Origin of the sequence: Enterocloster sp. 210928-DFI.2.20 (assembly GCF_020554465.1) — a bacterium.
GTDB classification, from domain to species: Bacteria; Bacillota; Clostridia; order Lachnospirales; family Lachnospiraceae; genus Enterocloster; species Enterocloster bolteae.
Map to the genome: position 1 here is coordinate 1 of NZ_JAJCHK010000010.1, position 115,343 is coordinate 115,343.

A 115,343-nucleotide genomic window follows, 5' to 3' on the forward strand; every position below is an offset into this window, starting at 1 on the left:
ATAGAATTGGGGCGGGATTTTAACAAATCCCACCCCAACTATTGACAAAGAGCCTTTCTTTTTATCTCTGTCATTAAATGATTTAAGCACCATCTGCGCCGGATAACAATAGGCATAAATACAGCTCTTCATAAGCTCCTGCTCCTGCTGGTTCTTACATACGCTGAGAATCATCTCTTTCTCATCCGCCTGCAGGTATGCTTCTGCGCTGTTGCCTCCGATTTCCCGTATCTCCTTATAAATCCGATATTTCTTGTAATAATCCAAACCGCCAAAATACTTTGCCTTAACCGGCTCAGGTACAATATTCAGTTTATACTTGTCAGACATCCTTGCCAGTATATTATGTATCTTCTCACAGTTTTCCCTGGTATTGTTCAAATCAGGCATGCAGTACAAATAGTCCATATGGAACCCCTTCTTCTGTAAACAAATTCTGATGATATTATGACAGATTTTTCCTTTGTATGCAAGGGGTTTTTTAAGCCGTGTCAAGGAGCATCGGCATAACCGGCTTTTGGTTCCGGTTTTTCCCGGAGCCTGGCGGTAATGGTGTGTTTTATTGTCCGGCCGCTTTGGGCTTGTCCAAAACGCCTGCAAACCAGGATTACCCTAACGATATTTTTCGTAACCGCACTGTTCTTTTACTTCTTTGCCTAAAAGCGTAATTGCCTTTTCAGGACAACGGCTGATACACCGGTAGCACATTGTACACCTTTTACCCGCAGCTGCTTTTCCGTTTTTCATAGAAATATTTTCCATTGGGCATAAGGAAACACAAAGCCCGCAGCCAATGCAGCTTTTACTGATTTTCAGCTTATCCGTGTAATCTGCTGTTTTTCCGTAAAACCAAAGACGCTGCCCCAAAAAACCGGCCAAATGGGAAATGAACGTTATGCCGTCTTTTGGATATATCCCTTGTTTTATAAGCAGCGCGGCAGATTCTATCTTTTTATCAGCCAGAATAATGATTTCTCTGTTTTGTTTCAGTGTCTTTTTCAGAAGCTTACTGTCGCATACTGAGTCCGGCATACGGATATGAAGTCCGCCCAGAATAACTGCACCATATTTTTTGAGTAATCTTGCGGTACAGCCAGCGCCGTCACCGCTGAACGCACCCATTGTTGAAACACATAACAGCTTTTTTCCCTTCCACAGACCGGCATTTCTGTGTATAAAATCCCTGACCATATAAGGTGCGTTTGAAAACTGCGTAGGATATCCCAGTATAATCGTATCATTATTTCGTATTGCCTCAACGGTCCCCCGGCTTTCTAAAGGCATGGATTCTGCGGAGGAATCCAGTAGTCCTGTTAATTTTTCAACACAATGCCTGGTGTTTCCCGTACCGCTCAGATATATTCCGATCAATTCTATCCACCTCGTAATGTTCGATTTCACATTCTGCTTTCTATCATTTGGCCATTCATTATATCAGGGATTATGCCATCCCGCTTTCACCGGTAAATTATACCATATTGGGGTCCCTCCGGCAACCGGCATATCAAAACAGAAAAAGTTGTGGAAAACAGGGCGGCATGTTATAATTTTATACACATTCTACCTCTGATGTACCATAAAATACCTGAGCAGGAAGGATTAAAGATATGCTTACCTTTACGGATGCCTCCGGGGAAATCCTTTATACATCACATTATAAAATAATTGACAATATGATTGAAGAAGCGATCCCCTTTAAATATCTGGTCACAAAGGAACAGCGCTGGGCCCCGGCAAAGCAGATAGTTTAAATCGTCGGTTTGATTTTTCTGGTACTCATTTTGCTGGCGGTTGTAATGGTTTTTGTTTTAATAAGTACCCTTGGCTAAACATGGTTCTTATTTAATCGGATGCCTGATAACCGTTTTCCATTTTTCTGGCGCAGTCTTTCTTGCATCTGTCATATATATCTCATGATGAAGCCGTTTACTGTTCATATCATTTACATAACCTTTTTCCTGTATGAATTTATCCATAACGGCCACAGATGCAGGCTCGTCATCAAATGCACCCAAATGCATCATCTGAACGCACAGCCCCTCCTCAATGGTTAAAAATTCTGCTGATGAACATTCTAACTTTTTCTTTTTTTCCGCTGTCTCTTTTGCCCAATCAAGATCCTTTTTCGTTACAAAGTCCGGCAACCGAATAGCGGAAATCCACTGAAAGGAAGACTTATCCGAATAGTCCACCCCTTCCACATTATCCTGCCACCAAAATCCTTCAAGGGGCGGAACAACATATTCAAAAAATCCTTCCATTTTATAATCTGTCTTATAACTCATTTTCAAAGTATAGGCCACTGCATATAAAATCCCCAGCGCCTGCTGATATGCACCGCCCTCTTCATTTGGATTTCCTTTACCCCGGACAGCTATATAATTTACCGGCGGTACAGTTATGATTTCAGGTTTATGTTTGGGCATATAAAACTCTTTATATTCTTTCTTAAAATCAAAAGCCATGGCTCAGTTTCCTTTCTTTAAAATAAATACTGGTTTTACAAACAGTTCCAATCTATGTCTCCTCCCATACAGGTGCCGTATCCTCATACAATTACTCTCAGTATAACAAAAAAGCCGTTTGAAGGAAAGCATTGTATTTAAGTTAAAAGCGGGGCCGCTCCCCCTCTCTTGTTGATTTTATTCAGCTCACCGTATACAATTAGAGAAGCGGTGTTTGAAAGGGAATACGATTACGATGTTAAGATACAACAGCTGATTGGCTGCTGGACCTTAAGGGAAAGGAACCGATAACAGATGAAAAGACTTTTTTTGCTGGAAGATGATTTGAGTTTAATCAGCGGGCTTTCCTTTGCTGTAAAAAAGCAGGGATATGAAATAGATGCTGCCCGTACCATACTGGAAGCTGACACATTATGGGCAAATGGATCCTATGATTTGGCTATTCTGGATGTAAGTCTCCCCGATGGTTCCGGTTTTGATTTTTGCAGGAAGATTCGCCGTATGTCAAAAGTACCTGTCATGTTTCTTACTGCTGCCGACGAAGAAACAGATATTATCATGGGGCTTGATATGGGGGGCGATGATTATATTACAAAGCCCTTTAAGCTGGCTGTATTTTTATCAAGAATTAACGCACTTCTTCGCAGGAGCGAAAATTTTAATACAGCTGCTGCAGAAATCAGCTCCAACGGCATTCATATTCAGCTTCTGAAAGGAACGGTATATAAAAACGGAAAACGGCTCGACCTGACAGCCAGTGAATATAAATTGTTATGCCTGTTCATGGAGCATCCTGACCAGATACTTTCCCCGGACCAGATACTAAGCAAATTATGGGATTGCAGCGAACAATATATAGATAACAGCTCCCTTACGGTGTACATCCGCAGGCTCCGAACAAAAATCGAGGACAACCCCGGAGCACCGGAAAGGATAATCACGGTCCGCGGCATGGGGTATAAATGGAATACAGCAGACTGAGGTGTTATGATGAAACTATTTGCCAACCGAAGAATCAAATTTCTTTTTGCCGGTATTTTGTGGTCCATCTTAGCTTTTACATTGATTTCAGCGCTGTTAGCAGGCTTTGAGGTCAGGAATGCGTCGTATTGCATCCTATTTAGCAGCCTGTGTATGGGGGCTATAATATTAATGCTCTGTTTCCGGTATTTCAGAGAGCAGCATACAATCATGGAAAACGCCATATCACAGATAAAGGAATCTATTTCCGGCAACAAAGATGTTACCATTGAGTGTAATGACGAGGGCGAACTATACAGACTGTTCCATGAAGTAAACTCTTTGGTCTCTATCTTGAATGCCCATGCCGTAAATGAAACAAACTCAAAGAAATTTTTGCAAAATACCATATCAGATATTTCACACCAACTAAAGACACCCCTTGCCGCCCTAAATATTTACAACGGCATTATACAGGACGAAGGAAAAAATTCTCCGGTTATTCAGGAATTCAGCCTGCTTTCCGAGCAGGAGCTGGACCGCATAGAAACACTGGTGCAGAATCTTTTGAAAATCACAAAGCTGGACGCAGGTACGATTATATTAGAGAAGTCTTTAGAACATGTGTCCGAACTCGCAGAAAACGTAAAACAACATTTCCTGTTTCGCGCCCAAAGGGAGGGAAAAGAAATCTGCTTATCCGGCAGTGGAGAAATTACACTTTTATGTGACCGTACCTGGATCATCGAAGCTGTCAGCAATCTTGTCAAAAATGCCCTCGACCACACTGAAAAAGGCAGTTTTGTCCGTATCGAATGGCAGGCGTTTGCTTCTGTTGTCCAGATTACCATAAAGGACAATGGATGCGGCATTCATCCCGAAGATTTGCACCATATTTTCAAACGGTTTTATCGGAGCCGGTTTTCCAAGGATACACAAGGAATCGGTCTTGGTCTGCCGTTAGCAAAAGCGATTGTGGAAGCCCATAACGGTACGATTGAAGCAGACAGCACATTAGGCATCGGCACCTCCATCACAATAAATTTTCTAATTCCTTCCAAATTCTAATTCCTACAAAATTGTAGGCTTACAGTCATATTGGCGTAGGATTGCTCTGTTATATTGGGATTATCAAAACAGAAAGAGGCGTTTATACCATGAATTTATTAGAAATCAACCATATCTGCAAAACCTACGGAAACGGTGACGCCGCTGTGCATGCACTCAGGAATGTCAGTTTTTCCGTTCCCAAAGGCGAGCATGTGGCTATCGTCGGAGAATCCGGATCCGGCAAAAGCACGCTTCTCAATCTGATAGGCGCTCTTGATACACCCACATCCGGCAAAGTAATGATTTGCGGCAACGATATCTTTTCCATGAGCGACCGCAAACGTACCATATTCCGACGAAGAAATATAGGTTTCATCTTTCAGGCCTTCAACCTTATACCGGAACTGACCGTTGAGCAGAATATTATCTTTCCGGTGCTGCTTGATTACCAGAAACCTGACAGGCAGTATTTAGAAGAACTGCTTACAATACTCAATCTGAAAGAACGCCGCAATCACTTGCCCAGCCAGTTATCCGGCGGGCAGCAGCAGCGCGCTGCAATCGGACGCGCCCTTATTACGCGTCCGGCGTTAATTCTGGCTGACGAGCCAACCGGAAATCTCGACACACAAAACAGCAGCGAAGTAATCGCGCTCCTGAAAGAAGCGTCAAAAAAATATGAACAGACCATTATTATGATTACTCATAGCCGCAGTATTGCGCAAACCGCGGACAGGGTATTGCAGGTATCAGACGGAGTCCTTACTGATTTTGGGAGGTGCCGCCAATGAAAAGCTATCTAAGCCTTATCCCTATCTCCGCAAAGGTCAGAAAACGGCAAAACAGCATGACACTTTTATGCATTGTATTTGCTGTCTTTTTGGTAACAGCTGTTTTCAGCATGGCTGATATGGGTGTCAAAATGGAGCAGTCCCGATTGCTGGAGAAGCATGGAAACCTGACCCTTCAGGACCTGCTAACTAATACAATGGCCCAAACCCTTTTTCTGACAGCAGGTGTATTGTTCGTGCTGATATTGACAGCGGCCGTATTGATGATTTCCAGCAGCATGAACAGCAATATAACCCAGAGAACAAAGTTTTTCGGAATGATGCGCTGTCTTGGTATGAGCCGTCAGCAAATAATCCGTTTTGTGAGACTGGAAGCCCTGAACTGGTGCAAAACCGCTATTCCCGCAGGCGTTGCGCTTGGAATAGCAGTCACATGGTGCCTGTGCGCTGCCCTGCGTTTTATTGTCGGTGAAGAATTCTCCGGCATCCCTCTTTTCGGCATCAGCATGCCCGGTATTGTCAGCGGAATCGTTGTGGGTATCGTTACAGTATTACTCGCCGCAGGAGCTCCCGCAAAACGGGCTGCAAAAGTATCTCCTGTCACAGCCGTTTCAGGCAATTCACAAAATGATGGTAATGCACACCACACAGTAAATACACGCCTGTTTAAAGTTGAGACAGCGCTTGGCATTCATCACGCCCTGTCTGCAGCAAAAAACCTGATACTTATGACAGGTTCATTTGCCCTCAGTATTATTTTATTCTTAAGTTTTTCTGTTCTGATCGATTTTGTCGGCTATATTATGCCGCAGTCAGCCGGCACATCTGATATAAACATTACAAGTATTGACGGTTCAAATACAGTCAGCAGTGATTTGCCTGATACAATCATTGGAATGCATGGGGTAAAACGCGTTTACGGGCGCCGAAGCAGTTTTGATGTTTCCGCAGGATTACATTCAGGTGGGGCTAAGATTGATATTGTCTCTTACGATGACTTTGATTTGGACTGCCTTGTAAAAGATGGTATGCTGAAAAAGGGCAGCAATATTTCAAAGGTATACGGAAACAGCAAATATGTGCTTGCGGTCTGGGATAAAGACAGCACATTGGAAATCGGAGATAAAATAGATGTTGGTAATGAAGAGCTTGAAATCGCAGGCTTATTAAAATATAACCCTTTCAGCAGCAACGGTCTTACAAATGGAGAAATAACCCTTGTTACCTCCGGCGCTGTATTTACCCGTCTGACCGGCATCACTGACTACTCTCTCATCATGATACAGACAGCAAAGGATGTGACAGATGAAGATGTGACAGCAATCCGCAGCATATTAGACCAAAACTGCGTATTAAAGGACCTGCGTGGCCAGCACAATTCCGGCACTTATTTTGCATTTGTATTCTGCATATACGCGTTTTTAGCAATCATTACGCTGGTTACGGTGTTGAATATCGTAAACAGTATTTCCATGAGCGTATCCTCCAGAATAAAATCATACGGAGCAATGCGGGCGGTTGGGATGGACCAATATCAGATTACGAAAATGATTGCGGCCGAAGCCTTTACCTATGCTTTAACCGGCGGCCTTGTGGGTTGTGCAGCCGGTTTGCTGATTTACAAGCTTTTATATGACATTCTCATAATCTCTCACTTCAGCTACGCTGCCCTAAGTCTGCCTGCCGCCCCTTTACTGATAATCCTTTTCTTTGTTTGTATGGCAGCGATTGCAGCCGTTTATGCCCCTGCAAAGCGAATGAGAGACATGGAAATAACAGAAATCATAAACGAATTGTAGCTGCGTTATTGTTGCAGCTGCGTTATTGGCATTATGCGCCGGGACTTACCACCGGGACGGGAAGCCGGTCCGGGGGAGGGCGGGGTTAAGTCCGGGCTTGGCCGGTGCAAAGGCTGCGAAACAGGGAAATCATTTTCCGTAAGTTTCGCAGATTCCTGCCCTGGCCTCCTGTACCAAACCATATCATATGGTTTTATCTTTCGCCTTTGCCGTTCCCGGTTTTGTGTTCTGCAAATTTGTCAATCAATTCAACCTTAGACGTTCTCCCCATCCACTCATAATATTGACGCCACAGCGCCAATCCCTGTAAAGGGACACGCTCTTTGCCTATGGTGATATACTCAGTAATTTGGTCAGGTTTAAGGGAGCAATCGTGTTCCATGCAGTTATCTACTATAACAAATCCAGCTATCACATCTATTTCCACTTCATCCACGGTAAACTCTATAAAGGTCCTGGTCTTAAATTGAGGATCAGGGCTGGCAGCACCCATAGTTCCCATGTTCAAAAGAATGTTTTTGCATCGTTCAACATCTTTTTCATCAACCATGATGTCGATGTCATGAAACACCTCTGCCACTCCTTTAAAATACAAAAGCAGTGATGCACCGATAGCCCATAAAAGATTATCTTTGTTAAACTCTGCTGCTATTTTTTGTAATACATCCATCTTTTTCTGAAGATCATTCACGTTTAACCTCCCCTTGCAGATTATTCTGAATCTGCGCTCTGCAATCTGCCCTCTGCAATCTATTCCCTCAATCCTCTCTCTCAGTCTTTCCTTTCCATCCTTCAATATTGCTCATGGTTTCGTAACAATATTTTGTTGTGTGGGGATATTCATTCTCGGATTTACCATGTACTCTTGCCCACGCAAAAGCAGGAACAGACAGAATAGATTCAAATGACAGGCTGCCTTTCAGTTTTCTTCTGCCGCTGACAATGTCGTTGTAATACCGTTTGGAATTAATTAATGCAGCACATCGAATATATAAAAACTCATCCGCAGAAAAACTTCTGTCCTTATAAATGTCCCCTGCAATTTTCTGAGTGTCTAACGAATATAAAAGCTCTGCCATGGTATCATGGAACGCAAAAATAAGGTCATCTCCCCAGGCAGCAAGCAATGTGACAAGAGGTTCAATGACAGCAATATCGTCCCCTTGCTTTTCCCAATCCAGACAGGCATCTGTCAAATGAAAAAAATCAATTGCCGACATTTTCTTCTCATATAAAATAGCCTGAATAAAAATGGGCGGTTTCCCCGGCCCAGAAGTATAATATTTTCTCTCTTTTTTAACTTCATTGTCTTTATCCATATTTTGTCTCCTTAAAATGCGGCTCTCCGTCCCCCATCACAAGTAACCCGGCTTATTCATATGGATACTCTGGCTCGATTTCATAATGTACATCAAAGGGTTCAAGCCTGCCGTGCATTCTCCACATATCATAGGCGCTCCCGGCCGCAATCAGATTCCGCTTCTGCGTCAATTATACATTCCACCGCCATTTGAAATGTCGGCATATTGCCCCTTTCCATTCCTTCATAAAATAAATTATATCATATGGCGGGTGTATGCAGCAACAGGCAGATAGGGACGTTGCGGAATCCCAGCGGCCATGCTATACTTTTGTTGAAGTCAGACAAACTGTTTATGATAGGGTATACCCATGGCTGAATCACATTTGAAAAGAGGAAACATATGCCCGTATTAATGAAAGACAAATATTATAATTACGATTCGCTTCACGATTTGGCTTCGCGTGTTAAAGCTGTCTTTCCCTCATTCCAGGAAAATGATTTTGTGGACCATATTATGAACGAAACATGGGATGCATTGGAACTGAAGGCCCGTATGCGGCAAATCACTATCAATTTAGGAAAATATCTGCCGGCAGACTATAAACAGGCACTGGGTATTATAGACCAGGTCATTGCCGGGTATCCTTCAGGGTATAACGATAATGCACTCATATACTTTCCGGATTTTGTTGAAGTCTATGGACAGGATGAATGCCATTGGGACTTGTCAATGGCCGCCATAGAACGATATACCCCGCTTTCAACTGCGGAGTTTGCCGTAAGACCGTTTATTATAAAGCAAGAAGCGCGCATGATGCAGCAGATGGCTGTCTGGGCCAGGCATGATAACGAGCATGTGCGGCGGCTTGCCAGCGAGGGCTGCCGTCCCGCCCTCCCCTGGGGCCAGGCATTGACCAGCTTCAAAAAGGACCCGTCGCCGGTACTTCCTATTTTGGAGCAGCTGAACACGGACCCATCACTGTATGTCCGCAAAAGCGTGGCCAATCATTTAAATGATATTTCAAAAACCCATCCTGGCCTGGTTACAAAAATCGCAAGAGATTGGTATGGCAGGCATGAGTATACGGATTGGATTGTAAAACATGGATGCCGGACACTGCTTAAAAAAGGAAATCAGGAGGTGCTGGATATTTTCGGGTACCACAATGCCGGTTCCGTGGATATCGCTGATTTTACGTTAGGCTCTGCGTCTATTTCCCTCGGAGAAAATATGACGTTTTCGTTTACAGTTTCGGCAAAAGAAACAACAAAGGTACGGCTGGAGTATGCCATGGGCTATGTAAAAGCAGATGGAAGGCTGAGCCGGAAAATATTCCAGATATCGGAGATTTTGTTAAAGGCAAACCAGAAAAAGACATATATAAAAAAACATTCCTTCTCAGATTTAAGGACAAGGAAACATTATCCGGGAACACATTCCGTCACGCTTATTGTCAATGGCGCTGAGCAGGATACCTTGGATTTTGAATTGACAATATAGGTATTGGCTTTATTTATTACCGCAGCATAATACTTGATAAACTCAAATTTTCGGAGGTAAATATGATACTTGATACAGAGAGATTATATCTGCGCGAGATGAATCAGTCCGATTTTGACTCTTTATGCAGCATCTTACAGGACGAGGATACCATGTATGCATATGAAGGTGCATTCAGCGATGATGAAGTCCAGGAATGGCTGGATAAACAAATTTTCCGTTATCAAAAATGGAACTTTGGTTTATGGGCAGTCATTCTAAAAGAAACCAATGAAATGATAGGTCAGTGCGGACTTACAATGCAGCCGTGGAAAGATACGGAAGTGCTTGAAATAGGTTATCTTCTTGCGCGGCCGTACTGGCATAAAGGGTATGCCATCGAAGCAGCAAAGGCGTGTAAAACGTATGCTTTTGAAATATTAAAGGCAGATGAAGTCTGCTCTATCATCCGGGATACAAATATAGCTTCCCAAAACGTAGCCATAAGAAACGGTATGACAATGACCGGCACATGGACAAAACATTACAGAGGTGTGGATATGCCTCATTACCGTTATGTGGTATCACGATGATATAAGCCAAAATTGTGGAAGGCAGGAATAAACAATGAGCAAATACAACGCCCTGTGGGAGTATGTACAGAAGAACGGAAGCCAGTCATTCAGGCTTACCTTTGAAGAAATACAGGATTTTGCCGGCATATCCATAGACCATTCTTTCCTGAATTATAAAAAGGAACTGACGGAATACGGCTATCAGGTCGGCAAGATTTCCCTGAAAGAACAGACCTGGCAGGGATACTTAAAACTGAATTTTCCGGGATAAATTATACCATATGGCAAGTGCATGCGGCAACAGGCAGCCGGACGGGGAAACCGTTGAACCGTTGAAACCGTGGGACTGTTGAAACCGTTGTGGAAATCAGGGGACCATGCTATACTTTTATAAGCGGATAGCGTTTATAAAAAATCGTAATTCGGAGGATATACTTAATGAAAAATGTGCTTATTATTTCAGGTAGTCCCAGAAAAAAAGGGAATTCTCAAAGATTATGTGAAGAATTTAAAAAAGGAGCTGAGGATAAAGGAAACTCTGTGGAACTGATTCGGTTAGCAGAAAAGAAAATAGGATTTTGTAAAGCATGCGATGTTTGTATGAAAAATAATGGCACTTGTGTTCAGCAAGACGATATGGCTGAAGTTCTGGAATCTTTTAAAAAAGCAGATGTTCTGGTATTAGCAACACCTGTATATTTCTACGGTATTTGCGCTCAAATGAAAACATTTATTGACAGGACATATCCTATATGGCAGCATTTAGGAGAAAAAGAAGTTTATTATATTATTTCCGCCGGTCTGGGCGAAGACATAGTAAAACGTTCATTAGGTGATTTGGACGGTTTTGTCGAGCATCTAGAAAAACATGAGATAAAAGGACGTATTTATGCAACGAATGTTATGGATGCAGGAAAAGTCTGTGGAACGCCTTACATAAATATAGCTTATCAAATGGGCTGCCATATATAAACAGAGGGCTTCCTGTTCACAGAGACAGATTTAAGCCGCATGCCGGAGGCTGGATCTGACTCCCGTGATGAATGTCATTACTTGATTGGCATATGGGACTATAGCGAACTTGGAAATCATAAAATGGACTTGGAGTGAATGATATGGGGATTTTCAAGAAAACTTTTAGGATGATTTTTAAGAAAAATAATGGTAGTGAGAAGAAACATAATAATACGCTTGAAGAGGATATTCATTTGGCGTCAGATTGGGTGGTTAAAGCGCTAAATTCATCTGGCTACAAGGCAGACTATTCTTTAGAAAGCATGAAAGAAATCGACAGATTTTTTGATGAGCAGAGTTCCGAAACAGGGCTGCTTTCAAAAAACCGTGGTGAAATCTTATTTGGTCTAGCTTCATATATTGGAGAATCTGCTATCAAATTATATGGTGGAGAATGGAATACTGATGATAGCGACCCACAGGGAGAGATACATATTTCTGTCAAGTTAGCGGACGGTACTGTCATTTGGCCTGTTATCAGATGTATGAAACGATATGAACATGGGTCTGAAGAAAGTATTTATGCCTATCTTTTTGTTCTAAATAGTTAATTTGCCAGACGTCTCCCATCAAAAGTTAAGCTTTCCGATTCCTTCAGTAACCTAGAGAACGCGGCCATCTCCAGCACAAAACAAAGCTTTTATCGGAGGACAGATTAATGAAACGAATGGGTAAAATTATTATCGCCGGACTTTGTTTGGGACTGCCGTTACTCTTTGTAAAAATAGTATTTCAAATCCCAGATGACTTATTTTGGAAGTATTATCTGATTTGCGGAGGAATCGCAGTTGTTGGCACAGCAGCATTCAACCTCCTCTACAACCGGCGTTATCTGAAAAAGATGCAGGCAGCCGTACATCTGTTGGAATCCAACCGCGCAGAGGAATACATCACAGAAGTGGAGTCAATGCGCCGTCTCGCCAAAGGTCGCTTTGCAAACTGCATGCTTACAATCAATTTGTCAGCAGGATACTGCAAACTCAAACAATATGACAAGGCTGCCGAACTATTGGAAAGCATATCAGATGTGAAACTGTCCGGTGATTTAGAATTGGTTCATCGTCTCAATCTCTGCCTTTGTTACTTCTATCAAAAACAAACAGGCCGTGCAATGGCATTATACGAAAGCAGCCAAAGGATATTAAATCCATATCGGAACAGCAAGTTATATGGGGGAAATATCGCTGTACTCGATATTTATGCAGCAATCGGCCATAAAGATTATGCCCGTGCCGCAAAATTGCTGCAAACAGCCAGGAGCACATGGGATAATCCTCGTTTCTTAGATGACTATCGCTATTTGGAAGAAAACATTCATCAGACCCAATGACCTTGAATACAGTAACAGGTGACGGTATGGTGAAGGAAATACATATCAAGGCAGGTCCAGAGAATCATTGGATGAATTATATAAAGCCCAGCAGATTGATGGTATTGTTTTAGAACGGGACTGGGAATGTAGTGTCGTTAGCTGCGCCAAGGTATCGCGCAAATAACCTTGGCCCCAGGAAACCGTTTCATCCGGGATATGCTATTTAATGAAAGGAATCACACAATATGGGAACGTTCAGAAAAATCATAGTGGACAATTCAGAATATATGTGGCTTTTCCGATATGACGATTATGATTATCAAAGGATTCCATACCTATTGATAACTACAAAAGCGTTCCCCAAAGCTACCCTGCATATCAATTTCCCAATCAAGGATCACTTCCTGCTCAACAGCGGCCTCCCCGCGGTTTTTCAGGGACAGCGAGTGAGCATAAATTTAAACCAGCCATTGTTCGTTTCCCAGATAATACAACAGTGCAGTAAACAGATAGATTTATCCAACCTGACCGGTTATCATTATCTGAATGGATTAGATATCTTAAAAACAATCGGTTATGAATTGTTTTGGTAACTTTCAGTTTATATAGGCGTTAAGCAGGATTTTATTTGGTAACTTGTGTGACAGGCTAAAAGCGAAATGTGAGCTTCCTGAGTTGAATGGGATGATCAATCGGATGAAAAATCGGGGTTGATAAAGATAATGAGGTAAAAGTAAATGAAAGAACTTGTCGGGGACAAATTCTATACAACTTTGTCTGAAAAATATAACGAACTTCTGCTTGACTATGTTTTGCTCAGTTGGGATGAGGACTATCACGGGGCAGAATCTCACAAAAAAGCTGTAATTGAAGCAATATTGTCAATACTTAACACAAGGCATCGTGTAGGCAACAACATAAAACATCCTCTGTTTTATGTGCATGAATCAGACATGCAGTGTATTGAATGTGACGCAGGTGCGTTCTTTTATGAGGATAACAGAGGACGGTTTAATAAAGGAGTCTCTGAAACGCCAGAGAAGATGAAAATGAACTATTGGCTTGCTTTTTCAGGGCCGCCTTATGGTATCCCCTACAGCAAAGAGGACTTTCGTAAAATCAATGATTTACTATTTCCTATACCGTTTAGAAAGGATTTGGAGATATTTAGCTGGAATGATGATTTCTCAAATTATTTTGATGATGGTAAAGAATGGTGGGGAACTGCTCTTTGGAGTATATACGATAAATGGATGAACCGTTTCGTCATTATAGGAGCTTCATTGACAGACTAATAGCTTTAAGCCGGTGGTAATAATGTGCAGAATCAGCTAAAAGACAGGGTTTTCCATATCGTATGTTAGGGCAGCGTGAGGGTTTGTCCGTATGGTTGACGATCTGCCTGTGAACTAAATTCAACTATGTGAAAGAAGGTCTTTCGTGGATACACATGATAGCCTGGGGCAAAGGGGCCTGGGAGATTTCATGCATGCAAAAAGGACCCAACGTATGGTTTTCACATACCTCAGTCTATTATTTTTACTTTTTGAGCCCCAAAACAGCACATATATAACAGAAATCAGCCTCCCGGCCCTCTGTCTCCTGCTTTTAATTGCCGGATTAAGAAAAACACACTGGAAGGACCGCTTGCAAAGAAAAACGGCAGGAACGCCGCCCTTTTTCATGTTCTTGCATGTTGAACCGACAAGAAATAATCCCATGTACAATAGGTATCGTCATGTTCTACCTGGATTGAATAGCCTGCACACGCCAGGTATTGGTTGCAAAGCCCCATTTTTTCTTCCAGGTTATCCCGTTCATCTATATCTACATATAGATCCCGAAGATAGTCTACAATAAGGTGGAATTCAGCTTTCGGCAGTTTTTTCTGCAGGAACGCTACGACTTTTTCAGTAACATCTTCCTCATATCCGCCTATCTCTAAAAAATCACCCTGTATGACTGAATAATACAGCCAGAAAGGGACCTCCTCTAAGGAATCTTCCTCTTCCAGAAAATCCTCAAACTCCCACTGCTCTTTAATTCCAAGCATCAGGTCAACCGTTGGTTTCTGGGTCCGGTAGAGTTCCATATAATCCTTTGCTGTAAAAATAGTCTGAATGCGCTGTTTTTCAACCATATCCTTCGTTTATCCTCCATTATCCATGGCAAATAGCCTGGGGTTTGTATGCCCTTGTATATCCGGAAACCCAGGTCAAACGCCAAAATGTATCATATATTTCTCCCTACAGATTGCCTCGCATATTTTAACAGCCAGGGCTGCCAGCTGCTCATCCCTGTTCATCCTTCTATCCGCTATCACTATCTCCTGGAATGCGGGGAGGGATTCCGGCAGTATCAGGGTAATGCCCCACCTTGTGAGCCCAAAATACGCCCTTGCCATGCCAGCACCTCCCCTATATACTCTGTTTATGTGTCCTGTTCCTCTTTTATCCATATGGATACTCTGGCTCGATTTCATGATGCACATTAAACGGCTCAAGCCTGCCGAGCATTTTCCATATATCATAGGCACTCCCGGCCGCAATCAGGTTCCGCTTCTGCATCAATGCCCGTTTTGCCTGGAGATAATTCACATTCATGACCTTTGCATATGCCTTGATTTCCTCCAGGCTGCAATCATCACCTCTTAAAACCATATATAAATGGTATACTGTAGTATCTGAGTGAATCGGACTGAAGGAAGTCACAGCCTCCCCCAGATTTTCAAAACAGGAAAGGAAAACAGCTTCTGGTAATACAATTGTTTCCCCCAGGTTGTCCGTCACTTTCATAACGTCAATTATATAATCAAATGCGTAATCCAATCCAACCGTGAAATTTCCATATGGAGGCAGCCGGCGGCAAGCACACATCGGGCAACGGACACATTCAAATAAAGACTTACCATCATATCCCATCTGTCTGACGCGCCCCCCTTATCAATCCTTATCAAACCACGCAACCAGCTCCATTGTGTTCTTGGGCTTGGAGCCATCGTAATAGTTCACGTCCTCTGTAATCCCGCCTTCCTCGTTGCTTGGCTCTATCTCCAAGTTCATGGCGTATGAGGTTCCACCAAAATCAAGGGCTTTCTTCCCCTTTCACAATCCACATTCATTAAATTATATCGCTTCCCCAACGCCTTCCAGGACGGACATCAGGCTTGCATATGAGGCTTCACTTGCCGCCCCATAAAGCATCTGCAGTTCCCCGTCCCCATGCAGTTCCCAGTCTCCACAGTCCATGACGGCCACCATATTGTCCGGCTCATTGCTATAGAGGGTAATACGCATGCCGCAAAGCCAGTTTGTTATTTCAAAAGGAAGCTTCGTGAGCTTAGACTGAATCAGCCCCAGCTCCTCCTCTGTCAACCAGTAGAATTCTTCCGGATTGCATTCAAAGGTAAAAACACACTCATAAGCCAGTACGGCAGACAGGAACTCACTGGTCGTGGGCGCGCAAAGGGTCCAGTTTTTATCATCCTCCGTTACATAAACCGGAGGGTCCGGCAGCATCAAATCCTCCCTGCGGATTCCGGCCCGGCATACTCCCTGGTTCTCATTCAGAAGAATCAAGTATTCCGGTTCCCACAGCCATTCCCACTTCTGGAAATGTTCTGGCAGTATCCATGTGTCCTGAACACAGTGGAACGCCTTTGTCCGCCCGGCGGCACGGTAATAATCCTCCAATACCTGCGGCAGAGCGCCGAATAGCTCCTTCAAATATGCAATTTCATTCTCCGTATACCCCTCCAATGTATCCACTGCATAAAGCGACTTGAACATCTCCCAAAAAGCCGATATCATAATATCCTCCTCATTTTCTATTCATTGTCAGCTCCTGTACGCCGAAATAGGAGCCCCTTCTTCCCCTCGGTTATGGGCTGTATATCATATATGGAATCTTCATAGCAAGCCCTTGAGTCCTCCACGATAGCAAAAGGCCAGGCGTTCGGGAATCCTCCCTGTGCCAGTTCCGCAAGGCCGGCTGAGTCATCCTCAATTTCCAAGCCCGTCTGTATGGCCCTGACAGGAGGGAATTGCCATATCCTTTTGGAGAATCCCAGAAGTTCCTCAATTCTTTCTTCCTTGAATCTGACTGGATATCCTTCCGCCAGGACATCTGATTCCGGTATGATGATTTCATGGGTAAACTCCCCGTCCTCTGGGTAATTGTTCATCCAGAACCCCCGCACCTCGGAATAACCGCCAAACTTATATATCACCTGCTTATAATCGTGTGAATGGTGCTCCGTGAACCCAAGGTTAAAATCCTCTTCCAGCTTCCGTTGGTTCCATTCGGTGGTCTCTTCCAATGAATCCTCCTCAAATCCCCAATAGCCTGATTGGAATCTCATTCCCGCTTCATCAAGCAAGGCATAGAAATCCTTCACAAATGTGGGATAAAGCTCATCCCTTCTGAACTGGACTGATAGATTGAAATACGCCGGCATACCGCTTCCTCCCTCTCGTTCATGGGATAAATTATATCATACGGCAAGTATATGCGGCAACTGGCAGATGGGTGGGGAAACTGTTGTGGAATCCGAATGTACATGCTATACTTTTATAAGCTGATAGCGCCATATAAACAAATCGGAATTTGTGGAGATTCAGACGATACTGGTGGATTTTATCTCATAATATTTCATGATAAAGAGCAATTACTTTATTGGGACATAACAGAAGCTGGAATATTACAGCAAATTATAAATGATGATTTTGAAATTGAATGGTTTGCATGATTTTCGCTCTTGCCGAAGTACCAGGCCAATCTTAGTCTTGTAAATTCCAGTTTGTCAGACAAACGCAAAAAATGAAAAAATCAGAAGTTAGAGGGATAGCCATGAAAGAAAATATTGCAGCAACGTTGACGGGAAAAGACGATAAATATGCTTGTGCTCTTGCCGATAAAATCATATCAGAAAGTTTAGAAACCGATGAATGGTATGAATATTTTGATGACTTTGCCTCTTTGCTTAATTATCCAAAATCATTAGTGAGAAATCGAGCATTGTATATCCTTGCGGCAAATGCTCAATGGGATGACGAAAATCGTTTCGACTTGATAATTTCTGATTTTCTTGCACATATAACGGATGAAAAGCCAATCACAGCCAGGCAGTGCATAAAGGCTCTTGCACAGGTTGGTTCAGCAAAGCCACAATATATACCCGTAATATTATCATGTTTGCGGAGTGCAGATTTATCGAAATACAAGGACAGTATGCGTCCGCTGATTGAAAAAGACATAGCTGAAACAGAAAAGAAATTGACAACGTAACTTCCAGTTTGTAGGGGAGCTGATCAACACAAAAAATCAGAATAAGACAGATAATGGAATGACCGAATGCCAGAAACTAATTGCATATAAACAGACTGAACAATTATGGGACTGAATGAAAATCCGCGCTTAAGCGAAATGTTTTCCACCTATGTCTCCACCTATGGAAATGATATAGCGCCATACAGCAGATTATCGTGCTGTTCCCCGGCAGAAACAGTTTATTCCTGGCTTTAAGCTGTTAGACTTACGGCTTGCAGTCCCCTCCTTGTGGATGCATGATGGAAATACCAGGGGCTTCCTGCTCGCTGAAACAGATTTGAGCCGCATGCTGGAGGCCAGTTCTGATTCCCGCGATGAATATCATTACTTGATTGACATATGGGACTATAATGAACATAGGTGACTTTTTAAATCGGAAGCTATGGGAGAATGACATGATGAGTGATAGAGTCATATTGATTGATAATATTGATGAAATCCATACTACTGAAATGGGCGCTGACAGAATCAGACGGAATCTGAAATTAGAAAATGTTGACGTGGTTGAATATTGTAAGGACAAAATTATGGATGAAAATTGCCATATATACCGGCAGGGCAAAAATTGGTACTGCGAAATTGACAGTGTAAAGATAACCGTCAACTATTATAGTTATACGATTATTACTGCACACATCATAAAATAACTCCCCATTTTTCGTATAAAAGTGGGAAACAGATGCGATTCCGGGGCATCTGCATTTCCTAATATTTTTCTATAGAAAGGATACAGCTATGCTGGTTACGATACAACAAACAAAATCAAATACTGAAAATTTATTTGAAGTTACCTCCAACGGCCAACTCTTGTTCCAGGCAAAAGCCCCGTGGATGAAAATTTCCCTGCCGTTCAATGCGGAAGACTTACGGGAACTCACCTTTTCCAATCCTGCCGGGGAAATAGTTTATACTACCCGCTATAGATTCATCGACAACCTCGTGGAGGAGTTGATTCCCTTCAAATACCTGCTGACAAAAGGGCAGCGTTTCGGGCAGTTTGAAATCATCGGCAGGAATGGCAGCGAAGGGTCCTTCTATGTCATGCAGAACGGCTTGTTTGACAGCAAATTCTGCATTGAGTGTATGGGAAATGCCTATCTGGGATACAGCCTTGATAGGGGAAGGAACAATTATGTGTCCATCTATGATGATGAAAAACAGATAGCTCAAATCACAAAGCCTCTTACAGTCACAGACAACCTGGATGTCTATTTCCTTCATATAAAGGACGAGTATGCGTCAATCATTCCAGTCCTCTCCTTCTTCACCGTATATTATGACTATCGGAAATACAATCACAGTGGGGAGCTTACCAAGAACACGGTTCAGATATCCAACAGCTATACCTATGGTAAGAACAACGACAAATATAACCCAAACTGGATTGCCAAGGAGTTCGGCCAGCAGGCTGCGGACGAATTGGAACAGAAATTAAGGAAAATAAGAGAACAAGGTTCGGCCCAGGCAAAGAAAATCGTGAAATTAGTGGGCCTGGCTTATCTGGTTCTTATCCTGCTGGCCATTGTACTGTTCGTGGTCTTTAAAAGCATCCTGGGATGATGAGGGATTTTATCATAATTTAATGGAGAAGTGAAGCAATGACTATACCAAACGTATTTTTCAAAAATGGAATCTGGATTGGAGAAATAGGACACAATTTATGGGATGATTTTTATGAAAATACTATTCTCCTTGAATTTAGGGGGTGAGAAGCAATGGTGAAGCCTATTAGCTATATTTCGTATGGTGAAAACGAGAAGAAAATAATAAAGGCTGGAATAGTGGAAATTCGTAAAGTTCTTATGGGTAATGATAAAAATAAAAAGAGAAGTCTGTTATTTGCTCTGGATTGGTTTATGGACCCTTACTTTAAACAAGATATTTCAGATATTCACAATGAATTGGTTGAGCTTTTGCAAACAGTGGTAATTTCTTCAACGGATGATGATGTGTCTGAGGATGCTTTACAGCTTTTATGCGATTATGAATGGCCACCTTTTGAAATACTTGAAAAAAATATAAACAGGGTATCGCAGCGATTAAAACCAGATGTACTGTATGCAGTTAATATGGATAAGGAAATATAACTTTCGATTTATGTAGGAATCATGCTGTGAAAATAAAAAAAGTTAGTCTTATATTAAACTATAAAGACGAATGGCTTAACAAACTTATTACTGCATACAAAAATAAAAAAATTCCAGCCGGAGAACTTTAATGCAATTCCAGTTTGTAGGGGAGCTGAACGAAGCGACAAATCGGAATTGACTGAGCAATCCGGCGGAATAAAAAATATGAATTGGAATGGATTAAGTTATGAAATATAGTAAGACAATAATTTTAAAAAATGGTGTGGAATGCTGTTTGAAAAACGGCATAGAAAGTGATGGACAGGCTGTATGGGATTGCTTTAATCTGACCCATGGACAAACCGATTATTTACTATCCTATCCAGATGAGAATAGTTTCGACGTGATGCAGGAAGGTCAATTTCTGAAAAAAAAATCCGAAAGTTCAAATGAGATTGAGATAGTTGCCGTAGTCGGGAATGTAGTTGTTGGAACTGCTGGAATTGAAGCAATAGGCTCAAAATATAAGGTAAGGCATCGTGCCGAATTTGGTATTAGCGTCGCTAAAGATTTTTGGGGACTTGGGATTGGACAGGCACTAATGGCAGCGTGTATTGAATGTGCAAGGGCGGCGGGGTATATTCAGCTGGAGTTGAGTGTGGTTGCTGAAAATGAAAGGGCATTATCCATGTATGAGAAAGCAGGGTTTGTTAAATATGGCATAAATCCGAAAGGCTTTAATTCCCGCGTGACAGGATTTCAAGAAGTTATTTATATGAGGTTGGAATTATAAGAAACTTACAAATTCCGGTTTGTAGGGAAATTGAGCTTACCGACAAATCGGAATTTTTTAAGAAGGCAATAAGTATGGATAATCTTTCCATTCATTTTCTTAATGATGATGAGCAACTGGCCACGCAAGAAGCAGTAAATAAATTGGTTTTCAATAATACCGGGGCTAATGACGAGGCCCAACTGGAAGCCCTTGCTGAACATCTGGGCGCTATGGAGTGGAAATAAAGATATTGTGAGGGATAATAACATGCCAATACAGAATACGAAGATGTCTGCAAAAGAAAGACGCATTTTCAGATATACCCGGGCAGATGCATGGGAAACCACAATATCCCAGGTCGATGTGATGGAGGGTGTGGAAAAAGGGAATGTAAGGTGTCTATATTTTGTTACACCTAGATTGCATGCAAATACAATCGTTGATTCCTGCACTATCACTATCAGTCAAAACCATATTGATATGATTCGGGATGCCATGCTCACCCGCCTGGAGGTCTGCAAATATAAGGAAATAGAGTTCCCTGTGGTATTGGATGGATTCATCAATACCTTTGAGTTTGCACCTGAGGAATCCTTTTCCAACATAATTACTGTTTTCAACATTTCCGCATTTAGGGATAATGTTGATGTGGCTATCATTGGCAATCCCCCATATAGGGGGAAAGAGGTCCTTAAATTGTATGATGATATTTCAAAAATACTTTCAGATAATGGGGTGAGCCAGAAATATCTTGCGTTGGATTCCTCTATATTTCCGTAATAGCAAACCATCTGTTTGATGATAGAAGCTTACCAGAATTCATAGGAGGTTCTATATGAATATAAAACTGTTTTGGAAGGCAGTTTTGGAACAGGACAGGGCTGCAATAAAAGGATTCTTCCAAAGTACCGCATATGTGAATTGGCATTGTACAAATGAATGTTTTACTGTGGATGAATTTATCCAGGCAAACTGCGAATATCCGGGAGATTGGGATGGAAAGGTTGAGCGTGTCGAATGTGCAGGGAACCTAATAATAACTACTACGCATGTCTTTCCAAAAGACAGGTCCTCTTCATTTCATGTTGTATCATTTTTCCGAATAGAGGATGAAAAAATTGTGTCCGTTGATGAATACTGGTCTGATGATGGCGAAGCACCGCTATGGCGTAAGGAAATGTGTATAGGCAAGCCAATCAATTAGCCTATTGTGTTAAAAATCCAAAGTAAGCTGGTGATGGGATGGGAAAACAGATAAATTATTGGATGGATTATGATAACTTTTTGCTGGTCGCGCAAATGGCAGTTGACTTGGGCTGTACGGTTGTAAAAGAGGACCTTAAGTTAGGCAAAGTCATTGAAAGCAAGGATGCCGGTATCATCACCCCCTATGGAACATCCAATTATCCAGGCTACTACTTCCATCTTCCGGAGGCAGGAGCCATAGAGGTCCTTACCGTAAATGGCAAGGAATGTTTGGATTATGGCTATACTGCAACCGGGAATGCCCTCATTGAAGCCGGCTACTCTTCCATCGTCAATGAGCCCGCAGGCGTTGCCGGGTCACGGCAGAAAAAGGAAATCCACAGGGCAAGAATCTATTGCATATCTGGATATTACGATGAAAATGAAAAATATATACAAAGGCCGGACTGTTTGACCAAGGTGTATCACTCCCTGGTGAGATATGTGAAAAAGATAGCTCCTTATACAGAATTTACAGATATCCTGATAAGCATGAAGGACGAAAACTACGGGGAGGAATATGAATATAGACATAAGGAATACATAACAAAAAACTGCCTGGATTTGATTAATAACAAAGGATACAAATTATGTTGAGGATATCGGTTACACTTTTAACAGCTTGAATTGCATGAGAAATCGGAAGTTATAACTGGGATTATTTATATTTTCAAGGTAAAATGTTATGATAAAAGGGTTGCAACTTATAGTTGCGAAACTTCGAGGTTTATGTGGTAGATAGCAACCGCTTATAATGTTAAATTTTTATATAACACAGGAGGTGCTAATATGACATTTGGAGAAAAACTTAAATTTTTAAGAAAGCAAAAAGGCTTTTCACAAGAAAGGTTATCACAACAATTAACTGTATCACGACAGGCAATATCTAAATGGGAACTAGGAGAATCATTACCAGATACAGAAAATGTAATACAACTTAGCAAATTGTTTTCAGTTTCGATTGACTTCCTGCTAAATGATAACATCTGCAGTGAGGCTGATATTCCAGCCGTCCAGCATAATACAACTGTTTTACAAGATAAATTTCGTTCTAAAATACTACTTGTTATTGGCTTCATTTGTTCTGCTATGGGTTGTGCTGGAAGTATTACACTAATTGTCCTCTCTACAATGATAAAGGTTCATGTTGAAAAGAAACGTATATTGCCAGACGGTTCGGTTCAATATTACGGTGGTGGAGATATCCTTGGTTATGATTTTTGGAAATTCATATCAGAATATAGGCTGCAGGCATTATTATTTATTTGCATTATTTTAATTATTGCTGGTATTGCTATTATATGGGTGTCAAAGAAGAAGGCTAAAACTAAAGGCTTATTATTTTAATGAAAGTAGGAACATACTCTATGCTTGCCAACTTCCGGTTTGTCAGACAATCGCAAAGAATGAAAAAATAGAATTTGGAGGAATAAGCACATGGCAAATAAGTATAAAGTAATTGATGAAAAAACATGGAATAGAGCAATGCACTGTATGATTTTTAGAAATAGTGTTGAACCAGCGTTTTGTGTAACCTTTGAAGCGGATATTACAAGATTTAAACGTGTAGTTAAAGAACAGGGGGTTTCTTTTACATTGGCAATGGTATATGCAGTTTGTAAATGTGCAAATGATATAGACGCATTTCGTTATCGGTTTGTTGATGGACAGATTGTTTTGTTTGACAAGATAGATACTGCATTTACCTATCTAAATCAAGAAACCGAATTGTTCAAAGTGGTTAATGTCCCCATGATAGACGATTTAAAAGAATACTGTGAGTTTGCAGAAACGATAGCAAAGGAGCAAAAAGAATATTTTACAGGTCCGTTAGGAAATGATGTTTTTCAATGTTCTCCTATGCCGTGGGTCACCTACACGCATATTTCTCATACCAATTCCGGGAAAAAGGATAATGCAACCCCTCTGTTTGATTGGGGAAAATTTTATGAGAAGAATGGGAAAATTGTCATTCCAATATCAGTACAGGCACATCATTCCTTTGTTGACGGCATACATATTGGGAAATTTGTAGATAAGCTTCAAAGGTTTTTCGATAGATGTTAGATTCCAATTTGATAAGGTATCTGAGTGGAAAAAAATATATTCTTTTTTTCATATGATGCATTTGGGCCGTTATTAATTTATGTTTGGCTGTATACATATGGTTTTCAAAAAAGCAATTGGTTTCTGGGGAAATAAGAAAATGTTTGAGGTGACGGATATAAGAAAGTATAATCATACCATGTCCAAACTTTATGTTGCACATGGCATTGTATTTATTCTGCCCGGACTTCCTTTGCTTGCGGGACATTGTTGCGGGAGTTGTAGTGGAAACCATTGTTTTAATGGCAGTTTATTCTTTGGTGATTAAGAAAAAATACAAAAGTAATTTTGACAGGAGTATCGTTTGGGATGAAACTTAAAATTATAATCGGATTATATGCAGGAATCCTGTTACTCAGCGGTTGTGCTTCAAATACATCTGTTGTCGCCGGACAATCTGCTGCAGTGAATGCAGAATCCGCAACAAAAGGCATTAACAATGAGGAACCGAATGTAAATGACGCACATTTAGATGATACCATTTATATCGGAGAATATCTGGATTCTGATGTCAATGAGCCAAATCTTGAAATTGCGAGAGGTGATGATAACAAATATATCGTACAGATAGGAATTTACCGCCTGACTTCATTAAGTGATGGCATTGGGGAGTTGACGGCTGATGGTATGAACTTTACTGCGACCGATGCTGCAGGGAATCCAATCAGGGGCATCATTACAGCAGACGGCCAGGCAGCAACCGTCACTTTTACAGATTCCACTTGGGATTATCTGCAAAACGGTTCTGTTTTCCAGTACACAAAATCATCTGATACTTCAAATATCTGGAATGAATAGACCGCTTATCAGGGATTGGGTTAAGCGATTACGAATGGGATGAAGATAATCTCTATAGTCTTGAATCTATGGTAAAGAACACATAGAACGCGGTAAAAATAAAAAGGGATACAGCGTCACAATCGTATAATGGAAAAGAATTTTTACAAAATGAACTGTGAAAATCGTAATTTATCTGGGGGTGCTTCATATGAAACGCTATGAAATTTACAAGCATATCGGTAATCTATCCCCATTAAATAATGGGTGGATAAAAGAACTAAATTTGATTTCGTGGGACAATAAAGAGCCTGTTTATGATATACGAACATGGAATAGCGAACATACGGAGTACGGAAAAGGGGTAACAATTACAGCGGGACAGATGGTCGTTTTAAAAAATCTGCTTAATGAAATGTCAATATTCTGATTTCCACCAGGATGATTCCTACAATTACATCGCCACCAGTACCCAGAAATAAAATAGGCTGCTCTCCTATCCTACCGAGGGCGGCCTGTATTTATTTCCCCATTCTCTAATAACAAAAGAACTTACTTCTGCAGCAGGAAGGAAACGTGGACGGATTAGGCGGTATATGATAATATAAAAGTAATATTGAAACCAGCGAGGCAAATAAATGGATGAGTTCCAGTCAATGGTTGAAGAAACCAAAGCCCTTGTACAAAAGGAAATAAAAAATAAAGACAATCGCCCTGACTTTTTTTTGGAGAAGCAGCTATATTTAATTTTAGAAGAATTGGATAAAATGGAGCGAATCAGAGACATCCATCTATTCCATCCATATTACCCAAAGGGGATTGCGGATAGCTGGGACTATTCAAATCCATTGGCGATTCGATTACTGGAATTATTAGAATCATATCGGGAGTTACAATAACGTTGAGGCAGTTTCCGGATTACCGGGCTGACAAACCTGGAATTACAGAGAGGAAGGAACTTTCAATCATGCTGATTTATATTGAAATGTATCCAAAGGACAGATTGCTAAATGGCCCGAAATGTTCTGTGTCTGAATTAAAGAAAAGACTGGCAAAAATTCTGGCAGAAGCCGAAACAAAGGATTTTATTTCAATATTTTGTGCGCGATATAATTTTGAAGAAATGCCTCTTGATAATGTGCCGATTAATGAAAATATTGAAGTAGACTATTATATGGACATAGATGCAGGACTTATTCATAAACCATCGCGTTGAGTAAAACTTTCACTCATGATAAGAAAGGATTCCCGGCTTACCGGGCTGACAATCGGAAGTTGAGGAGATACGAATGGAATGACTGAATGCCAGAAACTAATTGCATATAAACAGACCGTACAGGCTGCCAAAAACAAATTAAAACAAATGAGCGGTATCAGCATACTGGAACTTTTAGTTTATGCAACCGGAACACAGACCGTTAGGAGGAAAAATGATTTTATACAGACCTGTTGGCTCAAAAGAATTGGAGCTGATAAAGAAAAGCAATTATCGCAGATTTCCACCGAGATTAGTGGAACAGCCTATTTTTTATCCAGTCCTGAACGAACAGTACGCAACGGAGATTGCTTCCAGCTGGAATGTAAAATATAATGAAGACCACAGAGGTTATGTCACAAAGTTTGAGGTAGACGACCAATATTGCGGACAGTTTGAAGTCCATCAGGTCGGGGGCCCGCACCATAAGGAGTTATGGGTTCCAGCCGAAAAACTGAATGAATTTAATGAGCATATCATCGGGGAAATACATATCATCAGCGAATTTTCAGATAGATAATATGTTATCCTGCAAAACCGGTGTGGCCTCGGAAGCAATGAGAGGGCTATCAGGAATAGGGAGTTTAACCAGAAAGGAGGTCCAGAGAATCATTGGAATACAAAGTGAATGACCAGGGGCTTAACGCTTCCGTATTTATCCCTTTTGTCAATAAAGTATGGCCTGGAGATTATGATGAAGAGAAAACGCAGTCAGCATTGTCAAAAACACTGAACATAAGCGCTTACGAAAATAACGTACTTGTAGGCTGCCTGCGGATTCTTTCAGACGGCTATTTCTTTGGCACAATTACAGAACTGCTTGTTCTTCCCGAATATCAGAAACGTGGTATCGGCAGCAAGCTCCTACAGCTTGCTAAGGATAATACGCCAACCATGCTGTATTTTGGCGCACAGCCGGGAGTTGAACCGTTCTATGAAAGGAACGGTTGCCAACGGAGCCTGCAATCCTACACAATAAGGGGCACAAAATGACCAATTACACATTTGAAGAGATAAAAGGATTGTTATTAAAAAGCATCCAGGAGCATGATTTTGAATCAGAATTACGCTTATGCTTTCATGACAACCCGAATGAATACATGATTATAATTTATGACGACCACTGCTCTTTTCAGCGGTGCGGCAATCCAAAAGAAGCAAGCGGCGAGTACAACTACAAATCATTGGATGAGCTGTATAACGCCCAACAGGTTGATGGGATTGTTTTGGAAAGGGACTGGGAAAAAATTAAAGAGTTGCAGTGTACGGATTTTGACATATTGGGCCTATGGGACTAATGGAGGGATACCATATGACAGCAGAAGAAGTCTTTTGCGAGTTAAGCGATAAATATGGTGATGATTTTAACTGGCATATGCTGCCACTCTCAAATCAAACATTTACAGCAGAGCTAAAGAAAGAAATCGGTAAGAATCATTTTCTCTATCATAAACAGATATGGGCAGTGGCCAAATGTGATTCAAATGATGATGTCTTGTATCTGGCTGATAATGGCGGAGGCACAGACATATATTATATTTTCCATTTAACTTATTCTGAATATAATACAGATGGATTTCCCCGGTATAAAGAGTTTGAAGGGATAAATGCAGTAAAAGAATATATAGAACAATCATTAAATCAGGACTCATCTTTTTAAAGGAGCGCTTATGTTATATCTGCTGGTATTGACTGACCCTGAATTATCTTATGATAATTATTCAGAGGATTTTTACATTGGCCTATTTGAAACTGAACAGCAAGCTGAGGATATTGCCAAGCATTATCTTAAAAATATAAAAGGCTTCTGCGATTTCCCATGTACATACCGTATTGTGAAGAAAGACGTTATTGGCGATTTCAACAGTAGGATATCTGATTACTTATGGACGGTACAGGGATGGAATACAAATGAAAACCTAGATGAGATAGACATAATCGAAAGCCCATGCTTCCTCACAGAAGAACAGGCAGACGCAGAGCTTCCGGTCATGAAGAAGAAATACCAACGGGAAGAATGGACTGTAACCCGATGGAAAATAGGCGCATTGGAATGGCGTGAAGGTTTTGTCAGAATGGTCGATGGCGAGCCTGTGAACTGATTGCAAAATCAAAAGGAGATAAAGAACAATGAGCAAATATAATACCCTATGGGAATATGTACAGAAAAACGGAAGCCCATCATTCAAGCTTACTTTTGAAGAAATACAGGAGATTGCAGGCATCCCCATAGACCACTCTTTCTTGAATTACAAAAAAGAGCTGAAGGACTACGGCTATCAGGTCGGTAAGATTTCCATGATGGAACAGACGGTCATTTTCAACAGAGTGGATTGATAAACATGGGGTTCGAGGTGATAAATACTTATGGAATCAACAGAAGAAAAACCAGCTGGACAGGAATGGCAATGGTGCCTGGTCGGGAATATCGTCGGGGAACATAAATACGGGGAAACGGACGAAATTCCGGCAACGAGCTGTGTGGCCGTATCCACTGCCATATAGATGCTGGGGCGTCCCACAACCACAGAACGGTCAAACCGGGACACCAGGTAAATGTCGGCCTCGGTGGCGTCCATCTGGAACGCGCCCACCCGGTCCTTCCACCTCATGGTGGAGCCATACAATGGCCGCTCATTCCTCTGGTAATTGGAGAGCCCTCCCCTGGAGACACTGCACTTGATGGACTTGCTGTATCCATGCCTGTAGTAATAATGTTCAAAGCTGTACCATGAAGGGACTACCTCCATCAGCTTCCCATCCGGCGTCATATACCGGGATGCCAGCATGTGGTCGTATGTATCCCTTAGGGACATCTTCTTTGCGCTGAAAAAGAACATCCGTATGGCCCAGTCAAAATTCCTTACGTCCCTATCTTTTCCTCTTTCTCTTCCCCCTTTCTCCATGAGCACCAGCCTTGCCAGATATTTGTAATACAGTCCCAGTATCCGTTTCCTTGTGGTCCCGTTTTCTTCTGCAATCCTCTTTGCCATGGCCAGCCGCGATTTCCCGTCAACGATGTAAATGGAATCCTCCAGCAGCGGTTCAATCAACGCAAGCCTCTTCATTTCCGCCTCTGTCAGATGCTTTGCCTGCTCCAGGGCAACCCTGTACCCCTCCGGCATCTCTACCTTCTCACAGGCCTCCAGGAAGGCAGCCGTGATGTATTGCGGCGCCCCAGACTCGTCATAGGAGATCACCCAGGCCCCATGGTCCAGGGCAATCAGCCTCTTGAACAATTCCCCATTCATCCTAAAGAACAACCTCATCCCCCTCCTCTGTCTATGACCACGATTTTCCAGTCATCCACGTCAAGCTGCTTCCAGTACCTGCGCGACAGCTCCAGCTTCTGGATGGCAGATTTCTTAACCAGTTGCGCCACTGATACCACTTCCCGTATACCCGTAGTCCCATCCGCATTCTCAATCCAGAAGTCCGAAGCCCAGGCTATCCCGAAGCATTCCGGACGTATCCCCAGCCTTGAGACCTCTTCCATAAAACCCGGGTCCAATGGCAGGATGCATTTATACTTCACCACATGGGGGCTGGCCTCCAGAAGGTCTGCATATGCTTTTGCGTCCTTGCTGTGTACCAACATCAATGACTTATTCTTTTCACTGTAAAACTGTATATCCCTATACTTTGACTCCGTTTTATCCATATATGCCTCCTTGCTCCATGTGTCCTATTCCGGGCGCTCAATTACCTCATAGCTGCGGAAGGCACCGCATCCAGGGCATGGGGCCATGTCCCTCCGGAGCGATTCTTCCGTCACCTCGCTTATCTCCCTGTTACAGCAGTCCACCCTGATTTTGGGGAACCGGCGCCCTTCCACCACCTCCGGCCGGAACCGCCTGTTGAAAGGTATATAGTCAATCCACCCCACCCCCCCAGCTGTCGAATATCCGGTGGCTGTGCAGGTCCAGTGCCTCCTTGTGCAAATCAAAGCCATACCTAGGATAATGCATCTCTTCCCTGCACCACACCTCCAGCGCCTCCAAGAGCCACGTCTCCCCATGCAGCCCAATGACCTGTTCCGCCAGCTGATACCAGAGGTCCTCCCGGATGTCCCCGATTTGCGTCTGGACCCCTTTGCGCAAGGAACGCTTCCTTTGCCTCCCAAACCCGTCTGATTCGCTCACCCCGGTCCCGAACATGAAACGGATATCCTCAAAGCCAAGGGATGGGATGTCAATGCCTGAAAGCGAATTAATTTGCCGTCTGTCCATGAAAATCCTCCTTTCTGCAATTTCTGCAATTAATTCAAACCCCATTTTCTTAATTAATTGCAGGATTTGCCGAGTTTGACACCTATTAATTGCGGAATTTACCGAAAAATCCATTTTTACATGCAAAAACTGCAATTAATTCTAATCTCAAATGCAAAAACTGCAATTAATTCACATTAGTTGCAGGGTCTATGTTGTTGTGCCATTTAAAATAGGCACATTCTCCCACAAAACGGCACATATATAACAGACAGCAGCCTCCCGGCCCTCTGCCTCCTGCTTTTGCATCCAGAATTTTTGCCCTCTGGCACTCCCATAGCCCTTCCTTCTGGCCCCCTTTTTCCTCCCCCTCGCCCTCCGGCCCCAGGCAGTCCCAACCGCTGCCAAAGCCTTTACAAGGGTTTTCAGCCTTTTGTCTCCTCATTCTTCTCCCTATTTTTAACGGCAGAATGGCCCGATGCCGGGCAAATCGGCTGATGGCCCCGGGGTATGCCTGAGGCAGGGGGCCTGGGAGATTTCAGGCACGAAAAAAAGGACCCAAAGTATGGTTTTCACATACCTTAGGTCCTTCTTTCCTATTCTTTGCCTCAAAATGTTGCTATTTTGTGGCAGAATATGCCTATTTCAGATGGCAGGATAACAACAAATTACATTCCCATCTGCTTAGCTACCTCAGCAGCAAAGTCCTCGCTCTTCTTCTCCAGACCTTCGCCGGTCTCGAAACGAATGAACTTCTTTACCTTGATGGATGCGCCGTTAGCCTTGGCTACAGCTGCAACATACTGGGAAACGCTCTGCTTGCCGTCTTCTGCCTTTACATAAACCTGATCTAACAGACAGGTTTCTTTCAGCTCTTTGTTGATACGGCCCTTTACCATGCCCTCGATGATCTTATCGTTGGCATCCGGTTTCTCATTCTTAGCTGCCGCTGTAAGGATTTCTGTCTCTTTTGCAATATAATCAGCGCTTACTTCATCTCTGCTGGTGAACATTGGCTTTAAGGCTGCTGCCTGCATAGCCACGTTCTTAGCCATATCCTTGATGTCATCGTTAACAACATCTGTCTCTACGTCTACCAGGACGCCAATCTTTCCGCCTGCATGGATATAGGATGCAACAAAACCATTTGCCTCCTCAACCTGCTCAAAACGACGGATATTCATGTTCTCACCGATAATGGCAATCTGGGAAGCAAGTGCTTCCTTTACGGACAATGTCTCGTCCTTAGCCCATCTCTCCTCCATGAATGCATCTAAATCCTTAGCGGAAGTGGTAAGCGCCTGTGCTGCAACATCTGCAACATATGTCTGGAACTTCTCGTTCTTGGCAACAAAGTCAGTCTCAGCGTTAACCTCTACGATTACAGCCTTCTTCTCATCAGCAGCTACTGCTGTAGCTACGATGCCTTCTGCTGCAATACGTCCGGCCTTCTTGGCTGCTCCGGCAAGTCCCTTTTCTCTCAGGAACTCTACTGCCTTCTCCATATCACCATCAGTAGCTGCAAGAGCTTTCTTGCAGTCCATCATTCCGGCTCCGGTCATCTCTCTTAACTCTTTTACCATTGCTGCGGTTACTGCTGCCATTTCATCTTCCTCCAATTTTAAAGTTTTAATTAAGCCTCAACAGCCTCTGTCTCGAAAGCCTGGGCAGGAATCTCGATTTCCATTGCGCCCTCTAAAACTTCGCCCTGCTTTGCTTCGATAACAGCATCAGCCATCTTGGAAACAATCAGCTTAACGGCTCTGATGGCATCATCATTGCCAGGAATTACATAATCCAGTTCTTCCGGATCACAGTTAGTATCAACAATACCGATTAACGGTATACCAAGTGTGTGAGCTTCCTGTACGCAGATGTGCTCCTTCTTCGGGTCAACGATGAAGATTGCATCTGGCAGTCTCTTCATATCCTTGATTCCGCCAAGGTTTCTCTCTAACTTGTCCCACTCCTTCTTCAGGGCGATTACTTCCTTCTTAGGAAGAACATCGAATGTTCCGTCCTGAGACATGGTCTCGATTTCTTTCAGTCTGTCAATACGGCTCTGGATGGTCTTGAAGTTGGTCAGCATGCCGCCCAGCCATCTCTCGTTTACAAAGTACATTCCGCAGCGCTCTGCCTCAGCCTTGATGGCTTCCTGAGCCTGCTTCTTGGTACCTACGAACAGAATGGTGCCGCCGTCAGCAGCAATGTCAGATACGGCCTTGTAAGCCTCATCTACCTTGCCTACGGACTTCTGTAAGTCAATGATATAGATACCGTTTCTCTCGGTATAGATGTATGGAGCCATCTTAGGGTTCCATCTCCTTGTCTGGTGACCGAAATGTACACCAGCTTCCAGTAACTGCTTCATAGAAATTACGCTCATGTTATTTACCTCCATTTGGTTTTTAGCCTGCTCCGTCGCGTATGGGAGTTCAGGCTCTTCCGTCTGCTTCTGACACTTCCCGGAAGACCTGGCAAACTGCTGGCCAGGCACCGTCCCGCAGAATCCACAGACGTGTTTTTTGTCAGCCTTTCAAATATATCACAAAATATGGCAGCTTGCAAGCACTTTTAGTAAGTTTTCCTGCAAACTGCCATATATATTGTTCTGACTCTATATTACCCGGCTATCCGCCAACAGCTTTTTAACCGGTACCTTTTATCTACTTTAAATTTGAGTTGGATGCCTTGATTGTCTTCAGTTCATCAAACACCACGTCATTCAGAACCTTGATATAGGTTCCCTTCATGCCTGAAGACCGGGATTCAATGACACCGGCGCTTTCAAACTTACGGAGCGCATTGACAATTACAGACCGGGTAATGCCCACGCGGTCGGCAATCTTACTGGCTACCAGGATGCCTTCGTTTCCGTCCAGCTCCTCGAATATGTGGATAATAGCCTCCAGTTCGGAGAAGGATAACGTGCTGATAGCTGATTTTACAATCTGCACCTTCCGGGTCTCCTCTGCATTCTCCTCATTGACAGAACGCATCATCTCCAGACCTACCACAGTGGTTCCGTATTCACTGAGTATGATATCGTCAATATCATACTGGGAATCCGACTTGTAAATGAAAAGGGTTCCAAGCCGCTCTCCCGCTATATCAATGGGAGTGATGATGGCCTGATACTTCCTTACATTTTCCTCGGCAAAGCCAAGGGTGGCAAGATTTACGTTCTCCTTGGTGGACAAAACGCTTAAAAGACGTTCGTTCAGCATCTTATCCACGTAACCTCCGACCTGGTCTTCGATAAGTTCCTCTATCTCATCTACCCCAGAACAGATGCTCACCCCCAGAACCTTGCCCTTCTTGCTGATTACCAGGATATTGGATAACAATATCTCGCTCAAAACTTTACAGATGTCATTAAAAACAACTTTATGAGAATTATTGTTATGCAATAGCTTGTTGATTTTTCTTGTTTTGTCCAACAATTGAACACTCATCTCCGAAAGCCTCCTTATCCAAATTGTATATCACCCAAAAATACTCTACTAATAATAGAATTTTAACACAATTTTTAAGCAATAACAAGAGTTTTTTGAAGTTTTCGATTATTTTAAGATTTTGATATTTTTCCTATTTGTTTTTACAAATTTTTCTATTTTTCACTCTTATCCATGCGGTAGCCACAGGTCTCTCCGGCACATAAAAGCTTATTTCCCTTCTCTACCATATAAGAACCGCAGACCGGGCATTTCTGAGTGGAAGGCTTCTGCCAGGACATAAAGTCACAGTCAGGACTGGCCTCACATCCATAGTAGAGACGTCCCTTCTTTGTCTTCCTGCGCACCAGCTCCTTACCGCACTTCGGACATGGGATACCGATTTTTTCAAGATAGGGCTTGGTGTTCTTGCACTCCGGAAATCCGGGGCATGCCAGAAATTTGCCGTGAGGACCATACTTAATCACCATCTGGCGCCCGCACAGGTCGCAGACCACATCCGATACCTCATCCGCAATCTTTACGGATTCCAGCTCCTTCTCAGCCGTTTTAACCGCCTCGTCCAGGTCAGGATAGAAGTTGCTGACAACGGTCTTCCAGGCCACAGTACCGTCTGCCACTTTATCCAGCAGAGATTCCATGTTAGCTGTAAAGTTAGGGTCCACGATGCTTGGGAAGGAATTCTTCATGATGCGGTTTACCACATCCCCCAGCTCCGTTACATAGAGGTTCTTGCTCTCCTTTACCACATATCTTCTGGCAATGATCGTGGTAATGGTGGGAGCATAGGTACTTGGACGGCCTATGCCCTGCTCCTCCAGCGCCTTTACCAGGGACGCCTCCGTGTAGTGTGCCGGAGGCTGGGTGAAATGCTGGCTTGGGTCCAGCTGTTCCAGCTTTAGGACGGTTCCCTTTTCCAGGTTGCCAAGGACCTGATTTTTCTCTTCCTCATCGTCTGCCTCCACGTAAACGGACATAAAGCCTTCAAAATCCAGCTTGGAAGCCGATGTTGTGAACAGGTGGCTGCCCGCCCCAATCTTTACAGAAGTGGTCTCATATACGGCCGGCGCCATACGGCTGGCTGTAAACCGCTTCCAGATTAACTGGTAAAGCCGGAACAGGTCTCTTTGCAGTGATTCTTTTACAATGGTAGGAGTCAATGTTATGTCAGTGGGACGGATGGCTTCATGGGCATCCTGTATCTTAACGCCCTCTTTTTTAGCCTGGCTTCCCTGAGCAACATATTTCTCGCCGTAATGCTCCTTTACAAATGATCTGGCCGCTGTGTCCGCCTCGTCTGCGATTCTGGTGGAATCCGTACGCAGGTAGGTGATAAGACCCAGGGTTCCCTTGCCTTTTACCTCTACGCCTTCATAGAGCTGCTGGGCCAGACGCATGGTTTTTTGTGTGGAAAAGTTAAGTACCTTGGAGGCTTCCTGCTGCAGGGTACTGGTTGTAAACGGGATGGGCGCCTTCTTTACCCGCTCCCCTCTCTTTACTTCCTCCACCTCGTATTTACATCCCTCTAACTGGCTCAGAATCTGATCCAGTTCCTCCTTGTTGCGGATAACTGCCTTACCGCCCTTGGAGTCCCTGTTCCCATAATACTTTGCCACCAAAGGCTTCTTGTTCCCTTTCAGGAGAAGGTCTGCCTCCAGATTCCAGTATTCCTCAGGGATAAATGCATTGATTTCGTCCTCGCGGTCGCAAATCATCCGCAGAGCAACGGACTGTACACGGCCTGCGCTCAGTCCTCTCTTGACCTTTGCCCACAAAAGCGGACTGATCCGGTAACCCACCATACGGTCCAGCATTCTTCTGGTCTGCTGGGCATTTACCAGGTTCATATCAAGCTCCCTAGGGGTCTTGAAGGAGGCCTTTACCGCGTTCTTCGTAATTTCATTAAAACTGATGCGGTAAACATCCTTACTCTTAAGTTCATCCAGCTTAAGAGCCTTCATCAGGTGCCATGAAATGGCCTCTCCCTCGCGGTCAGGGTCCGTTGCCAGATAAATCTTGTCTGCCTTCTTCACTTCCTTGCGCAGCTTGGCCAGAACGTCTCCCTTTCCTCTGATTGTAATGTACTTGGGCTCATAGTCATGTTCCGCATCAAATCCCAACTGGCTCTTCGGAAGATCCCTGACATGGCCTCCCGATGCATCTACCTCATAGTTGGCGCCCAGAAACTTCTTGATGGTTTTCACTTTTGCTGGTGACTCCACAATTACCAGATAATTCGCCATTGTAAAACTCCTTACTCGCTGTTCATTTATTTTCACAAAATGGAGACACACCCCGGCGGATGCCGGAGGATATCCAAAATCCTGACACTTATGTGATTGTTTTCATGTAGTTCTGACCTGATGTTCTCACTGCAAATCCTTCCAATTCCAGCTCCAGAAGGGCGCTCATGCAGCGTCCTGCTGAAAGTCCTGTCTGTACCATAATCTGTTCCAGATGTCTGGGTTCGGAATCTAGGCAACTATACACCATTTTTTCAATCTTGGCAAGTCCCTTCTGGTCTTTTTCACGGTTAATACACTTTTTTTCGTGAAAAATGCCCATATAGTCCAGCACATCCTCAGGGCTGGTCAATATCCCTGCGCCGGACTGTATAAGCTCGTTACACCCCGCACTCAGGTCATCCGTTATCCGGCCCGGCAGCGCAAATATCTCCTTCCCCTGTTCCAGACCCAGGCTGGCTGTTATGAGGGAACCGCTTTTCTTTCGGGCCTCCATTATCAGAATCACGTCCGAAAGGCCGCTTATGATACGGTTGCGCATAGGGAAGTTCCTGGCCATGGGTTCCTCATCCGGTCCGAACTCGGAAAGGATACCTCCCTGAAAAGGAATCGCTTCATACAGATCATAATTGCTCCTGGGATAACAGATGTTCACGCCGCACCCAAGGACTCCATACGTCCTCCCCTTTCCGTTCAATGCGCCCTCATGTCCGGCCCCATCTATACCCAGGGCCAGACCGCTGACAATCTGTATACCGGCTCTTGCCAGCTCCTTTCCCATAAATCCGGCTGCCTGCCTTCCGTACTCCGAACAGTTCCTGGCCCCTATGATGGCTGCGGTTGGACATTCCTCATCCGGCAGCTCTCCTTTAACATAAAGTCCCATGGGATAGTCATAAATATGCAGAAGCCGTTTGGGATATTCCCTGTCAAGGGGCGTTACGAAACGGATTCCCTTCTCCTGTAAACAGTTATACTCCCGGACCATGCCGGAAAACCGTTCCTTCCACCGGTCATACGTGCGGCATTTTTCCTCGCTTTGTAAGATTCCCAGTTTCTTTAATTCCATTCCTTCTATATAATACGCCCGCTCAAAGCTTCCTGCCATCTCCCATATACGCCGTATGGTAACTGCCCCAAAGCCCGGAATACGGGTGAGCCAGTACAGATATTCTTTTTCATGCCTCTTGACTAAATCCATCTCCGGGCCGAAAACCGCATTCCGGCTGGATTCCTGCTCCCCACTGTTCCCTATCCCCATATCTTTTCCTCCAGTCCCCCGTATCCCAATGCTTCTGCCAGATGTTCCTTCTTTATATCCCTGCTGTCCTCCAGGTCGGCAATGGTCCTGGCAACCTTCAGCGCCTTGTGGTACCTTCTGGCACTGAAGCCTCCTGACTCATATATCCGTTGGGCAAAGTCCTTCTCCTCGGGTCCCAGGCTGCAATGCAGTTCTACCTCTTTCATACCCATGCGGCTGTTAAAACGTATCTTTGAGCCCAAAAAGCGGCGTTCCTGACGTTTTCTGGCATGCTCCACCCGTTTCCGGATGGATGCAGAGTCCTCATTTTCACCCTGGGCCGGGTTCAGTTCCCCAAAGGTAACCGGAGACGCCTCTGCGCAGATATCAAACCGTTCCAATATGGGCCTGGATATATGCCCCAGATATCGTCTGATCTGGTTCTCCGAGCAATTACAGCGGTTCCTGTCCGGATAGAATCCGCATGGACACAGGTTCATGGCTGCTACCATCATGAAATCTGCCGGAAATTCATAATTACCAGATACCCTTGTCACCGTAATTTTCCGTTCTTCCAAAGGCTGTCTCAATATTTCCACAGCAAAAGGGCTAAAATGAGGCAGCTCATCCAAAAAAAGTACTCCTCCCGAAGCCAGAGACAGCTCCCCTGGCCTGGGAGGAACGCCTCCTCCTGCCAGAGCCCTGGCTGTTATGGTGTGGTGGGGACTTCTGAACGGCCTTTCAGACAGTAAGGGACGGCCTGCCGGCAGGAGTCCACAGATACTGTAGATTCTGGATATCTCTATGTCCTCCTCACGCGTCAGTCCGGGCAGGATAGTTGGAATTCTTTTGGCAATCATAGTTTTACCGGTTCCGGCGCTGCCGGTCAAAAGCAGTCCGTGCATGCCGGCTGCCGCCACCTCCGCTGCCCTCCTCAATATGGCCTGACCGTTGACCTCCCTGTAATCCAGACCATCTTTCTTCTGACAGCCGCTCTCCGGACGGTAAAGCGGAGCATGGCACGGTTCCATGGAAGACGTGCCCTTAAGTATACCTGCCATATGGCCCAGAGATTCCACCCCCACCATATCTACCCCTTCCATTACCAGACCCTCCGCCACATTTTCTATCGGCAGGAAACATCTTTTGATACCCTTCTCCCTGGCCATGGCTGCCAGGGAAAGCACACCGCTTACAGGTTTCACCCTGCCGTCCAGCCCCAGTTCTCCAATTACCATGCTGTCCTCCAGCGTATCTGTCCCAACCACCTGAAACGCGCCCAATATGGCAACCGCAATGGGAAGGTCATAGGCAGTGCCTCCCTTGCGTATGCCTGCCGGAGACAGGTTGACAGTTATCTTTTTAGCCGGGAGACGAAATCCCGAATTCTTAAGGGCTGTCCTGACCCGATCCTGTGACTCCCTTACCTCTGAAGCCAGCTGTCCTGATATGGAAAATCCCGGAAGCCCGTCAGACACATCCGCCTCCACCGAGACCAGGACCCCTTCCACAGCCCATATTCCTCCGCTGTTGATTCGCGTAAACATCCATCCGCCCCTTTCACCTTGCTGGTAACTATAATACACATCCATAAATCAGTGGAACTTTGGCACGATACCGTACCGGATTTAAATATAAGACAGGATAGGAAGAACCCTATCCTCTTGAATGAAAGATATAATTACTATACTAAAGGGAACATAAAATTACAAGGGGCAATCTGAACTGTTTTCCATAACATGTCTTCTGGGGACCATCCGGGGACCGCTGCGCCTCCTGCCCCTTCCTACTTTTGAAACTCCGTCATATAAGGCCGGAAACGCAGGGGCAGATGGGTTCTCTGGCATACCGGGTTACAGCGTTCCCTGATGGCAATGGTATCACAGAACATACGCCACATGTCCTCGTAAGTCTCCTCGTCCGTCCTCTCCCTAAGCCAGCGGCTCCATCCCCGGTCGCTGTTCTCCTGTTCCGGTTCAAGGGGTTGGTTTACAAGAAACCAGGAGCGTCCGGCGGGATGGACTGCTGCCCTTTTATGGTTCTCATCATAAATAACCCAGTTTTCCTCCGGCAGCCGGTCTGCAAAGTGAGGTGCCAAAAGAGTCATGATATCGTTCTTCGGACCGATACGCGACACCAGTATGCCTCCCGGAGTCTCTGAAAATCGCAGAAACTCTGTCAGCAGATGATTTTCATTGTAAACATTCCGGCACAGGCCGAATATATCATAGCAGGCCGGAAGCTGAAGCATGTCCAGTACCGACGGGCCGTGGCGGAAAGCCTGTATCAGGAACCTGTATATCTTATCCGCCCGTTCCCGGTCCTGGCTCAGGGAGGCGGTGTATACCTTCCTGTATATCTCCTGGGAGAGCTTGGCGCACACGGAACGGATAACCTTCTCCGCCTTTTCCGGACAGATCTGTACATCCCTGTACTCTGCAAAAAGCTCCAGTTCCTCATATTCTCCCTTTACGGCCAGCCGGACATTCTCATGGCCGGCCGGGTCAGACCAGGCATCGTATACACCGCAGAGAATCCCCTCAAGCCATGGCTCGCACATGTAAACCGTCATATGGTACACCTCCTCATTCCTTACAGGCTCCCTGTCACAGAAGCATAATGGTCTTCGCCTGTCACCGGCATCTCCAGATGCATGTCATCAAAGAGTGTGAGCTGGCGGAAACTGTCCCTGTTCTCAATATCCCAGGCTTTGCGCCTCTCATCTCCCACAAGACAGGATGTAATATAATCCTGGTCCAGCCTGGCGCCTTCCATCATGCGCCCGTTGCAGGTGATGAAATATCTGGCCCGTTTCAGGACCACCCCCATTTTCTTTACGTCCTCGAACCGGAGTCCGCCCTGCTTTCTGGCATTTACAATTCTCTGGACCGACTTTACTCCCATGCCGGGAACCCTGAGAAGCTCCCCGTAGGAAGCCCTGTTGATTTCCACCGGGAACAGCTCCAGGTGGCGCAGGGCCCAGTCGCACTTGGGATCCAGAAATACGTTGAAATTCGGCTGTTCCTCCGACAGCAGCTCCTCAGCCTTAAATCCATAGAACCGGAGCAGCCAGTCCGCCTGGTATAACCTGTGTTCCCTTAACAGAGGCGGTCTGGCTGTCACGGAAGGCAGACCGCTGTCGTCGTTAACCGGCACATAAGCGGAATAAAAGACCCTCTTAAGGCCGTAATTCTCATACAATGCCTGTGTGACAGCCATCATCTGGTAATCATTCTCCGGGGTGGCCCCCACAATCATCTGGGTACTCTGGCCCGCAGGCACAAAGGGCGTCCTGGCATACCGGGAGTCGGGAAGGTGCCTGGTTTCTCCCCCGGCGCTCTGCACGGCCTTCTGTCCATCATCCAGACCATCCTGCCCCCCGCCGGATAAACCATGGTTTCCCGGCAAAAGGGCGCCTGGCTGTGCCAGCTCCGGACGAATCAGGGCAGCGCCGCCTGCAAAACCAGCCCTCTCCGTTGCATAAGGCTTCTTAAATTCCCTGTCATATCCCAGGAGATGGCTGGACACCGCAATTCCCTGCTGCACCTGACGCATGGGCTTTAATATCTTATCCCTGGTCTTCCCGGGAGCCAGATTCTTAAGTCCCTCAGCCGTGGGAAGCTCCAGATTAATGCTCATGCGGTCAGCTAAAAAACCCATCCGCTCCACCAGCTCAGAGTCAGCCCCCGGTATGGTCTTCACATGGATATATCCGTTAAAATGCCACTGGTTCCTGAGTTTATGCAGAGTCTCGTAAATCAGCTCCATGGTATGATTGGCGTTATACAGAATGCCTGAGCTCAGAAACAGGCCCTCAATGTAATTCCTGCGGTAAAATTCAATGGTAAGCTTACACACCTCATCCGGCGTAAAGGCAGTCCGCACCACATCATTGGAACAGCGGTTCACACAATATTTGCAATCATAGATACACTGGTTGGTAAACAGAATCTTGAGAAGGGAGATGCATCTGCCGTCCGCTGAAAAACTGTGGCAGATTCCGGCCTCTGAAGTGTTTCCTATGCTGCCTGCCTTTCCCTTTCTTCTTACCCCGCTGGATGTACAGGCCACATCATACTTGGCTGCATCCGTAAGTATCTTTAACTTTTCCTGTACGCTTAAATTCTCCTGTATCAACATGATATCACCACCCAGAACGTATGTTTGTTCTGATAGTATAACACAGAATTCAGACAAACGCAATCGCAAAAAGAACATTTGTTCTTTTTTGCTTGCCGGCGAACTTTTAGGGATGCTCTTTTCAATGATTCCACAAGTTCAGGCTATTATGTTAAGTCCCATATTCTCAGACTATTATTTTCACACACCCCCATGTATGAAACCTAATTGTAAAGAGGCCTGCGCCCGTCCCCGCCATATCATATGGCGTGAATCCGGCCGCAGGCCTCACAGTTATGGAAAAAATCAATGGAACATGATTCTGTCCGGGATTTGGATTTGTCTTTAATCCCTGTATCCGTTGGGATTCATGGACTGCCATTTCCAGGAATCTGCACACATTTCCTCAATCCCCTTCTCAGCCACCCAGCCCAGCTCACGCTTTGCCTTGGCAGAATCAGAATAACAGGTAGCCACATCACCTTCCCGGCGGGGCTGAATCTCATATTTTAACGTCTTGCCGCAGGCTTTCTCATATGCGTGGAGCACATCAAGCACACTGTAGCCCACTCCGGTTCCCAGGTTATAGATGCTGACGCCCTCTTTGTCCTGCAGCTTCTGCACTGCCTTTACATGGCCCTTTGCCAGGTCCACCACATGGATGTAATCCCTGACCCCTGTCCCGTCCGGCGTGTCATAATCATCGCCAAATACATTCAGATGGTCCAGTTTGCCCACTGCCACCTGGGCAATATAGGGAACCAGATTGTTGGGGATTCCCTTGGGATCCTCTCCAATCAGACCGCTCTCATGGGCACCGATGGGGTTGAAGTAGCGCAGCAGCACCACGTTCCACTCCGGATCCGCTGTATGTAAGTCTGTCAGTATCTGCTCCAGCATGCCCTTGGTCCGTCCGTAAGGATTGGTAATCTCTCCCTTGGGGCAGTTTTCAGTGATGGGGATTTCTGCCGGATCTCCATACACGGTAGCGGAAGAACTGAATACAATATTTTTGACCCCATGGCTGCGCATCTCATCGCAGAGAATCAGGGTGCCTGTGATATTGTTGTGATAATACTCCAGAGGCTTGCGCACGGATTCCCCCACTGCCTTAAGACCTGCAAAATGGATGACCGAATCAATATCCTCCTTGTCAAACACTTCCTTAAGGGCCGGCTGGTCCAGAAGGTCTGCCTCGTAGAATTTTACCTTCCTGCCTGTTATCTTCTCCACTCTCTCCAGTGCCTTCTCGCTGGAATTATAAAGGTTGTCTACAACAACCACATCATAACCCGCTGTCAGCAGTTCCACACAGGTATGGCTTCCGATATAGCCGGCGCCACCAGTCACTAAAATAGCCATGGTATCTCCTCCTTACGAACAATTGATTGCTGCAAAAAGGCGGAACAGGTTAAGCTGTCTGACCGTTCCGCCTGTTATGACTAGTATAAAGGGAAAGCTGTCATAAAACAATGCACAATTCTTCTATCTTTTTACAATATTTTTTGAATGACACCCCTTAACCGTGTTTTGCAAACTCTGTCCGTATCTTCTCAATTGCCTTTTTCTCAATCCGGCTCACATAAGAACGGGAGATGCCCAGCTTGCCGGCAATCTCCCGCTGGGTATGCTCCTTCCCGCGGTACAGCCCGTATCGCATCCCCAGAACCGTCTTCTCTGTCTCTGTCAGACAGGACTCAAAGGCTTCATAAAGCTCTTTTACGTCCTGTTTTAAAATCATGGTATCCAGCGTCTCTTTATTGTCCATCTCTATCACATCCACCAGACTGACGGTTTCCCCGTCCTTGTCTACTCCGATGGGCTCAAAAAGGGACACTTCCTTGGAATACTTCCTGCTGGCTCGCAGAAGCATCAGTATCTCATTTTCCACGCATCTGGCTGCATAGGTGGCCAGTCGTGAGCCTTTATCTACGTTAAATGTATTCACTGCCTTAATAAGGCCTATGGTTCCCACGGACAGCAGGTCCTCCATGTCGTAATCAGAGCCCTGATACTTTTTTACCACATGGGCCACCAGACGCATATTATGCTCAATCAGCATATCTCTGGCAGACTGGTCGCCCTCTTTGCAGCGTTCCAGATACTCTTTTTCCTCTCCTGCTGATAATGGTTTTGGAAAAGTCTTCAAAGAAAGCCACCCTGCATATTCTTAATCTTATTCTATGCGGGGGCAGCTTGCCAAGTGCTTTTACAAGTTTTTATTGGCTTATACTATTTTCCGAATCTATGACAAACAGCTCCTTAACCTTCTTCCGGTCCAGGCTGTGGTTGTACACAAGTGCCTCATAATCCAGTACCGTGTCCTGATAGGGGCAGCGCTCCGACTCTGCCTTGGCCCAGTAGTAATAGGTTCCCTCCCTGTCATAGCAGCCCAGAGGGTGGACCACCGGAAGTTCCTCCCTCATGGCAAGCAGGAACCGGTTATAGGGTGCCATCTCAAGATTGGCCCTCCACAGGACCTCAGAGGACAGGTAGACAGCGCCGAGACGCCCCATATTCCCGGAGGGCATGCTGTAATTCGTCCATATAATAAATGGGGTCTCGTACCACATGAGATGTTCCTGCGCCGGAACTTCAGAACTGGGCATGCCGGCTATGTCATCGTAAAATTCATCCTCCACGCTGGGCTGGTGATCCCCGAACATGACAATCATGGTGGGCTGGTCTGTCAGGCTGAAATACTCCACCAGATACTGGAAAGCCTGGTCCGAACGCTTCATGAGGGACAGGTACTGGTCCGTCTTTGGATATTTTCCCTCATATTCGCCGGTAAGCCATACCTCCTGTTCAAAATTGTCGTAGGTCCCCTCATATCCGCCGTGGTTCTGCATGGTTACATTGAAGATAAACAGCTTATCCTCAGGATTTTCCTTGGCCTCCACCACCTGGATCAGCTTCTGGTAATCCGCCTCATCGCTTACATAGTTGCGCAGCTCTTCACTGCCCTCGTAAAATTCCTGGTCCAGGAACGCGTCAAATCCCATATTCTGATAGCACTCCACCCGGTTCCAGTTCTCTCCGGGATAAGGGTGCATTGCCACGCTGTAATACCCCTGGTCCTTTAAGGTGCTGACCATGGAATAGGTCCCCGGCTTTACATTGAACTGGTAGGCAATGGAATTGGCAGGCAGCAGGGCCATGGAGTCCCCGGTGAGAAACTCAAACTCTGTATTGCTTGTCATGGAACCGAACACGGGCACGCAAAGACTGCCCCTGACCGTGTTTTCCTCAAGGCTGTCCATAAAGGGGAAATATTCTGTATTGGTGGTAAAATCACCTGCCGTCTTAAGCTCTGCCAGGCTCTCGTTCATAATACATATTAAATTGACCGGCGTTACAGGCTGCCCGTCCTCCAGCGGGTTCTCCGGGTTCTCCGGGTTCTCCGGGTTTTCCGGATAGGCCCGGCTTTTTTCCGGATAAGCCTGACCATTTCCTGCTTCCGCATATATATTCTCCTCCAGGCGGCTATATATCTCCTTTAGCCTGGCGTTACTGTACCCCTGAGGCGGCTTCTTTACCACATACTGCAGGGAGACAGCGGTGGACAGCACATAGCCGTATTCCTGGTATGTCCCGTTGATGGCCCACATATTGATGCCCAGCCCCCAGGAAGGGACCAGAACGGCAAAGAACCATGCCCCATAGGCCGCTATGGAGGCAGTTATGCCGCCTCCCACTGCCAGACGGAGCTTCCAACCTTTAACCCGGCGCGGTATGAACCACAGGAACACGTTCATAAGCAGAAGCAGGACAAAGGCTGCTTTCATCTGACGGGTAATGAAAAATTCATAGTTGCCGGATACGGTCATGGCTGTCCTGAATGCCATCACATCCCACAGCATGATGGGTCGTCCGCGGAAGGCCACCACAAAGGTCTCCGCCAGGGAAATGACATATAGGATGCAGGAAGCAGCGGGCACAGCGATTCTGGTCCTCCCCGTGACAGCAAACAAAGCCAGATACAGCACATAAATCCAGCCTATGTTCAAAGCAGCCATATAATAAGGAACCGTGTCCAGATTCCCCGTGACATACTCAAACATAAAGTATGACGCCACTGGAGCCATTAGCAGACACACGGTTCCCACTGTATACCATATATATTTTATAATCTTTATCTTATTTTCTTTTGTCACCATTGTCGCCTTTTTGTTAGAATTTTGTTAATAAAATTTAATAAACTTATCCTAACATAAAGGATTTAATGATTCAAGAGTCAAATGCTTCCATGAATGACATTTCACAGACATTTCACAGAACCTTCACATTTTTCCAGCCCGCTTCCCAGCCGGAGGGAAAAATCCTCTCCCTGCCCCAACGCTCTTATCCTTAATATTCATTCATGATATAATTGACCTTTGGAACAATTATATGGGTCTGGACCTGCGTAATGCGGGTTCCTTCTATCAGGGAAACATTTAGTACGTAATAGGAATCCTCATGGTAAAACAGCCGGAATGTGAATACCTTTCCCTGTATTTCTTTAAACCAGATCTGGACCGGGTGGCCCCAGGCCTCCTCCGCCGTTTCATCATATTCCAGTCCTATGATGCCCCTGCCGGTAAACTGGTATATGCCTGCATATATATGGTTGTAACTCTTTTCTTTTGAAATATACTCGTCCTTCCGGTCATTATTAAAATCAATTTTATAAAAGGTTTCATAAGGTGAAACAACTGAGCCAAGCCTTAAAAACTGATTCAGCTCAATCTCCGGATCTTCATCACCCGTATAGACATCTTCATCGTTTGAACGGTATGACAGGTCCGCCAAATCTGTTTTTATTTCTTCCAGATAACCGGTGACATCCCCTGCGTAAGCAGCGCGGTTATCATATATTTTCTGCCACATAAATGATTCAGGCACCGCCTCAATAACGGCGTCTTGTCCGCCTTCCGGTATCAGGCGGTGTATCATTATATTGTCCAGATAACGGGGACGCTCACCCCCCGGAAACGGCCGCTCCACAATATACAGTCCGCCGGAATGACAGATTATTTTTCCGCCCAGATACTCAGGCTGATAGGTGCTTACATAAGCCAGACCGCCCGCAGTCCCGCGGTAAATATGCAGATCTCCTATTTTTCCTGTGACGCTGTACTGCAGCAGGAGAAAGTAATCCGTACGGCCAAGGGAAATCCGGCAGACATACTGGGTGCCGCCGTTAAGCGTACGCCTGGCCTGACTCAGGTATGTTCCATATTTACGTTCAAAATCCCCCTGGTCTGTCTGGTACATTTCCATTCCCAGCCCGCGCTCCAGACGATCCAAAGCCTTGTCCGCCAGTAAACCGGCCAGAATTTCCGTGAAATCATCGGGTATGTCCGCACAATTATTTTGAATGGCAGCAGAAGAACCCTGTACTTTTAACAAAAACACTTCTGCCACATCCGGCAGGTTATAGGGAAATGCGCTGTCTCTGGCCGGATCCTGGTATGTAAGCGGTTTATATATGGAGACATCCGTGCCCACACCAAACTCTGTCACCCGGATATCATCCGGCTCCAATACAGCCATGTAATCCATTAAAATCGTGGTTTGGCCATCCTCCTGTATTCTGGCGTCCACCAGATACCTCTGCCCGGACTGAATCTCCTGGTACAGTGTAAAAGCAGCCGCCTTTCCATTCAAATGTTTAAACCACATATCAACCAGCCTGTAATGATTGTCCCTCCATGCCTCCACTGCGGCCGGACACTGCTTAAAATCCTTATCGTACCATTTGATACTGTGTTCAAACGGCTGCCTGTATCCCGGAGGTGTTTTTGTAAATATCTCATCTTTGCCGTCATTGTTTATATCCATGATATACATATGGCTCCAGTTTATAGCATCGGCATCCTCCCAATAAGCCGTATCATCATACAAAAAAGGCCGCTCCTCGTTCCGATACTCCCATTCATCCCCATAAAATGTATTTTTCGCCCTGTTTGCATAGATAACGTCATATATGACATCATCGAGATAATCCTGAACAATATGGGTATCAGGATGCTGCTCATTGCAATACAGAAGGTGTGGTTCGGAAATACGGAAGGTCCGGTTGAAGCATATGCTATCTGTAATGTTGGCCAGATGAAAGATAGTCCGGTCAAGCATGTATATCTGCAAATTGACGGTTCCTGTGGAATCATCAAAGCAGCTTGCCCCATAATAAAAGGCAGACTCATATTGGAATAACGTAAAAAACCGGACATCGTCCATATACTGGCTGTTGAAAAAAACATACCCATTCTCTCCCTCAACCATCATATGGACATAGGATATGGTTCCCCTTCCGTCTTTTTCAAAGGCTATCAGCTCATCGGTCCCGTCGCCGTCCGTATCACAGCGGTAACATGAATATTCCGCCTCATTTTCGTTGAAATCAGTTATCGCCATTTCATTTGTCATTTCATCCGTCATATCTAACAGAGACAGGAATTCATGGTTTGCAATCCGAAAATCCTGTTGGTTCAGTCCATACAGATATTCTATACAGGCATCCGCATCCTCCTGGTTCATTCTGTATTTCAAATCGCTGACTAATTCCACCGGAAAACCGTAACAATCATCTGCCGGCTCTAAATCCCCCGGCAGCCCGGGGAAACATGTATTATCTTCAACCAGCATTGACAAGCCGCTGTCTGTCAGTGGGGGCACAGACAATTCCGGCTGCTCTTTCACCGGCTGTCCGGCTGCTGCGTCCGCTCCGGCTGCTGCGTCCGCTCCGTCAGCCTCCCCAAAACAGGCAGTCAGCAAAAGAGAGAGAATGCTTACACTTATGATCAATCTATACCCCATGGATACCTCCTGGTATTACCTCCAACGAATCCTCAGCACTTCCCCGTCATATACGTATACGGAATTTCCCTGATACAATCCTCCTGTAAAATATCACGGTCAGCAGAGTCGCCGCAATCCATCCAAAGGGCCAGGCCATCCAGATACCCGTGCTTCCGAAATGCCCTGTAAGGATATTTGCCACGATAATGCGCAGAATCAAATCCGGCACAGTGGCCAGCACAAAATAGGTCATGGCTCCGGAGCCCCGGATAATACCGTCTGTCATGAGCTTAATGGAAATCATAAAATACATGGGACTTACGATGCGCAGAAACTCCATGCCGGACTCTATGGCCCGGGTGCTTCCCGCCCCCAGGAACAGTCCCATCATCTGGCGGCTGAACACAAAATACAGCAGGAAGAACGGGATCGTGGCATAAAAGGACAGCCTGACGCCGGTCTTAAAGCCCAGGGGGATCCTCTCTCTCTTTCCCGCTCCCATGTTCTGGGCCGTATAGCTGGACAGACAGCCTCCCAGTGACATGAATGCGTTGATGGCAAAGGTATTAAGCTTGACGGCCCCGGAATAGCCTGCTATGACAGCGGAGCCGTACCGGTTCACGATTTCCTGGACAAACATATTTCCCACTGACAACACGCTCTGCTGCATGATGCTGGGCACTGCGATGGCTGCTATCTGCCCCAGCAAAACAGCGCTGAACAGCACGGTCCTCCGGTCGGTTTTAAGGGCGCCCAGACGTCTGGCCAGAGTCCCCAGAGCCAGGATGGCGGAAACCCCCTGGGCAATAAAAGTAGCCCATGCCACTCCCGCCACTCCCAGGCCCAGCCAGGCCACGAACCAGTAATCCAGCGCGATATTTCCCAGGGACGAACCGATGAGAAAATACAGGGGAGTCCTGGAATCCCCCAGGGCCGTAAATATGCCTGTACATACATTGTAGAGAAACAGGAAGGTCAGCCCGTAGACATAGATCTTAAGGTACAGCTCCCCGTCCGCGAATATGTTGTCCGGGGTATGGATTAAACGCATCATATCCCCGCAGAAGGCATATCCCAGCATGGTCAGAATCAGGCTCATGGCGCCGCAGGCAATGAACGCCGTGTAGACAGCGGTCTTCATCCTGCCTATGTCCTTTGCCCCAAAGAGCCTGGACACCACCACGGAAGCCCCCAGGTTGCTTCCCACCGCAAAGGCCATGAATATCACCGTGATGGGATAGGAGGCCCCAACGGCTGCCAGCGCATCCTCACCTGCAAACCGGCCCGCGATGCTGCTGTCCGCGATATTGTAAAACTGCTGGAACATGACGCTTATAAACATGGGCAGCGCAAACCGCCACAGTGTCTTTTTCGGATGCTCCGCCGTCAAATCTGTAATCATGATACCCTTTTTCCTCCCAATGACAATTTATGTACCATTATACCCTTGGTCTGCCATAAGGGCAACCGGAAATATAGAGGAAACGCAAATCTGAAACGCAAAGCACATATGAACGGACGGCGGAGAAAAGCACTGACAAAATACTGCAAATCAGCGAAAAAAAACGCCCGGGGCTTTCCCATTTACAGGATTTGCCCCAGGCGCAGTCTTTTCACATGATAAATCCATTAGTGGTGGAAGAGACGGATTCCCGTAAATGCCATCACCATTCCATACTGGTTGCATGTCTCGATAACCTGGTCATCGCGGACAGAACCGCCGGGCTGCGCCACGTATTTTACGCCGCTCTTGCTGGCCCTGTCAATATTGTCCCCAAAGGGGAAGAAGGCGTCGGATCCCAGGGCCACGTCTGTCATGGTGTCCAGCCAGGCCCTTTTTTCCTCAGCGGTGAATACAGGAGGCTTTACCTTGAAGGTCTTTTCCCATCTTCCGTCAGCCAGCACATCCATGTAATCATCTCCCATATATACATCAATGGCATTGTCTCTGTCAGCCCTCTTGATGCTGTCCACAAAAGGAAGGTTCATTACCTGGGGAGCCTGGCGCAGATACCAGTTGTCCGCCTTGCTGCCTGCCAGACGCGTACAGTGCACCCTGGACTGCTGTCCCGCGCCGATGCCGATGGCCTGTCCGCCTTTTACATAGCATACGGAGTTGGACTGTGTGTATTTCAGGGTGATGAGGGAAATCATCAGGTCAATCTTGGCAGAATCCGGAAGCTCCCTGTTCTCAGTGACAATATCCTCCAAAAGGTCCCTGTTGATCTCCAGGTTGTTATGTCCCTGCTCAAAGGTGATGCCGAATACCTGCTTGCGCTCCAGGGCCTCAGGCTCATAGTCCGGATCAATCTGGATGACATTGTAATTACCGTTTTTCTTGGACTTTAGGATTTCCAGGGCTTCCGGCTCATATCCCGGAGCGATAACGCCGTCAGACACCTCGCGTTTTATGATTCTGGCCGTGTCCGCGTCGCACACATCAGACAGAGAAATAAAGTCCCCGAAGGAGGACATGCGGTCTGCTCCCCTTGCCCTTGCATATGCGCTGGCTAACGGTGAGAGTTCACCCATATCATCCACCCAGTAAATCTTCCTCAATGTCTCGTCAAGAGGCAGGCCCACTGCCGCCCCGGCAGGTGAAACATGCTTGAAAGATGCGGCGGCCGGAAGCCCTGTGGCTGCCCTCAGCTCTTTTACCAGCTGCCAGCCGTTTAACGCGTCCATGAAATTGATGTAGCCCGGTCTGCCGCTCAGTACTGTGATGGGAAGCTCCCTGTCCCCTTCCATGAAGATTCTGGAAGGCTTCTGGTTTGGGTTGCAGCCGTATTTAAGTGCCAGTTCTTTCATAATCATACCTCTCTCCTTATTTATTTTTATTTACGATTCTCGTCTCATATGTGCCGGCGGCAATATCAATAAAACGCACGAACAGGGACACCTTGTTATCCTCGTTAAGGCTGTTCCAGACCAAATCCGTAAAGGCGTCAATGTCCCCGCTTATCCCCACCTTCTTAGGCTCTCCCTCAAAGCTGGGCAGAGGATTGCCGTCATGCATGTAGGTGTGGATAAAACGTCCCTCACCCGCCGCCGGCGACTGGTACGCATAAGTAAAACGCAGGCAGGAATCCGGATTTCCATTGTCGCTCTTTAAAATGGACATGGCATAATTATAATTGCCGTTTTCAATGTGCATGATGCCGGAGATCCGCGGTGTGTAATTAGGCGCATCCGGCTCGAATTCCCTGCATCGCAAGGACTGCTCAAAGGTCATCTGGTGGTCCATTCCGTCGTAGATGGTGTCGGTCTGGTCCCCGTTGGTCACAATGGTCTTGTTTCCAAGAACCCGCACAGGGGCATAGATAATCAGGCTTGGGTCCTCCAGCTTGGCAGGGTCAAATGCCTGGGTGCGGATTCCTTCCCCATCCTCCGCAAACACGCGGTTGCGGCTGTTGGCGCTTCTGCCCATGATAAAATAGGCGGTTACTGCCTTTGTTCCGTCTTCTGATCGCCCGATGACGATTCCCCGTCCGGGATAAGCATTGCTTTTCAGCTCCTGTTCCAGTGACATCTGATTCATACTGATTCCTCCATTCGGCTTAATAGGTTTCTGAAACTTAAAAGAGCCGGCTCCCGGACACGCAAAAAAATATGCGTGCCCAGGCGGTCGGCTCAAAATAGTTCATGGTACTGCGTGCTCCCTGTGGTTGCTCCACTATCCGCCAGTCACACGCCCTACCATTAATATATATCTTTTTTTCTAATATTGCAACCCTTTTTTAGAAGTTTTACTAATCAAGGAAGTAGAAGAAACCAGTCTTTCGCACCTCCTGTTTCCCCTATTCATTCCGGATGGCTGCCAGGGGACTCAGCTTCATGGCACGCATAGCCGGCATAAATCCGGCTGCCATGCCCACAAAGATGGCAAAGACCACGGCTGCCACGGAAAGCCAGGGCGGTATTCTGGACAGGTTGCCTGTCAGTCCGTTCATTTCCTCCAGGTTAACAAACCGGTTGATAACCACCGAGATACCGTAACTGAGCAAAATTCCCACAATGCCTCCCATGAAGCCGATAAAGCCGGATTCAATGAGGAACATGTTGCGGATATTTCCCATATCACAGCCCAGCACCTTCATAACGCCGATTTCCTTTGTCCTCTCATAAATGGACATCATCATGGTGTTGGCAATGCCGATGGCTGCCACGAACAGCGAAACCGCTCCGATGCCGCCGAGAACAGCCTGTATCATGCTGGACTGCTGTTTCGTACTCTCCATCCAGTCCGCCTGGCTGCTGACCTGGAATCCCATGTCCGCTATCTGCTTTTGAACCTCCGGGACATATTCCATATCGTCCACAAATATCTGTGCCCTGTTATAGGTCAGATAGTTAAGGGGCTTTCCTTTTTTGTTGGTGGGCTGTCCCGGTATCACGGCTCCCTTTTTAAACACCTTGCGCAGCTGGGCTTTCAGTCCGTCGATGTCTGTATACACGTTATAGGAATAGGAATTCCAGTCATCCGGACCGCCTTCCACCATGCCGGTTGCATTCATCATGTACTTTTTCGGCGGTTTCACAGGAGTCTGTCCGTCCTCTGACGAACTGACGGAACCATTTCTGGTCTGGAAATAAGCGTCCACATCAAAAATGACAAAGAGGGGCTTATTCATAAAGTCCACTTCCGGCATCTCGCCCGTGTCCCAGTATCCCCGGCCTGTCTTGGAATTATAAAAATTCTGCTGGACCGTGTTGCCCACCACCATGCCCATCTCTCCCGGTTCCGGCAGCCTGCCTTCCCCCAGGGGAATCTGCTCCAGAAACGACTGGCTTACGCCCATAAGGGACAGATACTGGGCCTCGTAGGCTCCCTGGCGCATAACCACATTGATTTCCAGGACAGGGGATACCCCGGACACATGGGGCAGGCGGCCAAACTGTTCTATAACATCGTCTGTGATGTAGGTGGGATCCGAGGATTTACTGCTCCCTCCCCCACCAATCATCACCGCGTTCCCATAGGAGGAACCGGAATACACGTTGATGGTGGTCAGGCTTCCCCAGGAGGAAATCTGTTCCATAAACATCTGGTCCAGTCCGATTCCCAGGGATACCATGACCACAATGGACGCTGTGCCGATGATAACTCCCAGCACAGTCAGAACCGTTCTCAGCTTCCTGCGTCTTAAGTTGTTAATGCTCATGATTACGAGATCAGGAAATCTCATCGTCCACATCCTCTTCCCTTGCTGCCTTGCGTTTCTTCCTGATTCGGATGACAACCGCAGCTGCAATACCGGCGGCTGCCGCCACACCGGCAATCACCAGGAACTTGTATTTGCCCCAGAAGGATGGGGCTGCCTCCGCCTCCATGCTGCCTGCGTCCATGGCCGCTCCCATATCATCCCAGTTCTGTTCCATCTCCTCCATAACCATGAGGGTCAGTTCCTTTTCCACGGGTTCTGCGGGAACACCGTTTTCATCCTCGTAATCAATGCGGATGCGTACCGTTCCCTCGTCCAGGGTGGGAGCCACACCTGTCAGCATGGTATCCACGTTGCCTGTTTCACCCGGCTTGATGTTTCCCACATAGGCGTCCGTGGTCTTGATGGAGTCCGCCTCAAAGGTCACGGTCACGTTGTAAAGGATGACCTTTCCCGTGTTGTTGATGCCAAACATGACATTGGACTCAGATCCCACGGTTAAGCTGTCCGGCATAACGTCAATGGTGCTGGTGCTTAACCGGGCATACTGTTTTACAGGGATGTCCACTACAATGCTTTCCTCTGCGTTCTTGAATTCAGGGCTGTCGTACTTCTCCTTCACCGTGATGGCGTAGGAGCGCTGGTCCACTCCTGCCCTGGCTGTAAACCTGGCCCTGACCTCGGTGGTCTGTCCGGGAGCCATATTGTCCACCACCAGGGAGGAGGTGCCTGACTCCGTGGTAAATACGGCGCTGTCCGATACCTTCTCCGACTCCAGGTTAAAGAGAATGTTGCTGGCAGCAACCGAGGTGGATGCATTCTTCATGTTAAGAATCAGCTCAAACTCGTCCCCTGCGTAGATTTCCTCCGGAACCGTGTGGTAGCTCTCCACAATCAATCTGGCCCTGGTCCTGTCGTTGGCGTTAAAATCCCCCAGGTCGTCCTCTTTATCCTTGGACGTGATATGTACGTAAAAAGTTCCCTCCTCCGTGTGCAGATCCCCCTCAGAGCTTAAGCGGAAGGTGATGGTGTATTTGATTGGATAATAACCTGTATAGGAATCCTTGCGGATTGCCATGCTGTAGGGAGCGAACACGGTTTCTCCCGGCTGCACGCGCTCAAAGGTGCGGTCATAGTTGCCGTCGTTGATTTCAAAGGGGAACTTGGCATCGTCCTCTGAGAGCTGCATGCTGACCGTCACATCCTGGGCCGTGGTCTCCCTCTTATTGCGGAAGTTCACGGTGTAGTCCATGACATTGGGATAAACGCCCCGGGGTGTGGGCTGGTTCTCTCCCACCACAAAGTAATTGCCTTCCTTTTTGTCCTCCTCCTCGTCTGCTCCTGATGTGGATGAGGTGGAAATCCATACATTAATATAGTCTGTGTCAGAACCGCCGTCCCATTCAAGCAGTACAGGGATGCTGTAGTATCCCTGAAGGGCATCGCGCCGCACCCTGGCTGACAGGGACACGCTCTTTACATTGCCCTTCTTGATGGTTCCCACGTTCTTGGCCACAAAGGTGGTCTCCATAATTTCAAAGGGATAGTAGTCAACGGAGTAATCCCCGTTTCCCCGCTCCTCTATCTGCTGGAACTCATTGGTTTCCAGGAGACTGATGCGCAGGTTCTCCATATCCTCATCCGTGGCCCTGATACGGAAGGGAATGGACATGGATTTTCCTATGGTCCCTTTGGGTGATTTTGTAGTAAAAACATAATCATTTTCACTGGCATTGGTGTTGTAGCCCAGTTTATAATCGCTGGCCGCTGCGCTGGAAGGATACATCCCGGCCAGCATTGAGGCTGCCAGGAACGCCGTCAGGCCCCTGCACCATTTATTTGCTCTCATTCTCATTGCACTCCTTTTCCTCTGCATTCCCCTCATATAATGCTTCCCTGCCGCCTGTCTCGATTCCCACAATCCTGCCGTCCATGATTCGGATTCTCCGGTCCGCATAGGAGGCCAGATTGTTGTCATGGGTAACCATGACCAGAGTCTGGTCCTGCTCCCTGACAATCTTCTGCATCAGGCGCAGCACCTCCATGGTGGTCTTGGAATCCAGGTTTCCCGTGGGCTCATCGGCAAATATAATCTGAGGATTGACCACCAGGGCCCTGGCTATTCCCACACGCTGCTGCTGTCCGCCGGACATCTGGTTGGGCATATGCCTGGCCTGTCCTCCCACGCCTACCAGGTCCATGTATTTCCTGGCTTCCTTAAGCCTCTGCCTCCTGGAAACACCCCGAAAGGAAAGGGGCAGGGCTACATTCTCCAGAGCATTCATGGTGTTTAACAGGTTGTATGCCTGGAAGATGAATCCCACCTTTTCGCGGCGGAAGCTCACCAGCTGGCGCTCCGTCATCTTCTCTATATGGACTCTGCCAATCTCAATCTCTCCCTTGGTAGGCTTCTCCAACCCGGCCAGCATGTTGAGAAGGGTGGATTTGCCGGAACCGGAGGCTCCTACAATGGCAACGAATTCTCCCTTATATATATCAAAATCCAGCCCGTCCAGGGCCCGGACCTTGATATCGCCTACCCGGTATATCTTATATAAATTCTTTACCCGTATGACCACGGGCCTGTTTTCTTTTGCTGTAGGGACCGACGACACGGCCAGTTGTTCCTCTGCCAAATCCAGCCTCCTTTCCAGGGCGTAAAAGCGCTCCAATCCAGATAACAGCCCGTATGGACAGACTGTACTGATTTTGTTCAGTATAGCACAGAGAACGCGATTTGTTCTTCTGTTTTTCTTTAATCTTCCTTTAATAATTCCTTACACCCTATCCGTTTTCAGTAGCAAATGTAACACGAAAACAGGTAATTGTAAAGCAAATCAGGACAGAGCACAGCAAAAGACCGGGCATCGCTGATGTTCAGCGGGGGCCCGGTCTTGGGGTTTTATTAAATAATGTAATACCACAGCATATTTATGTTTATTTTTCCTCTACTTCCAGCCATCCGGCAAATATTTCAAAGTATTCTGTATCATATCATGCGCTAACATCTTCACATCTTCCTCTGTGCATCTTTTCCCCTTTACCAAAGGATCATTCAAGAATGCCTTCACCACCAAATCCTCATCATACTTCAATGCCGCCTGAAGCGTATATTCATGATTATCCAGATGCGGGAGAATGAGTTCTTTAATACTTTCAGGAATATCTCCGGCTATCATAGGCCGAATTGCATCCCGTTCAAATACTGCATTCGTCTCCACTACTGCATTTCTGGATAGATTCGGTATCTGTCCATATGTATTAGGAATATTCACATTGCTGACCAATCTGCCTAATCCGCATAATGCTTTTATCAAAAGAATTCCTTCCTCTCCGGTTGGTTTTAACTCAACAGCCTCCTCATTATCAGCCAGACGGCGGCTTCTCTCCAATCTTCTCTTTAAGTCTTCTTTTCTCCAATTCACTGTTGTTAATCCAAATTTCCACTTTTTCACTGTATCCGGATCATTCAGATATTCGTTTCCCGGCATGAATTCGGCCAGATGCCGATCACCTGCCGCTGCTATAAGGCCATATCTTTTAAACAGGTCGAATTTCACTCTATGAGCACAGTTAAAAGATGAGTTCATCCAATTTCTGTCTGGATCATGGTATCCGTCCTCGAAATGTTCTGCAATATAAGCATCATAAACAGGAAAAAGATCAATGCCTTTATAGGAAGCGCTGGAAAACCAGGTAAAATGATTGATTCCCAGCACATTAACACAAATATCATGCCAGTCAATATTCTTCTCATCACAACATGCTTCACAAATTCCTTTCAGTACTTTCTGTGTGCCAAAGACCTCATGACAGCATCCGAATGCCTTTATCTCAGGAAATACGTGATATAATGTTTTTACACAAAGAGACATAGGATTTGTATAATTGATAACCCATGCTTCTGGTGAGTAGGCCTTAATGGCCTCTGCTATTTCAGCAAACATTGGAATTGTACGCAGACCACGTATAATTCCTCCAGGACCAGCCGTATCTCCTACAGATTGATAAATCCCCAGACGTTCCGGAAGATGAACGTCTGACTCCATTTCATCAAATGTTCCCGGAAGAATGGATATCACCACAAAATCACAATCCGTCAATGCATCCTCAAGACTGGTACTGGTTCTGTAGTTCCATTTACCCAGTGTATCTTCCCTTTTGGAAATCAAATTTCCAATTATCTCATTATTTTTGGCTGCTTTAAAATCGATATCGTAAAGGTTTATAGTGCCTGACAGTTGTTCCTCCAAAGCCAAATCTGTCATGAATGTCCATGCCCAGCCTCTGGAACCGCCGCCAATATAAGCAATTTTAATGTCTGATACTTTGTCCTTTGCATACCTCATTCTCGATTTCCTCCATCTATCTATTTTTATTCTCATTTTCCGCTTTCATAAGGGGAAATATAGATTCTAAAGTACAAGTTTTATTCCGGTTATGTTCACAAACAGGAATTATATGAATGGCCGTCTGTCCAGCACCAGCTTTAATGGCTTGTTTGTAACAAGCTCCCCTGGAAGAGCATTTTGGAGCTCGGCTAGTGCACAGATACATCCAAATAATGAATGCATATCATTAAATCCATCATCCGTTTCATAGTCCAGATGTTCCAAATAATCAATATAGGTGAGCGCAAAGTCATGAAGTGCTGTTTTAGCTTCATCAAACCGATGACCACTGTGACGCAGTCCTCGGTTTAAACAATAAACCCAATCTATTTCTGCAAAAGAAACCTTTTTTCCCAACGTCTCCCAATCATTTTTTTTATAAATGGCCAGGCAGGTATCCACAATCTTATCCGGATATGGTAAGGGCCTATGGGCATATTCATGATTGAACAGATAGTGAAACGACGCCGCAAGATGCGGAAAAACAGACGGTTTTGCTCTTACTCCAGCAAATGAATCTGCTTTTAGAACTGGTTTGACCTGTCCTTTTCTCCAAAATCCTGTTTCCGGGTCAGCTTCGATGCTAAGCCATCTGAAGTACCGGTCCTCCCACTGCATGTCCGCTTCTTCCATAAGCACCATAGCTGCATAGATGCCTGCTCCTTGATGGGAAGCCAGCCATGGATCTTCTGACCAGCAAAGTCCATCTAGAAATTGTTCCAAATTATGCTGCTGCAAATACGGCTGCATATCAAACAATGGATGAACAGCCTTTTCTTCAAATAATTCCAATGCTGCTACACAGTGTGCTGTAGTATGGTAAGGATGATGCGTAGCTTCCTCAAACAAACCACTTATTGGATTTTGGAATCCTTGCAGATTTATAATCCAATTCTCGCGTTCTGCTGACGTTGCTGGAAACTCTCCAATCATGTACCGTATATTTGCTGCATCTGCACACCCATATGGATTAATTACCAGTTCTCTATCATTCGTAGCGTTTTGCCATATCCATCTTGAATAACCGCTTCCTCCATCTACACAGTGACTTTGGATTACCTTTCGTGCACCTTCAATGATTCCTTCAATATTTTTCATTCTACATTACCCCTTAATTCCTGATGTGGCAATGCCCTCTACCAAATATTTCTGCAGTGTGATGAAAATAATGACTGCCGGCAGCAGGGATAGTGTTGCCATAGCAAACATTGCACCATAGTCCGATGTAGAGCTTGGATCGCAGAATAATTTCAAAGCGTAGCTAATTGGGTACATGGTTGTCTTGTTGATATAGAGCAATGGACTCATAAAATCATCCCATCTCCAAATAAAGGAAAAAATTCCCGATGTAATAAGGGCAGGAATAATTAAAGGAAGAATTATCTGACGGAAAACACCGTAATATGAGCAGCCATCTATTTTCGCCGCCTCATCTAATTCTCTTGGTATTCCCTCGATAAACTGCATAATCAGGAAGATAAAGAAACCTTGTCCAAAAAAGTAAGGCGCAATTAATGGTAAATATGTACCTACCCATCCTAGCTTTTTAAACCAAATAAACTGCGGTATCATCATAACCTGAAAAGGCAGCATCATTGAAACCATCATGCATGTAAACAGCAGCTTCTTCCCTTTGAATCTGCATCTGGCAAATCCATACCCTACAATTGCAGATGAGGCAACTGCTCCCACGGTTGAAAGCACGGAAATGATGGCGGAATTAGCGAAAAAACGGCCAAAGGTGCTACCGGCAAATCCCTTCCACCCATTCACATAATTGACCAGAGTCGCCTTCTCAGGCAACAGTTCTTTTGCTGTAGCAAATATAGTATTGGTTTCTTTAAATGAGCTCATAAGCATCCATATTAGTGGATACACCATTATCAGACCGCCAATGCAGACCAGAATGTGATAAATTGTAATCCCTATTGTTCTTTTATTTTTCATACCCATATATCATTCTCCTTCGCTGAATACCCACTTCTTTTTTGTCTTGAATAAGATTACTGTAACCGTACCTACAATAAACAGCATGACCCAGGCCATAGCGGCTCCGTATCCCATCCTATAAAACTCAAAGGACTGTTGATACATATAAACGGTATAGAACAAAGTGGAATTCATGGGCTTTCCCTGGGTAATGATATAGCACTGGGAAAAAGCAAGAAAACCGCTAATCATCTGCATGATAAGATTGAAAAATATGGTAGGAGTCAGCATGGGCAGCGTTATCTTCCAGAATATATATGGCCTGGATGCTCCATCCACCCGCGCACTTTCATACAAAGAATTTGGTATCTGTTTTAGTGCAGACAAAAAGATAAGCATAGAGGAACCAAACTGCCAGACTGCCAACAAAATCAAGGTCCATATTGCAGTTTTAGTATTGCCCAGCCATGCGAATTGAGTATCAATGCCAACGGCAGCCAACAGAGCATTAATCACACCATCCGTAGCAAAAATACGTTTCCATAGGATAGATACTGCCACAGAACCGCCGATGATAGACGGCAGATAATAAACCGCCCTATAAATAGGGGTCATCCTGGTATTTCTAACCAGGATGACAGCCACTGCTAAGGCAAATACCAGCCTCATAGGGACAGATATAAATGTATAAAAAATAGTAACAAATAATGATTTAATGTACGTTTTATCTGTTGTAAACATTTCAATATAATTGGCAAGTCCAATAAATTTGGGCTGGGATAGAATATTATAGTCAGTCAAAGAATAATAAAGAGACATGCATATGGGAACCAGCGTAAAACACAAGAATCCGACCGCAAAAGGCAATGTGCAGATACTCCCTGCCACACTTTCCTTATTAAACCACTGCCTCAGTGTCAATTTGTTTTCCTTCATTTCTCTGTCCCCTCTCTTAATCTGCTTTTCATATTATTGTCCAGAATACCCTTTTAGAAGGATTGCATTTCCCTTTTCGTAGAACTCTGCTGCTGCTTCATCAGCAGTCTTGCTGCCATAGCAGACCTCCTCTGTCAAACTATCAATCAGGTTTGTAATTTCTCCCGAGCCCACCGGGTCTGCAGGGTCAAGAGCGGAACAGTTCTCTGATACTTTTGTTACAAATTCAATCACCAACTGTTCATCCTGTCCCAACTTTGGTGTAATAGCCTCTGCTATAACAGAGGACGCCGGAACACCTCTCTCACCTAACAATACATCGTTACATTCCTTGGAATTAGTCAGATAATTAATTACCTTTACTGCTTCTTCCGGATTTTTGCTATTACTGGATACGGAAAAGAACTGGCTTGGTTTTGTATAATCTGCCTGTTTTATATTGTTGGCTGGCCAAGTACACACTGCATACTCATATTCTTCCGGTTTGGAATTCATAGCTGCGGCATACTGGTTTGACCATACGATAGTAGACCATGACTTACCGCTGTGAATCGCATCCTCTTCAATGGAAGTTGTTGATATTTCCACAAATGCCGCCGGGTCCGTGTGCCATCCCTCTTTGATTGCATTTTCATAAAGTCGGAAGAAGTCAGCGAAGGTGCTTTCCTGTCCCCCCAATCCTCCTTGGTTATTGTAGAGTTTTTCGCCCCTGTCTCTCATATAATACTGTAAATATTTTGTACCTGCACCATATGCAATATTAGTAGGGGTACCCGTTTTTTCATATATCAGTTTTGAATACTCAATATACTGATCCAGCGTGATTTCATCGCCAATCTCAATCCCGGCATTGTCTGTTATAGTTTTATTGTAAATCATCATTGGAGCATTCAATCCATTACAAATTCCATACAGCTTTCCACCAATTTTTCCTGAATCCACCGTTGAATCTGCTAAGTTTGACAGGTCCAGCAAACCATTCTCCACATAGGGAGTTAAGTCCAAAAGCAGGCCGTTAGATACATATTGGTCAATGTAACGATAGTCCATCTGTATGATATCAGGCAAATCGTTACCTGCTGACTGAGCTGCCAATCGATCCCAGTAAGAACTGAATTCATTAATTTCCTCCTGAAAGCTTATTCCTGGGTTATCTTCTGAATACATTTTAAGAACCTTATCCGTCTTTTCATTCCTTACCTGGTTTCCCCACCAGGAAAACCGTAATACCATGTCTCCTGAGGCATCAGCTGCATTCTCTGTAACCGCCGGTGTATCCGCTGCAGAAGTGTTTCCCCCATTGCTTTCTGAACTGCCGCATCCAAATAAACTTCCTGCACTTAACACGATAGCCATTCCAATTGCAAGATTTCTCTTTAACATAATAACCCTCCTTAAATAGTCGCGTGCTTTATTTCGTAGGTTTATTATAGCAAGATTTATATTTAGATAAAATACAAAAAAACGGTTTAAATGTTCACAAAACCGTTTTTATATGCGATAGCTTATTGAATTATCACCAAATATTGTTATAATTTAAGTACGATTTCAAGGGAGGTTTCTTTATATGTATAAAAAGCTGCACAACTGGTTGATAGACACATCATTAAAAACAAAACTGCTCCTTTTTAATTGTCTCATTACCCTTTTTATCGGCATTTCGTCGTTTCTTGCGGTAAATATTTTTATGAAATATAACGAAGAACTGCTATACAATACTACCGCCAGCGTACTGACATTTTTCTCCAGTGAAATAGGTAATTCCTTTGATTCCATGACAACATCTTCTTCCGTACTGATTGCCGACAATACAATTCAGGGTAGCCTATATGACCTCAAATACTCCCCCTCCTCGCTCAAAACAGCGGTATCTTACCGTTCTTTATACAATTCCATACTGAGTTATTCATATACAATTCCCCATGTTGAAAGCATCTGCCTGTATACCCCCACATCAACTATATGGAGCAATAACCATCAGTCCTCCCTTTCTGTTTCTCAGCTGGAATACATAAAGGAATATACGGATGAACAAAAAGGCAGTCCTTGCTTTCTGGTTTTAGATAAGTACAATAATCAACTGGTTCTAGCCCGCCAAATTCGGCGTATAGCTGGTACCAATTTAGAGCCTTTGGGAACGCTGGTTATATTTATTAATACAGAGTCGCTCATCAAAGCCTCAACTACCCATAATACCTTTGATGACTGCTCCTACATACTAAGTGCAGACGCAAAGACTGTGTACCGTTCAGATGCACCTACTCCAGAAAACACATTTGATATTCTGAATGATAGTTATAAAGTCATTCCATTCAAAGGACATTACTATTTTGTTTTAAAAAGCATGATTCCGGGATATGGATGGGAATTTGAATGTTGGATGAATTATGATAAAACTCATGGTTCTATTTTAATGGGACATATGCTTTTTCTTCTTGCTCTGGCCTGCTGTATCATCCTCAGTCTGCTTGCATCCGGAGTCTTATCGCAGAATATATCAAAACATATTTTCGCATTAGTGAAAAAAATGAAGACTTTTGACAGTGAATCCGATGTTATTCCTCAGACAAATTATGACTATTCGACGCGAAAGGATGAAATTGGGATTGTACACAGAAATTTTGATGCCATGGCCAGAGAACAGCAACGCCTTATTCGAGATAACTATCAGGCTGAAATGTTAATGAAAAATGCCCAATTAAAAGCTCTGGAACAACAAATCAACCCCCACTTTCTCTATAATACATTGGAATCCATCAACTGGCTGGCTAAATCCAAGCATGAAACCGAAATATCAAAGATTGTGGAGTCACTGGGCAACCTGCTTCATGCTACGCTGGACAGCCGTTCCCGTATGATTCCCCTTGAGCATGAGTTGGAACTTATACATAATTACATAACAATCCAGGAGTTCCGTTTCGGAGATCGGCTTAAGTTCCACTTGTCCATTGAGCAGGAGCTCTCCCATATTCCTATTCCCAAACTAAGCATTCAGCCTCTTGTGGAAAATGCCATTAAATACGCGTTGGAGGAGATTGCCGACGAGTGTAATATTTATATTACAATACTGCATACCGAACAATTAATCTATATATATGTGAAAAACGATGGTTCCCAGTTCGAGCTGGGACTTTTAGAAAAATTAAGAGCAAATCCAAAAAACTCCCGCGGATTCGGCATTGGATTAATTAATATCGATACTAGAATCAAATTGACATACGGAGAAAACTATGGACTGGATGTATATAACGAAAACAACAAGGCAGTGGCTCGGATTTCTATTCCTTTTATTCAGGATGAAATGAATTAATATGAATGAAGTTTCATAGCCTTGAGCCTCTAGGCAGCCAAGTTTCATCATAAAAGCCAGCGTTCTTATAAAGGATAACAGCACATATAAATATGCGGGAGCAAAATAAGTTCGCCACTCCTCCTCCCGTGCTCTACAGTGTATTGTTATCCAAAAAATATTATAAGTCAAGTAGAGGAGACACACAACAAGCTTTTTCGTCCCTTGTTTGTGCCTTGAGCGAAACGGAAGGAATAGGTTAAAATATGTTAAAATTAGTAATTGCAGATGATGAAAAAATCATTCGGGAAACCATACGTAATTTTATTGACTGGCAAAGTATCGGAATTGAGGTTGTAGGTGTATGCTCTAATGGTGTGGAAGCCTACGAAACCATTCTTGACTATTACCCTGATATTGTCCTGACTGATATAAAGATGCCAGGATTCTCAGGTCTTGAATTGGTAAAAAAGATTAAAGAAATTGACAATAATATACAATTTATTATTCTATCAGGCTACGATAGTTTTGAATATGCTAAAGAAGCTATGCAGTTTGGCATACATCATTATCTTCTTAAGCCCTGCAACGAACACCAAATTATTGATGCCATCAATGCAGTCAAAGAAGATTGCTACAAGCAGCGTTCTTTTCTAGCTATGCAAAAACAACAAAAAGACAATGAGAAAAATCTGGCCCAAAATGTTATGAAAAATCTGATTTTCGAGTGCATTTCATCTGAAAGCAGTATGCTTTCTCTAACAAAAAACTATGAGCAGCTACTTGATTTCAGTTATACAGAGTATAAACTCTATTATATTTTTTATCTGGAAAAAAAACATCTTGGAGACTGTCTGGAACAGCTTTCAGCCTATTTTAAAAGCAACTTTCCCAGCCTTCCTGTCCACATGATATATGTTAAAAACACTTTAATTTTTTTCTTTGAGGACTGTGCACCGACCTATACTGATCTGAATGAATATATACATGGCTTCAGTTTTAAGGAGCAATCAGTTTCGATTGAATTCAAATCCTATTCTTTTCTGAATCTGGGTGCGCTTTTGAATTCGCTCATGCCTAAATTGAAACGATACGAACAAATCAGCCTTATTGAACATTTCCATTCCATTCAGTTTGTAAACCATACTGCTTTATTTGAGAAAACTGAGTACTTCATATCCCGCATATTTCAGGATAATCCCGATGAAACCGCTGCGCAGGATTTATATGATCTCTTTTCCTCAATACAGGATATTGCATTTTTAAAAGCATTAATAACAGATATATTCTTTCGCCTGCTGACCACATCACACCAGACTTTTGTCAGCAGTGAACAGATAAATTCCTATATAGAGAACGTGAATCATTATAAAAACCCTCAGGAACTAATACACTACTTTTCTGGGCAGTTAGATGGAATCATGCAGTCAGGGAAAAAAGGTGCTTCCTCCTCTCGTGATTTTATCTTTAAGGTGATTTCTTTAGTGGATGAATATCTCTCCAATCCTAACCTTTCATTAAAATGGATTGCCGAAAACCACCTTTATATGAATGTGGATTACCTAAGCAAACAATTTGTAAAGCAGACAGGTGTGAAGTTCTCCTCCTACCTGGCTTCCAAACGCATGGAAAAAGCAAAAGAGCTGCTTTTAAACGGAAATAATGAAAAAATAAGTGAAATAGCAGAGCAAGTGGGATGCGGAGACAACCCACAATATTTCAGCCAATTATTTAAAAAATATGCAGGTATGACGCCCAGTGCATATTTGAAGCATCATGCATTATAAGAAACCTAAATTAGTGACTTAAAAACCTGGTTTCATTTGTATATATAAGTATTTTTAAAGCCTATAATTTCATCAGCCTGTAATTTTTTTTTAAAGCCCGTAATTTTTACTTGACTTATAACGCATTCTATGTAAGAATATGACGAGGCACAAATCAGTGCCATATCTGGCTGGTCCGGCTATCGCACTGGTAGAGTGTGAACTATTTCCCAAATTCAATATTTTACAATATAATGCGCAAAGGAGACTCCCATGAGACATTTATTGAATCCCTTAGACTTCTCTGTGGAAGAAATTGATGACCTTCTGGCCCTTGCAAGGGACATTGAACAGAATCTTCCAGGATACGCCCATGTATGTGACGGCAAGAAACTGGCCACCCTTTTCTATGAGCCAAGTACACGGACACGTTTAAGCTTTGAGGCTGCCATGCTGAACCTGGGCGGCAATGTATTAGGTTTTTCATCCGCCAATTCCAGTTCTGCCGCAAAAGGCGAAAGCGTGGCCGATACCATCCGCATGATTTCCTGTTATGCTGACATCTGCGCCATGAGGCATCCAAAGGAAGGCGCTGCATTTGTAGCTGCCCAGAAGGCCCAGATTCCAGTTATCAACGCAGGGGACGGAGGCCATCAGCATCCCACCCAGACATTGACCGACCTTATGACCATCCGTTCCATGAAGGGACGTCTGGACAACCTGACCGTGGGCTTCTGCGGAGACCTGAAATTCGGCCGTACCGTACATTCCTTAATCAATGCCATGGTCCGCTACCCCAATGTCAAATTCATACTGATATCCCCGCCTGAGCTGCGCATCCCGGACAATATCCGCGACGACGTGCTCATTGCAAATAACGTTCCCTTTGAGGAGGTGGGCAACCTGGACGACGCTCTGGGCCAGTTAGACATTCTCTACATGACGCGTGTGCAGAAGGAACGCTTCTTCAACGAGGAAGATTACATCCGTTTGAAAGACTGCTATATTTTGGATAAAAAGAAAATGAAACTTGCCAAGGAAGACATGTATGTGCTCCATCCGCTTCCCAGGGTAAATGAAATCTCCGTGGAAGTGGATGACGACCCAAGGGCTGCCTACTTCAAGCAGGCACAGTACGGCGTATATGTGCGTATGGCATTGATCATGAGATTACTGGAGGTGCAGAAACCATGTTAAATATCAGCGGATTACAAGAAGGCATTGTCCTGGACCACATTGAGGCGGGAAAAAGCCTGGACATCTACTATCACCTTGGCTTGGACAAGCTGGAATGCCAGGTAGCCATCATCAAAAACGCCCGCAGCAATAAGATGGGACGCAAGGACATCATTAAAATCGAAGGCGGCCTGGATACGGTTGACTTAAAGGTATTGGGCTACATTGACCACAACATCACAGTGAACATTATCCGCGGCGACAGGATTGCTGAAAAGCGCGCCTTAAAGCTTCCCAAGAAAATCACCAATGTGATTCAGTGCAAGAACCCCCGCTGCATCACATCCATTGAGCAGGAGCTTCCTCATATCTTCTACCTGGCAGATGAAAAGGCAGAGGTTTACCGCTGCCAGTACTGCGAAGAGAAGTACAGCGAATTTAAATAGGATGATTATGGGACGCTGCCCGTAAATACATGAAAAGGCAGCCCGGTATCAAAATCCCAAAGGATTGATACCGGGCTGCCATTATTATATTATCCATATCCAATCCCGACGCATGTACCGTATCCTTCCATACCGCGCCCTACAGATACATTTCCCTGTCTGTTTCCTTTTTTCCTCCCGGGCCTATGTAGACAGATTCATCAAAGGCCAGAATTAACAGGAATATGGGGGTAAGGAAAATAAGCCCCAGCGCATACCCTACCCCATGTCCAAAGGAACAGGACATCTTAACGGATATCAGAATATGCATAACCGAAACGCCGAAATAAGCCAGTTGGGCCGCCATGGCGCCGGGACCGGACACAAACCGCAAGGACGCGGCAATCAATGCCATGATGAGCCACAGGACAAACATCCTGTTATTCCAGAAAAGCTTATACTCTATATAGGTGCCGTAAAACGGTATCAGGGCTTTCCATCCTGCTTCCCCTGCCTTTCTGAATATCATCCAGTAAGCCAGGATGTAGAGGACAAGCACCACCGCAATTACAAACATAAAAATCAGCGACATTCCCATGAGCAGTATACTCAGTTCTTTCAAAAAAGCACCCGCCTTTCCAACTATATTCCCTACTTATCGGCAGGCACGATTTCCAGCCAGTAGCCGTCCGGGTCCTTGATAAAATAAATGCCCATGCCCGGATTCTCGTAGCAGATGCAGCCCATCTCCTCATGGTGCTTGTGGGTGCCGTCAAAATCATCCACATGGAAGGCCAGGTGGAATTCGCACTCTCCCAGGTCATATGCTTCCTTCCTGTCCCGCAGCCAGGTTAACTCCAGGGTAAAATCCGTCACTCCGTCTCCCAGGTACACCAGCTTAAAAGAGCCGTCCGAAGCGTTCTTCTCCCTCACCGGTTCCAGATTCAGGGCCTCTGTATAAAAAGCAAGGCTCTTCTCCAAATCCAGCACATTAAAATTGAAATGGTTAAATGTAATCATAGGTCTCTCCCTTCTCTCTTTTTAAAACCGGCCTGCACCGCAGGATGCAGACCGGCAATTGTTTCACATGTTTCATTGTTTCACATGTTTCATTGTTTCACACGTTTGCTTCGCATGTTTAGTTCTTGGGAACCATCATTTCCATGCCGCCCATGTAAGGACGCAGCACTTCCGGTATCTTCACACTGCCGTCTGCCTGAAGATTGTTTTCCAGGAAGGCGATCAGCATACGGGGAGGAGCCACCACGGTATTGTTCAGGGTGTGGGCCAGATACTTGCCTCCGTCCTCTCCCTGCACGCGGATTCTCAGACGGCGGGCCTGGGCATCTCCCAGATTGGAGCAGCTTCCCACCTCAAAATACTTCTTCTGCCTTGGGGACCATGCCTCCACGTCCACAGACTTCACCTTAAGGTCAGCCAGATCACCGGAGCAGCACTCCAGCGTGCGGACAGGAACATCTAAGGAGCGGAACAGATCCACGGTGTTCTGCCACAGCTTCTCATACCACATAGGGCTTTCCTCGGGCCTGCAGACTACAATCATCTCCTGCTTCTCAAACTGATGAATACGGTAAACGCCTCTCTCCTCGATTCCGTGGGCGCCTTTCTCCTTGCGGAAGCAAGGGGAATAGCTGGTCAGGGTCAGGGGAAGCTGCTGCTCCGGCGTGATGGTGTCGATAAATTTACCAATCATGGAGTGCTCGCTGGTACCAATCAGGTACAGGTCCTCTCCTTCAATCTTATACATCATGGCATCCATCTCAGCAAAGCTCATGACGCCTGTAACCACATTGCTGCGGATCATAAAGGGAGGTACACAGTAGGTAAATCCGCGGTTAATCATGAAATCCCTTGCATAGGAAATCACTGCGGAATGAAGCCTGGCAATATCGCCCATCAGGTAATAGAAGCCGTTTCCTGCCACTCTTCTGGCTGCGTCAAGGTCGATACCGTTAAACCGCTCCATGATGTCTGTGTGGTAAGGAATCTCAAAATCCGGTACCACGGGATCGCCAAAACGCTCCACTTCCACATTTTCACTGTCATCCTTGCCGATGGGCACGGTTGGGTCAATAATGTTGGGAATGGTCATCATGATTTTGGTAATCTTCTCAGAAAGCTGTCCTTCCTTTTCCTCCAGCTCTGCCAGACGTGCGGAATTGGCGCTGACCTCCTGCTTCACGGCCTCTGCCTCATCCTTTTTTCCCTGGCCCATCAGCATGCCAATCTGCTTGGACAGCTTGTTGCGGCTGGCCCTTAAATCATCGGCTTCCTTCTGTGTCGCCCTTGCCTCTGTGTCCAGTGAAATCACTTCGTCCACCAGCGGCAGCTTGCTGTCCTGGAATTTATTCTTAATGTTCTGCTTTACAATGTCCGGGTTCTCTCTTACGAATCTTAAATCTAACATGGTATTCCTCCTGGATTTCCTTGATATAATACCTTCCAATTCTGGACAGGTATTCCTGTACTGTTAAAGAGTATATAACATTTTACCAGGAAATAAAAGCCCTTTTTCTGTTTTTCCTGCTGCTGTATTCCTGCTGCTGCTGTATTCCTGCTGCTGCTTTCTTACTTCTGCTTTCCTACTTCTGCTTTCCTTCCGTCTCTATGCTGTACCGGCATACGCCGTCCACATAAGTGGCTTCCACCGGAATGCGGGCCAGCTCCTCAGGAGAGGTCTCAAAGGGATTGGCTCCCAGTATCACAAAATCTGCCAGCATCCCCGGCGCAATCCTCCCCTTCACATTTTCCTCAAAGGATGCATAGGCTCCCTCCGCGGTAAAGGAATCCAGGGCCTGTTTTATGTCCAGGGCCTGTTCCGGAAGGTAGGGGCCCACGTGATCCTTCACCGTTGTCCTGGTGACTGCGCACTGTATTCCCTTCATCACATCCGGCAGCTCCACCGGGCAGTCGGAGCCGTTGGAAGCATGGGTAGTCTCATAAAGGGTCCTGAAGTGATAGCTGGATGCCGCCCTCTCCTTTCCGATCCGTTCCTCCACGATATGGATGTCATAATCCAGGAAAATGGACTGGAAATATGCGTGGAGGGACAGTTTTGCAAACTTATCAAGCTGATCCGGCCTTGTAATCTGGCAGTGGACAATGCCGTGCCTGTGGTCCTTTCCGGGATGCCGTGCAAGGGCCTTTTCGTAGGCTGCCAGGATATCATCCAGAATTCCGTCCCCTATGGCATGAATGGCCACCTGCATTCCCTGGGAATCTGCATATTCCACCATGTCTTCAAACTGCTGCCTGGTGAAAATGGGGATTCCCCTGGTGGATCCATCGTCTGTATATGGCTGGCTGAGATAGGCGCTCCTGGCTCCCAGGGAACCGTCTCCCAGCATTTTAAGCGGGCCAATCTTAAACCAATGGTTTCCCCAGCCCGTGTTATACCCTTTTTCCACAAAGGCCTTCAGCCCGTCCAGGGTAGTAAACTGGGACTGTTCATAGACCCTGACCGTCATCCTTCCCTCTGCATCCAGTTCCCTGTATGCCTCCAGCACCCGCTCATAGGGAACATTGTTAAAAGCCAGCAAATCATCTGTCTGGGAGGAGGTGACTCCATAACGGTTGAGGGCTTTGGACGCTGCCAGTATCATCTCCTTTATGTCCTCTTTGGCGGGCTCGGGCAGGCATCCGTATATCAGGTCCATTGCATTTTCCCGGAATATCCCGTTAGGCTCGCCGCTTTCATCTACCTCATAGAGCCCGCCTTCCACCTGGGGCGTGTTTCCTGTGATGCCGGCCAGCCGGAGAGCCATGGTATTTACCACACAGGCATGGCCGCAGGTTCTGGTAAGGCAGATGGGATGCTCCGTGGATATCATATCCAGGTCACGGCGGTTGGGAAACCGCCTTTCATCCTCAAAGTAATCGTGGTTCCATCCTCTTCCCCTTACCCAGGTGCCGGGCTTTGGGGACTGCTCCCGGATAAATTCCTTCATATATTCCTTCATCCCTGACAGGGACTGGGTGTGCTGTGACAAATCCGCTGCGCCAAGGGCATTTCCATAGTTCAAAAGGTGCATGTGGGAATCATTAAAGCCCGCGCACACAAATCTTCCCTTTAAGTCCGTTACCTCATCTCCCGGTTCCTTCATGGCCAGGGCGTCTTCGTCGCTGCCTGCGCATATAAATCTTCCATCCTCCACCACAAAGGCCCGGCACAGGGGAAGCTCCCCAGTGTATACGGCTCCATTCCGGTATATTGTCCTCATGTCGTCCCTCCCCTTATTCTGCCTTCTCCAGCTTCTTTTTATCCTCATAAAACAGCGGCATATCCTTATCCTCCAGTGTTCCGATGTTCATATAGCGGGCCTTGTAATCCTTCAGAAGCCTGAAATATGTGCCTGACAGTATAAGAACCACGAACACATTGATGAAAGTTGGGATACCGCTGGTGATGTCCACCAGGGTCCATATGCTCAAATCACCCACATGAATCAGGTAAAGGGTGAGCAAAAAGGGAGGTAGGGCATAAAAATACTTGAACATGCGCAGCAGCCATTTCTTCACCGTGGGATGGTTCATAGCCAGATGGCGCAGGGTTGCCTCATAGTACACATACCATCCGCCGGAAGTGGTCACGGAGAAGATCACCATGGTGGCTGTCATGAACACAGTTCCGAAAAATCCCAGATTGTTCTGGAACACGTTAAGGGCAAGGGTTGCATTGGTTGCCCCGGAGGTCCATTCACCGGTAATCAGCACGCTGAGCGCCGTAATGGTACACACAATGAAGGTGTCCACAAATACCTCAAAGGATCCCCAGAGCCCCTGCTCCACGGGATGACGTGTCTTGCTGGAGGCATGGACCATAGGGCTTGTACCCCAGCCGGCCTCATTGGAATAAACACTTCTCTGCATGCCGGTGGCAATGGCCTTGGACACCGTGACTCCGGCAAACCCGCCCATGGCAGCTGTCCCAGTAAAGGCCTGGGTAAAGATAGAGACAATGGTGGGAATCAGGTTGCCGATGTTCAGCACAATGATTACCAGGCCGAATATCAGGTACCCCAGACTCATAACCGGCACCAGCTTCACAAATATCTTGCTTAAATTCTTAACCCCTCTCCAGATCAGGGCATAGATAAACACCACTAACAGCAGGGACGCCAGCTCCTGGGGAATTCCAAAGGACTGGGCCAGCACTTCCGACGTGGTAAAGTTGGAGGCGCTGATAAAAAAGGTGGAAAAGATGCCGAGGCCGAACACAAAAGCCAGCGGAAGCCATTTCTTACCCCAATGGCGCTCCTCCCCAAGTCCGTACTCCATGTAATAGGTGGGTCCTCCGTATGGATTTCCCTCCTCGTCCGTGCGGCGGTAATACACGGCCAGAGTAACCTCCACCTGCTTAATTAACATGCCCATGAAGGCTGTCAGCCACATCCAGAGCACGGCTCCAGGCCCGCCTGTGGTAACAGCTGTGGCCACGCCGGCAATATTGCCAAAGCCCACAGAACCGCCTACAGCTGTTGCGATGGCTTCATAAGGGCTTAAAAGACCCTTGTCGTTTTCATCGGTGACATGGTCCTTTCTCAGGATACATCCAAGGGTCCGTTTAAATATGTACCCCAGATGGCATACCTGAAAAAATCCGGATCGGACCGTCACGTAGATACCCGTAATGATAATAAGCGCAATCAGAGGCGGCCCCCATATGATTTCACCGTTTAGCCAGTTTAAAAATTCTGTCATTCTTTACTTCCCCCTATTGGTTCTGGATTGCGATATCATGGCTGTCCGGCACAATACACAAAAAGCAATGACCCCAGGCCATTGCTTTCCATAATCACATATCTGCTTAAGAAAATCCAGCCAATAGCGCCACCACTTTAAAAAGTGAGAGTACGCAGCCTGTTAGACTGCATCCCAACACATTCCGCCGGCAGACAGAATCCGTTTCGGCAGTAATCCCTTTCCCTGTGTGCTCCGGCCCGCCGGCCTCCGGGACAAAATCCCCTCTGTCCGCCACCCTGGGGATGGCATCCATTATCACACAGATACTAATGCTTACTGCACCTCTATCGCATCCTATATTTTAATATTGCCTTAACATCATACTATTTAAGGCTGAAACTGTCAACGTTTTTCGACATTTCCTGACCGGCCCTGACTGGCTGCGCTTTCTGCGGTTGTCCCGCCTCATGCCAGCTGTCCTGCATCCTGCCAGCTTGTCCCGCCTCACGCCTGCTGTCCTGCCTCACACCTGCTGTCCTGCCTCACACCTGCTGTCCACCGCGCGGACCAGCTTTCCTGCCTCATGCCTTCTGTCCACTGCATGGACCAGCACATCCATCAGCTCCTCAAAGCACACGCCATTGGCAATGGGGATGTCAAGCTCCTCCGACCTGGCGATGCAGGCTTTTACAAATGAGGCAGCCAGACGCACAGCGCTGTCCAGACTCCATCCCCTTACGGCTGCCGCCGACACCACGGAGGAGAATACATCCCCTGTTCCTGGCCGCTCATGGCCCACGCGCCTGGTTCTGGTGAAAGCTGTCCGCTCTCCCTCAGCCACCACATTCATAATATAGCCGCCCTGGTTCACACCTGTAATAACCACGCATTCCGGCCCCATGGCCTGGATTTCCCCGGCCAGCTGCCCCAGCTCTTTCCTGCTCCATCCATCCTTTCGGTAGGTCCGTCCTGTCAGGATACACGCCTCTGTCAGATTAGGAGTCACAATATCACCCATGGATACCAGCTCCTTCATGTGGCTGCACATGGCCGGCGTATAGGTGGCGTAGGTCTCCCCGTGGTCTCCCATAATCGGGTCTATGATTACCTTTGTATCCTCCTGCCCGAACTGCCGTATAACATCCATCACAATCTCAATCTGCGCCTCGGAACCCAAAAAACCGCTGACAATACCGTCAAAGGTCAGCTCCAGCTCCTTCCACTTGTGAATAAACTCCCCCATCTTCTCCGTGTAGTCGTCAAAGAAGTAGACCGGGAATCCTGTGTGGTTGGACAAAATGGAGGTGGGGATGGGGCAGCACTGGACCTTCATCGCAGATAAAATGGGAATAGCCACTGTCAAAGAACAGCGGCCGTATCCGGATAAATCATTAACCATGGCAATCTTTTTCTGTCGGTAAGCACTCATGTCAAATCTCCTGTCATCTGAACCGGTCAAAGAGTCCGGATCTTATAAGTGTACTGCGAAGGGGCATGTAGATGACTACCGCCGCAGCGGCAGACGTCACCGCATTGATGGAGGTGGAGGCAATGTTCCATGCCAGCACCAGATCCGCTGCCGGTTTGCCCAGAATCGCCAGCTTGTAAAAATATCCCACCAAGGGATCAAATATCACGTTGAACAGCAGACCGCAGACAGAGGCCGCCACAACAAAGCGGAACACATGCCTCTTGTCAGAACTCTCATTGATTCTGCCAATCTTGTGAGCCACCAGACCGGTTATCAGACCGATACACAGCTTCAGCAGGAAGGTTTTCGGCGCGTACACCACATAGATGGGGTCAAACAAATCTCCGATGGTCATTCCCAGGGCCCCGCCTAATCCTCCGTAAAAGCCTCCCAATATCAGGGCTCCCAGGACGCAGACCGCATTGCCCAGATGAATGGAGGTGGCGTCTCCTCCGGGAAGGGTAATCTTAATCTGCAAAAATGTAAAAACCACATAGGATAATGCTGCAAACAGGCCGGTCAGGGCCAGCTTGTATATACGGCTGTCTTCCAGGCCCCTGTGGCCTGCTGTCACTGCACTGGATGTCTTCATACAAATTCTCTCCTCATATTGTAGATTTCTTACCGGAACAACTGCATTCGTTCATGCCACCTATGGTATCACTAAAGTGGAATGTTTTAAATATCCAGTTTGAGAAGTTTTGGCCAGTCCAGTTCTGTGGAAGAAAAATCCTTTTGTCCGGGTTGTCAATCGTGGGATTCCACCACAATCAGCACCCCGTCCGTAAAGGTAATGGCGCCTTCCTCCCCCACAAGTTCATTGCTGATGCAGAGACTTGTCCCTATCTCGATGTCCTTTTCATGGAGAGGATATTTAAAACCGGTGAGGGTAATGCCCCTGACCTCCTCAGTAAGAGGGAGGAAGGAGATATATTTTCCCCAGATCTCACGCCTATTAAACGTCCGTTCCTTGTCAATGAGATAGATACGGTTCTGGCTGTCCAGGATATATGCCTCCATTCCCTTTTGCAGGCAGGGAAATAGCAGATGGATATTGCCCAGCATATGGTCCATGCGTCCTCCGGTGGCCCCCAGCACCACCACCTCGGTACACCCGGTGGCCTGGGCCTTTAAGAGGGCCAGCTCCGTGTCTGTCTCATCCTTTTCCGGCTGGTGGGTGTCCCATACAATGTGTTCCATCCTCCTGTAATATGCCAGCACCTCCGGCTTCACCGTGTCAAAATCACCTACTATCATATCCGGTTCCAGTCCCAGGGCCTTCACGGCCTCCAGCCCTGCATCCACCGCAATGATTTTATCAAAGGTTTCCTGTCCCAAAAAAGAACCGGCGAAGGACAGGTCCAGTTTTCCGCCGGTTATAATCAAACAACGCTTCATTTCTCATATTCCTTTAAAATATCCATGAATTCTCTGGTTCTGGCAGAAGGGTCCCGGCCAAAGACAGCGGAGCCGGCCACGAATATGTTGGCCCCCGCCTCTATGATCTCCCGGACATTTCCTGCGTTTACGCCGCCGTCCACCTGGATATCCGTTTTCAGTCCCTGCTCATTCAGCATGTTCTTCAGTTCGCGTACCTTGTCAAGGGTATAAGGGATAAACTTCTGTCCTCCGAAACCAGGATTCACGGTCATGATAAGCACCATATCCAGCTGCCCCAGGATACACTCCAGGGAACGCACCGGTGTGGCGGGATTTAAGGCCACGCCGGCTTTCAGCCCGGCTTCCTTAATCTGGTTCACCACACGGTCCAGATGCGTGCAGGCCTCGGCCTGGACTGTTATGATATCCGCCCCGCAGTTCTTCATATCCTCCACGTAGCGTCCCGGCTCCTCCACCATCATATGCACGTCAAACACAGCCCTGGTACATGGGCGCAAGCTCTTGATGACCGGCATACCGAAGGAGATGCTGGGCACAAAGGCCCCGTCCATCACATCCAAATGGAGATACTCAGCACCCGCCCCGTACACCTCCTTCACCTGTTCTCCCAGACGGGTAAAATCAGCCGCAAGAATAGACGGCGCTAATTTGTAATACATCTCTAGTACCTCCTTTTATTTTTCAGGTCCTCATACATGAGGATGTAATTGTCATAGCGGCTGCGGCTCAGTTCTCCCCGTTTCAGGGCTTCCTTCACACCGCAGACACGCTCTCCCACATGGACGCACCCCAGAAATTTGCATTCTTCCTCATAAGGCCCAAACTCCGGAAAATAATCCTTCAGTTCTCCCGGCTCCAGACAGTCGATAAACATGGAGCTGAATCCCGGCGTATCCATCATGTAGGTATTCTCTTCCACATAAAACAATTCAGAATGGCGGGTGGTATGGCGTCCCCTCTCAATCTTGCGGCTGATATCCCCTGTCTCCATGGCAGCCTGGGGCTGGATGCAGTTAGTCAGTGAGGATTTTCCGACACCTGAAGGTCCCGCCAGGACCGAGGTTTTTCCTCTGAGAAATTTTCTCATTTCCTCCAGCCCCGTATCCTCGTAGGTGCTGACAAAGTGGACTTCATACCCTGCCCTCTCGTAAATGGCGCGGTACTTATCCACAAGCCCGGCCTCTCCCAGATCCACCTTGTTAAAACAGATGGTGACCGGTACTCCCTGAATCCCCATCATCACCAGAAAGCGGTCCAGCAGATTCAGATTGGGTTCCGGATGGGTGATGGCGAACACCACCAGGGCCTGGTCCACATTGGCCACCGCCGGACGGATGAGGACGTTGGATCGGGGAAGGATGACGTCAATATTGCCTTCCTTTTCCTCCTCGTCCAATACAGAAAACTCCACATTATCCCCCACAAGGGGTTTGATTTTACGGTTGCGGAACACGCCCTTTGCCTTACACTGGTACACATGGTTCCTTCCGTCATTGATATAATAAAAGCCTGCAATTCCTTTGATTATCTTACCTGTCATATACGCCTCTTATCCCACCGGAAAAAATGCCACCGGATAGGACTTGATTACTGTTAAATTGTCTGCATCCACCACTTCCACCATGCCGCTGTCCACGCCGTACGCCCCCTTGATTCTGGGGAATACCACAGGTACGGTCTGGGCGCCCACAACCAGTCTTGGACTCATAAGGGTTGTGTAAACGGAAGCTCCCTCATCATTGGTCTGGTTCAGGCGAATCAGCACGCGCACGCTGCTGGTCTGGGAAGCCGGTCCTATATAGTTGCTTAAGGAGCATGCCTCGTCAATGGATCCGATGTAATAGCGTTCATCTGCCGCCTGGGTCTGTGCAGGCTCTCCGCTGACCACATAATCCACCGCAGTGCCTGGGGGAAGTATTGTACCCGGCAGCTCCGACTGGCTGATAATCAGGCCTTCCTCCACCGTATCGCTGGCTTCCACGGTTACATTGCCTGTCAAGAGTCCTGCTCCCGCCAGAAGGGCATCCGCGGATGTGGGAGTCTGTCCCTGAAGGTTGGGAACACGTCCCTCCACGTTCTGTGATCCCTTGCTCACATAGAGGCTGACGCTCTCGCCTACCTTCACCACCTGGGGGCTGAAACGAATCACATTGCCCTTTATGGCGGTATCGCTGTTCTCCTCTCTGACTTCTACAACCAGCCCTTTCTGCTCCAGCAGTAGCCTGGCATCCTCACCCGTCATCTGAGTCAGATCCAGGGCATTTAGGTCTACCTTGTCGCTGCCCTTGCTGATGGTCACTCCCACAGTGCTCCACTTCTTCACCACAGTCCCTGCCAGGATATCCTGACCCATGACCTGGCCTTCCGTATAGTTATCCGAATACTCGCTGCCTGTGATTTCCATCACAAGGCTGCTCTCCTTCAGTTTTTCCCTGGCCATATCCTGGGGCAGTCCCAGGACGCTGGGCATATTTATCTGGTCCTCCGTATTGATATCCACCACGGTGGTGGAATCTTCGGTGGTCATGGAAACGGTCTCTGTGGTAGGCTTATTGCTGCCCTGTCTGAAAATCCCGGTGAGCCGCGAAAATACAAACAGCACCACCGCCACGATAATGATGGCTGCCACGATGCCAAAGGCCGTTATGATGCGCTCAAACTGGGTACTTACATCATCCCCTTCATTCTTTTTCCTGGTATGGATGCGGCCTTCTTTTTTGCGCGGTTCCCTGGCCCGGTTCCTGTCCTGATGCCCGGGCTGTTCCTCCTCCGGTTCCTCCAGGGCTTCCTCGGGATAGCTCTTCCTGCCTTCCTGGATGCTGTTGAGCTCATCCCTTGTGATGGGCCTGGTCTTGCCAAACTCATCCTCTTCCCCGTCCTTGCGGGCATAGATGTCTGCGTCCGGGTCCATCAGGGCAGCCCGCAGGTCCTCAATCACATCCGTCACGCAGGCATAGCGGCGGTCCGGACGTTTCTGGGTACATTTTAATATGATCTGCTCCATGGCGCGGGACATGTCCGGCACGTACTGGCTGGGCGGTGTCACCGGTTCCTCCAGATGGGCCAGGGCCACTGTGACCGTGTTATCCCCCTCAAAGGGCACACGTCCGGTTACCATCTCATACATGGTAATACCAAAGGAATAGATGTCGCTGCGCTCGTCGCAGTAGCCTCCCCTGGCCTGTTCCGGCGAAATATAGTGGACTGAACCCACGGCCGTAGCGTTCATGGTCTGGGAGGACACGGCCCTGGCAATGCCAAAGTCAGCCACCTTCACCTTGCCGTCCCTGGATATAATCATGTTCTGGGGCTTGATGTCGCGGTGTATGATGTGCTGTTCATGGGCCGCCGCAATGCCCTGCCCCACCTGAAGCGCGATTCCAATGGCTTCCTTGCTCTCCAGATAGCCCTTGTTCTCTATATAATTCTTAAGGGTGATGCCCTCAATCAGCTCCATCACAATATAATGGTACACATCCTCGTCCACTACATCATAAACACTTACAATATTGGGATGGGACAGGCGCGCCGCCGACTGGGCCTCCATCTTAAACTTACTTACAAAATTCTCGTCAAAGGCAAATTCCTCTTTTAATACCTTGATGGCCACCAGACGGTCCAGGGTATGGCACCGTGCCTTATACACCACTGACATGCCGCCTGAGCCAATCCGTTCCAGAATCTCATACCGGTTCTGGAGATATGTTCCGGGAGCTAACATACGCCTGCCTCCCTTCCTGACGGACTTACAAGTACCACCGCAATGTTATCAATGCCTCCCTGACGGTTGGCTTCCTCTATAAGAAGGGCTGCCTTTTCCTTAAGGCTTCCCTCTCCTGTGATGATTTCATACATGGACTGGTCCTCCAGCATGTTGCTGAGACCATCGGAACAGAGCAGAATATAATCCCCGCCCTCCAGATCCACCTCAAAGAAATCAGGCTCCACTTCCCTGCCGATTCCCAGAGCTCTGGTGATGATGTTCTTTCGCCTGTTATAATCCTCGCTGCCTCTTCTCATCTGTCCGATGGCCACCATTTCCTCCACATAGGAGTGGTCTCTGGTGACCTGATGGATGGAATCACCATGGATGAGATAGAGACGGCTGTCCCCCACATTGGCCACATAGAGGATATTGTCCTCCACCACACCGGCCACCAGGGTGCATCCCATCCCTTTCAGTTCTTCCCTTTTTAGTGATTCTTCATACAGCATCCCATTCACTGCCTCGATGCCCTTTTTCAGCTGCATGACAGGAGAGCCATCCCCTGCCCTGTTTATGTATATCACCAGATTCTCAACCGCGAACCGCGAGGCATAATCGCCGGCCCTGTGGCCGCCCATGCCGTCTGCCACCAGAAACAGGTTGGGCAGGGAGCCCACCTTTTCCGGTGAGGAATAAATATAATCCTGGTTCATGGTTCTGACCCGGCCAATGTCTGTCAAAGCATATGCTTCCATGGTCATCCCTCTCCTTCCGTGCATTGGGGTACTGCCGAAGCTTCCTTATAACTTCTGCGCAGCTGGCCGCAGGCTCCGCCTATATCCCGGCCCATTTCTCTTCTAATAGTAACATTTATACCGTTTTTTTCAAGAAGATTTTTGAAATCCTGTATGGCCTTCTGGCCTGACTGGACGTAATCCCGCTCCTTGATGGGGTTGACCGGAATCAGGTTCACATGGCCGTGCTGGTCCTTGATAAGCTTCGCCAGCGCCCTGGCCTCATCCAGATTGTCGTTGACGCCCCGGACCAGGCTGTACTCAAAGGTGAGGCGGCGGCCTGTCTTTTCATAATAGTAATGGCAGGCCTCCAGCACATCCTGCAGTTTATAGCTGTTGGCCACAGGCATAAGGTTTTTTCTCACTTCGTCGTTGGGCGCGTGAAGGGAAAGCGCCAGGGTTACGGCCAGGCCCTCCTCCGCGAATTTACGGATGCCCGGAACAATTCCGCAGGTGGAGATGGTGAGACTCCTCTGGCTTATATTCAGCCCCTTTTCATGGGAAACCAGCCGCAAAAAACGGATGACATTGTCATAGTTATCCATAGGCTCCCCTGATCCCATGACCACTACATTGGAAACACGTTCCCCTGTGATGGACTGAATCCTGTATATCTGTTCCAGCATCTCGGAGGGACGCAGGTTCCGTTCCAGACCGTCCAGAGTGGACGCACAGAAACGGCAACCCATGCGGCAGCCCACCTGGGATGAAATACACACGGAATTGCCGTGATGGTACTGCATCCGCACGCTCTCAATCACATGACCGTCCTCCAGGCCAAACAGATACTTCCTGGTGCCATCCACCTGGGAAACACGCTCATCCACCATCTTCAGACAGGTAAGGCTGTAATTTTCCTTAAGCTTCTGCCTCAGCGGTATGGACAGGCTGCTCATATCGTCAAATCCTTCTGCCAGCTTCACATGCATCCAGTCATAAAGCTGTTTTGCCCTGAAAGATTTCTCTCCCAGGGCAGCCATCTGTGCTGTCACTTCTTCCAGTGTCATGGATTTTATATCTTTCTTTCCGTTGCAGTCCAATAAATCCAGCATAAAAACTCCTTCCAAAACACGCTCTAAATCCCCTCCGGGCCGGTTTCATCCTCCGCACGTCTGAATACGCTGATGAAAAACCCGTCATAGGGATGCACCCCCGGCAGGAACTGAATCCATCCGTCCTTTAACGAGGGCTCCTGGGGCAGTCCGCCGAACCGGTCCGTCAAATCCACCGGCACAAGCGGGAACCGATCCCTTAACCAGGCCGCATTGTCCTGGTTTTCCAGCCTGTCAATGGTGCAGGTACTGTAGCAGAGGAGACCGCCCGGCTTTACGTACTGCCAGACAACAGACAGAATCTCCCGCTGAAGCCCTGCCAGCTCCTCAAGCTTCTCAGGCGTCATGTTGTACTTGATATCCGGCTTCCTCCCTATGATTCCCAGACCGGAACAGGGCAGGTCCGCTATGACAATGTCTGCCTTTGCCATGGCTGACAAATCTGTCTCCAGCGCGTCCCACACCAGGGTCTTCATGTTGGTCACACCGCAGCGGGCCATATTTTCCTCAATCAGGGCTGTCTTCTGGTATGTAAGATCCCTGGCCTCCACCATGCCGGTGCCCTCCAGCTTATCCGCCAGATGGAGACTCTTACCTCCGGGGGCAGCGCACACATCTATGATATAACTGTCTTTTTCAGGGGACGCAATCTCCCCCACAAAGGCAGAGGTCACATCCTGTACCTGTATCCAGCCCTTCCTAAAGGCATCCAGTCCCTCCAGATAATCGTACCCGTCAATGGCTATCATGGACTCCATAAAAGGCAGCTCCCTGACCGATGTCCCCTGTGCCTTAAGGGAGGCCAGAATGCTCTCCCGGTCTGCCCGGTGCAGGTTGCACCTGACCCAGGTAGGCTTATCCTCAAGAAAAGAGGCGGCAATCTTCTCCGCCTTTTCTTTCCCAAATTCCTTTTCCCACATGGCGTACATCCACTCAGGAATACTGTACCGCAGGGAGGGAGTGTCAAAGGTCAGATTCTCCTTTTCCCTGGAAATGGTCCGCAGCACGCCGTTCACAAAACCCTTAAGCCCGGAGAAATGACGCTTCACCGCCATCTTCACCGCCTCATTGCAGACAGCGGAATCAGGCACGCGGTCCATATATAATATCTGATATACGCTCATCCGCAGAAGACTGCGGATGAACGGCTTCATCTTGTTTATCTTTGTCTTGGAATACCGGTTTATGACCTCGTCAATCTGTATCAGGTATTCCAGTGTTCCTTCCACAGCGCGTGTGATAAAGGAACGGTCCGCCTTGCCCAGGTACTGGTACTTCTGCAGGGCCTGGTTCAGTACAAGGTGGACAAAAGCGCCCTGTTCCAGTACCTCCGTCAATATATCCAGGACAATTTCCCGGTTTTCCAGTCCTCTGTCTAAGGTCTTTGCCATCTGAATTTTCTCCTCTCAGGGCCTGTCTGTTTATGAGTCCCCATAAAATCTGCCGTACCCGGCGCCTTAATCATTCCTGCGGTTGCCGAATAATATCAGCAGGCGGAGAAGCTGAAGGATGGAAGCAGCCGCTGCCGCCACATAGGTAAGGGCCGCTGCGTTCAGGACCTTTCTGGTCTGTCCCACTTCCTGTCCGGCCAGGATGCCGGTGGAATCCAAAAGGGTCACCGCCCTGTGGGAAGCATCGTACTCCACAGGCAGGGTCACCAGCTGGAACAGCACTGCCAGGCAAAACAAAAGGATGCCCAGATTCAACAGGACAGAGCTTCCTCCCAGTAAAAGTCCAATGATAATCAGGGGCCAGCAAAGCTGGGATCCCAGATTAGCCGCCGGCACCAGGGCCGCGCGTATCCTTAAGGGCGAGTAATCATTGGCATCCTGCATGGCATGGCCGCACTCATGTGCCGCCACTCCGATGGCTGCAATGGATGTGGAATTATACACTGCGTCGGACAGGTTTACGGTCTTGCTTCTGGGGTCGTAATGGTCTGTCAGGTTGCCCGGTACCCGGCGCACGGTCACGTCATAGATTCCCTGATTGGCGAGAAGCCTTTTAGCTGCATCCGCGCCTGTCATGCCGCACATGCTCCTGACAGCGCTGTAGCGCTGATACGTGGAGTTAAGCTTGGCAGAGGCTGCCATGGATATGACTACGCCGATCAATATCAGTACATAGGTTGGGTCAAAATAAAACATAGGGTAAAACATCATCAATCACTCTCTTTCTTTACAAACACGTCCCCCGCCGGGATGGGATATCCGCGGAGAAATGCTGGGGTATCCATGCGTTTTTTTCCTTCCATCTGAAGCTCCCTGATGGACAGCAGGCCGCCGCCGGTGCTGACCACCAGTCCCCGCTTATCCGAACACACTACCGTGCCGGGAGCAGTCCCCGTTTCTGCGGGAACACCTGATTCGGACAGAAAATCTGCCGCCTCCCGGCCTGCAATCACATCTGCCGCCCATATCTTTATTGTCTTCCCATTCCACATGGTATATGCACTGGGCCACGGATTTAAGCCGCGAATCAGGCGTTCGATGGACACGGCGCCCTGATTCCAGTCAATGTCCCCAAGGGACTTTGTCAGCATCTTTGCATAGCAGGTGCCCTCATCTGTCTGGGGCGTGCGGACCAGAGTGCCTTCCTCCAGCTTCTTAAGGGTGGATAAAATCAAATCTCCGCCAGCCATGGAAAGCTTGTCATGGAGGCTGCCGCCGGTCTCCTTTTCCTCTATGGGGATTACCGCCTTTTCCAGCATGTCACCTGTATCCAGGCCCACATCCATCATCATGGTGGTAATGCCAGTCTCCCTTTCGCCGTCTATGACACACCACTGGATGGGTGCGGCGCCCCTGTACTTGGGAAGCAGGGACGCGTGGATGTTGATGCAGCCGTACTTCGGAAGCTCCAGTACTGCCTTTGGAAGAATCTGGCCAAAGGCTATGACCACATACACATCCGCTTCCAGTCCCTTTAGGACCTCCACAAAGGAGGCTTCCCGCACCTTCGCCGGCTGGTACACCGGAATGCCGTATTCCATGGCCTGTATTTTCACAGGTGTCATCTGGACTTCCTTTCCCCTGCCCTTTGGCTTATCAGGCTGGGTGACCACTGCAATTACCTGATGACCGGCTTCCACCAGGGCCTTAAGGGCAGGCACGGAGAAATCCGGTGTTCCCATAAATACAATGCGCATAAACTACACTCCTATTCTACGATTTCTTCCTCGTCCGCAGCCGTATCCACCAGTTCGCCTTCCACCAGCTCCACATACATCTGTCCTTCCAGATGGGCGCATTCATGGCAGATGGCTCTTGCCAGCAGCCCCTCGCCTTCCAGCTCATAGGGCTCCATATTTTCATTAAGCGCCTTCACCTTCACGTAGTTTGGGCGGGTAACGATGCCCGACTTGCCCGGCAGGCTTAAGCATCCCTCGTAGCCTGTCTGGCTGCCGTCGGTGGCTGTGATTTCAGGGTTAATCAGGACATACTGGTTCCCGTCGTCCACATCAATGGTTACAATCTGCTTCAGCACCCCCACCTGCGGGGCGGCCAGACCACATCCGTTGGCCTGGTACATGGTCTCAAACATATCTTCTATCAGCTCCATGGTGCGGTCATTCATCGCCTTCACGGGCTTACACTTCTTTGTCAAAATTTCGTCTCCCATAATTCTTATCTGCCGAACTGCCATCTCTTTTCAATCTCCTTCATCATGTTAAATCGTACTGCACAGTCAGTCCATCACGGCCTTCTAACCCCTTCAGGCCCTCTTCCGTCATTTTCCTAATCTGTATCAGTATATCATAATTTTCATGCTTAATATATAAAATTTTTCTATAAATATCATTAACTTTGTATACCGCTGCATTGACCGGTCCTATGAGCCGGAAAGACTTGTATCCCTGTACTTTTTCCCGCTCCATGCGGTCCGCCCACTGCTGCACCCACCCTGCCGCCAGATCCGCTGTCTGCGCCAGGGTCCCTTCTGCAGGACACGCCATCTGCACGGTGAGCAGGGCCACTGCCGGAGGATAACCCAGCAGCCTTCTGTAAGCCATCTCCTGGCTGTAAAAGCTCTCATAATCCTGGGTGGCCGCAGTGCGTATGCTGTAATGATCCGGCTGATAGGTCTGTATCACCACATTTCCGGCCAGCTGCCCTCTTCCCGCCCGTCCGGCTGCCTGGGTCAGAAGGGCAAAGGTCTGCTCCCCGCACCTGTAGTCCGAGGCATAAAGGGATAAATCCGCTGCCAGGGCCCCCACCAGGGTCACCTTTGAAAAATCATGGCCCTTGACAATCATCTGGGTGCCTATGAGTATATCCGCCTCTCCCCTGGCAAAGGAAGAAAGAATCTCCTGATGGCCTCCCTTTTTTGAGGTGGTATCCAAATCCATCCTGAGAATCCTGGCCTTGGGGAAAAGCTCTGCCGCCATTGCCTCAATTTTCTGGGTCCCGGTGCCAAAAGGCGCAATATACGGGGAGCCGCAGACAGGACATTTCTTGGGCTGGGGAATGGAGTAGCCGCAGTAATGGCACATCATGCGCCCATCCCGGTGCAGTGTCAAGGTCACGTCGCAGTGAGGGCATCTGACGGCCTCGCCGCAGGAACGGCAGGACACAAAATTGGCATAGCCCCTGCGGTTGATAAACAGCATGACCTGCTCTCTTTTCTCCAGCCGTTCCTCTATCAGAGCCTTAAGGCGCCTGCTGAAAATAGAGCGGTTCCCCTCCTTTAATTCTTCCCGCAAATCCACGATCTCAACCAGGGGAAGGCAGGCATCCTCCTTTGCCCTCTCCTTCAGGGTAAAAAGCCCATACTCTCCCCTTATAGCCCTTGTGTAGGATTCCAGGGATGGGGTGGCTGACCCCAGCACAAGTGAGGCTTCGTTCATCTGGGCCCGCTTTGCGGCCGCCTCCCTGGCATCATAACGCGGGGACAGTTCGCTTTTATAAGCATTTTCATGCTCCTCGTCAATGATGATAAGCCCCAGGTTTTCAAAGGGGGCAAAAAGGGCGGAACGCGGACCAATGACAATGTCAATATCGCCTGTCCTGGCCCGTTCATACTGGTCGTACCGTTCCCCGGCAGACATCCGGGAATTCATAACCGATACCCGGTTGCCAAAACGGCTGTAAAACCGCATCACGGTCTGCCAGGTAAGTGAAATCTCCGGAATCAGCACAATCACCTGACGTCCCGCCGACAGCACATGGGCAATGAGCTCCATGTAAACTTCCGTCTTACCGCTTCCCGTCACCCCGTGAAGCAAATAGGTACGCCGGATTCCCCGGTCGTATTCCCCTATGACAGCATCCGCGATCTCCCGTTGAAACGGATTCAGTTCAGGGGGCGCGCCCCACAGTCCTGATTCCCGATCATCCGAAACAGCCTGGTTCCTCTCCCGGCTGCCCATAAGCAGCTTCATTTCCTCCAGGGGATTCCGGTACCTTTCCACCACCTCCACGGCAATGACGCCGGCCTCCAAAAGAGGCTTGATGGCTGACGGCGTAAGGTTCAGCCGGTTCATAGCCTCCTCATACGGAATAGCGCTTGTCAGAAGCAGCGCCTCTAAAAGCCGCAGCTTTGCCTTATGCTTCTTTCTCCCGGCTTCCTCCGCCAGTTCTTCAAGCACACCCCTGTCCACCAGGGTACGGATTCTCCGCTTGGGAGCCTCCCTGACCTTTTGTTTTACAGGCAGGACTGTTTTTAACGCCTGATTCATGGTGGAGCCATACCGCTCCTTCATCCACCAGGCCAGCCAAATAAGCTGGGACTCCGCAGCCACGCTTCCCTGCACAATCCCAGCCACATCTTTTAGTTTATGGACATCTATCTGGGCCTGGTCCGTCAGATCCACCACATAGCCCCTGCGCTGTCTGTTTCCCTGCCCAAAGGGTATGCGGACCTGCTGCCCCACCTGAATCTTTCCCTGAAGCTCCTCCGGTATCCTGTACTGGAATGTCCTGTCCACATTTTCATGGGAAATATCTATGATAATACTGGCATATCTATGCGCCACTTACGTCACCTGTCTGTCTTGTTATTTTGTACTTGGTTATTATACATGAGAATTGAATAAAATGCAAATGGGGGAAGGGGACGCAAACGGGGATGGGGGATCGCGTCCGTGAGAGGGAGACGGACGGGGGCGGGAGTGATGGTTTTCGCGGCGGCAGGGACTAAGACGCCGGGGCGGGCCAGAGGGGAGGATCGCGAAAACTGCGCAGAACTCTTGATGAGTTCTGCTCCGTGTTCACTTTGCTCCGGGCGTTGAGCGCCCTGCGCAACCTCCCCTCTGGCCCGCCCCGCCGCCTAAGTCCCTGCGAACCGCTCCAAATTCACTCCCGCCCCCGTCCGCCTCCCTCTCACCCACTGCTCTTTTGACGTTTGCTGGTTCTTCCCCGCCAAGGGAGTGAAAGATACTGCTCGCTGGGAATAATCCTTATTGGGACTGGCTTGTTTTAGGGCTTGTTTTGGGGTGAGTGGTTTGTTTTTGGAATATGTCAATTGCATGGCTGGTGATGCCTGTCAGGTCTTTGCGTTCGCAGGTGGCATAGTGGTATTTTAAGTATAATTGGAATGTTTCATCATCCATTTTGTCGATTGCTTCCCGGATGAGCAGCGCACAGCCGTCTGATGCTGCGTAATGCAGGCGTGTTGTCGGGAATATGGACATCAAATCGTCGATGTCTTCTTTACGCACAAGTTCAAACAGATCTTTGGGCTCGGATTTGGCGGCGAATGTTTCGGGGTCCAGCAGGCCGTTTTTTATGTATTCGGCTGCATTGATATTGCCGCGGTTGAATCCTTCGTCCAGAAGGCAGCCGTCGGATATGACGTATGCTGCAAAGATGATGCCGCCCTGTTTTGTGACGCGGATGGCCTCGCCCAGCGCCTGGCGCTTGTCTTTTTTTGTGTATAGATGGTATAAGGGCCCTAACAGCAGTGTGATGTCGTATTGGTTGTCCGAAAAGGCTGATAAGTCCAGCGCATTGCCCTGGGTAATTGTTATATGTTCTGCCGGCAGCATATGACTGCAAAATACTTCTATGTTATGGGGGACCAGTTCTACTGCGTCAACTGTATATCCCAGACGCGCCAGCGCATGGGAATACCGGCCGGTTCCTGCTCCGATTTCAAGAACACGGCTGCCGGGTTTTATGTATTTTTCTATGTAACGCATGGTTGTAAGAAATTCCACGGTCCCATGCCTTGGGCTCAGCCGGCTGTCCTCGTCATAGTTATTATAATAATCAATGATGTATGGATTTGTCTTCATATCGCACCCCTATGTTATATTGATTCGGTTATACCGCTAACGGATAAGGTCCAGTCCGGTTTTTCCTGTCTTATGAGAGCTGTCAGCATGTTTGCAGCCATTTTTTCTATATGGCTTCTGTCCAGTGTTATTTTTTGCGCCGCTGCTAAAACCGCTATGCCGTGGGAATAAAGAAATAAATCTATAAAGATTGCCTTTGCCCGCTCCGGCTCGATTCCAATTGTATCAGAAAATACCCTTTCCCTCTCCCCGTTGCCTGCCTCCATATAAAAATCCTTTGGCTCCGCCATACTCAAATCCATATGGTTTATAAACAACAGCCTGAACAAATTCGTCTCCTCTCTCGCAAACTCAATGTACGAAAGCGGCAGAACCAGACATGGATTTATGTGTTCCGAACTGCTGTAACTCTCCACATACTGACTGTAAAACTCATATGCAAAGTCAAGAAATTCCTTTCTTAATTCCTCCATGTTCTCATAACATGTAAAAATAGGCCGCGTGGAACATTGTAATCTGCCTGAAATACTTCTGGCATTAACAGACTCAAATCCTGCCTCTCTTGTAATCTCCAGAACCGTATTCAGAATCATCTCTTTCGTAATCTTCGCTTTAGGCGGCATCGGCTTACCTCGCTCATTGTCATATTATATCAGCAGCTTTACACATGTACCATCACATGCATCCCATCAGTTGCACCACATCCGATATGTCACAAAATTTGTGCCAAAACGTTATGTAACAAATGTTATACAACCATTGTTACACAGCAATCAACAACTGTCAAGCCCTATTCAATATTTTATAATTTATTTAATATTTTATAATTTACACTCCCCCTTCCTCACTAAAAAGTGCGGTTCATCCATCCGCAATGGAATTAACCGCACCCACCAGCAAAACAATCATTTTCTATTTTAAACAGCATCAGGAAATACCCAGAGGAAGGTACACCCATTTCTCTGATTGTGCAGTGAAGTACCGGGAGACCTATTATACGTAGTGGGTGGGAGAAAGGGGGAAGGAAGCTGGGGATGCATCTGCAGGGGCTTAGTCGGTCTTAGGGGGTGGAAAAAGGCGTTAAGAGTCAGACCGCACAGCTGTCTGAGCGCAGCGAGTTTGGGCGGTCTGACTCTTGCTTTTAGCCGTTTTCCAGCCCCTTAGACCGGACTTGCCCCGAAGCCGTATCCCCAGGTTCCTTCCCCCTTGCTCCCACGGACGCGATTCCACCGCCTCCCGCAACCTCCCAATCCTCTCACTCCACAACCCCCGCTCTCCTCTCAAACCCCTTAAACCTTCCCGAAAACATCAATGCCCTGAATATCCAGTCAATGAACATGCCGTACCATACCCCGGAAAGTCCCAGGTCGAATATGTATACAAAGAGGTATGCAAACCCGATACGGAATACCCACATGGAGAATACGGACACTGCCATGGTGAATTTGGCGTCCAAGGAGGCCCTCAGGGCATGGGGGATGGTGAAGGCCAGGGGCCATATAACCATGGCTATGCTGTGGATCAGGATCAGCTCACGGGCCATAAGGGCTGCCTGGGGGGACAGATGATAGATTCCCACCAGCGGACCGGACCAGATGACCATGGCTGTGCTGAATACGGCCAGGATTCCATAGACCACCATAATAAGGGATTTGGTGTCGCTCTTGGCTTCCTTCAGACGGCCTGCGCCAACGCATTGGCCCACTATGGTCACCAGTCCTAAACCGATGGCATTTCCCGGAAGATAGAGCACGGTCACCAGGTTACTGGCCACGGCAAAGCTGGCTATGGATACTGTGCCAAGGGAGGAGACAAGACTCTGAAGGAATATCTTGCCAAACTGGAACATGCCGTTTTCCAGCCCGTTGGGAATTCCGATGGACAGGATATTCTTTATCATATGGCGGTCCGGAATCAGGAACTTCCAGCTGTTGAGACGAATGGTATTGTTCCGGTTCTGTATAAGGACAAACATCATAAAGGCTGCTGTCACACGGCTTATGAGGGTGGGCCAGGCCACTCCGGCCACACCCATCTTAAGGCCGAACACGCAGATTGCATTTCCTATAATGTTAATCATATTCATGACAAAGGAAGTCATCATGGATACCTTTGAGTTGCCCATGGAACGGAACAGGGCTGCGCAGGCATTGTAGAGTCCGATAAAGGGATATGACAGGGCTGTGATCCAGAAATAGGTCTGGGCGTTGTCCATTACGTCCTGTTCCACTTTTCCAAATATACCCCCCAGCAGGTGGCGTCCCCCTGCAAGAGCTGTCCCGGCAATGATGACTGAGAGAAGCAAGGTCACCAGGACCAGCTGCCCGGCTGCCTTTCTGGCATCCCTGGGCTGCTCCTTGCCCAGGTACTGGGCCGAAATAACGGCGCCTCCGGTAGCCAGGGCTCCCATGATTTGTATGATTAAGACGCTGATGGAATCCACCAGGGAAACGCCGGAGACCGCGGATTCCCCCACTGCGGCCACCATCACCACGTCCACCATTCCCACCAGCACTGCCATGATTTGTTCCACAATAAGGGGGGCCAGAAGTTTTATCATTTGTTTTCTGGAAAACATATCTTACGTTCCTCTTTCTCTCATAGTTCCAGCAAATACCCAGCCATAATACCCGGAGGCGCTTTTTCCTCTCAGGTCTGTGGCTGGGTATCCGTGGGACAGGCCAGGGCCTGCCCTTTATTGTTTTTCTGCATTCATTACCGCACTTCGTAGCTCCCGGAACCCATGGCCTTCATAGAGGTGCTGTAGAACCTCCTTGCGGCCCGAATCAGATAACAGGTATCCTTGATTCCCACTGTCTCGTAGGGGGAATGCATGGACAGCTGGGGCAGTCCGATGTCTACTGTGTTCACAGCCACATGACTGTTGGAAATATTTCCCAGAGTGGAGCCTCCTGCCTTGTCGGAACGGTTGGTAAATGCCTGGCAGGGTACTCCCTCTTCCTGGCACAGTGCCCTGAACACGGCAGCTGAAAGTCCGTCTGTGGCATACTTTGTGCTGTATTTGATGACGATTCCCTCATTCATATAGGGACGGTTTACGGGATCTGATTTGTCTCCATGGTTGGGGTGGGCTGCGTGGGCATTGTCAGCGGAGACCATGAAGCTGGAGGCAATGGCCATCAAATACTCCTCCTCGCTTCTTCCCATGGCGCTGTTAATCCGCCTCAGCACATCCTCCAGGAAGGTGGAGTCAGCTCCCTGCTTGGTCAGGCTGCCTATCTCCTCATTGTCAAATACCGCGTGAACACTTACACACTCCGGATGACCGCCCTCCAAGAATCCCTTCAAGGTGGAAAATGCGCACTGCAGGTCGTCTAAATGGCCGCAGGATAAGAACTCCCCGCCGGCCCCCCAGATACTTCCGGGCACACGGTTGTAGAGATAGAGATCGTGTCCCAGGATATCCTCCTTTTTGACCCCTGCGCTCTCAGCCACAGTCTCCATAAAGGTTCCCTTTGCGTCCGCACCGCCGTATAAGGGCAGCATGTCTACCTGGGCATTATACTGATAGCCCTCATTGACCTCACGGTTAAAATGAATGGCCAGGTTTGGTATCATAAGCAGATCGCGGTCCACCTTTACCAGCTTTGTGGCAATGCGGTTTCCCTCCTTCACTGCCAGACGGCCTGCCACGGAAAGGGGACGGTCAAACCAGGGAGCGCACAGCATACCGCCGTATTTCTCCACGTTCAGCTTCACATAGTGGTTCTCTGCCTCCATCTCCGGATTTTCCTTGATTTTAAAGGAGGGGGAATCACTGTGGCTGGCCATGATCTGGAAACCGGAAAATGCCTTTCCCGGCACCTTAAAGGACACAATGGATGAACCGTTCCTGGTCACATAGTAGGAGCCGCCCTCTGTGAGTTCCCACTTTTCTCCCTCATGAAGCTGTGTGAAGCCCGCCTCCTCAAGACAGTCCGCAATGGACTGTACCGCGTGGAAGCAGGTGGGGCTTTTTTCAAGAAAACCGATGAGTTCTTTGGCTGTGCTTAAGCAGTCTTCTTTGTCTATATTCATATGATATCTCCTTTGTCTCTTATTTCTCCTCTACTGTACCATAAAGACATCGCCACGGCAATGCGGGAAGCTTAACTTTTTTTCTCCTTTGCTGCCATCCATGGCATAATGAACCCAAGTCCTACCAGCACAAAGGGAGTCACGATATTCAGAGCCAGCTGGAAGGGATCCTCTGAGTAAATACCTGTCAGGCATGCAAAGGCCGTGAATAGAAAGCACCAGCCGCCCACCAGGATGCCTGCTGTTTTCCCCTTCACAAACCTGTACTCGCCGCAGAACGCATCCCCGGCCTTTTTTAAGGCAATGTATGCCACAAAGACCCACAGATATCGCAGGGGCATGCACACCGAGTTTACCTTGACCAGCCAGCGCACCAGAGCGTCCACGTTCCTGATGCCAAAGGCAGGGACCACAATCAGCACACAGACAATGAGCGTCACCAGCCTGTGTCCGTTCACATAGGTGCCGTGTTCATTTTTCTCAAACATCTTGCCGGGGATAAAGCGGGAATCCGCACTGTCCAAAAGCATTCTGAGGGGCGCGTCCACGGACAGGACCATAACGGAAAACTGTCCAATCAGATTGGTCAGCGCGTATACCACCACAAAGAAATTCCCCGCATGGTAATATTCACCCAGCTTCTGGAACGCGTAGTAGGCTCCGTTGGTCATCAGGTCCTGGGGAATATGATTGGAGTCAAACATCATGCCCAGGGCAATGGTGCCCAGGATGGCGGTCACGGCCACCATGGCTGCCAGGGCTACCATGCCCTTTGCAAAATCCCTGGAAGGATCCTTCATCTTATTTACATAGGGGGAAATCTTCTCACATCCTCCCACCGCAAAAACCAGGATGGAAAGGCTCAGAAAAAAATTGGCGTTAAAATCCGGTATAAAGGACGAAGGGGACCAGTCAATGGCCAAGAAGGCACCGTCTGTCAGGGCCGGAGCAGCCACCATCATGACAATGAACAGCATGGACATGATGAACATGGCGGAACCTGCCAATGTGGCAAGCCTCTTTAGCACCCCCATCCCCTTGCCGGACAGATACATGGCAAACAGGAAAATGACCAGGCACAGAATCTGCATCACCGTGGTGTTCATGCCGCTGGCCCTCTTGTCCTGGAACAGGGCCCAGCTGGCTGCAATCACAGTGGAATTCGGCTTCTGGGATATATAGGGCATGTGGACCACCCAGTAGGTCCAGCCTGCGTAGTAAGCCATCTTGGGCCCTATGGTCTCATGAATCCAGGAGCTGACCCCGCCTCCGGCATGCTTGAAGGTGGATCCCAGCTCTCCCACCATCAGGGCATAGGGCACAAAATAAATGGCAAATATAAGAATCCAGGATACAATGGCCTTTAATCCGCCGTATTCCGAAAATCCGTTTATCACATTCCCAAATCCCCAGACCGTTGAAAAAGCCATAAAAGCCAGGGTATGCCAGAGAATCTTTTTATCATCTTTCTGCTGCATCACAATGTTTCTCCTTATCTCATTCAGAATGTACTTTCTGTGACATTTCTGTCCATATCGTACATTCTTCCCAAAATGAGGGAAAGATATAAGCACTCAGATAGAATCATGACCTGGTTTCCTTCAGATGCTTTACTGCCTCGGACAGCTTCATGCTGTTGGAGCCTTTAAAAAGAATGCAGTCGCCCTCCCTTATGTTTTCGTCCAGCCACTTTTCTGCCTGGGCCAGACTGTCTATTTCAATATGGGGCGTCGCTGCGCGGGCTTCATCCATTCCGCTGCCAATGCAGGCTGCCAGCTCTCCAAGCAAAAGAACCATGTCCAGTGGATGTTCTCCTATGTAGGCGCCTATTTCGGCATGGAACCTTTCCGTATCCGGGCCCAGCTCCTTCATGTCGGCCAAGACCGCAATCTTTCGTTCTCCCTTCACGCTGTCCAGCACCTCCAGTCCGGCCTTCATGGACACCGGGCTGGCATTGTAGCTGTCGTCAATGACAGTGACGCCGCCCCATTCAAATATCTGCTGGCGTCCCTTGTAGCCCTTAAACTGTCCCAGGGCCAGGGCCGCCTTCTCCATGGAAAGCCCGTATGTATCCGCCACTGCCAGGGCCGCCATGGCATTGCTCACCATGTGGCTTCCCATAACCTTAAGGCGCACCCGGACCCTGCAGTCACCGTGAACCGCCGTGAACACGGGATACCCCTCTTCCAGGTGCAGGTCCTCTGCCCTGTAGTCACAGTCCCTGCCCAGTCCGTACAGCACCTTCTTCCTGCCCTCCTTCGGAACCACTGAGGCCAGAAGAGGGTCGTCGCCGTTTAAGAACAATATGCCCTCTGGCGGCATTCCCTCCTGGATATGGAGCTTTTCCTCCAGAATGCATTCCTGTGATCCCAGCTGTTCGATGTGGGCTATTCCTATGTTGGTCATGACGGCACAGTCCACCCTGGCCACCCTGGCAATACGCTCCATCTCCCCGGGTTCGCTCATTCCCAGCTCAATGACGCCAATCTCAGCAGACTGCGGGATCTCCGCAATGGTAATGGGCACCCCCACCTGGCTGTTGCTGTTGCCTGGTGTCTTATAGACCTTGAATCCGGCGCTCAGGGCCTCCGCTATCATTTCCCTGGTAGTGGTCTTTCCCACGCTTCCCGTGATTCCCACCAGGGGAAGACGCAGGCGTTTTCTGCAAAAACTCCCCAGGTCCTGAAGGGCCTTCTTCGTGTCAGACACCTCAATCCACGCTGCCTGAAGTGCTTTCCTCTCCTGCTCCCTGTTTTCCCCGCACTGCTGCCGGACACAGGCTTTAACATCCTCCCCGCAGTGATGTTCGCTGGTAAATACCACGGCCGCCCCGCTGGCAATTGCCTGGCAGAGAAAGCGGTGGGCGTCCACCCGCTCACCCACTATGGGCACAAACAGGTCATCCCCCTCCATTTTTCTGGAATCCAGGCTGATGTGTTTAACATGCTGATCCTCCTGGCCATGCAGCAGGTTTCCTCCTGTGGCTTCAAGCAGTTCCTTAACCGTTATTCCTGTCATACTGTGTCTCGTCTCCCAACTCTTTTATGGTTTCTTCAATGACTTCCCTGTCCAGGAAATGATGGCGCACGCCGTTGATCTCCTGATAGTCCTCATGTCCTTTGCCGATGACAGCTATCATATCCCCCGGCTGCGCATGAAGGATGCTGCTGCGGATTGCGTCCCTTCTGTCAGGAATTTCAACAAAGTCCCCTCCTGTTTTTTCTATGCTTCCCCGGATATCCGCCATGATGTCCTCCACCTTTTCATACCTGGAGTTGTCTGCCGTGATGATGCTTAAATCGGCCAGCCTTCCTCCAATCTCGCCCATGGAGTAGCGTCTGTCCTTGGAACGGTTGCCGCCGCATCCAAATACCACCACCAGCCGCCTGGGATGATACTGGCGCAGGGTGGTAAGAAGGCTCTCCATGCTTACCGCATTGTGGGCGTAGTCTACCAGGACCGTACACCTGGATGAGGTGTGGACGATTTCCATACGTCCATTGACACGTATGTGCTCCAGGGCGTGGACAATCCTATCTTTTGGAAGTCCCAGGAAGGAGCATACGCACAGGGCTGCCAGGGCATTGTCCACGTTGAACAGGCCGGGAATTCCCAGACGGACATCCATGTCCAGGTTCCCTGTGACATCAAACTCAGTGCCCACAAAATCCGGCCGGGACACATACCGGACGTTTGAGGCTTCAAAGTCTGCCTTCGTCTCCCCGTCCTCCTTTACGCGGTACGTATAAAGCCGGCAGGACGCGTCCTTTACGATTTCTTTAAAATGCCCGTCGTTTAAGTTTACCAGCCCTATCCTGCACATGCTCAAAAGACGTGATTTACAGCAGAGATATTCCGCAAAATCAGCGTGCTCATCCGGCCCGATGTGGTCCGGGGATATATTGGTGAAAATGCCGTAATCAAAGGCGAGGCCGTCCACCCGGTGCATCTTGATTCCCTGGGAGGACACCTCCATAATCATATACTGGCAGCCTGCCTCCGCCATTTTCGCAAAGGACTGGTGCAGTTCATAGGATTCCGGCGTGGTATTCATGGTAGGGGTCACCTGTCCATTGATCACCGTGCCTGTGGTGCCTATCATCCCCACCTTTTTTCCTGCCGCTTCAAGAATGGCTTTTATCATATGGGTGGTGGTGGTCTTTCCCTTTGTTCCCGTCACGCCAATGGTAATCATTTTGGACGCAGGATAACCGAACCTGGCTGCCGAGAGAAGAGCCAGGCCTCTCCTGGCCTCTGCTGTCTTAAGTATTGTCACCCGGCCCATCTCATCCTCCGCAAGTCCTGAGGCAGCCAATTCCTCCTCAATGTCCCGCTCCGTCACAAGGACGCGGACGCCAGCGCGCAGCACATCCGGTACAAACCGGTGGGAATCCACCCGGGTCCCCGCCATACACACAAACACAGCTCCGGGCACTGCCTTTCTGGAGTCGTAGACCACCTCTGTGACCTCCACATCCAGGCTTCCTCTGACAAGTTCATAATCCAGCTCATTCAACCAGGTTCTAAGTATCATATCAATACCTCATTTCTTTTTCGTGCAACTTATATTATGCCAAAATATATCCTGGCCCGGCGCTCCTTTTTCGGATGCGCCGGGCCAGGCCCATTTCCTAGAAAAGTCCGGTAATCTTACCGTTCTCATCCACATCAATGCTGTCTGCTGCCGGTTTCTTCGGAAGTCCCGGCATGGTCATGATGGAACCTGTAAGCGCCACCACGAAGCCTGCTCCTGCTGATACATAGGCATCCCTTACATTGATGGTAAAGCCCGCGGGCCGCCCCAACTTGGTCTGGTCATCCGACAGGGAATACTGGGTCTTGGCCATACACACCGGCAGGTTTCCAAAGCCCATATCCTCAATGCGCTTTAATGCCTTGGCAGCGGCCGGTGCAAAGGAAGCGCCGTCTGCTCCGTAAATCTCTTTTGCAATGGTGTTAATCTTATCCTTAAGGCTCATCTCATCCGGATAGAGTACATGGTACTGGGTTGGCTTGTTCTCCAGTGTCTCCATTACCTTTTCAGCCAGGGCAATGCCGCCCTCGCCGCCCTTTGCCCATACCTCGGACAGAGCGAACTCGCATCCCCTGTCTTCGCAGAACTTCTTGATATAAGCATATTCTGCCTCGGTATCGGATATGAAGGAATTGAGAGTAACCACCACAGGCACGCCGAACTTCTGGAGGTTCTCAATGTGCTTCTCCAGATTGACAATGCCCTTTTCAAGGGCTTCCAGATTCTCAGCTGACAGCTGGTCCTTGGGCACGCCGCCGTTGTACTTAAGGGCCCTGACCGTAGCCACCAGAACCACTGCGTCCGGCTTAAGCCCTGCCTTGCGGCACTTGATGTCAAGGAACTTCTCAGCTCCCAGGTCAGCACCGAAGCCGGCCTCTGTCACTACCACGTCTGCCAGCTTCAGAGCTGTCTTCGTGGCCCTCACGCTGTTGCATCCGTGGGCGATGTTGGCAAACGGGCCTCCGTGTACCAGGGCGCCTGTGTGCTCCAGGGTCTGGATCAGGTTGGGCTTTAACGCTTCCTTAAGGAGGGCTGCCATGGAGCCCACTGCATGGAGCTGCTCTGCGGTCACAGGCTCTCCTGCAAAATTATAGGCCACAATAATCTTGCCCAGACGGTTTTTTAAATCCTCCATGTTGTCTGCCAGGCACAGGATCGCCATGATTTCAGAAGCCACTGTAATGACAAAGTGATCCTCCCTGACCATGCCGTCTCCCTTTGCTCCCAGGCCCACCACGATGTTGCGCAGAACGCGGTCATTCATGTCCACACAGCGCTTCCACTGGATCTGCCTTGGGTCAATCCCCAGGGCATTGCCCTGCTGGATATGGTTGTCTAAGAGAGCTGCCAACAGGTTATTGGCGGAGGTAATGGCATGGAAATCACCTGTAAAATGCAGGTTTAAATCCTCCATGGGCACAACCTGGGCATAACCGCCGCCGGCTGCTCCTCCCTTAACGCCGAAGCAGGGGCCCAGGGAAGGCTCTCTGAGGGCTATGATGGCCTTCTTTCCCATCTTTCCAAATGCCTCGCCCAGACCAACCGTGGTGGTGGTCTTTCCTTCTCCTGCCGGTGTTGGATTGATGGCTGTTACCAGCACCAGCTTTCCGTTGGGACGGTCCTTTACCTGCTCCCAGAGTTCATCTGTCAGCTTTGCTTTGTATTTACCGTAAAGCTCCAGGTCATCCTCCCCGATTCCGTAAGCAGCAGCCACTTCTTTAATGGGCTGCATCACGGCCTCCTGCGCAATCTCAATATCTGATTTCATATTTTTGTTCCTCCTCTTATATTACGCCCCACGGTTTCCCGCCTTTGCAGGTCCGTCAACGTTTTATTCAAAAGCACCGGCCGCTGCTGCCCTTGCCGGCAGCCGCTGCTCTTGTTTCCCCATACACCCCTGTTCCCCTGCTCCGGCCCGCATGCGCCGCGCTTTCAGGGAACAGTTTCTAATACCCCTGCTCCAGCAGTTCCTCAAATTCTTCCATGCTCATAAGCACTTTCCTGGGCTTGGTACCCTCTTCCTCGCCCACTACCCCTGCTTCCGCCAGCTGGTCCATAATCCGGGCAGCCCGGTTGAAGCCAATCTTAAACATCCTCTGGAGCATGCCGATGGATGCCTTTTCTTTTTCAATGATAAACCTGCCAGCCTGGACAAAGTACTCATCCCGTTCAGAAGCCCCGCTTCCTCCGTCCATGGACGGGGAAGAGACACGGCTCTCCACTTCCGGATTATATTCCGCCACCATGCCCTGTTCTGTCAGGAATTCCACCACCCGGCCCACTTCCTCATCGGACACAAAGGCGCCCTGTACACGCTGGGGTTTGGGGAATCCAGCCGGATAAAAGAGCATGTCGCCCTTTCCCAGCAGCTTCTCGGCCCCGTTCATATCAATAATGGTCCTGGAGTCCACGCCTGAAGACACGGCAAAAGCAATTCTGGACGGCACATTGGCCTTAATCAGTCCGGTGATGACATTGACCGACGGCCTCTGGGTTGCAATGACCAGATGGATTCCCGCAGCACGGGCCAGCTGGGCCAGACGGCAGATAGCATCCTCCACTTCTCCCGGAGCCACCATCATAAGGTCTGCCAGCTCGTCGATGATAATGACAATCTGGGGCATCTTCACCGGCTTTTTGTCATCCTCTATATCCTTTATCTTTTCAACTCTTTCATTGTAGCCCTTTAAATCCCTGACATTGCACTCCGCAAACTTCTTATAGCGGTCCGTCATCTCGGCCACAGCCCAGTTCAGTGCCCCTGAGGCCTTCTTGGGGTCTGTCACCACCGGGATAAGCAGATGGGGGATTCCGTTATAGACACTGAGCTCCACCACCTTGGGGTCCACCATAATCATCTTCACATCCTCTGGTTTGGACTTGAAAATGATGCTCATAATCAGGGTATTGATACACACCGATTTACCGGAACCAGTGGCGCCTGCAATAAGCAGATGGGGCATCTTTCCGATGTCCGTCACCACCACCTGTCCGCCGATATCCTTGCCCACGGCAAAGGCCAGACGTGACTTATGGTTCTTAAACGATTCCGCTTCCAGCAAATCCCTCAGGTATACCATGTTGTTCTCTTTGTTGGGCACCTCGATTCCCACCGCCGACTTGCCGGGAATGGGCGCCTCAATACGGATATCCGCCGCAGCCAGACTCAGCTTGATATCGTCGGTCAGCCCCACTATCTTGCTGACCTTCACGCCCTGCTCCGGCAAAAGCTCATACCGGGTCACAGCAGGACCGCAGCTGATATTTGTAACCGTCACCCCAACACCAAAGTTATGGAGAGTCTGCTGCAGCTTAATGGCCGTGGCCTTATACTCATCCCCAGAAAAGGAACCGGCATTCTTAGCCCCCTTCTTAAGCAGGGTAGTAGGCGGGAACACATATTCCTTCTTTACTGCCTCTTCCTTTTCCTTGATTTCCTGGGCCACCGCCATATTGGAATCGGTCTGTCCGGCCTCCTCCCGCTTCTTCTCAATCTTTTTCTGGAGAAGTTCTGTCTCAGTCTCTATAACCTTGCCTGATGCCGTAACCACCCGCTTGGGCTCCTCCGGCACAAATATGCTGTCATAATTGATACCCTGTTCCGACGGGTCTGTCTCATAGATATCTGTTTCCGGAACATCCGTTTCAGGAATTCCCGCCTCATGGTCTGCGGCTCCGTGCAGTCCTGTCCCGTGAAGGCCGGCCGTACCCGCGCTTTCAGCAGACAAGGCAGCTCCTTCTGCCATATCCCCAGATGTCCCATATTCTTCTTCCCAGGGAACCGTATCCTCACGGCCCCGGTCATGGTCATAACCGTTTACAGGATTCTCGTCCCTGTCCGCAGAGGACCTGACATGAAACTCCATCTCCTCCAGGGTCTTTAAATCCTTCTTCACATGGATGGTGTCATAGTCCTCCCCATCATGTGTCCCATACTCGTCCTCCACAAGAATGCCGGTGACCACCGGCGCTTCTTCCCGGCGTCCCAAACGGCTGTGGCCCTCTATAGACCTGGCCAGGGCCCCCAGTTCATCCGTGTCGTAGGAATCCCCGGCATCGGTCCCCGGCTCCAAAGGCGGGTCAAACCTGCCCACAAACTCATCCGGCGGCAGGCTGTCCTTTGCGCCGGCTGTCTGGGCCGGGCCCCAGTCCTTCTCGTATGTATCGGGCATTTCAGGCATTTCCGGCATTTCCTCCAGATCCGCTCCAAACTCACGGTCAAATGCCTCCTCGTCATAATCCTCTTCCTCAGGTGTCATCAGCCTGGTGGCATTCAGATTAACGCCCCTCACCCTCTGTTCCTCGCGGATGCGCCTGCGCTCCTCCTCCCGTATGGCGTGAAGCTCCCTGCGCCGGTCCATATCCTCTCTGGCATACTGGTAAGCCTTGTCCCCTCCCCGCTTCACAGCAGACACAAAAGAGCGCTCCGTGATGCATACCATGCAGATGATGAACAGGACCACCAGAACCAGAAAGGTTCCCGGCTTCCCCAGTCCGATGGTAAGGAAGGAGGTAAGGACGCCTCCCAGCCATCCGCCGCCCGTACCGGTCAGGGTGGACTGCTTATAATATTCCATCCACTTCGCGCCGGCCGGAACCGTACCGAAGGCCAGCTGCAGCAGCCCGCAGACCGTAATCACAGCCCCTGCCACGGCTGCCAGCTTCATGGCAGCATGGATGTTTCCCTGATTGGACAGATGGAAACAGGTGCCCACAAATATCAGTATGGGGAATAGATATCCCACCATTCCAAATATTCCCAGCTGTACTCCGCGCAGCACATCGCCCACCACGCCGCACAGCTTGAAATTGCTCAGAAATAAAAGAATGGCAACAGCAAAAGAGCAGATGATGACCACTTCTGCTCTCATGAATTCCGTATTATCCTGTTCATAGGCCTTTTTTCCGGATGTCCCGCGGCTTTTGGAGGAAGTGCCTGTCTTTTTGGACGTGCTTCCCTTTGGCCTTCCCGGTTTTCTGTTCCCACTCTGCTGTCGTTTTGTTGTTTCAGCCACTTGATACAGCCTCCTGTCATTCTCTTACAAGTTGTCATACCGTATCAGCCTCCCATTCCCACAGCAGGCTGTCTCATTTATACAGTTAACTTATATTATGCTATATTTGAGGTTAAAATTCAAGTGGATTGTTTCAAAAGACGGAATCTACCGCCTGCGTTCCCGATCATCAATCATGGCATAAAGCTTTCCAAGGGCTTCCTTGATGCCTCCCACCTGGTTGATAAGTCCCGCCTCCACGGCCTGGGTTCCCACCAGAACAGTGCCCAGGTCCCTGGTCAGCATCTTTGTATTATGCATCAGCTCCCTCAGCTGGTCATAGGCGATATCGGCATGGTTTGATACAAACGTGAGTATGCGGTCCTGTATCATTTCAAAATACTCGTAGGTCTGGGATGTGCCTATAACCATCCCCGTCATCCGCACCGGATGGATCATCATGGTGCCGGACGGCACGATGAAGGAATAATTTGTGGACACGGCCAGGGGAACCCCGATGGAGTGGCTTCCGCCTAACACAAGCGATACGGTGGGAAGACTGAGGGACGCAATCATTTCCGCGATGGCAAGACCCGCGTCCACATCCCCTCCCGAAGTGTTAAGCAGCACCAGAAGTCCGTCCACACTGTCGTCATCCTCTATTTCAGCCAGCTTCGGCAGTATATGGTCGTATTTTGTGGTTTTGCTGCTCCCGGAGGAATTCTCATGTCCCTCCACCTCCCCAATGATCGTGATGAGATGGATTTTCCTCTGCCTGCGGTTGTCCTCCAGAATGACCTGGCCATACTCCTCCAGCTTATTGTCTTCCTTTTCTTCTATTTCCTTTTCAAGCTTTTTGGCTTCATCGTCCTGCTGGCGTACCTGTCCGTTTCCGTTTTCCGCCTGACTGTCTCTTTTTTTCCTGTTGTTTTTTCCTTGTCCCATAATCAGACCACCCTTTCGTGAACATTCATCAATTAAGGATAGTCTGCACCGTGAACCATAAAATATGCGCTGTCTTTTACAGAGTTTCGCGCAAAAATAACCGGCCAGCAGAGACTGCTGACCGGCTTTCTGAATAAAATACCATTTTTTTAATCTAGTCGCCCAACACATTCCTGATAGCAACCGGCGACCTGTAATTCCAGGTGGAAATCTTGATACCGCTCTTACGGCTGGCCGCATGGACTACCTGGCCGTTGCCGATGTAGATGGCTACATGGTTTACCTGTCCGCCGCTGCCCGCGTAGAATATCAAATCGCCGGGACGCATGTTGCCGGAGGTAACCGCCTTGCCCATCTTGGCCTGGGAGCCGGAATAATGTGGAAGGGACACACCGAACTGTTTCATGACCTGCATGGTGAATCCGGAACAGTCCACACCCTTAGTCAGGCTGGTTCCGCCCCATACATAGGGGTTGCCCACAAACTGAAGGGCGTAATTCACCACTTTGGAACGCCTGGACGCCGCGTTGTTGGCCGCCACCTCAGCAGGTGAGAACTTGATGGCCTCGTTCAGCGCGTAGCGCACCTCCACGTTGTTGTCCCTGGTGGAAATAAACGCCTTATCCACCTTGCTTCCGTCCTCTTCATCCACGGAATCCAGATCAATCTCCACCCAGCCGTCTAACTGAGCCACAACCGGATAACGCTCGTCCTTTACAATCTGGGTCCAGATTTTGGCCTCCGTATTGGGCTCCGTGCGTACATTCAGCACGTCTGTGTTGATAACCGCCTTGAGGGTGGCGTTCTGCATGGCTATATCCTTTGCCTCCTGGCCTGTGGCCGTGTACTGGGGGTCTGCCGAGATATAACCGATGATGGGGCCTGACTTAATCTTATACCAGCCGTCCAGGGTCTCCAGGATCTCGCCTGCCGCCTTGCTGGTCATCTTACCTATAATCTTGCCGTCTGACTTTGGCTCCTGGCGCACGTTCAGGTAGTTGTTCACCTTGGAAATCACCAGATTGTCATACTGGTTGATGGCCATGGCCTTCATATCCATTTTACGTCCTTCGTTCAGGGAATAGGCCACCTCAGCATATTCAGAGGAAATATATCCCTCCTCTATCTGAATCCAGCCGTCCTCCAGTCCCTTGACCACGTAGCGCTCTCCCTTTAAGGCCTGTCCGATAACATTTCCCGGATCCAGGGCAGGGGCCTGACGGATGTTCAGGTTGTCCGCCGTCACCGTGGCACGCAGCTTAACAAGCTCCTTTGCCTTTTCCCTGGCTTCGTCTCCGGTCAGAAGGTACTGGTTGCTGATGTAGCCCTCCACCCCGCCGGAGGTGATGTGGGACCAGTCCCCTTCCGTCGCCAGAATCTCGCAGGCTCCGTCTCCTGACAGCTTACCTATGATCTTGCCGTCAGTGCTTGGAGTCTCCCTTATGTTGAGGTAGCCGGACACCTGCACGATACCCAGATTGCTGTAGGAGCTGATTACATTGTCAATCTCCTGGGCTTCCTTCTGAGCTGCTTCCTCCTCCGGGGAAACACCGGCCGGATCTGCCTGGGCCGGGGTGGCGTTTCCCACCTGTCCCGTGGGGGCCGGTCCCGCTGCTTTGCCGGATACCGGCTTCTTGACTGACTTTACTCCCAGCACAATGATTCCCACTGCTGCGATGGCAGCCAGCAGAAGCACCAGGTATCTGGGGTCCAGACGTTGATTCCGTTTTTTTCTGGCCTTGTTCAGGCTCGATAGATAATCCTTATGTTCAAGCATGATTCTATAATCTCCAACTCATTATTCGCCATAAAAGCTCATATGACGTTAAGTATATCATAAAAACAGACTCGAAAATGTGAAAAATTTCTTAAATTTTGCCGGTCCCCGAAGTATTTACATGAAATGCCCCGGAAACCGGCAATTTTACCGCCTGATAGGGATTACTTTGAGAGCAGCATGCGGTCATTGGCAAACTGTCCCCCGCTGGCCTCTGCAAACTTGGCAAGAAGGTCCTCTACGGTCAGGTTCTGCTTTTCCCTGCCGGATACGTCATAGATAATCCGCCCGTCATTCATCATGATAAGCCGGTTTCCTATCTGGATAGCGTCCTTCATATTATGGGTCACCATAAGAGCTGTCAGGTTCTGCTCCGTCACCATCTCATTAGTCAGGTCCAGCACCTTCCTGGCCGTCTGCGGGTCCAGGGCTGCCGTGTGCTCATCCAGCAGGAGAAGCTTGGGCTTTTGCAGTGTTGCCATGAGAAGGGTAAGGGCCTGTCTCTGGCCGCCTGAGAGCAGTCCCACCTTACTGCTCATGCGGTTCTGAAGGCCCAGTCCCAGCCTGGTCAGCAGGTCGTGGTAATAGTCTTTCTCATTGGCCCTGATTCCCCATCCCAGCCCTCTTTTCTGGCCCCTTCTGAAAGCCAGGGCCATATTTTCCTGTATTTCCATGCCGGCCGCCGTGCCCTTCATAGGGTCCTGGAACACCCGGCCAATGTATTTGGCCCGCTTGTATTCGGGCTGCCTGGATATATTCACACCGTCAATCTCAATCTTTCCGGAATCAATGGGGTACACGCCGGCTATCATGTTGAGCATGGTGGACTTGCCCGCTCCGTTTCCCCCGATGACCGTCACAAAATCCCCGTCGTTCAGGGTCAGGTCAATGCCGTTTAATGCCTTCTTCTCATTGATGGTGCCTTTGTTGAATGTTTTGCGCACATTGGTCATGATCAGCATTATACATTCCCCCCTTCCGAGTATTCCTTGTAGGTCCTCCATTTATTGGCAGCTACCGGGATACAGAGAGCCAGGGTAACCACAATGGCGGATAAAAGCTTCATATAATTCGGATTCATGCCCATCTTAATGACAAAGGCCCGGATGACAAAATAGATCACGGAGCCGATGACTGCCGCTGACAGCTTAAGGGCAAAGTTGCGGAACCAGCCAAAGAGCACCTCCCCGATGACAATGGCTGCCAGTCCAATAACAATGGCTCCGGTACCCATCTGGATATCCGCGTACTTCTGCCCCTGGCACACCAGGGCGCCGGACATGCCCACCAGACCGTTGCTGAGCATCAGTGCCAGCAGCTTGGTCCACTTGGTATTGACCCCCAGGGCGCGGATCATGTCCTCGTTATTTCCCGTTGCCCTCAGGGCGCTGCCTATCTCCGTGCCGAAGAACCAGTACATCACGACAACCATAAGTATGGCTGCCGCGATGCCGATGACCTGGGACGCCTGGGCCTGGTTAAAGCCCGTGGCGGAAGAAACCATGGTCACAATGGACTTGGACTTGAGAAGGGGAATGTTGCTGCTTCCTCCCATAATCCACAGGTTGATGGACCACAGGGATATCTGGGTCAGAATTCCGGCCAGTATGGAAGGTATCTCAAATACCGTGTGAAGGATGCCTGTCACAAAACCCGCCGCCATTCCTGCCAGGGTGGCTATAAACAGGGCTGCCACCGGATTCATTCCCCTGCCCACAATCAGCGTGGCACAGACGCAGCCTCCCAGTGCAAAGCTTCCGTCTACGGTCAAATCCGCAATGTCCAGAAGCTTGAAGGTGATGTATACCCCCAGCACCATGATTCCCCAGAGCACGCCCTGTCCCACTGCATCTAACAGATTGGGGCCCATGCCCTGCATCAGATTCGCAAAATTCATATCTTATATTTACCTCCCTTTCCGTCTCTATTCCTTTGTATCATTTGATGATGTAAATAGCTTGCCCAAACCGCTGTTCCCGGAAGCCTTACAGCTTGAGCAAACCATCTACCTTCTTTGCCGGACGCCATTTTATCCGATGGCCGCTATTTTGCCCGATGACGCCATTTTGCCCGATGACCGAAAAGAGGGTGCTGCAGGCCAAAGCGGTTTTCACCGTCTCTGCCCCGCAGCACCGCCTGTATCATCCTGAGCTGCCTGACTGTCTATTTTAATCCGGATACATCAATCCCAAGTGTCTGGGCTGTTTCCTCGTTCACTGTCAGCTCGCACTTCTCAGCCGGCAGGTACTCAATCGGCATATCAGCCGGTGACGCTCCCTCGGTGAGGATTTTCACAGCCTGCTGGCCGGTCATGTATCCCAGCTGGTAATAATCAATGCCGTATGTAGCCAGTCCGCCGTTCTGCACCATGCCTGCCTCGCCGCAGATAACCGGCAGATTGTTGTCTCCTGCCACCATTCCAACTGTGGCCATACCTGCTGCGATTACGTTGTCCGTTGGGGCGTAAACCGCATCCACGGCACCTACCATGGACTGTACCACGGTCTGAATCTCATTGGAACTGGATACCGTGTATTCCTTACTCTCCATGCCTGCCGCCGCAATGGCTTCCTTTGCCATGTCAGCCTGGATCTTGGAGTTGGACTCTGCGGAGCAGTACAGCACGCCCACGGTCTTGGCTTCCGGAACCAGCTGCTTAAGCAGGTCAATCTGCTCCTTCACAGGAGTCAGGTCAGAGGTTCCTGTAACATTTGCTCCCGGCTTTTCATTGGTGTCAACCAGACCGGATTCAGCCGGGTCTGTCACTGCGGTAATCAGGACAGGGGTATCTTCCACTGCGCCCACCATGGCCTGGGCAGCCGGTGTGGCGATGGCCAGAATCAAATCCTTCTTCTCATTGGCGAACTTGGACGCCACTGTCTGGCAGGCTGACTGGTCGCCGGAAGCATTCTGCTGGTCAACCTCGTAAGCGATTCCAGCGTCGTCTAAAGCAGCAATGAAACCGTCATTGGCAGCGTCCAGGGCGGTGTGCTGCACCAGCTGGAGTACGCCAATCTTATAGGTGGTTCCCTCTGCCTTTGCAGCAGTCTCACTCTCTGAGGCCTCTGCCCCGGTTGTCTCCTCCGCCTTTGAAGCCGTATCAGCTGCTGTCTCCTGGGTCTTGGCAGCAGCTGACGTGGTTTCAGCCGTATTGCCTGCGCAGGCCGTCATGGACAGAACCATGGCGCCGGCTAAAACCAGGGACATGATTTTTGATGTCTTTTTCATAATACTATCTCCTCTTTCCACATAAGAATTCGTCCTCTGTCAGGACTTTTCCTATCATACTACAAAAAAATTGCGCCGTCAATTTTATTACTTTAAATTTCTGTGATTTTAAAGTAATAAAGTGAAAAACTGGTGTTTTTTGCAGATATTTCCATTCTTATTTATGCATATCGAGAGGAATGGTGACAGTAAACTCTGTGCCCTTGTCTAACTCAGAGGTCACATGGATGGTTCCATGGTAAAAATTCACGATGTGTTTCACAATGGACAGCCCCAGCCCCGTACCGCCCTGTTTGCGGCTGCGGCCCTTATCCACCCTGTAGAACCGCTCGAATATGCGGTCCAGGCTTTCCTTTGGAATTCCCACGCCGTTGTCCTTTACCCTTACCAGCATGTCATCTCCCTGTTCCCCCACCGTAATCCACACCTGGCCTCCGGGCCGGTTGTACTTGATGGCATTGGTGGCCAGGTTGGTAAACAGCTCCTTCATCTGCTGCAGGTTAGCACGGATACACAGGGGCTTGCAGTCCACATGGAGAAACACCTGGCAGGAGGCGGCCAGCGGCTTTAGGCTGTCCATGATCTCCTGGAGAAGCACGCTGATTCTCACATCGGAAAACATTACCTCGGCATCCATGGATTCCAGGCGGGATATCATCAGAATGTCGTTGATAAGCCCTGTCATTCCAGCGGCCTCCTTCTTGATTCTCTTTGCGAAATCCAGCTTCAGGCCGTCATCCTGAATCATGCCGCTCTCCAGTAACTCCGCGTAGCCCTGGATGGAGGTGATAGGAGTCTTAAGCTCATGGGACGCGTTGCTGAAAAATTCCTGGCGAATCTGTTTTTCCTTTTCAATCTGGCTTAAATATTCCTTTACGTCCTTTGACATATTCATGATGGTCCCGGCTATGACGTTGATTTCAGGGTATTGGCAGCTTTCAAACTGCAGCTCCGTGTAATCCCCCTTTACCTTCATCACGGCTTTCGAGATATCGCGCAGGGGTCTGGTGACCGATGACACAAAGCGCCTGGTGGTCACCACGGAGCAGACCATGGCCATAAGGAAGCTTAAAATGGCTGCCGGAAACAGCATGGGAAGGTATTCCTGTATGCCGGAATAGGGCACGGCCAGGCGGAGCACCATGTCTGAATACTCAGAGCGGCAGGCCACATAGAGCATGGTTTTTCCCAGTGTTTTGGAATAGCGTCTGGCATACCCCTCCCCGTGCTCCATGGCTGCCTGTATCTCCTCACGTCCCTGGTGGTTGTCCAGGTACTCGGCATCCGCGTCAGAATCTGTTACAACGGTTCCATCCGACTTTATAAGGGTCACCCTGCTGGAATCCTGGTCCGTAAACGCCTCCAGGCGCTCCATCTGCTCCATTAAGTCCCTGTCATAATCCAGGATGCTGTCCACGGCCTTGATGGTGTAGGTCATATCATTTTTGGAGTTTTTTAACATCATTTTGCTGCTGGCAATATAAAAGATGACGCTGTTAATACACAGCGCCGCCAAAAGTACCAGGATAAAACGTTCCAATAATGCTTTACGCATGTCTTCCTCCTTGGTTTCCTGTCATGTTATCTCACCATACGGTAGCCCACGCCCCGGACCGTCTTAATGCAGGCACCGCCCTCTTCTCCCAGCTTCTGGCGAAGGGTGCGGATGTGCATGTCAAGGGTTCTGGTCTCTCCATCGTACTCATAACCCCAGATGCGGTTGAGCAGTTCATCCCTGGTCACCACCCTGGACTGGTTCTCCAGCAGATAAACCAACAGCTCAAATTCCTTCAGTGTAAGCTCTACCAGCCGGCCGCCGCTTGACACTTCCCTGGTCTTGCGGTTGACCTGGATGTCCTGGTAGAACAACACATCCCTGTCCTCCTCCCGTTTGGTCCTGCGCAGCAGGCTGCGGATGCGGGCCGACAGCTCCAGAACCCCAAAGGGTTTTACCATGTAATCGTCTGCCCCGCAGTCCAGCCCAACCACCTTGTCAAGCTCCTTTTCCTTGGCCGTCAGGAGCATGATGGGCACATATTTTAACTGCTCCGTATTTCTTACCTCCTTGATGGCCTCTGTGCCGTCCATCCCCGGAAGCATCCAGTCAAAGATTACCAGGTCCGGCTTTTCCTCCCTCATCCTGGCCAGGCCTTCCTCCGCGGTTTCAAACCCTTCCGCCGCATATCCAAAGCCCTCCAGGGCAATTTTCAACAGATTCATGATGTTTTCATCATCTTCAATAATATAAATCCGTTCCATTTTCCAACTACCGCCTTTCCCGGCATACAGCCTATGTAAACAGCATACCAGACTGAAGTAAAATCCACCTCATGGGAATGTAAAACTTGTGTAAAGTTTTTCCCGCTACAGGACCTCCTTATACACCCGGAGCACATTTTTACAGAATACAGCTTCTATTTCCAAAGGGGTAAAGCCTTCCCTTTCCATGGCATGCGCCAGCATGGGGAGCTTTCCCGCATCCCCCATCTCCAGATTCCCGCTGATTCCGTCAAAGTCGGAACCCAGCCCGATACAGCCGATGCCGCCAATTTTCCGAATATGCTTCATATGCTCCACCATGTCGGATATGCGGCTTAACTGCTCTTCCCCCGGTCCGAAGTCCCGCAGAAAGGCAGTGCAGTAATTGATGCCCATGACGCCGCCGCGTTCCGCCAGAGCGCGTATCATATCATCGGTCAGGTTCCTTGGATGGGAAGCCATGGCCCTTGCGTTGGAATGGCTGGCCACAAAAGGTTTTCTGGTATGCCGGAACACATCCCATATGCCTGCGTCATTCAGGTGGGAAATATCAATGATCATTCCCAGGCGCTCCATCTCCTCCACAAATGCAATCCCGGTATCCGTAAGTCCATGCTCTGTATCCGGCGCCATCCTGAAGGTGCCGTCCTCCTCTGTCATCCTGGCATTGGGAAATGCCAGCTCATTGGGGAAATTCCAGGTCAGGGTCATCATGCGCACACCCAGCCGGTAAAAATCCCGCAGAAACGCCGTTTTACCCTGGCAGGTCCCGCCTTCCTCCACTGTGAGAAGGGCCGACATCCTGCCCTGCTCCCAGTTTCTGCTGATATCCTCGTAGGATCTGACGATTCCTATGATATCCTCATGGGCTTCCATTTCCTGGTAGAAGGTATCGAGAAGTTCCATGCAGAATTCAAAGGGCCTTCCCTTGGCCTGTTCCAGATTGACATACAGGGCAAAATTCTGCAGCCCGTAATCCCCTGCCTGCATCTTTTTCAAATCCAGCATCATCTGGTTCTCCAGGATGGACTGCCTGCCTCCCTTCTTATGGTCCTTATAGATTTCCGCAATGGTATCGCAGTGCATATCCACAACCTTCATATCCCTGTCCTCTTTCCTGTTCTTTGGTATTCCCAATTTATTCCTGTATAACCGGAAATATTCTGTCACCCGTTACTATGTTCCAGTTTATACTGACTGCCTGTTTCTGTCAATCGGCTGCATTGGCCTCTGAGAGGATTTCCCCTGCCCGGCAGATTGCATCGTCGATGCGGGGCGCTATGTTTTCCCTTCCTATCTCCTTATCAAATCCTGCTTTCTCCATCACAGACAGGGGCTGTTCGTTTACATGGGAAAGAATCATGGTGATGCGGGCCTTGCGGCACCTGGCGTTCAGCTTCTTAAGACTGTTCAGGGCGGTTGCATCCATGGCGGGAACGCTTCTCATCCGCAGAATCAGAACCTTCTTGTCTGAATCCAGGGGAATCTGTCCAATCTTGTCCGCCGCACCAAAGAACATGGGACCGTTCACCTCAAACACCATAACCTGCCTGGGCACTGGTTTTAAGTCAATGCGCTCCCTGTCCGTGCTCTCCTCGTAATCCTCTGCGTACTTCCATCCGTAAATATCAGACACATCCGCCATGCGCTTCATGAACAGCAGACAGGCCAGGGCCAGTCCCACGCCGATGGCCATGACCAGATCGAACACCACTGTGAGAAAAAAGGTCAGCACCAGCACGGCCGTGTCACTTTTGGGCGCTGTCTTCACCACATCTGCAAAGGACCGCCACTCACTCATATTGTAAGCCACCATAAACAGGATGGCCGCTATGGCAGGCATGGGAATCAGAGCCGCATAGGGCATAAGGAATACCAGGATCAGCAGAAGCACCGCCGCGTGGACCATGCCGGCCACCGGGCTGCGCCCTCCGTTCTTTATGTTGGCAGCTGTCCTTGCGATGGCGCCTGTGGCCGGAATGCCTCCGAAAAGCGCTGAGGCCGCGTTGCCCACTCCCTGGGCCACCAGCTCTGCGTTGGAGTTGTGCTTTCCGCCTATCATTCCGTCTGCCACCACACAGGAAAGCAGGGATTCAATGGCAGCCAGCACGGCTATGGTAATGGCGTCCGGCATCACCTTCTGTACCAGGCTGAAGCTGATATTCGGCAGATGGAACGCGGGAAGGCCGGAGGAAATGGTATACAAATCCCCTATGGTATTGACCCTCAGGCCCATTCCCTTAACCAGCACCGCTGCAGCCGCAACGGCAATCAATGAAGGCGGCACCTTCTTAAAGAACCTGGGCCACAGAATGAGAATGGCCAGTGACACAGCTCCCACTGCCAGGGCCTGAAGGTTCAGGGTATCCATGCAGGAGATAACCTGGCCCAGCTTCTCCATGGTCTCCACCGGTGATTCCCTGAAGGTAAGTCCCAGGAAATCCTTGATCTGGCCGATAAAAATGGTCACTGCGATACCGGTTGTAAAGCCGGTTGTAATGGTATATGGAATAAACCGGATCAGGCTGCCCAGGCGCAGAAAGCCCATAATAACGAGAATAAGACCGGCCAGTATCGTAGCTGTGGCCAGTCCCTCCATTCCGTTTTTCATGACGATTCCTGCCACAATGGTGGCAAAGGCTGCCGTAGGGCCTGCTATCTGCACCTTGCTGCCGCCTAAGAAGGAAATAACAAACCCGGCTATGATGGCCGTGTAAAGTCCCTGTTCCGGTGTCACACCGGAGGCCAGCGCCAGGGCTATGGACAGGGGCAGGGCTATGATAGCCACAATGATTCCCGATATCACGTCCTTTGTGAATTGTTCCTTTGTGTACTGTTTCATGGACAGAAACAGCTGGGGTGTAAGCGTTTTCATCTCATCTTTATCCTTTTCGTGTTTATAAAATGTTAATACTTTTTTACTATAGCGAAAGGATGGCCCCATATCAATTGTTTTCCGTCATGTTTCCAATATAATACAAAAAGCAGCCGCCGGCACGGATTACTCACTTCTCAGGGCGTCTATGGGATTTAGGTTAGCCGCCCGGCTGGCAGGCATGTATCCGAACAGCAGTCCGATTCCAACGGATACGCTGAAGGATATGACAACAGCCGACAGGGTGGGGGTGGCGGACACGCCCACCGCTGCTCCCACCACAGTGGTGGCGACGCAGCCCACCAGGATTCCGATGATGCCGCCCAGGGAGCTGGTCACAGCGGCCTCAATGACAAACTGCCGCATGATGGTTCCCTTATCTGCTCCCAGGGATTTGCGGATTCCGATTTCCCTTGTTCTCTCTGTAACGGATACCAGCATGATGTTCATGACGCCCACACCGGCCACCAGCAGGGAGATTCCCGCTATTCCTCCCAGCATACCGCTCATCATGGCAATCTGCTCGTTCAGGGAATCCAGCATCTCGCTCATGGCCGTCACGCGGTATAAATCCTCATCCTTAAAGGTTTCGTACAGGAAATTCTTGATGACTGCGGTGCACTCGTCCGCCTTGCTGGTATCCAGTGCCGTAAAGGTATAGTTGGTGATATTGGCGTTTCTGGACATCTTCACGGCTACGCTGTATGGAATCCATACAAAGTCATCGGTTCCCCCGTCCTCCATGTTATCCGCGTCCTGGGCCTCCGCTACACCTATAATTTTAAAAGCGTAGCCGTCTATCTTAAGGGTCCGCCCTATGGCGTTCTGGGAGCTTCCGTAAAGCTCATTGGCCACGTAAGCGCCTATCACGCACACCTTCTGGCGTGAGACAATATCCGAATACGCTATGTTCCTGCCTGTTTCCAGTTCATAGGACTTGATTTCCAGATATTGTTCACTGCGCCCTGCCACTGACGTGGATGTCATGGAGTCATCCCCGTATTTGATGGTGGAGGACAATGTCACATTGGGGCTCAGTTCCCCGAACAGGTCTGTATGTTCCTCATAAAATGCATACATCTGGTCCACATCCAGGGAACGGGAAGCCAGATTGGTCACATTTACATTGATCTGGTTCACACCCATGCTGGCGAAGCTCTCCACCACGCTGCCCATGTAACCGTTGACCAGACTTACCAGTATGATGACCGCGGCCACTCCGATAATAATTCCCAGCATGGTCAGGAATGAACGCATCTTGTTGCCCCAAATGCTTTTAAGGGCCAGCTTAAATGATTGCAGCATAGTCTTTTACATCTCCGTCAAAATTAATCTGCCCATCCTTTATCCGGACCACGCGCCTGGCTTCCATGGCAATAGCGTTGTCATGGGTAATCATCACGATGGTGTTTCCCTCGTCGTTGAGCTGTTTGAGAAATCCCAGCACATCGCGGCTGGTCTTGGAATCCAGGGCTCCTGTAGGTTCGTCCGCCAGTATCAGTGAGGGGCTTCCAGCCAGGGCCCTGGCAATGGATACCCTCTGCTGCTGTCCGCCGGAAAGCTGGTTCGGCATGTTCTTCCATTTTTCCGACAGGCCCACCTTTTCCAGGGAAGCCATGGCCCGCTCCCGGCGCTCTGCATTTCCCACACCGGCGTACAGGAGAGGCAGCTCCACATTTTCCAGTATGTTAAGCTTGGGCAGCAGGTTATACTGCTGGAAAATGAAGCCAATCATCTTATTGCGGATGCGGGCCAGCTGTTTGTCATCCATGATACCCACATCCTCGCCTCCCAGGAGATATTCGCCGTCCGTGGGCACATCCAGGGCCCCAATAATGTTCATGAGGGTGGATTTTCCGCTTCCCGACTTGCCTACGATGGCCACAAACTCTCCCCTGTCTAT

At 48.2% G+C, this 115,343-nt stretch carries 114 protein-coding genes and 2 riboswitches (1 of these 116 running past the window's edge); of the genes, 38 read left to right on the forward strand and 76 right to left on the reverse strand.

All coding sequences use genetic code 11. From position 1 onward, the window contains the following. Both LI015_RS10920 and LI015_RS10925 read right to left on the reverse strand, forming a co-directional pair. A partial coding sequence (locus LI015_RS10920; protein ID WP_227124973.1) for a hypothetical protein occupies positions 1-408 on the reverse strand: 408 nt, incomplete at its 3' end. 204 nt (positions 409-612) lie between these two features. Then, complete coding sequence (locus LI015_RS10925; protein ID WP_054354315.1) at positions 613-1,371, reverse strand: EFR1 family ferrodoxin; 759 nt, start codon at positions 1,369-1,371, stop codon at positions 613-615. A 236-nt stretch (positions 1,372-1,607) separates the two neighbouring features. Here LI015_RS10925 and LI015_RS10930 point away from each other — a divergent pair, with 236 nt between their 5' ends. Further along, positions 1,608-1,751, forward strand: a complete 144-nt coding sequence (locus tag LI015_RS10930) for a hypothetical protein (protein WP_166436692.1) — start codon at positions 1,608-1,610, stop codon at positions 1,749-1,751. An 87-nt stretch (positions 1,752-1,838) separates the two neighbouring features. Here the strand turns inward: LI015_RS10930 and LI015_RS10935 are convergent, their stop codons facing one another. Then, the gene (locus LI015_RS10935; protein WP_002564443.1) at positions 1,839-2,465 is read right to left on the reverse strand and encodes a GyrI-like domain-containing protein; all 627 of its coding nucleotides are present in this window, start codon (positions 2,463-2,465) and stop codon (positions 1,839-1,841) included. A gap of 294 nt (positions 2,466-2,759) precedes the next feature. Here LI015_RS10935 and LI015_RS10940 point away from each other — a divergent pair, with 294 nt between their 5' ends. The 4 genes from LI015_RS10940 (at position 2,760) to LI015_RS10955 (ending at position 7,065) form a co-directional block, all read left to right on the forward strand. Beyond that, on the forward strand, positions 2,760-3,446 hold the full coding sequence (locus LI015_RS10940) for a response regulator transcription factor (protein WP_002591923.1): 687 nt from the start codon (positions 2,760-2,762) through the stop codon (positions 3,444-3,446). A gap of 9 nt (positions 3,447-3,455) precedes the next feature. Beyond that, complete coding sequence (locus tag LI015_RS10945; RefSeq protein WP_118024282.1) at positions 3,456-4,493, forward strand: sensor histidine kinase; 1,038 nt, start codon at positions 3,456-3,458, stop codon at positions 4,491-4,493. Positions 4,494-4,582: 89 nt separating this feature from the next. After that, the gene (locus LI015_RS10950; RefSeq protein ID WP_227124975.1) at positions 4,583-5,266 is read left to right on the forward strand and encodes an ABC transporter ATP-binding protein; all 684 of its coding nucleotides are present in this window, start codon (positions 4,583-4,585) and stop codon (positions 5,264-5,266) included. Then, positions 5,263-7,065, forward strand: a complete 1,803-nt coding sequence (locus LI015_RS10955) for an ABC transporter permease (protein WP_227124977.1) — start codon at positions 5,263-5,265, stop codon at positions 7,063-7,065. Before LI015_RS10950 ends, LI015_RS10955 begins: the two co-directional genes overlap by 4 nt. Before the next feature lie 193 nt (positions 7,066-7,258). On the opposite strand, the gene LI015_RS10960 is transcribed toward LI015_RS10955, so the two are convergent. Both LI015_RS10960 and LI015_RS10965 read right to left on the reverse strand, forming a co-directional pair. Continuing rightward, positions 7,259-7,756 (reverse strand): hypothetical protein, encoded by a 498-nt coding sequence (locus LI015_RS10960; RefSeq protein ID WP_118024267.1) that lies wholly within the window; start codon positions 7,754-7,756, stop codon positions 7,259-7,261. Positions 7,757-7,823: 67 nt separating this feature from the next. Continuing rightward, positions 7,824-8,384 (reverse strand): DUF4240 domain-containing protein, encoded by a 561-nt coding sequence (locus LI015_RS10965; RefSeq protein WP_227124980.1) that lies wholly within the window; start codon positions 8,382-8,384, stop codon positions 7,824-7,826. 384 nt (positions 8,385-8,768) lie between these two features. Here LI015_RS10965 and LI015_RS10970 point away from each other — a divergent pair, with 384 nt between their 5' ends. The 7 genes from LI015_RS10970 (at position 8,769) to LI015_RS11000 (ending at position 14,044) form a co-directional block, all read left to right on the forward strand. Further along, the gene (locus LI015_RS10970) at positions 8,769-9,869 is read left to right on the forward strand and encodes a DNA alkylation repair protein (RefSeq protein WP_227124982.1); all 1,101 of its coding nucleotides are present in this window, start codon (positions 8,769-8,771) and stop codon (positions 9,867-9,869) included. Between the two features lie 62 nt (positions 9,870-9,931). Further along, entirely contained in the window at positions 9,932-10,441 is a 510-nt protein-coding gene (locus LI015_RS10975) for a GNAT family N-acetyltransferase (protein WP_227124984.1), read from the forward strand. Positions 10,442-10,475: 34 nt separating this feature from the next. Further along, a complete protein-coding gene (locus LI015_RS10980) occupies positions 10,476-10,694 on the forward strand; it encodes a hypothetical protein (RefSeq protein ID WP_002564452.1) in 219 nt (72 codons plus the stop codon). A 167-nt stretch (positions 10,695-10,861) separates the two neighbouring features. Beyond that, positions 10,862-11,395: a flavodoxin family protein gene (locus LI015_RS10985; RefSeq protein WP_002564453.1), complete on the forward strand. Its 534-nt coding sequence runs from the start codon at positions 10,862-10,864 to the stop codon at positions 11,393-11,395. A 143-nt stretch (positions 11,396-11,538) separates the two neighbouring features. Further along, on the forward strand, positions 11,539-11,988 hold the full coding sequence (locus LI015_RS10990; RefSeq protein WP_002564454.1) for a hypothetical protein: 450 nt from the start codon (positions 11,539-11,541) through the stop codon (positions 11,986-11,988). A gap of 107 nt (positions 11,989-12,095) precedes the next feature. Continuing rightward, positions 12,096-12,767, forward strand: coding sequence for a hypothetical protein (locus LI015_RS10995; RefSeq protein ID WP_227124986.1), 672 nt, complete (start codon positions 12,096-12,098; stop codon positions 12,765-12,767). Between the two features lie 719 nt (positions 12,768-13,486). Further along, positions 13,487-14,044, forward strand: coding sequence for a hypothetical protein (locus tag LI015_RS11000; protein WP_117627016.1), 558 nt, complete (start codon positions 13,487-13,489; stop codon positions 14,042-14,044). Between the two features lie 386 nt (positions 14,045-14,430). Here the strand turns inward: LI015_RS11000 and LI015_RS11005 are convergent, their stop codons facing one another. The 5 genes from LI015_RS11005 to LI015_RS11025 all read right to left on the reverse strand — a co-directional run bounded on the left by LI015_RS11005 (position 14,431) and on the right by LI015_RS11025 (position 17,205). Continuing rightward, positions 14,431-14,889: a hypothetical protein gene (locus LI015_RS11005; RefSeq protein ID WP_119204762.1), complete on the reverse strand. Its 459-nt coding sequence runs from the start codon at positions 14,887-14,889 to the stop codon at positions 14,431-14,433. A gap of 75 nt (positions 14,890-14,964) precedes the next feature. Further along, positions 14,965-15,153, reverse strand: a complete 189-nt coding sequence (locus LI015_RS11010; protein WP_054354330.1) for a hypothetical protein — start codon at positions 15,151-15,153, stop codon at positions 14,965-14,967. A 46-nt stretch (positions 15,154-15,199) separates the two neighbouring features. Beyond that, positions 15,200-15,577, reverse strand: a complete 378-nt coding sequence (locus LI015_RS11015; RefSeq protein WP_227124988.1) for a hypothetical protein — start codon at positions 15,575-15,577, stop codon at positions 15,200-15,202. A 297-nt stretch (positions 15,578-15,874) separates the two neighbouring features. Next, entirely contained in the window at positions 15,875-16,558 is a 684-nt protein-coding gene (locus tag LI015_RS11020; protein WP_227124990.1) for a hypothetical protein, read from the reverse strand. 17 nt (positions 16,559-16,575) lie between these two features. Beyond that, on the reverse strand, positions 16,576-17,205 hold the full coding sequence (locus LI015_RS11025) for a hypothetical protein (RefSeq protein ID WP_002573276.1): 630 nt from the start codon (positions 17,203-17,205) through the stop codon (positions 16,576-16,578). A 96-nt stretch (positions 17,206-17,301) separates the two neighbouring features. Between LI015_RS11025 and LI015_RS11030 the strand changes: the two genes are divergently transcribed. The 22 genes from LI015_RS11030 to LI015_RS11135 all read left to right on the forward strand — a co-directional run bounded on the left by LI015_RS11030 (position 17,302) and on the right by LI015_RS11135 (position 28,641). Continuing rightward, positions 17,302-17,496 carry a hypothetical protein gene (locus LI015_RS11030; protein WP_007037495.1) on the forward strand — a complete coding sequence of 65 codons (195 nt, stop codon included), beginning with the start codon at positions 17,302-17,304 and terminating at the stop codon, positions 17,494-17,496. A gap of 101 nt (positions 17,497-17,597) precedes the next feature. Further along, the gene (locus tag LI015_RS11035; RefSeq protein ID WP_002573277.1) at positions 17,598-18,035 is read left to right on the forward strand and encodes a hypothetical protein; all 438 of its coding nucleotides are present in this window, start codon (positions 17,598-17,600) and stop codon (positions 18,033-18,035) included. 440 nt (positions 18,036-18,475) lie between these two features. Beyond that, entirely contained in the window at positions 18,476-18,724 is a 249-nt protein-coding gene (locus LI015_RS11040; protein ID WP_038281663.1) for a DUF3781 domain-containing protein, read from the forward strand. 184 nt (positions 18,725-18,908) lie between these two features. Then, complete coding sequence (locus tag LI015_RS11045) at positions 18,909-19,637, forward strand: hypothetical protein (RefSeq protein WP_227124992.1); 729 nt, start codon at positions 18,909-18,911, stop codon at positions 19,635-19,637. 155 nt (positions 19,638-19,792) lie between these two features. Then, positions 19,793-20,164 carry a hypothetical protein gene (locus tag LI015_RS11050; RefSeq protein ID WP_002564467.1) on the forward strand — a complete coding sequence of 124 codons (372 nt, stop codon included), beginning with the start codon at positions 19,793-19,795 and terminating at the stop codon, positions 20,162-20,164. A 229-nt stretch (positions 20,165-20,393) separates the two neighbouring features. Further along, complete coding sequence (locus LI015_RS11055) at positions 20,394-20,939, forward strand: GNAT family N-acetyltransferase (protein ID WP_227124994.1); 546 nt, start codon at positions 20,394-20,396, stop codon at positions 20,937-20,939. A gap of 74 nt (positions 20,940-21,013) precedes the next feature. Continuing rightward, positions 21,014-21,166 carry a hypothetical protein gene (locus LI015_RS11060; protein ID WP_227124996.1) on the forward strand — a complete coding sequence of 51 codons (153 nt, stop codon included), beginning with the start codon at positions 21,014-21,016 and terminating at the stop codon, positions 21,164-21,166. A 22-nt stretch (positions 21,167-21,188) separates the two neighbouring features. Continuing rightward, the gene (locus LI015_RS11065; RefSeq protein WP_002564470.1) at positions 21,189-21,701 is read left to right on the forward strand and encodes a hypothetical protein; all 513 of its coding nucleotides are present in this window, start codon (positions 21,189-21,191) and stop codon (positions 21,699-21,701) included. Positions 21,702-21,756: 55 nt separating this feature from the next. Beyond that, complete coding sequence (locus LI015_RS11070) at positions 21,757-22,125, forward strand: nuclear transport factor 2 family protein (protein WP_227124998.1); 369 nt, start codon at positions 21,757-21,759, stop codon at positions 22,123-22,125. A 38-nt stretch (positions 22,126-22,163) separates the two neighbouring features. After that, complete coding sequence (locus LI015_RS11075; RefSeq protein ID WP_002573283.1) at positions 22,164-22,763, forward strand: hypothetical protein; 600 nt, start codon at positions 22,164-22,166, stop codon at positions 22,761-22,763. Between the two features lie 192 nt (positions 22,764-22,955). Continuing rightward, entirely contained in the window at positions 22,956-23,513 is a 558-nt protein-coding gene (locus LI015_RS11080; RefSeq protein ID WP_227125000.1) for a helix-turn-helix domain-containing protein, read from the forward strand. A 90-nt stretch (positions 23,514-23,603) separates the two neighbouring features. Then, positions 23,604-24,233 (forward strand): CatA-like O-acetyltransferase, encoded by a 630-nt coding sequence (locus tag LI015_RS11085; protein WP_002564474.1) that lies wholly within the window; start codon positions 23,604-23,606, stop codon positions 24,231-24,233. A 348-nt stretch (positions 24,234-24,581) separates the two neighbouring features. Continuing rightward, on the forward strand, positions 24,582-25,070 hold the full coding sequence (locus LI015_RS11090) for a hypothetical protein (protein WP_227125002.1): 489 nt from the start codon (positions 24,582-24,584) through the stop codon (positions 25,068-25,070). A gap of 190 nt (positions 25,071-25,260) precedes the next feature. Next, positions 25,261-25,479 carry a YdbC family protein gene (locus tag LI015_RS11095; RefSeq protein WP_038281658.1) on the forward strand — a complete coding sequence of 73 codons (219 nt, stop codon included), beginning with the start codon at positions 25,261-25,263 and terminating at the stop codon, positions 25,477-25,479. A 208-nt stretch (positions 25,480-25,687) separates the two neighbouring features. Then, positions 25,688-25,948: a hypothetical protein gene (locus tag LI015_RS11100; protein WP_227125003.1), complete on the forward strand. Its 261-nt coding sequence runs from the start codon at positions 25,688-25,690 to the stop codon at positions 25,946-25,948. 2 nt (positions 25,949-25,950) lie between these two features. Continuing rightward, positions 25,951-26,265: a hypothetical protein gene (locus LI015_RS11105; RefSeq protein ID WP_007037505.1), complete on the forward strand. Its 315-nt coding sequence runs from the start codon at positions 25,951-25,953 to the stop codon at positions 26,263-26,265. Between the two features lie 214 nt (positions 26,266-26,479). After that, positions 26,480-26,824, forward strand: a complete 345-nt coding sequence (locus LI015_RS11110) for a hypothetical protein (protein ID WP_227125005.1) — start codon at positions 26,480-26,482, stop codon at positions 26,822-26,824. Positions 26,825-26,916: 92 nt separating this feature from the next. Beyond that, positions 26,917-27,297 (forward strand): GNAT family N-acetyltransferase, encoded by a 381-nt coding sequence (locus LI015_RS11115; protein WP_002564481.1) that lies wholly within the window; start codon positions 26,917-26,919, stop codon positions 27,295-27,297. Then, positions 27,294-27,602 carry a hypothetical protein gene (locus LI015_RS11120; protein WP_002573292.1) on the forward strand — a complete coding sequence of 103 codons (309 nt, stop codon included), beginning with the start codon at positions 27,294-27,296 and terminating at the stop codon, positions 27,600-27,602. The genes LI015_RS11115 and LI015_RS11120 overlap by 4 nt, the downstream gene beginning before the upstream one ends. Positions 27,603-27,616: 14 nt before the next feature. Then, positions 27,617-27,964 carry a hypothetical protein gene (locus LI015_RS11125; protein ID WP_227125007.1) on the forward strand — a complete coding sequence of 116 codons (348 nt, stop codon included), beginning with the start codon at positions 27,617-27,619 and terminating at the stop codon, positions 27,962-27,964. A 10-nt stretch (positions 27,965-27,974) separates the two neighbouring features. Beyond that, positions 27,975-28,406: a hypothetical protein gene (locus tag LI015_RS11130; RefSeq protein ID WP_227125009.1), complete on the forward strand. Its 432-nt coding sequence runs from the start codon at positions 27,975-27,977 to the stop codon at positions 28,404-28,406. Positions 28,407-28,434: 28 nt separating this feature from the next. Further along, entirely contained in the window at positions 28,435-28,641 is a 207-nt protein-coding gene (locus tag LI015_RS11135; RefSeq protein ID WP_227125011.1) for a hypothetical protein, read from the forward strand. Here LI015_RS11135 and LI015_RS11140 read toward each other — a convergent pair. The 28 genes from LI015_RS11140 to LI015_RS11275 form a co-directional block, all read right to left on the reverse strand. After that, positions 28,584-29,573 carry a hypothetical protein gene (locus LI015_RS11140; protein WP_227125013.1) on the reverse strand — a complete coding sequence of 330 codons (990 nt, stop codon included), beginning with the start codon at positions 29,571-29,573 and terminating at the stop codon, positions 28,584-28,586. The genes LI015_RS11135 and LI015_RS11140 overlap by 58 nt on opposite strands. Further along, complete coding sequence (locus LI015_RS11145; RefSeq protein WP_227125015.1) at positions 29,570-29,965, reverse strand: hypothetical protein; 396 nt, start codon at positions 29,963-29,965, stop codon at positions 29,570-29,572. Before LI015_RS11145 ends, LI015_RS11140 begins: the two co-directional genes overlap by 4 nt. A gap of 24 nt (positions 29,966-29,989) precedes the next feature. Next, positions 29,990-30,190: a hypothetical protein gene (locus LI015_RS11150; RefSeq protein ID WP_227125017.1), complete on the reverse strand. Its 201-nt coding sequence runs from the start codon at positions 30,188-30,190 to the stop codon at positions 29,990-29,992. Continuing rightward, positions 30,177-30,533 (reverse strand): hypothetical protein, encoded by a 357-nt coding sequence (locus LI015_RS11155; protein WP_227125019.1) that lies wholly within the window; start codon positions 30,531-30,533, stop codon positions 30,177-30,179. Before LI015_RS11155 ends, LI015_RS11150 begins: the two co-directional genes overlap by 14 nt. A 166-nt stretch (positions 30,534-30,699) precedes the next feature. Next, on the reverse strand, positions 30,700-30,957 hold the full coding sequence (locus LI015_RS11160; RefSeq protein ID WP_227125021.1) for a hypothetical protein: 258 nt from the start codon (positions 30,955-30,957) through the stop codon (positions 30,700-30,702). A 223-nt stretch (positions 30,958-31,180) separates the two neighbouring features. Continuing rightward, positions 31,181-32,116, reverse strand: a complete 936-nt coding sequence (gene tsf, locus LI015_RS11165) for a translation elongation factor Ts (protein WP_002564489.1) — start codon at positions 32,114-32,116, stop codon at positions 31,181-31,183. Between the two features lie 29 nt (positions 32,117-32,145). Then, on the reverse strand, positions 32,146-32,898 hold the full coding sequence (rpsB, locus tag LI015_RS11170; RefSeq protein WP_002564490.1) for a 30S ribosomal protein S2: 753 nt from the start codon (positions 32,896-32,898) through the stop codon (positions 32,146-32,148). Between the two features lie 280 nt (positions 32,899-33,178). Then, entirely contained in the window at positions 33,179-33,967 is a 789-nt protein-coding gene (gene codY, locus LI015_RS11175) for a GTP-sensing pleiotropic transcriptional regulator CodY (RefSeq protein WP_002564491.1), read from the reverse strand. A gap of 155 nt (positions 33,968-34,122) precedes the next feature. Then, on the reverse strand, positions 34,123-36,210 hold the full coding sequence (topA, locus tag LI015_RS11180; protein WP_119204747.1) for a type I DNA topoisomerase: 2,088 nt from the start codon (positions 36,208-36,210) through the stop codon (positions 34,123-34,125). A gap of 88 nt (positions 36,211-36,298) precedes the next feature. Continuing rightward, positions 36,299-37,471 carry a DNA-processing protein DprA gene (dprA, locus tag LI015_RS11185; RefSeq protein ID WP_227125023.1) on the reverse strand — a complete coding sequence of 391 codons (1,173 nt, stop codon included), beginning with the start codon at positions 37,469-37,471 and terminating at the stop codon, positions 36,299-36,301. Continuing rightward, complete coding sequence (locus LI015_RS11190) at positions 37,462-38,997, reverse strand: YifB family Mg chelatase-like AAA ATPase (RefSeq protein WP_227125025.1); 1,536 nt, start codon at positions 38,995-38,997, stop codon at positions 37,462-37,464. The genes dprA and LI015_RS11190 overlap by 10 nt, the downstream gene beginning before the upstream one ends. A gap of 239 nt (positions 38,998-39,236) precedes the next feature. Beyond that, positions 39,237-40,022 carry a TIGR03915 family putative DNA repair protein gene (locus LI015_RS11195; RefSeq protein ID WP_118018961.1) on the reverse strand — a complete coding sequence of 262 codons (786 nt, stop codon included), beginning with the start codon at positions 40,020-40,022 and terminating at the stop codon, positions 39,237-39,239. 20 nt (positions 40,023-40,042) lie between these two features. Then, a complete protein-coding gene (locus LI015_RS11200; RefSeq protein WP_227125027.1) occupies positions 40,043-41,590 on the reverse strand; it encodes a putative DNA modification/repair radical SAM protein in 1,548 nt (515 codons plus the stop codon). A gap of 324 nt (positions 41,591-41,914) precedes the next feature. Beyond that, positions 41,915-42,931 carry a UDP-glucose 4-epimerase GalE gene (gene galE, locus LI015_RS11205; RefSeq protein ID WP_002564497.1) on the reverse strand — a complete coding sequence of 339 codons (1,017 nt, stop codon included), beginning with the start codon at positions 42,929-42,931 and terminating at the stop codon, positions 41,915-41,917. Positions 42,932-43,088: 157 nt separating this feature from the next. Next, complete coding sequence (gene sigK, locus LI015_RS11210) at positions 43,089-43,718, reverse strand: RNA polymerase sporulation sigma factor SigK (RefSeq protein WP_002564498.1); 630 nt, start codon at positions 43,716-43,718, stop codon at positions 43,089-43,091. Positions 43,719-43,788: 70 nt separating this feature from the next. Next, on the reverse strand, positions 43,789-45,729 hold the full coding sequence (locus tag LI015_RS11215; RefSeq protein WP_227125029.1) for an LTA synthase family protein: 1,941 nt from the start codon (positions 45,727-45,729) through the stop codon (positions 43,789-43,791). A gap of 190 nt (positions 45,730-45,919) precedes the next feature. After that, positions 45,920-48,373, reverse strand: a complete 2,454-nt coding sequence (locus LI015_RS11220; protein ID WP_227125031.1) for a hypothetical protein — start codon at positions 48,371-48,373, stop codon at positions 45,920-45,922. A gap of 46 nt (positions 48,374-48,419) precedes the next feature. After that, positions 48,420-49,757 (reverse strand): MATE family efflux transporter, encoded by a 1,338-nt coding sequence (locus LI015_RS11225; RefSeq protein WP_227125033.1) that lies wholly within the window; start codon positions 49,755-49,757, stop codon positions 48,420-48,422. A 227-nt stretch (positions 49,758-49,984) separates the two neighbouring features. Further along, on the reverse strand, positions 49,985-51,163 hold the full coding sequence (locus LI015_RS11230) for a phosphoribosylaminoimidazolecarboxamide formyltransferase (RefSeq protein ID WP_024726355.1): 1,179 nt from the start codon (positions 51,161-51,163) through the stop codon (positions 49,985-49,987). Positions 51,164-51,179: 16 nt separating this feature from the next. Beyond that, on the reverse strand, positions 51,180-51,893 hold the full coding sequence (locus LI015_RS11235) for an IMP cyclohydrolase (protein WP_002564503.1): 714 nt from the start codon (positions 51,891-51,893) through the stop codon (positions 51,180-51,182). A 70-nt stretch (positions 51,894-51,963) separates the two neighbouring features. Next, positions 51,964-52,053, reverse strand: a riboswitch (ZMP/ZTP riboswitch). A gap of 99 nt (positions 52,054-52,152) precedes the next feature. Further along, complete coding sequence (locus tag LI015_RS11240; RefSeq protein WP_227125036.1) at positions 52,153-53,541, reverse strand: ABC transporter permease; 1,389 nt, start codon at positions 53,539-53,541, stop codon at positions 52,153-52,155. Further along, a complete protein-coding gene (locus LI015_RS11245) occupies positions 53,528-55,366 on the reverse strand; it encodes a COG1361 S-layer family protein (RefSeq protein ID WP_227125037.1) in 1,839 nt (612 codons plus the stop codon). The genes LI015_RS11240 and LI015_RS11245 overlap by 14 nt, the downstream gene beginning before the upstream one ends. Next, on the reverse strand, positions 55,353-56,153 hold the full coding sequence (locus tag LI015_RS11250) for an ABC transporter ATP-binding protein (protein ID WP_002564506.1): 801 nt from the start codon (positions 56,151-56,153) through the stop codon (positions 55,353-55,355). Before LI015_RS11250 ends, LI015_RS11245 begins: the two co-directional genes overlap by 14 nt. Before the next feature lie 312 nt (positions 56,154-56,465). Next, on the reverse strand, positions 56,466-57,866 hold the full coding sequence (locus LI015_RS11255; protein ID WP_002564507.1) for a family 4 glycosyl hydrolase: 1,401 nt from the start codon (positions 57,864-57,866) through the stop codon (positions 56,466-56,468). 108 nt (positions 57,867-57,974) lie between these two features. Continuing rightward, a complete protein-coding gene (locus tag LI015_RS11260) occupies positions 57,975-59,006 on the reverse strand; it encodes a hypothetical protein (RefSeq protein ID WP_002564508.1) in 1,032 nt (343 codons plus the stop codon). A 6-nt stretch (positions 59,007-59,012) separates the two neighbouring features. After that, positions 59,013-59,855 (reverse strand): carbohydrate ABC transporter permease, encoded by an 843-nt coding sequence (locus tag LI015_RS11265; RefSeq protein WP_038281955.1) that lies wholly within the window; start codon positions 59,853-59,855, stop codon positions 59,013-59,015. Positions 59,856-59,864: 9 nt separating this feature from the next. Further along, the gene (locus LI015_RS11270) at positions 59,865-60,773 is read right to left on the reverse strand and encodes a carbohydrate ABC transporter permease (protein ID WP_002564510.1); all 909 of its coding nucleotides are present in this window, start codon (positions 60,771-60,773) and stop codon (positions 59,865-59,867) included. Between the two features lie 33 nt (positions 60,774-60,806). Next, positions 60,807-62,156: an ABC transporter substrate-binding protein gene (locus LI015_RS11275; protein WP_119204742.1), complete on the reverse strand. Its 1,350-nt coding sequence runs from the start codon at positions 62,154-62,156 to the stop codon at positions 60,807-60,809. Positions 62,157-62,340: 184 nt separating this feature from the next. On the opposite strand from LI015_RS11275, the gene LI015_RS11280 reads away from it, so the two are divergent. From LI015_RS11280 to LI015_RS11295, 4 genes are all read left to right on the forward strand, one after another. After that, positions 62,341-64,083, forward strand: a complete 1,743-nt coding sequence (locus tag LI015_RS11280; protein WP_119204741.1) for a sensor histidine kinase — start codon at positions 62,341-62,343, stop codon at positions 64,081-64,083. Between the two features lie 245 nt (positions 64,084-64,328). Continuing rightward, positions 64,329-65,849 carry a response regulator gene (locus LI015_RS11285; RefSeq protein WP_002564513.1) on the forward strand — a complete coding sequence of 507 codons (1,521 nt, stop codon included), beginning with the start codon at positions 64,329-64,331 and terminating at the stop codon, positions 65,847-65,849. A 252-nt stretch (positions 65,850-66,101) separates the two neighbouring features. Continuing rightward, positions 66,102-67,025, forward strand: a complete 924-nt coding sequence (pyrB, locus tag LI015_RS11290; protein WP_002564514.1) for an aspartate carbamoyltransferase — start codon at positions 66,102-66,104, stop codon at positions 67,023-67,025. Then, positions 67,019-67,450, forward strand: coding sequence for an aspartate carbamoyltransferase regulatory subunit (locus LI015_RS11295; RefSeq protein WP_002564515.1), 432 nt, complete (start codon positions 67,019-67,021; stop codon positions 67,448-67,450). Before pyrB ends, LI015_RS11295 begins: the two co-directional genes overlap by 7 nt. Positions 67,451-67,589: 139 nt before the next feature. On the opposite strand, the gene LI015_RS11300 is transcribed toward LI015_RS11295, so the two are convergent. The 38 genes from LI015_RS11300 to LI015_RS11485 all read right to left on the reverse strand — a co-directional run. Then, the gene (locus LI015_RS11300; protein WP_117627041.1) at positions 67,590-68,051 is read right to left on the reverse strand and encodes a DUF5684 domain-containing protein; all 462 of its coding nucleotides are present in this window, start codon (positions 68,049-68,051) and stop codon (positions 67,590-67,592) included. A 29-nt stretch (positions 68,052-68,080) separates the two neighbouring features. Next, positions 68,081-68,449: a VOC family protein gene (locus tag LI015_RS11305; RefSeq protein ID WP_227125039.1), complete on the reverse strand. Its 369-nt coding sequence runs from the start codon at positions 68,447-68,449 to the stop codon at positions 68,081-68,083. 118 nt (positions 68,450-68,567) lie between these two features. Continuing rightward, the gene (serS, locus tag LI015_RS11310; protein WP_002564520.1) at positions 68,568-69,857 is read right to left on the reverse strand and encodes a serine--tRNA ligase; all 1,290 of its coding nucleotides are present in this window, start codon (positions 69,855-69,857) and stop codon (positions 68,568-68,570) included. 175 nt (positions 69,858-70,032) lie between these two features. Beyond that, positions 70,033-71,670: an amidohydrolase gene (locus LI015_RS11315; RefSeq protein WP_002573321.1), complete on the reverse strand. Its 1,638-nt coding sequence runs from the start codon at positions 71,668-71,670 to the stop codon at positions 70,033-70,035. A gap of 13 nt (positions 71,671-71,683) precedes the next feature. Beyond that, entirely contained in the window at positions 71,684-73,150 is a 1,467-nt protein-coding gene (locus LI015_RS11320) for an alanine/glycine:cation symporter family protein (protein ID WP_002564522.1), read from the reverse strand. Positions 73,151-73,266: 116 nt separating this feature from the next. Next, positions 73,267-73,487, reverse strand: a riboswitch (Lysine riboswitch). 168 nt (positions 73,488-73,655) lie between these two features. Then, on the reverse strand, positions 73,656-74,561 hold the full coding sequence (locus LI015_RS11325) for a pyridoxamine kinase (protein ID WP_227125041.1): 906 nt from the start codon (positions 74,559-74,561) through the stop codon (positions 73,656-73,658). Positions 74,562-74,574: 13 nt separating this feature from the next. After that, entirely contained in the window at positions 74,575-75,195 is a 621-nt protein-coding gene (locus LI015_RS11330) for an ECF transporter S component (RefSeq protein ID WP_002564524.1), read from the reverse strand. A 155-nt stretch (positions 75,196-75,350) separates the two neighbouring features. Then, positions 75,351-76,001, reverse strand: a complete 651-nt coding sequence (locus tag LI015_RS11335; protein WP_002573323.1) for a thiamine diphosphokinase — start codon at positions 75,999-76,001, stop codon at positions 75,351-75,353. Beyond that, positions 75,998-76,663 carry a ribulose-phosphate 3-epimerase gene (rpe, locus tag LI015_RS11340; protein ID WP_002564526.1) on the reverse strand — a complete coding sequence of 222 codons (666 nt, stop codon included), beginning with the start codon at positions 76,661-76,663 and terminating at the stop codon, positions 75,998-76,000. Before rpe ends, LI015_RS11335 begins: the two co-directional genes overlap by 4 nt. Before the next feature lie 2 nt (positions 76,664-76,665). Continuing rightward, on the reverse strand, positions 76,666-77,544 hold the full coding sequence (rsgA, locus tag LI015_RS11345; RefSeq protein ID WP_002573324.1) for a ribosome small subunit-dependent GTPase A: 879 nt from the start codon (positions 77,542-77,544) through the stop codon (positions 76,666-76,668). A gap of 9 nt (positions 77,545-77,553) precedes the next feature. Further along, entirely contained in the window at positions 77,554-79,725 is a 2,172-nt protein-coding gene (gene pknB, locus LI015_RS11350; protein WP_002564528.1) for a Stk1 family PASTA domain-containing Ser/Thr kinase, read from the reverse strand. Beyond that, positions 79,719-80,465 (reverse strand): Stp1/IreP family PP2C-type Ser/Thr phosphatase, encoded by a 747-nt coding sequence (locus LI015_RS11355; RefSeq protein WP_227125043.1) that lies wholly within the window; start codon positions 80,463-80,465, stop codon positions 79,719-79,721. The genes pknB and LI015_RS11355 overlap by 7 nt, the downstream gene beginning before the upstream one ends. 2 nt (positions 80,466-80,467) lie before the next feature. Then, complete coding sequence (gene rlmN / locus LI015_RS11360; protein ID WP_227125045.1) at positions 80,468-81,556, reverse strand: 23S rRNA (adenine(2503)-C(2))-methyltransferase RlmN; 1,089 nt, start codon at positions 81,554-81,556, stop codon at positions 80,468-80,470. Between the two features lie 23 nt (positions 81,557-81,579). Beyond that, entirely contained in the window at positions 81,580-82,947 is a 1,368-nt protein-coding gene (rsmB, locus tag LI015_RS11365; RefSeq protein WP_002564531.1) for a 16S rRNA (cytosine(967)-C(5))-methyltransferase RsmB, read from the reverse strand. 66 nt (positions 82,948-83,013) lie between these two features. Continuing rightward, complete coding sequence (locus LI015_RS11370; RefSeq protein WP_002564532.1) at positions 83,014-83,718, reverse strand: zinc metallopeptidase; 705 nt, start codon at positions 83,716-83,718, stop codon at positions 83,014-83,016. Beyond that, complete coding sequence (fmt, locus tag LI015_RS11375; RefSeq protein ID WP_227125062.1) at positions 83,718-84,704, reverse strand: methionyl-tRNA formyltransferase; 987 nt, start codon at positions 84,702-84,704, stop codon at positions 83,718-83,720. The genes LI015_RS11370 and fmt overlap by 1 nt, the downstream gene beginning before the upstream one ends. 11 nt (positions 84,705-84,715) lie before the next feature. Beyond that, positions 84,716-85,201 carry a peptide deformylase gene (gene def / locus LI015_RS11380; RefSeq protein WP_002564534.1) on the reverse strand — a complete coding sequence of 162 codons (486 nt, stop codon included), beginning with the start codon at positions 85,199-85,201 and terminating at the stop codon, positions 84,716-84,718. Between the two features lie 19 nt (positions 85,202-85,220). Then, positions 85,221-87,530: a replication restart helicase PriA gene (gene priA / locus LI015_RS11385; RefSeq protein WP_002564535.1), complete on the reverse strand. Its 2,310-nt coding sequence runs from the start codon at positions 87,528-87,530 to the stop codon at positions 85,221-85,223. A 423-nt stretch (positions 87,531-87,953) separates the two neighbouring features. Beyond that, entirely contained in the window at positions 87,954-88,790 is an 837-nt protein-coding gene (locus LI015_RS11390; RefSeq protein WP_002564536.1) for a class I SAM-dependent methyltransferase, read from the reverse strand. A gap of 14 nt (positions 88,791-88,804) precedes the next feature. Then, positions 88,805-89,413 carry a TetR/AcrR family transcriptional regulator gene (locus LI015_RS11395; protein WP_118018971.1) on the reverse strand — a complete coding sequence of 203 codons (609 nt, stop codon included), beginning with the start codon at positions 89,411-89,413 and terminating at the stop codon, positions 88,805-88,807. A 632-nt stretch (positions 89,414-90,045) separates the two neighbouring features. After that, positions 90,046-91,368: an MATE family efflux transporter gene (locus tag LI015_RS11400; protein WP_002564538.1), complete on the reverse strand. Its 1,323-nt coding sequence runs from the start codon at positions 91,366-91,368 to the stop codon at positions 90,046-90,048. A gap of 137 nt (positions 91,369-91,505) precedes the next feature. Further along, complete coding sequence (locus LI015_RS11405; RefSeq protein ID WP_117627461.1) at positions 91,506-92,828, reverse strand: M18 family aminopeptidase; 1,323 nt, start codon at positions 92,826-92,828, stop codon at positions 91,506-91,508. Between the two features lie 71 nt (positions 92,829-92,899). Beyond that, positions 92,900-94,306 carry an APC family permease gene (locus tag LI015_RS11410; RefSeq protein WP_117627462.1) on the reverse strand — a complete coding sequence of 469 codons (1,407 nt, stop codon included), beginning with the start codon at positions 94,304-94,306 and terminating at the stop codon, positions 92,900-92,902. Between the two features lie 106 nt (positions 94,307-94,412). Beyond that, positions 94,413-95,846, reverse strand: coding sequence for a UDP-N-acetylmuramoyl-tripeptide--D-alanyl-D-alanine ligase (locus LI015_RS11415; RefSeq protein WP_054355040.1), 1,434 nt, complete (start codon positions 95,844-95,846; stop codon positions 94,413-94,415). Next, entirely contained in the window at positions 95,827-97,362 is a 1,536-nt protein-coding gene (locus LI015_RS11420) for a UDP-N-acetylmuramoyl-L-alanyl-D-glutamate--2,6-diaminopimelate ligase (RefSeq protein WP_118018975.1), read from the reverse strand. The genes LI015_RS11415 and LI015_RS11420 overlap by 20 nt, the downstream gene beginning before the upstream one ends. A gap of 97 nt (positions 97,363-97,459) precedes the next feature. Next, positions 97,460-99,130 (reverse strand): formate--tetrahydrofolate ligase, encoded by a 1,671-nt coding sequence (locus LI015_RS11425; protein ID WP_002564543.1) that lies wholly within the window; start codon positions 99,128-99,130, stop codon positions 97,460-97,462. Between the two features lie 178 nt (positions 99,131-99,308). Then, entirely contained in the window at positions 99,309-102,377 is a 3,069-nt protein-coding gene (locus LI015_RS11430) for a DNA translocase FtsK (protein ID WP_227125064.1), read from the reverse strand. Positions 102,378-102,524: 147 nt separating this feature from the next. Further along, the gene (locus LI015_RS11435; RefSeq protein WP_002564545.1) at positions 102,525-103,301 is read right to left on the reverse strand and encodes a ClpP family protease; all 777 of its coding nucleotides are present in this window, start codon (positions 103,299-103,301) and stop codon (positions 102,525-102,527) included. Positions 103,302-103,455: 154 nt separating this feature from the next. Beyond that, entirely contained in the window at positions 103,456-105,078 is a 1,623-nt protein-coding gene (locus LI015_RS11440) for a C40 family peptidase (protein WP_002564546.1), read from the reverse strand. A 164-nt stretch (positions 105,079-105,242) separates the two neighbouring features. After that, positions 105,243-106,040 carry an ABC transporter ATP-binding protein gene (locus LI015_RS11445; RefSeq protein ID WP_002564547.1) on the reverse strand — a complete coding sequence of 266 codons (798 nt, stop codon included), beginning with the start codon at positions 106,038-106,040 and terminating at the stop codon, positions 105,243-105,245. Then, positions 106,040-106,975: an ABC transporter permease gene (locus tag LI015_RS11450; RefSeq protein WP_002564548.1), complete on the reverse strand. Its 936-nt coding sequence runs from the start codon at positions 106,973-106,975 to the stop codon at positions 106,040-106,042. The genes LI015_RS11445 and LI015_RS11450 overlap by 1 nt, the downstream gene beginning before the upstream one ends. 266 nt (positions 106,976-107,241) lie before the next feature. Then, a complete protein-coding gene (locus LI015_RS11455) occupies positions 107,242-108,306 on the reverse strand; it encodes an ABC transporter substrate-binding protein (protein ID WP_002564549.1) in 1,065 nt (354 codons plus the stop codon). A gap of 157 nt (positions 108,307-108,463) precedes the next feature. Then, positions 108,464-109,861, reverse strand: coding sequence for a sensor histidine kinase (locus tag LI015_RS11460; protein ID WP_002564550.1), 1,398 nt, complete (start codon positions 109,859-109,861; stop codon positions 108,464-108,466). 26 nt (positions 109,862-109,887) lie between these two features. Further along, positions 109,888-110,565 carry a response regulator transcription factor gene (locus tag LI015_RS11465; protein WP_002564551.1) on the reverse strand — a complete coding sequence of 226 codons (678 nt, stop codon included), beginning with the start codon at positions 110,563-110,565 and terminating at the stop codon, positions 109,888-109,890. Positions 110,566-110,670: 105 nt separating this feature from the next. Beyond that, complete coding sequence (locus LI015_RS11470; protein ID WP_002573337.1) at positions 110,671-111,666, reverse strand: dipeptidase; 996 nt, start codon at positions 111,664-111,666, stop codon at positions 110,671-110,673. A gap of 109 nt (positions 111,667-111,775) precedes the next feature. After that, positions 111,776-113,440, reverse strand: a complete 1,665-nt coding sequence (locus LI015_RS11475; protein WP_002564553.1) for a SulP family inorganic anion transporter — start codon at positions 113,438-113,440, stop codon at positions 111,776-111,778. 126 nt (positions 113,441-113,566) lie between these two features. Beyond that, positions 113,567-114,745 (reverse strand): ABC transporter permease, encoded by a 1,179-nt coding sequence (locus tag LI015_RS11480; protein ID WP_002573339.1) that lies wholly within the window; start codon positions 114,743-114,745, stop codon positions 113,567-113,569. Next, on the reverse strand, positions 114,729-115,343 hold the 3' portion of the coding sequence (locus tag LI015_RS11485; protein WP_002564555.1) for an ABC transporter ATP-binding protein. 108 nt of this gene lie beyond the right edge of the window; 615 of the gene's 723 nt are visible here — the last part of the coding sequence; the start codon falls outside the window, past its right edge — the gene reads right to left on this strand; its stop codon occupies positions 114,729-114,731. The genes LI015_RS11480 and LI015_RS11485 overlap by 17 nt, the downstream gene beginning before the upstream one ends.

Coding starts and splice junctions, on each gene's coding strand:
- LI015_RS10950 (WP_227124975.1), top strand. CDS start 4,583: ATGAATTTATTAGAAATCAACCATATCTGCAAAACCTACGGAAACGGT.
- LI015_RS11155 (WP_227125019.1), bottom strand. CDS start 30,533: ATGGACAGACGGCAAATTAATTCGCTTTCAGGCATTGACATCCCATCC.
- LI015_RS11315 (WP_002573321.1), bottom strand. CDS start 71,670: ATGAGGACAATATACCGGAATGGAGCCGTATACACTGGGGAGCTTCCC.
- LI015_RS11135 (WP_227125011.1), top strand. CDS start 28,435: ATGAGCAAATATAATACCCTATGGGAATATGTACAGAAAAACGGAAGC.
- LI015_RS11190 (WP_227125025.1), bottom strand. CDS start 38,997: ATGTTTACGCGAATCAACAGCGGAGGAATATGGGCTGTGGAAGGGGTC.
- LI015_RS11090 (WP_227125002.1), top strand. CDS start 24,582: ATGAAACTTAAAATTATAATCGGATTATATGCAGGAATCCTGTTACTC.
- rlmN (WP_227125045.1), bottom strand. CDS start 81,556: ATGCTGGATTTATTGGACTGCAACGGAAAGAAAGATATAAAATCCATG.
- LI015_RS11280 (WP_119204741.1), top strand. CDS start 62,341: ATGTATAAAAAGCTGCACAACTGGTTGATAGACACATCATTAAAAACA.
- LI015_RS10980 (WP_002564452.1), top strand. CDS start 10,476: ATGAGCAAATACAACGCCCTGTGGGAGTATGTACAGAAGAACGGAAGC.
- LI015_RS11080 (WP_227125000.1), top strand. CDS start 22,956: ATGACATTTGGAGAAAAACTTAAATTTTTAAGAAAGCAAAAAGGCTTT.
- LI015_RS11435 (WP_002564545.1), bottom strand. CDS start 103,301: ATGGGACAAGGAAAAAACAACAGGAAAAAAAGAGACAGTCAGGCGGAA.
- LI015_RS11240 (WP_227125036.1), bottom strand. CDS start 53,541: ATGAGATTTCCTGATCTCGTAATCATGAGCATTAACAACTTAAGACGC.
- LI015_RS10955 (WP_227124977.1), top strand. CDS start 5,263: ATGAAAAGCTATCTAAGCCTTATCCCTATCTCCGCAAAGGTCAGAAAA.
- LI015_RS11200 (WP_227125027.1), bottom strand. CDS start 41,590: ATGTTGATACAGGAGAATTTAAGCGTACAGGAAAAGTTAAAGATACTT.
- fmt (WP_227125062.1), bottom strand. CDS start 84,704: ATGCGCATTGTATTTATGGGAACACCGGATTTCTCCGTGCCTGCCCTT.
- rpe (WP_002564526.1), bottom strand. CDS start 76,663: ATGTATTACAAATTAGCGCCGTCTATTCTTGCGGCTGATTTTACCCGT.
- LI015_RS11245 (WP_227125037.1), bottom strand. CDS start 55,366: ATGAGAGCAAATAAATGGTGCAGGGGCCTGACGGCGTTCCTGGCAGCC.
- topA (WP_119204747.1), bottom strand. CDS start 36,210: ATGGCGAATTATCTGGTAATTGTGGAGTCACCAGCAAAAGTGAAAACC.
- LI015_RS10940 (WP_002591923.1), top strand. CDS start 2,760: ATGAAAAGACTTTTTTTGCTGGAAGATGATTTGAGTTTAATCAGCGGG.
- LI015_RS11370 (WP_002564532.1), bottom strand. CDS start 83,718: ATGATGTTTTACCCTATGTTTTATTTTGACCCAACCTATGTACTGATA.
- LI015_RS11480 (WP_002573339.1), bottom strand. CDS start 114,745: ATGCTGCAATCATTTAAGCTGGCCCTTAAAAGCATTTGGGGCAACAAG.
- LI015_RS11390 (WP_002564536.1), bottom strand. CDS start 88,790: ATGAAGACAAATCCATACATCATTGATTATTATAATAACTATGACGAG.
- LI015_RS11025 (WP_002573276.1), bottom strand. CDS start 17,205: ATGCCGGCGTATTTCAATCTATCAGTCCAGTTCAGAAGGGATGAGCTT.
- LI015_RS11040 (WP_038281663.1), top strand. CDS start 18,476: ATGAGTGATAGAGTCATATTGATTGATAATATTGATGAAATCCATACT.
- LI015_RS11000 (WP_117627016.1), top strand. CDS start 13,487: ATGAAAGAACTTGTCGGGGACAAATTCTATACAACTTTGTCTGAAAAA.
- rpsB (WP_002564490.1), bottom strand. CDS start 32,898: ATGAGCGTAATTTCTATGAAGCAGTTACTGGAAGCTGGTGTACATTTC.
- LI015_RS11050 (WP_002564467.1), top strand. CDS start 19,793: ATGGTGAAGCCTATTAGCTATATTTCGTATGGTGAAAACGAGAAGAAA.
- LI015_RS11060 (WP_227124996.1), top strand. CDS start 21,014: ATGGATAATCTTTCCATTCATTTTCTTAATGATGATGAGCAACTGGCC.
- LI015_RS11260 (WP_002564508.1), bottom strand. CDS start 59,006: ATGAAAAATATTGAAGGAATCATTGAAGGTGCACGAAAGGTAATCCAA.
- LI015_RS11355 (WP_227125043.1), bottom strand. CDS start 80,465: ATGGAAGCATATGCTTTGACAGACATTGGCCGGGTCAGAACCATGAAC.
- LI015_RS11470 (WP_002573337.1), bottom strand. CDS start 111,666: ATGAAGGTTGTGGATATGCACTGCGATACCATTGCGGAAATCTATAAG.
- LI015_RS10995 (WP_227124986.1), top strand. CDS start 12,096: ATGAAACGAATGGGTAAAATTATTATCGCCGGACTTTGTTTGGGACTG.
- LI015_RS11475 (WP_002564553.1), bottom strand. CDS start 113,440: ATGAAAACGCTTACACCCCAGCTGTTTCTGTCCATGAAACAGTACACA.
- LI015_RS11320 (WP_002564522.1), bottom strand. CDS start 73,150: ATGACAGAATTTTTAAACTGGCTAAACGGTGAAATCATATGGGGGCCG.
- LI015_RS10965 (WP_227124980.1), bottom strand. CDS start 8,384: ATGGATAAAGACAATGAAGTTAAAAAAGAGAGAAAATATTATACTTCT.
- LI015_RS11450 (WP_002564548.1), bottom strand. CDS start 106,975: ATGAATTTTGCGAATCTGATGCAGGGCATGGGCCCCAATCTGTTAGAT.
- LI015_RS11110 (WP_227125005.1), top strand. CDS start 26,480: ATGATTTTATACAGACCTGTTGGCTCAAAAGAATTGGAGCTGATAAAG.
- LI015_RS11225 (WP_227125033.1), bottom strand. CDS start 49,757: ATGATTACAGATTTGACGGCGGAGCATCCGAAAAAGACACTGTGGCGG.
- LI015_RS11415 (WP_054355040.1), bottom strand. CDS start 95,846: ATGACAGGAATAACGGTTAAGGAACTGCTTGAAGCCACAGGAGGAAAC.
- LI015_RS11400 (WP_002564538.1), bottom strand. CDS start 91,368: ATGTTTTCCAGAAAACAAATGATAAAACTTCTGGCCCCCCTTATTGTG.
- dprA (WP_227125023.1), bottom strand. CDS start 37,471: ATGGGGATAGGGAACAGTGGGGAGCAGGAATCCAGCCGGAATGCGGTT.
- LI015_RS11465 (WP_002564551.1), bottom strand. CDS start 110,565: ATGGAACGGATTTATATTATTGAAGATGATGAAAACATCATGAATCTG.
- LI015_RS11020 (WP_227124990.1), bottom strand. CDS start 16,558: ATGATATCGGCTTTTTGGGAGATGTTCAAGTCGCTTTATGCAGTGGAT.
- pyrB (WP_002564514.1), top strand. CDS start 66,102: ATGAGACATTTATTGAATCCCTTAGACTTCTCTGTGGAAGAAATTGAT.
- rsgA (WP_002573324.1), bottom strand. CDS start 77,544: ATGACAGGTAAGATAATCAAAGGAATTGCAGGCTTTTATTATATCAAT.
- LI015_RS11045 (WP_227124992.1), top strand. CDS start 18,909: ATGAAAATTTCCCTGCCGTTCAATGCGGAAGACTTACGGGAACTCACC.
- LI015_RS10970 (WP_227124982.1), top strand. CDS start 8,769: ATGCCCGTATTAATGAAAGACAAATATTATAATTACGATTCGCTTCAC.
- LI015_RS11130 (WP_227125009.1), top strand. CDS start 27,975: ATGTTATATCTGCTGGTATTGACTGACCCTGAATTATCTTATGATAAT.
- LI015_RS11460 (WP_002564550.1), bottom strand. CDS start 109,861: ATGCGTAAAGCATTATTGGAACGTTTTATCCTGGTACTTTTGGCGGCG.
- LI015_RS11030 (WP_007037495.1), top strand. CDS start 17,302: ATGTACATGCTATACTTTTATAAGCTGATAGCGCCATATAAACAAATC.
- LI015_RS11335 (WP_002573323.1), bottom strand. CDS start 76,001: ATGAAGCGTTGTTTGATTATAACCGGCGGAAAACTGGACCTGTCCTTC.
- LI015_RS11285 (WP_002564513.1), top strand. CDS start 64,329: ATGTTAAAATTAGTAATTGCAGATGATGAAAAAATCATTCGGGAAACC.
- LI015_RS11330 (WP_002564524.1), bottom strand. CDS start 75,195: ATGAAGACATCCAGTGCAGTGACAGCAGGCCACAGGGGCCTGGAAGAC.
- tsf (WP_002564489.1), bottom strand. CDS start 32,116: ATGGCAGCAGTAACCGCAGCAATGGTAAAAGAGTTAAGAGAGATGACC.
- LI015_RS10935 (WP_002564443.1), bottom strand. CDS start 2,465: ATGGCTTTTGATTTTAAGAAAGAATATAAAGAGTTTTATATGCCCAAA.
- LI015_RS11065 (WP_002564470.1), top strand. CDS start 21,189: ATGCCAATACAGAATACGAAGATGTCTGCAAAAGAAAGACGCATTTTC.
- pknB (WP_002564528.1), bottom strand. CDS start 79,725: ATGTTAGCTCCCGGAACATATCTCCAGAACCGGTATGAGATTCTGGAA.
- LI015_RS10945 (WP_118024282.1), top strand. CDS start 3,456: ATGAAACTATTTGCCAACCGAAGAATCAAATTTCTTTTTGCCGGTATT.
- LI015_RS11275 (WP_119204742.1), bottom strand. CDS start 62,156: ATGTTAAAGAGAAATCTTGCAATTGGAATGGCTATCGTGTTAAGTGCA.
- LI015_RS11215 (WP_227125029.1), bottom strand. CDS start 45,729: ATGGTGACAAAAGAAAATAAGATAAAGATTATAAAATATATATGGTAT.
- LI015_RS11055 (WP_227124994.1), top strand. CDS start 20,394: ATGAAATATAGTAAGACAATAATTTTAAAAAATGGTGTGGAATGCTGT.
- LI015_RS11420 (WP_118018975.1), bottom strand. CDS start 97,362: ATGATACTTAGAACCTGGTTGAATGAGCTGGATTATGAACTTGTCAGA.
- LI015_RS11455 (WP_002564549.1), bottom strand. CDS start 108,306: ATGAAAAAGACATCAAAAATCATGTCCCTGGTTTTAGCCGGCGCCATG.
- galE (WP_002564497.1), bottom strand. CDS start 42,931: ATGGCTATTTTAGTGACTGGTGGCGCCGGCTATATCGGAAGCCATACC.
- LI015_RS11140 (WP_227125013.1), bottom strand. CDS start 29,573: ATGAGGTTGTTCTTTAGGATGAATGGGGAATTGTTCAAGAGGCTGATT.
- LI015_RS11270 (WP_002564510.1), bottom strand. CDS start 60,773: ATGAAGGAAAACAAATTGACACTGAGGCAGTGGTTTAATAAGGAAAGT.
- LI015_RS11305 (WP_227125039.1), bottom strand. CDS start 68,449: ATGATTACATTTAACCATTTCAATTTTAATGTGCTGGATTTGGAGAAG.
- LI015_RS11220 (WP_227125031.1), bottom strand. CDS start 48,373: ATGGGGTATAGATTGATCATAAGTGTAAGCATTCTCTCTCTTTTGCTG.
- LI015_RS11395 (WP_118018971.1), bottom strand. CDS start 89,413: ATGCCGCCTAAAGCGAAGATTACGAAAGAGATGATTCTGAATACGGTT.
- def (WP_002564534.1), bottom strand. CDS start 85,201: ATGGCAGTTCGGCAGATAAGAATTATGGGAGACGAAATTTTGACAAAG.
- LI015_RS11070 (WP_227124998.1), top strand. CDS start 21,757: ATGAATATAAAACTGTTTTGGAAGGCAGTTTTGGAACAGGACAGGGCT.
- LI015_RS11120 (WP_002573292.1), top strand. CDS start 27,294: ATGACCAATTACACATTTGAAGAGATAAAAGGATTGTTATTAAAAAGC.
- LI015_RS10975 (WP_227124984.1), top strand. CDS start 9,932: ATGATACTTGATACAGAGAGATTATATCTGCGCGAGATGAATCAGTCC.
- LI015_RS10985 (WP_002564453.1), top strand. CDS start 10,862: ATGAAAAATGTGCTTATTATTTCAGGTAGTCCCAGAAAAAAAGGGAAT.
- LI015_RS11095 (WP_038281658.1), top strand. CDS start 25,261: ATGAAACGCTATGAAATTTACAAGCATATCGGTAATCTATCCCCATTA.
- LI015_RS11425 (WP_002564543.1), bottom strand. CDS start 99,130: ATGAAATCAGATATTGAGATTGCGCAGGAGGCCGTGATGCAGCCCATT.
- rsmB (WP_002564531.1), bottom strand. CDS start 82,947: ATGGCAAAGACCTTAGACAGAGGACTGGAAAACCGGGAAATTGTCCTG.
- LI015_RS11265 (WP_038281955.1), bottom strand. CDS start 59,855: ATGAAAAATAAAAGAACAATAGGGATTACAATTTATCACATTCTGGTC.
- LI015_RS11405 (WP_117627461.1), bottom strand. CDS start 92,828: ATGAATATAGACAAAGAAGACTGCTTAAGCACAGCCAAAGAACTCATC.
- LI015_RS11235 (WP_002564503.1), bottom strand. CDS start 51,893: ATGAATCAGATGTCACTGGAACAGGAGCTGAAAAGCAATGCTTATCCC.
- serS (WP_002564520.1), bottom strand. CDS start 69,857: ATGTTAGATTTAAGATTCGTAAGAGAGAACCCGGACATTGTAAAGCAG.
- LI015_RS11160 (WP_227125021.1), bottom strand. CDS start 30,957: ATGAGGAGACAAAAGGCTGAAAACCCTTGTAAAGGCTTTGGCAGCGGT.
- LI015_RS11410 (WP_117627462.1), bottom strand. CDS start 94,306: ATGCAGCAGAAAGATGATAAAAAGATTCTCTGGCATACCCTGGCTTTT.
- LI015_RS10930 (WP_166436692.1), top strand. CDS start 1,608: ATGCTTACCTTTACGGATGCCTCCGGGGAAATCCTTTATACATCACAT.
- LI015_RS11195 (WP_118018961.1), bottom strand. CDS start 40,022: ATGACGGTTTACATGTGCGAGCCATGGCTTGAGGGGATTCTCTGCGGT.
- LI015_RS11125 (WP_227125007.1), top strand. CDS start 27,617: ATGACAGCAGAAGAAGTCTTTTGCGAGTTAAGCGATAAATATGGTGAT.
- codY (WP_002564491.1), bottom strand. CDS start 33,967: ATGAGTGTTCAATTGTTGGACAAAACAAGAAAAATCAACAAGCTATTG.
- LI015_RS11440 (WP_002564546.1), bottom strand. CDS start 105,078: ATGCTTGAACATAAGGATTATCTATCGAGCCTGAACAAGGCCAGAAAA.
- LI015_RS11010 (WP_054354330.1), bottom strand. CDS start 15,153: ATGGCAAGGGCGTATTTTGGGCTCACAAGGTGGGGCATTACCCTGATA.
- LI015_RS11145 (WP_227125015.1), bottom strand. CDS start 29,965: ATGGATAAAACGGAGTCAAAGTATAGGGATATACAGTTTTACAGTGAA.
- LI015_RS11255 (WP_002564507.1), bottom strand. CDS start 57,866: ATGAGGTATGCAAAGGACAAAGTATCAGACATTAAAATTGCTTATATT.
- LI015_RS10990 (WP_002564454.1), top strand. CDS start 11,539: ATGGGGATTTTCAAGAAAACTTTTAGGATGATTTTTAAGAAAAATAAT.
- LI015_RS11085 (WP_002564474.1), top strand. CDS start 23,604: ATGGCAAATAAGTATAAAGTAATTGATGAAAAAACATGGAATAGAGCA.
- LI015_RS11005 (WP_119204762.1), bottom strand. CDS start 14,889: ATGGTTGAAAAACAGCGCATTCAGACTATTTTTACAGCAAAGGATTAT.
- LI015_RS11325 (WP_227125041.1), bottom strand. CDS start 74,561: ATGAGTGCTTACCGACAGAAAAAGATTGCCATGGTTAATGATTTATCC.
- LI015_RS11230 (WP_024726355.1), bottom strand. CDS start 51,163: ATGAAAGAACTGGCACTTAAATACGGCTGCAACCCAAACCAGAAGCCT.
- LI015_RS11035 (WP_002573277.1), top strand. CDS start 17,598: ATGAAAGAAAATATTGCAGCAACGTTGACGGGAAAAGACGATAAATAT.
- LI015_RS11075 (WP_002573283.1), top strand. CDS start 22,164: ATGGGAAAACAGATAAATTATTGGATGGATTATGATAACTTTTTGCTG.
- LI015_RS11100 (WP_227125003.1), top strand. CDS start 25,688: ATGGATGAGTTCCAGTCAATGGTTGAAGAAACCAAAGCCCTTGTACAA.
- LI015_RS11445 (WP_002564547.1), bottom strand. CDS start 106,040: ATGCTGATCATGACCAATGTGCGCAAAACATTCAACAAAGGCACCATC.
- LI015_RS11295 (WP_002564515.1), top strand. CDS start 67,019: ATGTTAAATATCAGCGGATTACAAGAAGGCATTGTCCTGGACCACATT.